This is a genomic window from Kosakonia sp. MUSA4 (assembly GCF_013085925.1).
GTDB lineage: Bacteria > Pseudomonadota > Gammaproteobacteria > Enterobacterales > Enterobacteriaceae > Kosakonia > Kosakonia sacchari_B.
Map to the genome: position 1 here is coordinate 4,999,086 of NZ_CP025697.1, position 115,343 is coordinate 5,114,428.

Annotated in this window: 100 protein-coding genes and 3 pseudogenes (2 of these 103 cut by a window edge); 34 read left to right on the forward strand and 69 right to left on the reverse strand. The window is 55.3% G+C overall.

Annotated elements, in window-relative coordinates; all coding sequences use genetic code 11:
• On the forward strand, positions 1-182 hold the 3' end of the coding sequence (locus tag C0557_RS23880; RefSeq protein WP_074775870.1) for a phosphoribulokinase. Its footprint begins 688 nt before the window's first position; only the last 182 of its 870 coding nucleotides appear in the window; its start codon lies beyond the left edge, outside the window; it ends in the stop codon at positions 180-182.
• Positions 183-211: 29 nt separating this feature from the next.
• On the opposite strand, the gene C0557_RS23885 is transcribed toward C0557_RS23880, so the two are convergent.
• Entirely contained in the window at positions 212-616 is a 405-nt protein-coding gene (locus tag C0557_RS23885) for an OsmC family protein (protein ID WP_007369771.1), read from the reverse strand.
• A gap of 312 nt (positions 617-928) precedes the next feature.
• Here C0557_RS23885 and crp point away from each other — a divergent pair, with 312 nt between their 5' ends.
• Together crp and C0557_RS23895 are read left to right on the forward strand one after the other, a co-directional pair.
• Positions 929-1,561: a cAMP-activated global transcriptional regulator CRP gene (gene crp, locus C0557_RS23890; protein WP_000242758.1), complete on the forward strand. Its 633-nt coding sequence runs from the start codon at positions 929-931 to the stop codon at positions 1,559-1,561.
• A 48-nt stretch (positions 1,562-1,609) separates the two neighbouring features.
• Positions 1,610-3,688: a YccS/YhfK family putative transporter gene (locus tag C0557_RS23895; protein WP_208661626.1), complete on the forward strand. Its 2,079-nt coding sequence runs from the start codon at positions 1,610-1,612 to the stop codon at positions 3,686-3,688.
• Here the strand turns inward: C0557_RS23895 and C0557_RS23900 are convergent.
• From C0557_RS23900 to C0557_RS23925, 6 genes are all read right to left on the reverse strand, one after another.
• A complete protein-coding gene (locus C0557_RS23900; RefSeq protein WP_208661634.1) occupies positions 3,678-4,898 on the reverse strand; it encodes an aspartate aminotransferase family protein in 1,221 nt (406 codons plus the stop codon). The two genes, C0557_RS23895 and C0557_RS23900, sit on opposite strands and share 11 nt — an antisense overlap.
• 87 nt (positions 4,899-4,985) lie before the next feature.
• On the reverse strand, positions 4,986-5,549 hold the full coding sequence (gene pabA, locus C0557_RS23905) for an aminodeoxychorismate synthase component 2 (protein ID WP_208661636.1): 564 nt from the start codon (positions 5,547-5,549) through the stop codon (positions 4,986-4,988).
• Between the two features lie 30 nt (positions 5,550-5,579).
• Positions 5,580-6,182 (reverse strand): putative adenosine monophosphate-protein transferase Fic, encoded by a 603-nt coding sequence (locus C0557_RS23910; RefSeq protein ID WP_208661638.1) that lies wholly within the window; start codon positions 6,180-6,182, stop codon positions 5,580-5,582.
• Positions 6,172-6,342, reverse strand: coding sequence for a YhfG family protein (locus tag C0557_RS23915; RefSeq protein ID WP_074775879.1), 171 nt, complete (start codon positions 6,340-6,342; stop codon positions 6,172-6,174). The genes C0557_RS23910 and C0557_RS23915 overlap by 11 nt, the downstream gene beginning before the upstream one ends.
• Positions 6,343-6,448: 106 nt before the next feature.
• Complete coding sequence (gene ppiA / locus C0557_RS23920) at positions 6,449-7,021, reverse strand: peptidylprolyl isomerase A (RefSeq protein ID WP_074775881.1); 573 nt, start codon at positions 7,019-7,021, stop codon at positions 6,449-6,451.
• 156 nt (positions 7,022-7,177) lie between these two features.
• The gene (locus tag C0557_RS23925) at positions 7,178-8,476 is read right to left on the reverse strand and encodes a cytosine deaminase (RefSeq protein WP_208661640.1); all 1,299 of its coding nucleotides are present in this window, start codon (positions 8,474-8,476) and stop codon (positions 7,178-7,180) included.
• Between the two features lie 238 nt (positions 8,477-8,714).
• On the opposite strand from C0557_RS23925, the gene nirB reads away from it, so the two are divergent.
• From nirB to cysG, 3 genes are all read left to right on the forward strand, one after another.
• A complete protein-coding gene (gene nirB, locus C0557_RS23930) occupies positions 8,715-11,258 on the forward strand; it encodes a nitrite reductase large subunit NirB (protein WP_208661642.1) in 2,544 nt (847 codons plus the stop codon).
• Positions 11,255-11,581, forward strand: a complete 327-nt coding sequence (nirD, locus tag C0557_RS23935) for a nitrite reductase small subunit NirD (protein ID WP_007369761.1) — start codon at positions 11,255-11,257, stop codon at positions 11,579-11,581. The genes nirB and nirD overlap by 4 nt, the downstream gene beginning before the upstream one ends.
• Before the next feature lie 106 nt (positions 11,582-11,687).
• Positions 11,688-13,052, forward strand: a complete 1,365-nt coding sequence (gene cysG / locus C0557_RS23940) for a siroheme synthase CysG (RefSeq protein WP_208661644.1) — start codon at positions 11,688-11,690, stop codon at positions 13,050-13,052.
• 44 nt (positions 13,053-13,096) lie between these two features.
• Here the strand turns inward: cysG and trpS are convergent, their stop codons facing one another.
• The 12 genes from trpS to C0557_RS24000 form a co-directional block, all read right to left on the reverse strand.
• A complete protein-coding gene (trpS, locus tag C0557_RS23945; RefSeq protein ID WP_074775889.1) occupies positions 13,097-14,101 on the reverse strand; it encodes a tryptophan--tRNA ligase in 1,005 nt (334 codons plus the stop codon).
• The gene (gph, locus tag C0557_RS23950; protein ID WP_208661646.1) at positions 14,094-14,852 is read right to left on the reverse strand and encodes a phosphoglycolate phosphatase; all 759 of its coding nucleotides are present in this window, start codon (positions 14,850-14,852) and stop codon (positions 14,094-14,096) included. The genes trpS and gph overlap by 8 nt, the downstream gene beginning before the upstream one ends.
• On the reverse strand, positions 14,845-15,522 hold the full coding sequence (gene rpe / locus C0557_RS23955) for a ribulose-phosphate 3-epimerase (RefSeq protein ID WP_007369757.1): 678 nt from the start codon (positions 15,520-15,522) through the stop codon (positions 14,845-14,847). Before rpe ends, gph begins: the two co-directional genes overlap by 8 nt.
• A 47-nt stretch (positions 15,523-15,569) precedes the next feature.
• Entirely contained in the window at positions 15,570-16,391 is an 822-nt protein-coding gene (gene dam, locus C0557_RS23960) for an adenine-specific DNA-methyltransferase (RefSeq protein WP_208661649.1), read from the reverse strand.
• 67 nt (positions 16,392-16,458) lie between these two features.
• Positions 16,459-17,745 carry a cell division protein DamX gene (gene damX, locus C0557_RS23965; protein WP_208661657.1) on the reverse strand — a complete coding sequence of 429 codons (1,287 nt, stop codon included), beginning with the start codon at positions 17,743-17,745 and terminating at the stop codon, positions 16,459-16,461.
• Positions 17,746-17,833: 88 nt separating this feature from the next.
• Positions 17,834-18,922 carry a 3-dehydroquinate synthase gene (gene aroB, locus C0557_RS23970; protein ID WP_208661659.1) on the reverse strand — a complete coding sequence of 363 codons (1,089 nt, stop codon included), beginning with the start codon at positions 18,920-18,922 and terminating at the stop codon, positions 17,834-17,836.
• A gap of 55 nt (positions 18,923-18,977) precedes the next feature.
• Entirely contained in the window at positions 18,978-19,499 is a 522-nt protein-coding gene (aroK, locus tag C0557_RS23975) for a shikimate kinase AroK (protein WP_002920267.1), read from the reverse strand.
• A 286-nt stretch (positions 19,500-19,785) separates the two neighbouring features.
• Positions 19,786-21,018: a DNA uptake porin HofQ gene (gene hofQ / locus C0557_RS23980; RefSeq protein ID WP_208661660.1), complete on the reverse strand. Its 1,233-nt coding sequence runs from the start codon at positions 21,016-21,018 to the stop codon at positions 19,786-19,788.
• Positions 20,933-21,331 carry a HofP DNA utilization family protein gene (locus C0557_RS23985; RefSeq protein ID WP_208661662.1) on the reverse strand — a complete coding sequence of 133 codons (399 nt, stop codon included), beginning with the start codon at positions 21,329-21,331 and terminating at the stop codon, positions 20,933-20,935. The genes hofQ and C0557_RS23985 overlap by 86 nt, the downstream gene beginning before the upstream one ends.
• Positions 21,321-21,782 carry a hypothetical protein gene (locus tag C0557_RS23990; RefSeq protein WP_208661664.1) on the reverse strand — a complete coding sequence of 154 codons (462 nt, stop codon included), beginning with the start codon at positions 21,780-21,782 and terminating at the stop codon, positions 21,321-21,323. Before C0557_RS23990 ends, C0557_RS23985 begins: the two co-directional genes overlap by 11 nt.
• Positions 21,766-22,302: a PilN domain-containing protein gene (locus C0557_RS23995; protein ID WP_208661667.1), complete on the reverse strand. Its 537-nt coding sequence runs from the start codon at positions 22,300-22,302 to the stop codon at positions 21,766-21,768. The genes C0557_RS23990 and C0557_RS23995 overlap by 17 nt, the downstream gene beginning before the upstream one ends.
• The gene (locus C0557_RS24000) at positions 22,302-23,087 is read right to left on the reverse strand and encodes a DNA utilization protein HofM (RefSeq protein WP_208661669.1); all 786 of its coding nucleotides are present in this window, start codon (positions 23,085-23,087) and stop codon (positions 22,302-22,304) included. Before C0557_RS24000 ends, C0557_RS23995 begins: the two co-directional genes overlap by 1 nt.
• Positions 23,088-23,206: 119 nt before the next feature.
• On the opposite strand from C0557_RS24000, the gene mrcA reads away from it, so the two are divergent.
• A complete protein-coding gene (gene mrcA, locus C0557_RS24005; RefSeq protein WP_208661678.1) occupies positions 23,207-25,759 on the forward strand; it encodes a peptidoglycan glycosyltransferase/peptidoglycan DD-transpeptidase MrcA in 2,553 nt (850 codons plus the stop codon).
• A gap of 66 nt (positions 25,760-25,825) precedes the next feature.
• Here the strand turns inward: mrcA and nudE are convergent, their stop codons facing one another.
• On the reverse strand, positions 25,826-26,386 hold the full coding sequence (gene nudE / locus C0557_RS24010) for an ADP compounds hydrolase NudE (RefSeq protein ID WP_074775909.1): 561 nt from the start codon (positions 26,384-26,386) through the stop codon (positions 25,826-25,828).
• 315 nt (positions 26,387-26,701) lie between these two features.
• Between nudE and C0557_RS24015 the strand changes: the two genes are divergently transcribed.
• The 5 genes from C0557_RS24015 (at position 26,702) to pckA (ending at position 32,834) form a co-directional block, all read left to right on the forward strand.
• Positions 26,702-28,834 carry an intracellular growth attenuator family protein gene (locus tag C0557_RS24015; RefSeq protein ID WP_208661680.1) on the forward strand — a complete coding sequence of 711 codons (2,133 nt, stop codon included), beginning with the start codon at positions 26,702-26,704 and terminating at the stop codon, positions 28,832-28,834.
• 63 nt (positions 28,835-28,897) lie between these two features.
• Complete coding sequence (gene yrfG, locus C0557_RS24020; protein ID WP_043956289.1) at positions 28,898-29,575, forward strand: GMP/IMP nucleotidase; 678 nt, start codon at positions 28,898-28,900, stop codon at positions 29,573-29,575.
• Entirely contained in the window at positions 29,575-29,976 is a 402-nt protein-coding gene (gene hslR / locus C0557_RS24025) for a ribosome-associated heat shock protein Hsp15 (protein WP_208661682.1), read from the forward strand. Before yrfG ends, hslR begins: the two co-directional genes overlap by 1 nt.
• A 24-nt stretch (positions 29,977-30,000) precedes the next feature.
• Complete coding sequence (hslO, locus tag C0557_RS24030; RefSeq protein ID WP_074775917.1) at positions 30,001-30,879, forward strand: Hsp33 family molecular chaperone HslO; 879 nt, start codon at positions 30,001-30,003, stop codon at positions 30,877-30,879.
• A 335-nt stretch (positions 30,880-31,214) separates the two neighbouring features.
• Positions 31,215-32,834, forward strand: a complete 1,620-nt coding sequence (gene pckA / locus C0557_RS24035) for a phosphoenolpyruvate carboxykinase (ATP) (RefSeq protein WP_208661684.1) — start codon at positions 31,215-31,217, stop codon at positions 32,832-32,834.
• Positions 32,835-32,879: 45 nt separating this feature from the next.
• Here the strand turns inward: pckA and envZ are convergent, their stop codons facing one another.
• On the reverse strand, positions 32,880-34,232 hold the full coding sequence (envZ, locus tag C0557_RS24040) for a two-component system sensor histidine kinase EnvZ (RefSeq protein ID WP_208661693.1): 1,353 nt from the start codon (positions 34,230-34,232) through the stop codon (positions 32,880-32,882).
• Positions 34,229-34,948 (reverse strand): two-component system response regulator OmpR, encoded by a 720-nt coding sequence (ompR, locus tag C0557_RS24045; RefSeq protein WP_001157751.1) that lies wholly within the window; start codon positions 34,946-34,948, stop codon positions 34,229-34,231. The genes envZ and ompR overlap by 4 nt, the downstream gene beginning before the upstream one ends.
• Before the next feature lie 227 nt (positions 34,949-35,175).
• On the opposite strand from ompR, the gene greB reads away from it, so the two are divergent.
• The 5 genes from greB (at position 35,176) to feoC (ending at position 41,410) form a co-directional block, all read left to right on the forward strand.
• The gene (gene greB, locus C0557_RS24050; protein ID WP_035888949.1) at positions 35,176-35,649 is read left to right on the forward strand and encodes a transcription elongation factor GreB; all 474 of its coding nucleotides are present in this window, start codon (positions 35,176-35,178) and stop codon (positions 35,647-35,649) included.
• Positions 35,650-35,748: 99 nt separating this feature from the next.
• The gene (locus C0557_RS24055) at positions 35,749-38,088 is read left to right on the forward strand and encodes a Tex family protein (protein ID WP_208663104.1); all 2,340 of its coding nucleotides are present in this window, start codon (positions 35,749-35,751) and stop codon (positions 38,086-38,088) included.
• Between the two features lie 492 nt (positions 38,089-38,580).
• On the forward strand, positions 38,581-38,808 hold the full coding sequence (gene feoA / locus C0557_RS24060) for a ferrous iron transporter A (protein ID WP_208661695.1): 228 nt from the start codon (positions 38,581-38,583) through the stop codon (positions 38,806-38,808).
• Positions 38,809-38,840: 32 nt separating this feature from the next.
• Positions 38,841-41,159, forward strand: coding sequence for a Fe(2+) transporter permease subunit FeoB (feoB, locus tag C0557_RS24065; protein WP_208661697.1), 2,319 nt, complete (start codon positions 38,841-38,843; stop codon positions 41,157-41,159).
• An 11-nt stretch (positions 41,160-41,170) separates the two neighbouring features.
• Positions 41,171-41,410 carry a [Fe-S]-dependent transcriptional repressor FeoC gene (gene feoC, locus C0557_RS24070; protein WP_208661699.1) on the forward strand — a complete coding sequence of 80 codons (240 nt, stop codon included), beginning with the start codon at positions 41,171-41,173 and terminating at the stop codon, positions 41,408-41,410.
• Positions 41,411-41,443: 33 nt separating this feature from the next.
• Here feoC and bioH read toward each other — a convergent pair whose 3' ends face one another.
• Positions 41,444-42,214 (reverse strand): pimeloyl-ACP methyl ester esterase BioH, encoded by a 771-nt coding sequence (gene bioH / locus C0557_RS24075; protein ID WP_208661701.1) that lies wholly within the window; start codon positions 42,212-42,214, stop codon positions 41,444-41,446.
• A gap of 38 nt (positions 42,215-42,252) precedes the next feature.
• Between bioH and gntX the strand changes: the two genes are divergently transcribed.
• The 3 genes from gntX (at position 42,253) to gntT (ending at position 45,324) form a co-directional block, all read left to right on the forward strand.
• Positions 42,253-42,927 (forward strand): DNA utilization protein GntX, encoded by a 675-nt coding sequence (gene gntX, locus C0557_RS24080; RefSeq protein WP_208661703.1) that lies wholly within the window; start codon positions 42,253-42,255, stop codon positions 42,925-42,927.
• Positions 42,928-42,985: 58 nt separating this feature from the next.
• The gene (nfuA, locus tag C0557_RS24085; RefSeq protein WP_208661705.1) at positions 42,986-43,561 is read left to right on the forward strand and encodes a Fe-S biogenesis protein NfuA; all 576 of its coding nucleotides are present in this window, start codon (positions 42,986-42,988) and stop codon (positions 43,559-43,561) included.
• 446 nt (positions 43,562-44,007) lie between these two features.
• The gene (gntT, locus tag C0557_RS24090) at positions 44,008-45,324 is read left to right on the forward strand and encodes a gluconate transporter (RefSeq protein ID WP_208661707.1); all 1,317 of its coding nucleotides are present in this window, start codon (positions 44,008-44,010) and stop codon (positions 45,322-45,324) included.
• A gap of 215 nt (positions 45,325-45,539) precedes the next feature.
• On the opposite strand, the gene malQ is transcribed toward gntT, so the two are convergent.
• Together malQ and malP are read right to left on the reverse strand one after the other, a co-directional pair.
• The gene (gene malQ / locus C0557_RS24095) at positions 45,540-47,627 is read right to left on the reverse strand and encodes a 4-alpha-glucanotransferase (protein WP_208661709.1); all 2,088 of its coding nucleotides are present in this window, start codon (positions 47,625-47,627) and stop codon (positions 45,540-45,542) included.
• A gap of 9 nt (positions 47,628-47,636) precedes the next feature.
• Positions 47,637-50,030 (reverse strand): maltodextrin phosphorylase, encoded by a 2,394-nt coding sequence (gene malP, locus C0557_RS24100; RefSeq protein ID WP_208661711.1) that lies wholly within the window; start codon positions 50,028-50,030, stop codon positions 47,637-47,639.
• Positions 50,031-50,611: 581 nt separating this feature from the next.
• On the opposite strand from malP, the pseudogene malT reads away from it, so the two are divergent.
• Positions 50,612-52,255, forward strand: a pseudogene (malT, locus tag C0557_RS24105) (HTH-type transcriptional regulator MalT); the annotation flags it as partial.
• Here the strand turns inward: malT and C0557_RS24110 are convergent.
• The 3 genes and pseudogenes from C0557_RS24110 to glpE form a co-directional block, all read right to left on the reverse strand.
• A pseudogene (locus tag C0557_RS24110) lies at positions 52,239-52,949 on the reverse strand (DeoR/GlpR family transcriptional regulator); the annotation flags it as partial. The pseudogenes malT and C0557_RS24110 sit on opposite strands and share 17 nt — an antisense overlap.
• Before the next feature lie 17 nt (positions 52,950-52,966).
• On the reverse strand, positions 52,967-53,797 hold the full coding sequence (gene glpG, locus C0557_RS24115) for a rhomboid family intramembrane serine protease GlpG (protein ID WP_208661713.1): 831 nt from the start codon (positions 53,795-53,797) through the stop codon (positions 52,967-52,969).
• A 57-nt stretch (positions 53,798-53,854) separates the two neighbouring features.
• Positions 53,855-54,184, reverse strand: a complete 330-nt coding sequence (gene glpE, locus C0557_RS24120; RefSeq protein ID WP_074775941.1) for a thiosulfate sulfurtransferase GlpE — start codon at positions 54,182-54,184, stop codon at positions 53,855-53,857.
• A 189-nt stretch (positions 54,185-54,373) separates the two neighbouring features.
• On the opposite strand from glpE, the gene glpD reads away from it, so the two are divergent.
• A complete protein-coding gene (gene glpD, locus C0557_RS24125; protein WP_208661715.1) occupies positions 54,374-55,879 on the forward strand; it encodes a glycerol-3-phosphate dehydrogenase in 1,506 nt (501 codons plus the stop codon).
• 154 nt (positions 55,880-56,033) lie between these two features.
• On the opposite strand, the gene glgP is transcribed toward glpD, so the two are convergent.
• The 6 genes from glgP to asd form a co-directional block, all read right to left on the reverse strand.
• Entirely contained in the window at positions 56,034-58,481 is a 2,448-nt protein-coding gene (gene glgP, locus C0557_RS24130; RefSeq protein ID WP_208661717.1) for a glycogen phosphorylase, read from the reverse strand.
• 19 nt (positions 58,482-58,500) lie between these two features.
• On the reverse strand, positions 58,501-59,934 hold the full coding sequence (gene glgA, locus C0557_RS24135) for a glycogen synthase GlgA (RefSeq protein ID WP_208661719.1): 1,434 nt from the start codon (positions 59,932-59,934) through the stop codon (positions 58,501-58,503).
• Between the two features lie 92 nt (positions 59,935-60,026).
• Positions 60,027-61,310, reverse strand: a complete 1,284-nt coding sequence (gene glgC / locus C0557_RS24140) for a glucose-1-phosphate adenylyltransferase (RefSeq protein WP_208661722.1) — start codon at positions 61,308-61,310, stop codon at positions 60,027-60,029.
• A gap of 14 nt (positions 61,311-61,324) precedes the next feature.
• Positions 61,325-63,301 carry a glycogen debranching protein GlgX gene (gene glgX / locus C0557_RS24145; protein WP_208661724.1) on the reverse strand — a complete coding sequence of 659 codons (1,977 nt, stop codon included), beginning with the start codon at positions 63,299-63,301 and terminating at the stop codon, positions 61,325-61,327.
• Positions 63,298-65,484, reverse strand: coding sequence for a 1,4-alpha-glucan branching enzyme (glgB, locus tag C0557_RS24150; RefSeq protein ID WP_208661726.1), 2,187 nt, complete (start codon positions 65,482-65,484; stop codon positions 63,298-63,300). Before glgB ends, glgX begins: the two co-directional genes overlap by 4 nt.
• Before the next feature lie 257 nt (positions 65,485-65,741).
• Positions 65,742-66,848, reverse strand: a complete 1,107-nt coding sequence (gene asd / locus C0557_RS24155; protein ID WP_208661728.1) for an aspartate-semialdehyde dehydrogenase — start codon at positions 66,846-66,848, stop codon at positions 65,742-65,744.
• Positions 66,849-67,023: 175 nt separating this feature from the next.
• Between asd and C0557_RS24160 the strand changes: the two genes are divergently transcribed.
• The 3 genes from C0557_RS24160 (at position 67,024) to C0557_RS24170 (ending at position 68,714) form a co-directional block, all read left to right on the forward strand.
• Entirely contained in the window at positions 67,024-67,617 is a 594-nt protein-coding gene (locus C0557_RS24160; protein ID WP_007369718.1) for a YhgN family NAAT transporter, read from the forward strand.
• An 81-nt stretch (positions 67,618-67,698) separates the two neighbouring features.
• Complete coding sequence (locus C0557_RS24165; protein ID WP_074775957.1) at positions 67,699-67,962, forward strand: hypothetical protein; 264 nt, start codon at positions 67,699-67,701, stop codon at positions 67,960-67,962.
• Positions 67,959-68,714, forward strand: a complete 756-nt coding sequence (locus C0557_RS24170) for a Fic family protein (RefSeq protein WP_208661737.1) — start codon at positions 67,959-67,961, stop codon at positions 68,712-68,714. Before C0557_RS24165 ends, C0557_RS24170 begins: the two co-directional genes overlap by 4 nt.
• 63 nt (positions 68,715-68,777) lie before the next feature.
• Here C0557_RS24170 and gntU read toward each other — a convergent pair whose 3' ends face one another.
• From gntU to C0557_RS24195, 5 genes are all read right to left on the reverse strand, one after another.
• Positions 68,778-70,118, reverse strand: a complete 1,341-nt coding sequence (gene gntU, locus C0557_RS24175; RefSeq protein ID WP_074775960.1) for a gluconate transporter — start codon at positions 70,116-70,118, stop codon at positions 68,778-68,780.
• Positions 70,115-70,648, reverse strand: coding sequence for a gluconokinase (gene gntK / locus C0557_RS24180; protein WP_074775962.1), 534 nt, complete (start codon positions 70,646-70,648; stop codon positions 70,115-70,117). The genes gntU and gntK overlap by 4 nt, the downstream gene beginning before the upstream one ends.
• Positions 70,649-70,785: 137 nt before the next feature.
• Positions 70,786-71,781 carry a gluconate operon transcriptional repressor GntR gene (gene gntR, locus C0557_RS24185; RefSeq protein ID WP_043956265.1) on the reverse strand — a complete coding sequence of 332 codons (996 nt, stop codon included), beginning with the start codon at positions 71,779-71,781 and terminating at the stop codon, positions 70,786-70,788.
• A gap of 106 nt (positions 71,782-71,887) precedes the next feature.
• Positions 71,888-72,583: a pirin family protein gene (locus C0557_RS24190; protein WP_208661739.1), complete on the reverse strand. Its 696-nt coding sequence runs from the start codon at positions 72,581-72,583 to the stop codon at positions 71,888-71,890.
• 123 nt (positions 72,584-72,706) lie between these two features.
• Positions 72,707-73,744 carry an oxidoreductase gene (locus C0557_RS24195; protein WP_208661741.1) on the reverse strand — a complete coding sequence of 346 codons (1,038 nt, stop codon included), beginning with the start codon at positions 73,742-73,744 and terminating at the stop codon, positions 72,707-72,709.
• A 327-nt stretch (positions 73,745-74,071) separates the two neighbouring features.
• On the opposite strand from C0557_RS24195, the gene yhhY reads away from it, so the two are divergent.
• A complete protein-coding gene (gene yhhY, locus C0557_RS24200; RefSeq protein ID WP_074775968.1) occupies positions 74,072-74,563 on the forward strand; it encodes an N-acetyltransferase in 492 nt (163 codons plus the stop codon).
• Between the two features lie 35 nt (positions 74,564-74,598).
• Here the strand turns inward: yhhY and ggt are convergent, their stop codons facing one another.
• Entirely contained in the window at positions 74,599-76,359 is a 1,761-nt protein-coding gene (gene ggt / locus C0557_RS24205; protein ID WP_208661743.1) for a gamma-glutamyltransferase, read from the reverse strand.
• Positions 76,360-76,482: 123 nt separating this feature from the next.
• Here ggt and C0557_RS24210 point away from each other — a divergent pair, with 123 nt between their 5' ends.
• Positions 76,483-76,905: a DUF2756 family protein gene (locus tag C0557_RS24210; protein ID WP_074775969.1), complete on the forward strand. Its 423-nt coding sequence runs from the start codon at positions 76,483-76,485 to the stop codon at positions 76,903-76,905.
• Here C0557_RS24210 and ugpQ read toward each other — a convergent pair.
• From ugpQ to livK, 21 genes and pseudogenes are all read right to left on the reverse strand, one after another.
• Complete coding sequence (gene ugpQ / locus C0557_RS24215; protein ID WP_208661745.1) at positions 76,899-77,639, reverse strand: glycerophosphodiester phosphodiesterase; 741 nt, start codon at positions 77,637-77,639, stop codon at positions 76,899-76,901. The two genes, C0557_RS24210 and ugpQ, sit on opposite strands and share 7 nt — an antisense overlap.
• Positions 77,636-78,709, reverse strand: a complete 1,074-nt coding sequence (locus C0557_RS24220) for a sn-glycerol-3-phosphate import ATP-binding protein UgpC (protein ID WP_208661747.1) — start codon at positions 78,707-78,709, stop codon at positions 77,636-77,638. Before C0557_RS24220 ends, ugpQ begins: the two co-directional genes overlap by 4 nt.
• Before the next feature lies 1 nt (position 78,710).
• On the reverse strand, positions 78,711-79,556 hold the full coding sequence (gene ugpE / locus C0557_RS24225) for a sn-glycerol-3-phosphate ABC transporter permease UgpE (protein WP_007369707.1): 846 nt from the start codon (positions 79,554-79,556) through the stop codon (positions 78,711-78,713).
• A complete protein-coding gene (gene ugpA, locus C0557_RS24230; protein ID WP_208661749.1) occupies positions 79,553-80,440 on the reverse strand; it encodes a sn-glycerol-3-phosphate ABC transporter permease UgpA in 888 nt (295 codons plus the stop codon). The genes ugpE and ugpA overlap by 4 nt, the downstream gene beginning before the upstream one ends.
• A gap of 102 nt (positions 80,441-80,542) precedes the next feature.
• Entirely contained in the window at positions 80,543-81,859 is a 1,317-nt protein-coding gene (gene ugpB, locus C0557_RS24235) for a sn-glycerol-3-phosphate ABC transporter substrate-binding protein UgpB (RefSeq protein WP_208661751.1), read from the reverse strand.
• Positions 81,860-82,094: 235 nt separating this feature from the next.
• Positions 82,095-82,613 carry a CDP-archaeol synthase gene (locus C0557_RS24240; RefSeq protein ID WP_208661753.1) on the reverse strand — a complete coding sequence of 173 codons (519 nt, stop codon included), beginning with the start codon at positions 82,611-82,613 and terminating at the stop codon, positions 82,095-82,097.
• The gene (locus C0557_RS24245; protein ID WP_208661761.1) at positions 82,606-83,223 is read right to left on the reverse strand and encodes a phosphatidylcholine/phosphatidylserine synthase; all 618 of its coding nucleotides are present in this window, start codon (positions 83,221-83,223) and stop codon (positions 82,606-82,608) included. Before C0557_RS24245 ends, C0557_RS24240 begins: the two co-directional genes overlap by 8 nt.
• Positions 83,223-84,809 carry an AMP-binding protein gene (locus tag C0557_RS24250; protein ID WP_208661764.1) on the reverse strand — a complete coding sequence of 529 codons (1,587 nt, stop codon included), beginning with the start codon at positions 84,807-84,809 and terminating at the stop codon, positions 83,223-83,225. Before C0557_RS24250 ends, C0557_RS24245 begins: the two co-directional genes overlap by 1 nt.
• Positions 84,796-85,851 (reverse strand): hypothetical protein, encoded by a 1,056-nt coding sequence (locus C0557_RS24255; protein WP_208661766.1) that lies wholly within the window; start codon positions 85,849-85,851, stop codon positions 84,796-84,798. Before C0557_RS24255 ends, C0557_RS24250 begins: the two co-directional genes overlap by 14 nt.
• On the reverse strand, positions 85,844-88,543 hold the full coding sequence (locus tag C0557_RS24260; RefSeq protein WP_208661780.1) for a phosphoenolpyruvate synthase: 2,700 nt from the start codon (positions 88,541-88,543) through the stop codon (positions 85,844-85,846). Before C0557_RS24260 ends, C0557_RS24255 begins: the two co-directional genes overlap by 8 nt.
• A gap of 33 nt (positions 88,544-88,576) precedes the next feature.
• Positions 88,577-91,201 (reverse strand): phosphotransferase, encoded by a 2,625-nt coding sequence (locus C0557_RS24265; protein ID WP_208661782.1) that lies wholly within the window; start codon positions 91,199-91,201, stop codon positions 88,577-88,579.
• Positions 91,202-91,227: 26 nt separating this feature from the next.
• Positions 91,228-92,148 (reverse strand): UbiA family prenyltransferase, encoded by a 921-nt coding sequence (locus C0557_RS24270; RefSeq protein ID WP_208661784.1) that lies wholly within the window; start codon positions 92,146-92,148, stop codon positions 91,228-91,230.
• A 20-nt stretch (positions 92,149-92,168) separates the two neighbouring features.
• A complete protein-coding gene (locus tag C0557_RS24275) occupies positions 92,169-93,293 on the reverse strand; it encodes an ABC transporter permease (RefSeq protein ID WP_208661786.1) in 1,125 nt (374 codons plus the stop codon).
• A complete protein-coding gene (locus C0557_RS24280) occupies positions 93,290-94,210 on the reverse strand; it encodes an ABC transporter ATP-binding protein (protein ID WP_217273299.1) in 921 nt (306 codons plus the stop codon). Before C0557_RS24280 ends, C0557_RS24275 begins: the two co-directional genes overlap by 4 nt.
• Positions 94,204-94,884 carry an HlyD family secretion protein gene (locus tag C0557_RS24285; protein ID WP_253073760.1) on the reverse strand — a complete coding sequence of 227 codons (681 nt, stop codon included), beginning with the start codon at positions 94,882-94,884 and terminating at the stop codon, positions 94,204-94,206. Before C0557_RS24285 ends, C0557_RS24280 begins: the two co-directional genes overlap by 7 nt.
• Positions 94,885-94,920: 36 nt before the next feature.
• A pseudogene (locus tag C0557_RS27710) lies at positions 94,921-95,151 on the reverse strand (biotin/lipoyl-binding protein); the annotation flags it as partial.
• 517 nt (positions 95,152-95,668) lie between these two features.
• Positions 95,669-96,382, reverse strand: a complete 714-nt coding sequence (livF, locus tag C0557_RS24290; RefSeq protein WP_208661792.1) for a high-affinity branched-chain amino acid ABC transporter ATP-binding protein LivF — start codon at positions 96,380-96,382, stop codon at positions 95,669-95,671.
• Position 96,383: 1 nt separating this feature from the next.
• Entirely contained in the window at positions 96,384-97,151 is a 768-nt protein-coding gene (gene livG / locus C0557_RS24295) for a high-affinity branched-chain amino acid ABC transporter ATP-binding protein LivG (protein ID WP_208661802.1), read from the reverse strand.
• Positions 97,148-98,425, reverse strand: coding sequence for a high-affinity branched-chain amino acid ABC transporter permease LivM (locus C0557_RS24300; protein ID WP_074775997.1), 1,278 nt, complete (start codon positions 98,423-98,425; stop codon positions 97,148-97,150). The genes livG and C0557_RS24300 overlap by 4 nt, the downstream gene beginning before the upstream one ends.
• Positions 98,422-99,348, reverse strand: a complete 927-nt coding sequence (livH, locus tag C0557_RS24305) for a high-affinity branched-chain amino acid ABC transporter permease LivH (RefSeq protein ID WP_043956253.1) — start codon at positions 99,346-99,348, stop codon at positions 98,422-98,424. Before livH ends, C0557_RS24300 begins: the two co-directional genes overlap by 4 nt.
• Before the next feature lie 54 nt (positions 99,349-99,402).
• A complete protein-coding gene (gene livK, locus C0557_RS24310) occupies positions 99,403-100,512 on the reverse strand; it encodes a high-affinity branched-chain amino acid ABC transporter substrate-binding protein LivK (protein WP_074775999.1) in 1,110 nt (369 codons plus the stop codon).
• Between the two features lie 427 nt (positions 100,513-100,939).
• Here livK and panM point away from each other — a divergent pair, with 427 nt between their 5' ends.
• Positions 100,940-101,323: an aspartate 1-decarboxylase autocleavage activator PanM gene (panM, locus tag C0557_RS24315; RefSeq protein WP_208661804.1), complete on the forward strand. Its 384-nt coding sequence runs from the start codon at positions 100,940-100,942 to the stop codon at positions 101,321-101,323.
• A 142-nt stretch (positions 101,324-101,465) separates the two neighbouring features.
• On the opposite strand, the gene C0557_RS24320 is transcribed toward panM, so the two are convergent.
• Positions 101,466-102,569, reverse strand: coding sequence for a branched-chain amino acid ABC transporter substrate-binding protein (locus C0557_RS24320; protein WP_007369697.1), 1,104 nt, complete (start codon positions 102,567-102,569; stop codon positions 101,466-101,468).
• A gap of 241 nt (positions 102,570-102,810) precedes the next feature.
• Entirely contained in the window at positions 102,811-104,076 is a 1,266-nt protein-coding gene (locus C0557_RS24325) for a 4-aminobutyrate--2-oxoglutarate transaminase (RefSeq protein ID WP_208661806.1), read from the reverse strand.
• 103 nt (positions 104,077-104,179) lie between these two features.
• On the opposite strand from C0557_RS24325, the gene C0557_RS24330 reads away from it, so the two are divergent.
• Entirely contained in the window at positions 104,180-105,673 is a 1,494-nt protein-coding gene (locus tag C0557_RS24330; RefSeq protein ID WP_208661810.1) for a PLP-dependent aminotransferase family protein, read from the forward strand.
• Between the two features lie 54 nt (positions 105,674-105,727).
• Here C0557_RS24330 and rpoH read toward each other — a convergent pair whose 3' ends face one another.
• From rpoH to ftsY, 4 genes are all read right to left on the reverse strand, one after another.
• On the reverse strand, positions 105,728-106,585 hold the full coding sequence (gene rpoH / locus C0557_RS24335; protein ID WP_007369694.1) for an RNA polymerase sigma factor RpoH: 858 nt from the start codon (positions 106,583-106,585) through the stop codon (positions 105,728-105,730).
• A gap of 270 nt (positions 106,586-106,855) precedes the next feature.
• A complete protein-coding gene (gene ftsX / locus C0557_RS24340) occupies positions 106,856-107,914 on the reverse strand; it encodes a permease-like cell division protein FtsX (protein WP_208661813.1) in 1,059 nt (352 codons plus the stop codon).
• Positions 107,907-108,575 (reverse strand): cell division ATP-binding protein FtsE, encoded by a 669-nt coding sequence (gene ftsE / locus C0557_RS24345; protein ID WP_043956247.1) that lies wholly within the window; start codon positions 108,573-108,575, stop codon positions 107,907-107,909. Before ftsE ends, ftsX begins: the two co-directional genes overlap by 8 nt.
• A 2-nt stretch (positions 108,576-108,577) precedes the next feature.
• Positions 108,578-109,960 carry a signal recognition particle-docking protein FtsY gene (gene ftsY / locus C0557_RS24350; protein ID WP_208661815.1) on the reverse strand — a complete coding sequence of 461 codons (1,383 nt, stop codon included), beginning with the start codon at positions 109,958-109,960 and terminating at the stop codon, positions 108,578-108,580.
• A 189-nt stretch (positions 109,961-110,149) separates the two neighbouring features.
• Here ftsY and rsmD point away from each other — a divergent pair, with 189 nt between their 5' ends.
• Together rsmD and C0557_RS24360 are read left to right on the forward strand one after the other, a co-directional pair.
• The gene (gene rsmD / locus C0557_RS24355) at positions 110,150-110,755 is read left to right on the forward strand and encodes a 16S rRNA (guanine(966)-N(2))-methyltransferase (protein ID WP_208661827.1); all 606 of its coding nucleotides are present in this window, start codon (positions 110,150-110,152) and stop codon (positions 110,753-110,755) included.
• Complete coding sequence (locus tag C0557_RS24360; RefSeq protein ID WP_172825198.1) at positions 110,745-111,014, forward strand: DUF1145 family protein; 270 nt, start codon at positions 110,745-110,747, stop codon at positions 111,012-111,014. The genes rsmD and C0557_RS24360 overlap by 11 nt, the downstream gene beginning before the upstream one ends.
• Before the next feature lie 24 nt (positions 111,015-111,038).
• Here C0557_RS24360 and C0557_RS24365 read toward each other — a convergent pair whose 3' ends face one another.
• A complete protein-coding gene (locus C0557_RS24365) occupies positions 111,039-111,398 on the reverse strand; it encodes a DUF2500 domain-containing protein (protein ID WP_208661829.1) in 360 nt (119 codons plus the stop codon).
• A 129-nt stretch (positions 111,399-111,527) separates the two neighbouring features.
• Between C0557_RS24365 and C0557_RS24370 the strand changes: the two genes are divergently transcribed.
• Positions 111,528-112,154: a lysoplasmalogenase gene (locus tag C0557_RS24370; RefSeq protein ID WP_035888905.1), complete on the forward strand. Its 627-nt coding sequence runs from the start codon at positions 111,528-111,530 to the stop codon at positions 112,152-112,154.
• A gap of 75 nt (positions 112,155-112,229) precedes the next feature.
• Positions 112,230-114,446: a Zn(II)/Cd(II)/Pb(II) translocating P-type ATPase ZntA gene (zntA, locus tag C0557_RS24375; protein WP_208661834.1), complete on the forward strand. Its 2,217-nt coding sequence runs from the start codon at positions 112,230-112,232 to the stop codon at positions 114,444-114,446.
• Here zntA and tusA read toward each other — a convergent pair.
• Complete coding sequence (gene tusA / locus C0557_RS24380) at positions 114,443-114,688, reverse strand: sulfurtransferase TusA (RefSeq protein WP_007369684.1); 246 nt, start codon at positions 114,686-114,688, stop codon at positions 114,443-114,445. The genes zntA and tusA overlap by 4 nt on opposite strands.
• 188 nt (positions 114,689-114,876) lie before the next feature.
• Here tusA and C0557_RS24385 point away from each other — a divergent pair, with 188 nt between their 5' ends.
• Positions 114,877-115,343 carry the 5' portion of a 7-cyano-7-deazaguanine/7-aminomethyl-7-deazaguanine transporter gene (locus C0557_RS24385; RefSeq protein WP_208661837.1) on the forward strand. It continues 199 nt past the right edge of the window, so 467 of the gene's 666 nt are visible here — the first part of the coding sequence; its start codon is at positions 114,877-114,879; its stop codon lies beyond the right edge, outside the window.

The following is a 115,343-nucleotide window of genomic DNA, read 5'->3' on the forward strand; positions in this document are numbered from 1 at the left end:
TGGTCATTCACTTCCAGAATTTGCAAGGCATTGATTACCCGTGGCTGTTGGCGATGCTGCAAGGTTCGTTTATTTCCCATATGGATACACTGGTGGTACCGGGCGGCAAGATGGGGCTGGCGATGGAATTGATTATGACGCCGCTGGTGCAACGGCTGATGGAAGGGAAAAAGATTAAGTAGCCCGGCAAGCCGATTGCCGGGCCAGGGCATCAGGCTTCGATAACTTCGTAGGAGTGGGTGATCTTCACGGCCTTCTCCAGCATCAACGCTACAGAGCAATATTTTTCCGCCGACAGATCCACCGCGCGGGAAACTGCCGCGTCTTTCAGCGCTTTGCCGGTGACGATAAAGTGCAGATTGATGTGCGTAAACAGACGCGGCGCTTCTTCACGGCGCTCGGAAGTCAGCTTCACTTCGCAGTCGGTCACGTCGTGGCGCCCTTTCTGCAGGATGGAAACGACGTCAATTGCGCTGCAACCGCCCGCCGCCATCAGCACCATCTCCATCGGGCTTGGCGCTTTATCCCCGGAATTACCGTCCATCAGAATTTGGTGGCCAGATGCGGACTCACCCAGGAAGGTCAACCCTTCAACCCATTTCACACGTGCCTGCATTTTATTCACTCCGGAGTAGTAATTTTCTCCACAGATTACGCGTACATAACAAAACTCGCAACGGAAGGCGACCTGCGTCATGCTGAAGCGAGACACCAGGAGACAGGCGTGAAAACCTATGCTAAAACAATCTGGATGCTACAAAGATAAATGGATGTTACGCATGTATGCATGACATCGTAGATTAGAGGCCGCAGATAACCCTGACGGCCCACTTCTCAGGACATGAGAAGCTTTGATTGCAACCCCGGAAGCAGGCTGAAACCTACATCCCCGCTTTCGGAGCCAGCTTATAACAGAGGATAACCGCGCATGGTGCTTGGCAAACCGCAAACAGACCCGACTCTCGAATGGTTCTTGTCTCATTGCCACATTCATAAGTACCCGTCGAAGAGCACGCTGATTCACCAGGGTGAAAAAGCGGAAACGCTGTATTACATCGTTAAAGGCTCAGTGGCAGTGCTAATCAAGGATGAGGAAGGTAAAGAGATGATTCTCTCTTACCTTAATCAGGGTGATTTTATCGGTGAACTGGGCTTGTTCGAAGAAGGTCAGGAGCGCAGTGCCTGGGTACGCGCCAAGACCGCTTGTGAAGTCGCCGAAATTTCCTACAAAAAATTCCGTCAGCTTATCCAGGTGAACCCGGATATTCTGATGCGCCTCTCCTCGCAGATGGCGCGTCGCCTTCAGGTGACCTCGGAGAAAGTCGGCAACCTGGCGTTCCTGGACGTAACGGGCCGTATCGCGCAGACGCTGCTGAATCTGGCAAAACAGCCGGACGCAATGACTCACCCGGACGGCATGCAGATTAAAATTACTCGCCAGGAGATTGGCCAAATCGTTGGTTGCTCCCGTGAGACTGTCGGCCGCATCCTGAAAATGCTGGAAGATCAGAACCTGATCTCCGCCCACGGTAAAACCATCGTGGTATACGGAACACGTTAATCCGTAAAACGGCGCATCGTTTATCCGGCGCGCCGTTTTTCTCTCCTCATGTGGCGCAGGCTGATTTATCACCCCGAAATCAACTACGCACTGCGACAAACGCTGGTGTTATGTCTGCCTGTGGCGATTGGCCTGATAGTCGGCCATCTGCAACAGGGCCTGCTTTTCTCACTCGTTCCCGCTTGCTGCAATATTGCCGGTCTCGACACGCCGCATAAGCGTTTCTTTAAGCGCCTGATTATTGGCGGCTGTCTGTTTGCGGGTAGCAGCCTGGCGGTGCAATTGTTGCTGGCGGAAGATCTTCCGCTGCCGCTGATCTTTACCATGCTGACCCTGCTACTGGGCGTCACGGCTGAGATCAGCGCATTGCACGGGCGCTTACTGCCCGCCTCGCTGATTGCCGCCATCTTCACGCTCAGCCTCGCCGGGAATATGCCGGTGTGGGAGCCGCTGCTGATTTACGCGCTGGGCACACTATGGTACGGGCTGTTTAACTGGTTCTGGTTCTGGATGTGGCGGGAACAACCACTGCGCGAATCGTTAAGCCTGCTCTACCGGCAACTGGCTGATTATTGCGAAGCCAAATACAGCCTGCTGACGCAGCATGCCGATCCGGAAAAAGCCCTGCCGCCGCTGCTTGCACGCCAGCAAAAAGCGGTGGATATGATAAGCCAGTGCTACCAACAATTGCATATGCTGGCGGCCAATCAGCATAACGACTACAAACGCCTGCTGCGCGTTTTCCAGGTCGCGCTGGATTTGCAGGAGCATATTTCCGTCAGCCTGCACCAGCCGGAAGAAGTACAAAAACTGGTTGAACAAACCCACGCCGAGCAGGTTATCCGCTGGAATGCGCAGACCGTCGCCGCCCGTTTACGCGTGCTGGCGGACGACATTCTCTACCATCGTTATCCGACGCGTTTCACTATGGAAAAGCAAATCGGCGCGCTGGAAAAAATCGCCCGCCAGCACCCGGATAATCCGGTAGGCCAGTTCTGCGCCTGGCACTTTAGCCGCATCGCCCGCGTACTGCGTACGCAGCGGCCTCTGTACATCCGCGATCTGATGGCGGAGAAGCAGCGTCGATTGCCATTGCTCCCGGCGCTGAAAAGCTATTTATCCCTGAAATCCGCCGCGCTGCGTAATGCGGCGCGCATCAGCGTAATGCTCAGTATTGCCAGCCTGATGGGCAGCGCCCTGCATCTGCCGAAGCCCTACTGGATCATGATGACGATTATGTTTGTCACGCAAAATGGTTATGGCGCGACACGCGTGCGCATTGTCCACCGGGCGGCAGGAACCCTTGCCGGGCTGGTGATCGCCGGGATCACGTTGCACTTTCATGTTCCGCTCGGTTTTACGCTGACAGCCATGTTATTGATTACGCTGGTCAGTTATCTGATTATCCGCAAAAGTTACGGCTGGGCGATGGTCGGCTTTACCATTACCGCGGTGTACTCATTGCAACTGCTGACCTTAAACGGCGAAGAATTTATTGTCGCGCGGCTAATCGATACCTTAATTGGCTGCCTGATCGCCTTTGGTGGTATGGTCTGGTTGTGGCCGCAATGGCAAAGCGGTCTGCTGCGCCAGAATGCCCACGACGCGCTGGAAACAGACCAGCAGGCAATTCGCCTGATCCTCAGCGATGACCCGCAGCCCACGCCGCTCGCCTGGCAGCGTATGCGCGTCAACCAGGCACATAATGCACTGTTTAACTCGCTCAATCAGGCAATGCAGGAACCCGGCTTTAACACCCGTTATCTGGAAGATATGAAGCTGTGGGTCACGCACAGCCAATTTATTGTCGAACATATCAATGCGATGACCACGCTGGCGCGTGAGCATACGATGCTGACGCCGGAGCTGGCGCAGCGCTATTTGCAGTCCTGCGAGATTGCGCTGCAACGTTGTCAGCAGCGGCTGGAGTATGACGGGCCGGGAGAGTCCGGTGATGTGAATATTCTGGAAGCGCCGGAAACGTTGACCCACGGGCCAATGAGCACGCTCGAACAGCATCTACAACGGGTTATCGGGCATCTGAACACCATGCACACCATTTCGTCAGTGGCATGGCGTCAGCGCCCGCATCACGGCATCTGGCTAAACCGACACCTTAACCATTAACCACTTTCTCTACCGCGCTGGCAAAGCGGCGCATCCCTTCATCGATATCCTGCTCGTCAATAACCAGCGACGGCGCAAAGCGCATTACGTCCGGACCGGCATTCAGCACCATTACGCCCGCATCTGCGGCAGCATAGAGAAAATCACGTGCGCGGCCTTTGAATGGCGCAGTTAATTCAGCGCCAACCAATAGCCCCATGCCGCGAATTTCGCTGAAGAGTTGATATTTTTCGCCGATCTGCTGCAAATGCTTAACGAAAAGCTGGCGTTTAGCATTCACACCGTTGAGCACTTCCGGCGTGTTGATAATGTCAAAAGCCGTTCCCGCTACCGCGCAGGCCAGCGGGTTGCCGCCATAGGTGGAACCGTGCGAACCGGCGTGGAACACGCTGGCGATCTCATTGGTCGTCAGCATCGCGCTGATCGGGAAACCGCCCCCCAGCGCTTTTGCACTGGTCAGGATGTCCGGCGTCACACCATAGTGCATATAAGCAAACAGATCGCCGCTACGGCCCATGCCGCACTGCACTTCATCAAACACCAGCAATGCTTTGTGCTGATCGCACAGTTCTCGCAGACCTTGCAAAAACTCCGGCGTTGCCGCCGTAACACCGCCTTCCCCCTGGATCGGCTCGACCACCACCGCGCAGGTATGATCGTCCATCACCGCTTTCACCGCGTGCAGATCGTTGAACGGCACATGAATGATGTCGGCCGGTTTCGGGCCAAAGCCGTCGGAATATTTCGGCTGACCACCAACCGTGACGGTAAACAGCGAACGACCGTGGAAGGCATTGTGGAAGGCAATAATTTTGGTTTTATACGGACTGTGGCGAGTAGATGCATAAAAACGCGCCAGCTTAAAGGCGGTTTCGTTCGCTTCCGTGCCGGAGTTCATAAACACCACGCGCTCGGCAAAAGTCGCGTCAATCAGTTTACGCGCCAGACGCAGAGCCGGTTCGTTGGTGAACACATTGCTGATATGCCACAGCGTTTCACCCTGCGTTTTCAACGTTTCTACCAGCGCGGGATGGCAGTGTCCTAACGCAGTTACCGCAATTCCACCTGCAAAATCAACATACTCTTTACCCTGCTGATCCCACACACGACTGCCTTTTCCCTTCACCGGGATAAACTCGGCCGGTGCGTAAATTGGCAGAATCACTTCATCGAAGTTTGCACGCGTTACCGCGTCTTGCTGAGTTGCCATGTCTTGCCCATCCAGTTTTTTGTTGCATTGATTATGAAAATATAATCACAAAATATGCATAAAAAATCACTGCATGGCAACCAGAAATCATCGTTTGAGGAAGTTTTCCAGTAATTGATGGCCCTGCTCGCTAAGAATGCTTTCCGGGTGAAACTGTACGCCTTCCAGATCCCACTGCCGATGGCGAATCCCCATTATTTCCCCGCTTTCCGTACGCGCAGTGACTTCAAAGCAGGCGGGCAGCGTAGGCGGGTCAATCACCAAAGAATGGTAACGGGTGACGGTTAACGGATTATTAAGCCCGGTAAACACACCGCGGTTGTTATGGGTAATGGGCGATGTTTTGCCGTGCATCACTTTTGCCGCACGGACAATCGTCGCGCCAAAGACCTGGGCAATCGCCTGATGACCAAGACAGACGCCCAGCACAGGGAGTTTGCCTGCATAATGACGAATGACTTCCAGCGAAATACCGGACTCATCCGGCGTACAGGGGCCAGGCGAGATAACGATTTTTTGCGGTGCCAGCGCGGCAATATCCTCAAGCGACAGCTCATCGTTACGCCTCACCTCCACCCTTGCGCCCAGTTCGCAAAAGTATTGATACAGGTTCCAGGTGAAGGAGTCGTAATTGTCGATAAGCAGGATCATAGCGGCCTCGGTAAAATAAACCGCGCTAGTTTACTCGCTTTCGACAGCTTCGCTTACCACTTTACGGAAGATGGCGCATAGCGGATCTAAATCTCCCATCGCTCCGGCCTGGTTCGCCGCGCTCCAGCGTTCAGGGACGATACCGCGCCAGTCCAGAACATAACCGGCGTGCAGCGCAAGCTGTTCAAAAAAAATGCGCTGTGCAATGCCATTGCCGAGGCGGAAGGGATGCAGCACATTGATCTCACAGTAGTAGTGCGCAAGCCGTTCAATAAACGTATCCGCAGACAGGCCGCACAGCCACTCCTCCTCTTCCAGTTGCTGCATCAGCGCGTTGCCCTCTTTTTCGATGTATTCGAAATGGCAAAAACGCGTATCGCCCTCGTAAATATCCACTTCCCGGAACTTTCCGGCCCAGTCGAACACATCCTGATAAAGGTGATGATGAATAGCGCACAGATGCGGAAGCCCGCGCGCCAGCGGCCCCAGTTCGAGCGTCGCTGCGCGTAATGCCGTCAGCTCGTAAACGGCTTGCTCCAGACGCTGCGCCTGGTGAATACCCAGCAAGTTGCGCATCACATTCAGGCCTGGATAGAGGTAAGGATCGCGACCATCGCCAAATTTATCGCTCATAGTGCCTCCGGAGTTCTGCAAGTCGGATGTTGGCTTCTTCGGCGGTGAGCGTCACCAGCGCGCTGTCAACGCCTTCCAGTCGTCGGCTGGCCTGGAAGTTAACATTACGCTGCCGCTCCCAGAGACGGGATTTTTGCCTGTCGGTGAGTTTTTTCGGCATAGCGCCTCCCTGTTTGCACATGTAGTTGCCCAAATTATAAGCAGCAATTTAACGTTACGCAGGGAAGCGAGCTAAGCACGGGCGAAAAACCCGTGCGAAAGGCGTGTTACGGCAGCACTTTTGCGGAAAGGATAACAACCGGTTTTGACGGGACATTCTGGTACGGGCCAACATCGTGCGTGGGCACCTGAGAAATTTTATCCGCCACATCCATCCCTTTTACAACTTTACCGAATACCGCATAGCCGAAATCACGCTGGCCGTGGTCGAGGAAAGCGTTATCCGCAACGTTGATGAAGAACTGGCTGGTGGCGCTGTCTTTATCCGCAGTACGCGCCATCGCAATGGTGCCGCGCGTGTTACGCAGGCCGTTGTCAGCTTCGTTTTTGATCGGCGGGTTAGGCTGTTTTTGCTGCATCTGCTCGTTGAAACCACCGCCCTGCACCATGAACCCCGGGATCACACGATGAAACGTCGTGTTGTTGTAGAAACCGTTGTTAACGTAATCAAGGAAGTTTTTCACCGACACAGGGGCTTTCTGGTTGTTCAGCTCCAGTTCGATATTACCTGCGGAGGTGGTGAGCAGAACATGCGGGTCGCCTTTTGCCGCCATCGCAACAGGGGAAAGAGCAGAAAGGGCAAACACAGCCACAACAGCCGCCAGAGTCGATTTAACCATAGGGTTTCCTTAACGAAGTGCAGTAAAGAAAGCGAGTGGCTTGATTCTAAAGAGCCGTCAGCCAGCAGGCCAGCCTTTTACTTAATTTTACGTATTTGGAAACATATGTAACATCAGACCGCTCACAACCGCAAGAATACGGCCTGACGCCGCAGGTTATCGTGCGTGATAACGGCTGAACTGCACCTCTTCACCGCCGCTGTCCATCTTCACCCAACTTTGCGCAGGCTGCGTACTGGCAATCACTCGCCCCTGGCGAATAGACCATCTCACCGGTGCCTGGCAACGCACAGCATCAAACCCGTTTTCCACCGGCAAAATAATCATATTGGCCGGGTTGCCGGGGACGATACCGTACTGCGTCAGACCGAAAGTTCTGGCGCTGTTATGGGTGATTAAACGCAGCCCCTGATCAATTTGCTGATAGCCCATCAACTGGCAGACATGCAGCCCCATATGCAGCACCTGCAACATATTGCCCGTACCGAGCGGATACCAGGGATCAAACACATCATCATGACCAAAGCAGACGTTGATATCAGCGGCCAGCAGCTCTTTCACCCGCGTGATGCCCCGGCGTTTCGGATAATCATCAAAACGCCCTTGCAGATGAATATTGACCAGCGGATTGGCGACAAAGTTGATGCCGGAAAGCTTCAGCAGGCGGAACAGCCGCGAGGTGTAAGCACCGTTATAAGAGTGCATGGCGGTGGTATGACTGGCCGTCACACGCGGGCCGATGCCCATTTTCAGCGCCAGTGCCGCCACCGTCTCGACAAAACGCGACTGCTCATCATCGATTTCATCACAGTGAATATCCAGCGGACGGTCATATTTTTGCGCCAGTGCAAAGGCAATGTGCAGCGATTCCACGCCGTACTCGCGGGTAAACTCAAAATGCGGGATCGCGCCAACCACATCGGCGCCCAGACGTAACGCCTCTTCCAGCAACTCCGCACCATTGGGGTAAGAGAGAATGCCTTCCTGGGGAAACGCAACAATCTGCAAATCGATCCACGGCGCGACTTCCGCTTTCACTTCCAGCATCGCTTTCAGCGCAGTCAGGGAGGGATCGGAGACATCAACATGGGTGCGCACATGCTGCACGCCATTGGCCATTTGCCACTTCAGCGTCTGCCAGGCGCGTGCTTTCACATCCTCATGGCTAAGCAGCGCCTTGCGTTCCGCCCAGCGTTCAATCCCCTCAAACAGCGTACCGGACTGGTTCCAGTTCGGCTCACCGGCGGTTTGCGTGGTATCAAGGTGGATATGCGGTTCGATAAACGGCGGCAGCGCCAGGCCGCCACGGGCATTCAATACTTCGAGGCTATCGCTGTGCATTGCGCCCATCGGCGTAATTTCGCCAAAGCGCCCCTGCTCGATGGCGATTTGCCACAGCCCTTCACGATCGGGTAAATGCACATTCTGAATCAACCAAAGCGGTGTTGCCGACATAGCATGCCTCCGTGTTTTCGTCAGATATCTTGTATCAGAGACGCGAGCAAAAACCCGCTTTTTTTGCACACATTTAACGCAAACCATAAAAGCCATTGATATCCATAACTTATAAAAACTAAGAAAAATCAATAAGCTACTCATTAAGTGGTAGGCGAAGATGTATTTGATGCACATCAATAAGTGGGGGGGCTGAATCGTTAAGGTAGGAGGTAATAGAAAAGAAATCGAGGCAAAAATGAGCAAAGTCAAACTCGCTATTATCGGTAACGGCATGGTCGGCCACCGCTTTATTGAGGATCTCCTCGATAAAACCGACGCCGCTCAGTTCGATATTACTGTCTTTTGTGAAGAGCCGCGTAAAGCCTACGACCGCGTCCATCTCTCTTCCTATTTTTCTCATCATACTGCCGAAGAGTTGTCGCTGGTTCGCGAAGGCTTTTACGAAAAACACGGTGTAAAAGTGCTGGTAGGCGAACGCGCCATCACGATCAATCGGCAGGAAAAAGTGATCCACTCCAGCGCCGGGCGCACGGTCTATTACGACAGGCTGATCATGGCGACTGGCTCCTATCCGTGGATCCCGCCGATCAAAGGTTCCGAAACGCAGGACTGCTTCGTCTACCGCACCATTGAAGATTTGAATGCCATTGAAGCTTGCGCGCGCCGTAGCCGTCGTGGCGCGGTGGTCGGCGGCGGCCTGCTGGGCCTGGAAGCCGCTGGCGCGCTGAAAAACCTCGGCGTCGAAACGCATGTGATCGAATTCGCCCCGATGCTGATGGCCGAGCAGCTCGACCAGATGGGCGGCGAACAGCTGAAGCGTAAAATCGAAAGCATGGGCGTGCGCGTTCACACCAGCAAAAACACCAAAGAGATCGTGCAGGAAGGCAGCGAAGCGCGCAAAACCATGCGCTTTGCCGACGGCAGCGAGCTGGAAGTGGACTTTATCGTCTTCTCAACCGGTATCCGCCCGCGCGACAAGCTGGCGACTCAGTGCGGCCTGGAAGTGGCGCAACGTGGCGGTATCATGATCAACGATCACTGCCAGACCTCCGATCCGAACATCTACGCCATCGGCGAATGCGCCAGCTGGAATAACCGCGTGTATGGCCTGGTCGCGCCGGGTTATAAAATGGCGCAGGTCGCAGTAGATCATATTCTGGGTACGCAAAACGCCTTTGAAGGCGCAGATCTCAGCGCCAAACTGAAGTTGCTCGGTGTCGATGTCGGCGGTATTGGCGATGCACATGGTCGTACGCCGGGCGCACGCAGCTATGTTTATCTCGACGAAAGCAAAGAGGTTTACAAGCGTCTGATCGTCAGCCCGGATAACAAAACCCTGCTCGGCGCGGTGCTGGTGGGCGACACCAGCGATTTCGGCAACCTGCTGCAACTGGTGCTCAACGCCATCGAACTGCCAGAGAATCCGGATGCGCTGATCCTGCCTGCGCATGCCTCAAGCGGCAAACCGTCCATCGGCGTCGATAAGCTGCCGGACAGCGCGCAAATCTGCTCCTGCTTCGACGTGACCAAAGGCACGCTGATCGCCGCCATCAATAAAGGTTGTCACACCGTTGCTGCGCTGAAGGCCGAAACCAAAGCCGGTACCGGCTGCGGCGGTTGTATCCCGCTGGTGACGCAAGTGCTGAACGCAGAGCTGGCAAAACAGGGTATCGAGGTCACCAACAATCTGTGCGAGCATTTTGCCTACTCGCGCCAGGAGCTGTATCACCTGATCCGCGTGGAAGGGATTAAATCCTTCGACGAGTTGTTGGCGAAATACGGTAAAGGCTACGGCTGCGAAGTGTGTAAACCGACCATTGGTTCGCTGCTCGCTTCCTGCTGGAATGAGTACATCCTGAAACCGCAACATACGCCGTTGCAGGACACCAACGACAACTTCCTCGCCAATATCCAGAAAGACGGTACGTATTCGGTGATCCCGCGTTCCGCAGGCGGCGAAATCACGCCGGAAGGGTTGATGGAAGTGGGCCGTATTGCCCGTGAATTCAACCTGTACACCAAAATCACCGGTTCGCAGCGTATTGGTCTGTTCGGTGCGCAAAAAGACGATCTGCCGGAAATCTGGCGTCAGCTTATCGACGCCGGTTTCGAAACGGGCCACGCGTACGCTAAAGCATTACGTATGGCGAAAACCTGCGTCGGCTCTACCTGGTGCCGCTACGGCGTTGGCGACAGCGTTGGCTTTGGCGTCGAACTGGAGAATCGCTACAAAGGCATCCGTACGCCGCACAAAATGAAATTCGGCGTTTCCGGTTGCACCCGCGAATGTGCGGAAGCGCAGGGGAAAGATGTCGGCATTATCGCCACCGAAAAGGGCTGGAACCTGTATGTTTGCGGTAACGGCGGTATGAAACCTCGCCATGCGGATCTGCTGGCAGCCGATCTCGACCGCGAAACCCTGCTGCACTACCTCGATCGCTTTATGATGTTTTACATCCGCACCGCCGACAAACTCACCCGTACCGCCTCCTGGCTGGAGAGCATGGAAGGCGGCATTGAGTACCTGAAAAGCGTGATCATCGATGACAAGCTGGGCTTTGACGCGCAACTGGAAGAAGAGATGACCCGCCTGCGTGAAGCGGTCATTTGCGAATGGACAGAAACCGTGAACACGCCTGCTGCCCAAACGCGCTTCAAACACTTTATCAACAGCGATCGCCGCGACCCGAATGTGCAAGTGGTGCCGGAACGCGAACAACATCGCCCGGCAACGCCCTATGAACGTATTCCGGTCGTATTAGTGGAGGAAAACGCATGAGCCAGTGGAACACTATCTGCAAAATCGATGACATTGTGCCTGCCACCGGCGTCTGTGCGCTGGTAAACGGCAAACAAGTCGCCGTTTTCCGCCCGCGCCATGACGATCAGGTTTTTGCCATCAGTAATATCGATCCCTTCTTTGAAGCCAGTGTGCTCTCTCGTGGGATTATCGCCGAACATCAGGGCGATCTGTGGGTGGCAAGCCCGCTGAAAAAACAGCGTTTCCGCCTGCGCGATGGCTTATGCATGGAGGATGAAAGCCGTTCTGTCGCGCATTTCGACGCGCGAGTAAAAGAGGGCGAAGTCCAGATCAAAGCCTGACTCTCCAGCGGGAGCGCAACGCTCCCGCGCCTTCAAGATTCCCTTAACTTCCGCAGTTCTCTTGCTGGTATGCTACGTCGAACAACAACAATACCGAGGTAATGTCGTGGATCATTTGCCCATTTTCTGTCAATTACGCGATCGCGCATGCCTGCTGGTTGGCGGCGGCGATGTCGCCGAACGCAAAGCCCGGCTGCTGATGGACGCAGGCGCCCGGCTGACCGTTAACGCACTCGCGTTTACGCCGCAGTTTACCGTCTGGGCGGCGGAAGGCATGCTGACGCTGGCGGAAGGCGCATTCGAAGAGACGTTGCTTGACGATTGCTGGCTGGCGATCGCCGCCACGGACAACGAAGCCGTTAACCAGCAGGTCAGCACTGCGGCTGAAGCGCGCCGCATCTTCTGCAATGTGGTCGATGCTCCCACGCAGGCGAGTTTTATCATGCCGTCAATTATTGACCGCTCACCGCTGATGGTGGCCGTCTCCTCCGGCGGCACTTCGCCGGTGCTGGCGCGCTTGCTGCGTGAGAAGCTGGAATCGCTGCTGCCGCAGCATCTCGGCCATGTTGCCCACTTTGCCGGTAAGCTACGCAGTCGTGTAAAGCGCCAGTTCGCCAGCGTCGGCGAACGCCGCCGCTTCTGGGAAAAACTGTTTGTTAACGACCGGCTGGCGCAATCTCTGGCAAACCAGAACACGTCGGCGGTAGAGAAAATCACCGAACAGCTACTGGCCGAACCGCTGGATAACCGCGGCGAAGTGGTGCTGGTGGGCGCGGGCCCTGGCGATGCCGGATTACTGACGTTGAAAGGTTTGCAGCAGATCCAGCAGGCCGATGTGGTGGTCTACGATCGTCTGGTTTCCGATGAGATCATGAATCTGGTGCGCCGCGACGCCGATCGTGTCTTTGTCGGCAAACGCGCAGGTTATCACTGCGTGCCGCAGGACGAGATCAACCAGATCCTGCTGCGCGAAGCGAAGCAGGGCAAACGCGTTGTGCGTTTGAAAGGCGGCGATCCGTTTATTTTCGGCCGCGGCGGCGAAGAGCTGGAAACTCTGTGCCATGCAGGAATTCCTTTCTCCGTTGTACCGGGGATTACCGCGGCATCTGGCTGTTCGGCCTATTCAGGCATTCCCCTGACGCACCGCGATTATGCACAAAGTGTACGGCTGGTTACAGGTCACCTGAAAACCGGCAGCGAGCTGGACTGGGCCAACCTGGCGGCAGAAAAACAGACGCTGGTGTTTTATATGGGCTTAAATCAGGCCGCCACCATTCAGGCGCAACTCATTGAGCACGGCATGCAGACCGATATGCCGGTGGCGCTGGTGGAGAACGGCACCTCGGTGCAGCAGCGTGTGGTGAGAGGTGATTTATCGCAACTCGGCGAACTGGCGCAGCAGGTGGAAAGCCCGGCGCTGATTATTGTGGGTCGCGTCGTGGCGCTACGCGATAAGCTGAAGTGGTTTTGAAATAAATTGCCGGATGGCGGTTTCGCTCATCCGGCAATTATCAATTACGGTTTGGCGACAAAGCCAATCGCTTCGTAGACTTTTTTCAGCGTTTCAGAGGCGCGCGCGCTGGCTTTCTCAGCCCCCTCTTTCATCACTTGCTGCAGGAAGGCTTCGTCATTGCGATAGCGATGATAACGCTCCTGCAACTCGGTCAGCATGCCGGAAACCGCTTCCGCCACTTCGCCTTTCAGATGGCCATACATTTTGCCTTCGAAGTGCTGTTCCAGCTCAGGAATGCTCTGGCCGGTGACGGCAGAGAGAATATCCAGCAGGTTGGAAACGCCCGCTTTGTTGGCGATATCATAACGCACAACCGGCGGCTCGTCGGAATCGGTCACCGCGCGTTTGATTTTCTTCACCACGGATTTCGGATCTTCCAGCAGGCCAATCACGTTATTACGGTTATCGTCCGACTTGGACATTTTCTTCGTCGGCTCCAGCAGCGACATCACGCGCGCACCGGATTTCGGAATGAACGGCTCCGGCACTTTAAAGATATCGCCGTAGATGGTGTTAAAACGCTGAGCGATATCGCGGCTCAGTTCCAGATGCTGCTTCTGATCTTCCCCAACCGGCACCTGATTGGTCTGATACAGCAAAATATCCGCCGCCATCAGTACCGGATAATCAAACAGACCGGCGTTGATGTTTTCCGCATAGCGAGCGGATTTGTCTTTAAACTGCGTCATACGGCTCAGCTCACCAAAATAGGTGTAGCAGTTCAGCGCCCAGCCCAACTGGGCATGTTCAGTCACATGCGACTGAACGAAAATGGTACTTTTCTGCGGATCAATACCACAGGCCAGATACAGCGCCAGTGTATCCAGCGTCGCTTTACGCAGCGCCTGCGGGTCCTGACGCACGGTAATCGCGTGCTGGTCAACGATACAATAAATACAGTGGTAGTCGTCCTGCATGTTTACCCACTGACGCAGCGCACCCATATAGTTGCCAATGGTTAGTTCACCTGAGGGCTGTGCGCCACTAAAGACGATGGGCTTAGTCATTTTTCATTTCCTGATGTTCAATATGCGAAAGCCCAAATGCGGGCAGTAAGTCCTTAAAGTGATCAAAGACGAGGTCTGGTTCGCTCAGGGTGATCGCTTCGCCGTAGTTATAACCGTAAGTCAGGCCTACAGAAACGCTGCCTGCCGCTTTCGCCGCCAGGATATCGTTACGCGAATCACCCACGAAAAGTAGCTCGTGAGGCTGAATATTGAGCTTTTTACACACCAGAAGCAACGGTTCCGGGTGCGGCTTTTTGTTCACCACATCGTCGCCGCCGACGACAAACGAGAAGAATTGTGCGATATCAAGCGCTTCCAGCAGCGGAGCGACAAACGGCGTCGGTTTGTTGGTTACCAGCGCCAGCGGCAGGCCTTTAGCGTGCAGTGCAGCCAGGGTGTCTGCCACGTCCGGGAACAGAAAACTACCCTCTTCCACCGTCTCTTCGTAATAACGGTTAAACAGCTTTCGCAGCATGCGAATCTGCTCTTCCTGCGGAACGTGATCTTCAATGTCTGGCTTGCCCTGCGCCGCACGCTGAATAGCACGTTCCTGGCGCGACCAGTTGAATGCGCGCTCCATCAGCACATCCGCGCCGTTACCAATCCAGGTCACCACGCGCGCTTCACCGGCCTGAGGGAGTTCCAGCGCATACAACGCGCTGTCTACGGCGGCTGTTAACCCCGGCGCGCTATCCACCAGCGTGCCATCCAGATCGAAAGCCACACCTTGAATCGACTGCAATTTATCCATGACTTACCTTCGCCAGTTCGCTACGCATTTCATCAATAACCTGTTTGTAATCCGGCTTATCAAAAATCGCTGAACCCGCCACGAACATATCCGCACCAGCGGCGGCAATCTCGCCGATATTGCTGGCTTTAACCCCGCCATCAACTTCCAGACGAATATCAAAACCGGAAGCATCAATGCGGCGGCGAACTTCGCGCAGTTTATCCAGCGTATGCGGAATAAAGGACTGACCACCAAAACCGGGGTTCACCGACATCAGCAGGATCACATCCAGCTTGTCCATCACATAATCCAGGTAGCTCAGCGGCGTCGCCGGGTTAAACACCAGCCCCGCTTTACAACCCTGCTCTTTGATCAGTTGCAGTGTGCGGTCAACATGCTCGGAAGCTTCGGGATGAAAGGTAATGATGCTCGCGCCTGCGGCGGCGAAATCCGGCACCAGGCGGTCAACCGGTTTCACCATCAAATGCACGTCGATAGGCGCGGTGATGCCGTAGTTGCGCAGCGCTTTAAGCACCATCGGCCCGATAGTCAGGTTCGGTACATAATGGTTGTCCATCACATCGAAGTGGACAACGTCACCGCCAGCGGCCAGCGCGTTGGCAGTGTCTTCGCCCAGACGAGCAAAGTCAGCCGATAAAATCGAAGGGGCAATCAAATACTGTTTCATCCGCATCTCCTTGAGAAAATAGGGTCTGGCAACGCGGCGAAAGCGAGTTAAGGTGTCGCCGGTCGGTAGAGCGCCAGCAATTCATCCACCTTTTTACGTGTGCCGCCGTTACTGCTGATGCTGCGGCGCACTTTCACCACATGTAATTTTGCCTGATGATACCACTCACGTGTCAACGCGGTGTCGTGGTTGGAAATCAATACCGGGATCCGGTTCTGCACCAGATTCTCGGCAATGGCGGCAAGGTGCGCCTGCTGCTCCAGACTGAAGCTGTTTGTGTGGTACGCCGTAAAGTTTGCCGTTGCAGAAAGCGGGGCATAAGGCGGATCGCAGTAGACGACTGAATTCGCGTCAGCGCGCGCCATGCTCTCGGCGTAGGATTCGCAGTAAAAAAAGGCATTCTGCGCTTTTTCCGCGAAGTGATACAACTCCGCTTCCGGAAAATAGGGTTTCTTATAGCGACCGAACGGCACATTAAATTCGCCGCGCAGATTATAACGGCACAGGCCGTTATAACCATGTCGGTTGAGGTACAAAAACAGTATCGCGCGCCGGAACGGATCCTGGCATTGGTTAAATTCCTCGCGCAACTGATAGTAAATCACCGACTGGTTCGTCGCAGGCATGAACAATTCCCGCGCATGCTGAACGTATTCATCAGGGCGGTCTTTGACGATGTTATAGAGGCTAATCAAATCGCTGTTGATATCAGCGAGGATGTAGCGGGAGAACGAAGTGTTAAGAAACACCGAACCCGCGCCGACGAACGGCTCGATCAGGCATTCACCCTTTGGCAGATGCCTTCCGATATCGTCCAGCAGGGGGTATTTCCCCCCTGCCCATTTCAAAAAAGCGCGATTCTTTTTCATGCTGACTGATTACTTACACTCTCTCCGGCTGTGGAGAAAGCTCCGACAGCATCCTGCGCTTTAAACATTACTTCAGATCGGCCTGAACCTGATGCAGCGGCTTAGCCCACGGGTTTTTCGCCTGTACATCAGCGGGAAGCGTAGCAACTGCGCGTTTTGCATCATCTTTTGATGCATACACGCCGCTTACCAGCACATACCACGGCTGGCCGTTACGCGTCGTCTGATAAACCACGAAGTTTTTCAGATTTTCTTTCTTCGCCCACGAATTCAGATTGCTGTAATTCGAGGAACTGCTCAGTTGCAGCGTGTAGTGGCTGCCCGGAGCCGATTTCAGCGCGCCAACATTCCCGGTAGAGACTGCGCTGCTTGCAGCAGGTACGGCAGTGGCTGCCGGCGCGGCGGCCTTCGGCTGTTGTACCGGCGCAGCAGTCGCGGCCGTTGTCGTTGTCGCGGGTGCTTTCACCGGCGCGGTTACCGCAGTTTCAGTGCGTTTTGGCGGCTGGGCAACCGGTTTTGACTCGGCTTTCGCGACCGGCGCTTTAACGACCGGTTTCGGCTCAATCACCATCTGTTTACGCTCTGGACGCGTTGCCGCCGAATGACTTTCTGTCGTCTGCCGCGCGTTGCCGTTATGCACCGGCGCTACCGTTGCAGGTTCTGTTGGCAACGTGGAGCTTACCGCATTGTCAATCTGCGACTGGCTTTGCGGCTGCGACAGCGCGGTGTTCAGATCGCCCTGAACTTCCACACGCTGCTGACCCGCAGGCGTTGCAGGCGATTCACCCTGAGATGGCGTCGAGGAGATCGGCGGTAAGGTGACATCCTGCGGCGCTGGCGCATTGCCAGCAGGTTGCTGGGCAGGTGATGTACCGGCAGCGGGCTGTGCGTTATTCGCCTGGTTCGCGGCGGCGGAGCTGTCCGCACTGCCATTGTTACCGGAGAGATCGATATTCTTCTCTGCCGGAGCATTCTGTTCATTGGCCGTGGAGGGCGCAGGGGATTTCAACGCAGAACCGATACCGATAATGAGCAACAGTAGCACCAGAACGCCAATGCCCATCATTATGTACTGGCGCGAAGCAGGTTTCGCGGCAGCCGCTTTCTTACGCTTGCGCGGACGACGTTCTTCACGCTCTTCGTCCAGAGCATCTTCTTCTTCGTCGTAGCCCTCTTCTTCGCGCTCATCACGCGCCCGGCGGGTACGCGAAGGACGGCGGTCGTCGGCATCGAGATCAATATCATCGAAATTGATCTGCGGTTCATCGACACGATCGGAAGATTGACGAGAACGACCAGTACGACGATCGCTGGGATCGGTTTTCAGCTCGTCTTCTGGTTTGTATTCATCCATTTAACACCCCACACAAAGGCGTATGCCACGACATGCATAGCGCCCGAAGTTAAACGTCACGCAACAGGTGACCTGACCTTTCTAATAGTTACGCCTGCTGGCAATCAGCAATAGCGCCAAGTACTACGTCGTGCGACACTCCGCCGCGAACTTCGCTCTTCCCTATGGCTAACGGGAGCACTAAGCGCATTTCCCCCGCCAGCACTTTTTTATCGCGCATCATATGTGGCAGATAGGCTTCCGCCGCCATTTCATGCGGCCCCTGAACTGGCAGGCCTGCACGTTTGAGCAGCGTTTTTATACGCTGCGTGTCTGCTTTGCTGAACTGGCCAAGACGCTCAGAAGCATGTGCCGCCATCACCATGCCAGCCGCGACAGCTTCGCCGTGCAGCCAGTTACCGTAGCCCATTTCTGCTTCGATAGCATGGCCGAAGGTATGCCCCAGATTCAGTAAAGCACGTAAGCCGGTTTCCCGCTCATCGGCAGCGACAACTTCGGCTTTCAGCTCACAACAACGCCGAATGCAGTATGCCATCGCAGGGCCGTCGAGACGCAAAAGCGCATCCATATTCTGTTCCAGCCAGTCAAAGAACTCACCGTCAAGAATAATGCCGTATTTGATCACTTCCGCGAGACCGGAGGAGAGCTCACGGGCGGGAAGGGTTGCGAGGCAATCAAGGTCAACAACGACAGACGCCGGCTGGTAGAACGCGCCGATCATGTTTTTGCCAAGGGGATGGTTTACCGCCGTTTTACCGCCAACGGAGGAGTCAACCTGAGACAGAAGCGTGGTTGGAACCTGAATAAAGCGTACGCCGCGCTGATAGCTGGCCGCTGCAAAACCGGTTAAATCACCGATTACGCCGCCGCCCAGGGCAACCAGCGTCGTGTCACGCCCGTGTGGTTTTTGCAACAAAGCAGTAAATACGGTATCCATCACCGCCAGGCTTTTGTATTGCTCGCCGTCGGGAAGAATCACGCTATCGACCTTCACGCCAGCCTGTTCAAGAACGTGGCGAACCTTATCAAGATAGAGCGGAGCCAGTGTTTCATTAGTGACCAGCATCACCTGATCACCAGACTTCAGGGGCGAGAAGAAAGCTGGATCGTTAAACAAACCAGCCGCGATGGTGATGGGGTAACTACGTTCCCCGAGAGTGACTGTGATCCTCTCCATGACGCGACATCCACCTTAGTTGCTTAAACCCGCAGGCCTGTGTATTAAGCCAGAATTAGTTGCTTTCCAGCATATGGATAATCTGGTTTGCGACCACTTTAGCGCTCTGGTCGTCGGTGCGAATGGTCACGTCTGCAATCTCTTCGTACAGAGGATTGCGTTCGTCAGCCAGTGCTTCCAGTACTTCACGCGGTGGCGCGTCCACTTGCAAAAGCGGGCGTTTTTTATCACGTTGAGTGCGAGCCAATTGCTTTTCGATAGTGGTTTCCAGATACACCACTACGCCACGGGCGGAGAGACGATTACGGGTTTCGCGAGATTTCACAGAACCACCGCCAGTCGCCAGAACGATGCCCTGTTTTTCCGTCAGCTCATTGATGATTTTTTCTTCGCGATCGCGGAAGCCTTCTTCACCTTCAACATCGAAGACCCAGCCCACATCAGCTCCGGTTCGTTTCTCAATCTCTTGATCAGAATCGTAAAATTCCATATTGAGTTGTTGAGCTAACTGACGCCCAATAGTGCTTTTGCCGGCACCCATAGGCCCAACCAGAAAGATATTGCGTTTCTCTGCCATTTTTTCGGTACTACTAAGACTATTCGTTGATGATAAACCCGCTTCGCAGATACCTAGCGTAGCAGGACATGAACTGAAACCTCATATGCGATAGTGCGAGAGTCAGATCGAAAATTATCTCAGTACTCCGGCTTGTTTGGCAACTGAATAAACACGTTATCCTTCACGCTGCTTGCTATACGACGGAGACCACTGACGCTCAAATCGGTACTCCTTGTAAGCTAAATCATCTCTCACGTCAAACACCTGGACCAAGTTCCGAAGAAAAAGGGGGATTACGGCAGGTTTAATGTACCGCAGCCAACCTGGGGGTAATAAATACGACCAGCTCTCGCCGTTCACTATCCTTCCCATCCTGACGGAATAGCTGACCAATACCAGGCAGAGACCCAAGCCCCGGAATTTGGTTTTTATCCGTGGTGCGCTTTTGCGAAAAAATTCCGCCAAGCGCCAGCGTGTCGCCACTTTTTACCTCCACCAGCGTTTCAATTTCCTGTTTATCAATCGCCAGGGCTTCGCCTCCTGACTGTTGCAACACCTGGCCAGGCATATTCTGACTGATACGCAACTTCAGGCGAACGCGTTTATCAGGCAGCACAGTTGGCGTCACTTCCATCCCCAACACAGCCTCGCGAAATTCGACCGAGGTATTATTTTCGCCGTTGGCAACCTGATAAGGAATTTCGCTCCCCTGTTTGATGCTGGCAGGCTGTCGGTGTGAAGCCAGCAGACGTGGACTGGCGATAATCTCCAACTGCTGCTTTTGCTCCAGCGCAGAAAGTTCCAGATCGAGCAAGCGGGCATTAATACTGCCGATATTGAACCCCACGCGCGTACTGGCATCGGGAACGGAGAGATCCGCAGATAATGCGTTTATCTGCCCCCGCGCTGTTTCGGCACTCTGCGCCAGCCCCCATTTCACACCCAGCTCGCGCAGGCTTTTTTCATTGATGGTGACAATATGCGCCGCCAGCTCAACCTGTTCGACCGGTAAATCCATTTGCGCCACCCATTTTTCGAGTGTTGCCAGCCCCTCTTTATTATCCCGGATCAGCAAGCGATTAAGCCGCGAGTCTACGGTTATCGCGCCTTGCGGGCTAAGCAGTTTCCCTCCCGCTTTTGCCAGTTCTTCGGCGTCCGCATAACGCAACACGATACTGCGCGTTTGCAGCGGGGCATTCTGTTTTTGTCGGGCCTGCCGGGCATCCTGTTCCGCCTGTTTTTGTTGCTGCCACGACGCGGAGTGAACCTGCCAGATTGTCCCTTTCTGACTGAGCGTTAACCCGGCGCTTTCCGCCACGATTTGCAGTGCCTGCCGCCAGGGGACATCGGTTAAGTGCAGCGACAGCGTGCCGCTGACGTCTTTCTGGATCACCAGATTTTGCTTTTCAATCGCGGCCAGCGTCTGTAGCACCTGTACAACCGGCACATCATCAACGGTCAGCGTGACGAGCTGCGTTGTCGCTGTGCTGGCGTAAGGCAGGGCGAAGAGCACGAGGCCCGTTATCCATTTTTTCATTCTGAGTTCCTTCTCGTTTCCAGCGCCACTGCGCCGGGATGCAATCTTTACCCGTGGAAATGTGCAGCTCATCCACGGTGACAGAAACAACGCGCCAGCCTGTTGGCAGCAACTCGCCAGCAGCGACCCGATGCCAGTGTTCACCGGCATCACGCAATATGCCCACCGCATGCTTGCCCTGAATCATGCCGCGAAACTGCCATTGGTTCAGTTGGGCGAGCTGGCAGGTATCCGGCGGCGGCTGGAAGGGGTCGCGCATTCCGCTCAGCAACAGGCATAACGCACAGGCAAAAACCACGCGTTCAGCGATCATCGTCATGCTCCAGTTGCAGGGTAAAACGCAATAAATCAGCGCCCGCAGCCAGCGAAAATGCCGGAACCTGCATGCCGCAACCGGCAAGGTGCGCAAAAGTTTCCGTCACCGCTTCCCAGCGAGATTCCAGCACCAGCTCCCCGCCGTTTTTCCCTGGCTGCCAGCGGATGAGCTGCCTGTTGGTTTCCTGAAAATCCAGAGGGCTAAAAGGCTGCGCGGCGGGTAAAGGCACGCTTTCTGTCGGCGGGAATAACGCACGTAGCGCGCGCCACTGATCCTGTAATGCGGCCTGTTGACCGCTTTGCTGAATGATCAACTGCGCCTGCGCCGCACTAAGCGGAGAAATGGCTAACCACCATATCAAAAGCAGGCCGCAAAAAACGCTGAGCAGCCAGCATGCTGTACGTTGCCACGGCGATAATGCAAACCAGAAATCAGCGTTCAGGGACATCCTTGTTCTCCTTGTTAAGCTGGTAGTGAAATTGCCAGCGCCCCTGCGCATCCCGCTCCATTGCGCCAGTTTGTTGTAACTGAAACCCCGCGATGCTGCGCAGTTGCTGCTCAAGCACACCTAATGCCCGAACCGAGCTGGCAAAGCCTGATAGCGTCAATTGGTTTTGCTGCCAGCGCAGTTGCGTCAGCCAGACGTTCTGCGGGAGATTTTCGGCCAGGCTAAGCAAGCGGGGCTGCCATACCTGCGTATCCTGCCGCCGCTGCCTGCGAACCTGCTCCCTGCGCCACGCCTCTTGTCGCGCCAGCAAAGTTTTTTCACCCGCCGTCAGCGAGGCCAGCAGCGCCGCATCGGCTTGCTGCCAGAGAACCCGCCCGTGAAGATTGACAGCTACCGATGCTCGCCAAAGCAAGCCAACACCACCTGTCAGCAGGAGGCTGGCGATAAAAACGCCCGCCCAGAGACGCACGCTGCGTTGCCGCCGGTATCGCCGCCAGGGCAGAAAATTCACGCCAGCCATCAATATCCCCTGGCGACGGCCAGCCCGAGAGCGACAGCATAGCGATCGCCTGCTGTCGGCAACGGCGGCTGACGCGAAGGGACTGCGCTCCAGCAATCAAAGCCGCCGGGTAAATCGCTGCACTGCACAATTTCATCCGCAGGCAGCCCCAGTACACTGGCTAACTGAACAGCGCTATCGGCATCCTCCTGCGCACGCCGGCCCCAGCTCTCTTTTGTTGCCCATAACCATTGCCGTTCGTCGCACCACACCAGGCAACGGGCAGGCGGCGCGAGCCAGGGCAGTAAAGCCTGCAACGCACTGGCATCGGGCGTTATAGAAGAGAGATGCAGCGAGAGGGCCTGCGCCATATCGAGCAGCACCGCCACGTCTTTATTCTGCGCCGCGGTCACGCCATAGGTTTTTCCCGGCTCATCTTCCGTAAAGTCAAAACAGAGCTCGTTTTCCGCCATTTCCAGTTCGCGCGCCATAGCCTGCGATACCCAGCGATTAAGCGCCTCTTCGCGCAGTGCAATAGCCGGGCGTGGCAGCTTTTTTTGCAGGGTTTGTCCGGCGGGAAAGGCCAGTCGAACACAGTGCCGTTGTGGTAAGGATTGTCGCCACGGACGCAGCGCGGCAAGAAGCGGCTCGGGTGTTTTAATACGCCCCTGAACAATCGTTCCGGCAGGTAAAGGAAAATGCCACCAGCGGCGTAAAGCCTGACCGCTACGTGCAGCGGCAAGCGCCACAATAAAGATTCCATCTTGTTGAATATGCAGCCCAATTTGCCAGTGCCTGAATGCCATAAGTTACGATCTCCTTATCGTCTGCGGGGATGACGCTATATCAATGAATCAGGCTTGCCTTTATACTACCGCGCGGTTGTTTATAAACTGCCCAAATGACTCTTAATGGGAAATCTCCAGTGAAGTTCGTAAAGTATTTATTCATCCTTGCAGTCTTTTGCATTCTGCTGGGAGCAGGCTCGATTTACGGTCTGTACAAATATATTGAGCCACAGTTACCCGACGTCGCGACGCTCAAAGACGTCCGGTTACAGATTCCAATGCAGGTGTACAGCGCAGATGGCGAATTGATCGCGCAGTATGGTGAAAAGCGCCGCATCCCGCTGACCCTGAGCCAGATCCCGCCAGAACTGGTAAAAGCGTTTATCGCGACTGAAGATAGCCGTTTTTACGAGCACCACGGTGTTGACCCAGTGGGGATTTTCCGTGCCGCCAGCGTAGCGCTCTTCTCCGGCCATGCATCACAGGGAGCCAGTACCATTACGCAGCAGTTAGCGCGTAACTTCTTCCTGAGCCCGGAACGCACCATGATGCGTAAAATCAAAGAGGTGTTCCTGGCGATCCGTATTGAGCAGTTGTTGAGCAAAGACGAGATCCTTGAACTTTACCTCAACAAAATCTACCTCGGTTATCGCGCTTATGGCGTGGGCGCTGCGGCGCAGGTCTATTTTGGTAAGTCGGTCGATCAACTGACGCTAAGTGAAATGGCGGTGATTGCCGGTTTACCGAAAGCGCCATCGACTTTTAACCCGCTCTATTCGCTTGACCGGGCAACCGCACGTCGTAACGTTGTGCTGGCGCGTATGGAAAGTGAAGGCTATATCACCGAACAGCAAGCCGACCAGGCGCGCAGCGAGGCGATAGACGCAAACTACCATGCGCCGGAAATCGCCTTCTCCGCTCCTTATCTTTCCGAGATGGTGCGTCAGGATATGGTCGCCCGTTATGGCGACAAAGCCTATGAGGATGGCTACCGCGTTTACACCACCATTACGCGTAAAGTGCAACAGGCTGCGCAGGATGCCGTACGCAATAATGTGATGGATTACGACATGCGCCACGGCTATCGCGGTCCGTCGAATGTGTTGTGGAAGATCGGTGAAGCCGCATGGGACAGTAAAAAAATCACTGACTCGCTGAAAACGCTGCCGACGTACGGGCCGCTCTCTCCGGCGGTCGTCACCAGCGCAAATCCGCAAGAAGCCGTAGCGATGATGGCTGATGGCACCTCGGTTTCATTGCGCATGGACGGTATCCGTTGGGCTCGCCCTTACCGCTCAGATACGCAGCAAGGCGCCACGCCACGTAAAGTGACGGATGCCGTACAGGCCGGGCAACAGATTTGGGTGCGCCAGGTCGATAACGCCTGGTGGCTGGCGCAAGTGCCGGATGTGAACTCTGCGCTGGTCTCTATCAATCCGCATAATGGCGCGGTACTGGCGCTGGTTGGCGGCTTTGACTTTAACCAGAGCAAGTTTAACCGTGCAACTCAGGCGCTGCGCCAGGTGGGTTCGAACATCAAGCCGTTCCTGTACACAGCTGCGATGGATAAAGGCCTGACGCTGGCAAGTATTCTCAACGATGCCCCGATTTCCCGCTGGGATGTGGGTGCAGGTTCCGACTGGCGGCCAAAGAACTCGCCGGATGAATATGCCGGTCCAATCCGTCTGCGCCAGGGACTGGGGCAATCGAAGAACGTAGTGATGGTACGAGCGATGCGTGCAATGGGCGTCGATTATGCCGCAGAGTATTTGCAGCGCTTCGGTTTCCCGGCACAAAACATTGTGCATACCGAATCACTGGCGCTGGGCTCAGCCTCATTTACACCAATGCAGGTGGCAAGAGGCTATTCGGTGATGGCGAACGGTGGGTTCCTGGTCGATCCGTACTACATCACCAAAATCGAAAACGATCAGGGCAATGTGCTATTTGAAGCGCGCCCGAAAGTGGCCTGCGCCGATTGCGACATTCCGGTGATTTACGGCGAAACGCCGAAATCTAATGTGCTGGAAAACAAAGATATGGAAAACGTCGCCACGTCACTGGAGCAGCAAAACAGTTCGGTGCCGCAGCCACAACTGGAGCAGGCAAACCAGGCGCTGGTTCAGCGCAGCGGCGGCGAAGAGTATGCGCCGCATGTAATTAGTACGCCGCTGTCGTTCCTGATTAAAAGCGCGCTGAACAGCAATATCTTTGGCGAACCTGGCTGGCAGGGTACGGGCTGGCGCGCGGGACGCGATCTCAAGCGTAACGATATCGGCGGTAAAACCGGTACCACCAACAGCTCGAAAGATGCCTGGTTCTCCGGTTATGGTCCGGGCGTTGTCACTTCCGTGTGGATCGGTTTTGACGATCATCGTCGCGATCTGGGGCGAACCACTGCTTCCGGCGCGATCAAAGATCAGATTTCCGGTTACGAAGGTGGTGCGAAAAGCGCCCAGCCAGCCTGGGATGCTTACATGAAAGCAGTGCTGGACGGTGTGCCGGAAGATCCGTTAACGCCGCCGCCAGGCGTGGTCACCGTCAACATCGACCGTAGCACCGGGCAGTTGGCCAGTGGTGGCAGCAGCCGTCAGGAGTACTTCATAGAAGGAACTCAGCCGACGCAGCAAGCAGTACATGAAGTGGGCACGACGATCATTGATAACGGGGAAACGCACGAGCTGTTCTGATAGCGCGTGAACCCAGGAAAGCAAAAAGGGCGCTGCGGCGCCCTTTTTATTTATGATTTTGTGCGGTCAGAGCCGGCCCTGCCCTTTTAGCCATTCGCGCACTAAAAACAGCGCGCTGACATTGCGGGCTTCATTGAAATCCGGGTCTTCCAGCAAATCCATTAAGTGCTTCAGCGGCCAGCGCACCTGCGGTAGCGGCTCCGGTTCATCGCCCGGCAGCGACTCCGGATAAAGGTCTTCCGCCACAATAATGTTCATCTTGCTGGAGAAATAGGAGGGGGCCATACTGAGTTTTTTCAGGAAAGTAAGCTCTTTTGCGCCAAATCCTACTTCTTCTTTTAACTCACGGTTCGCCGCTTCGTATATACTCTCACCGGGATCGATAAGCCCTTTGGAAAACCCCAGCTCGTAAGATTCGGTTCCAACGGCGTATTCGCGGATCAGAATCAGGTGCTCGTCCACAATCGGCACAATCATTACTGCTTCGTGCATAGAAGGACGCATGCGCTCGTAAACACGGCGCACACCGTTGCTGAACTCCAGATCCACGCTTTCAACGTTAAAAAGTCGTGAAGAGGCGACCGTTTCTACGTTAAGAATGGTGGGTTTTTGCAATGATTTGCTCATTATTATCGGTCTTTGCAGAGAAACTTACGTTATTGTGCGACACTACGCACTGTTTCGGCAATGTCAATCGCCGCTAATTTACATTCTTGTAACCTCCCCGAAAGCAACCCCAATTTATCCAAAAAGTCAATAGGTTGATTTAAAACTAAGAATTTGCTGATATTCCCGCTTGGGTGGTTTTGCTATTCTTTCTCGCAATGGTATGCGCTTAAAAATTCTCAAGTAATTTCTTGCTTACAGCGGCCAGCCACATTAAATGTTTACAGGAAGGGTGCAACTGACTACACCTGTTAGAAAAAGTAAGATGGGGAAAGCATGAGCACCATTTTGATTTTTTTCGCTGCTATGCTGGCCTGCGCATTCCTCGCTGGATGGATTTTCAGGTTCAGGTCTCAACGCCGGTACAGGTTGCCTCATTTACAGGCATTTACCGGCGCGACAAGCCGTAAACTCTTGCCAGAGGAGCGCGATGCTGTTGAGCGCTATCTGGACACGCTTTCCCGTATACAAAATACGCCAGGCCCAACGGGCGCTACGGCTGCGCCGGTCTCCATCAAACTCAATGCTCACAGCAATACCGTCCTGTTTGTCGCGCACTCGATCACGCGTTATGGCATCACCACCGATGCTCCCAACAAATGGCGCTATTATCTCGATTCTGTCGAAGTGCATCTGCCGCCCTCCTGGGAGCAATACATTACCGATGAGAACAATGTTGAGCTGATCCGCACCGATTCCATGCCGCTGATCATTTCGTTAAACGGCCATACGCTTAGCGAATATATGCAGGAAGAGCGCAGCGGCGAATTGGAGCGTGTCTCTTCCGCACGCTCCGCTATTCGTGGCGAAGAGACAGAACAGATCGAACTGCTGAATATTCGCCGCGAAACACCGGAAGAGTACGCGTTAAGCCGCCCGGACGGTATGCGTGAAGCGTTGTTGATCTGCGCCTCTTTTTTACTCTTTTTCTTCTGTCTGGCGGCGCCGGGGGTTTTCGTTCCGTGGCTGGCGGGCGGCGCCGTGATGCTGTTCGCTGCGGGAATGTGGGGGCTGTATGCGCCGCCGGCGAAAAACACATTGCGCGAAATTCATTGTCTGCGCGGTACGCCAAAGCGCTGGGGGCTGTTCGGTGAAAACAATCAGGAGCAGATGAATAACATCTCTCTGGGGATTATCGATTTGATTTATCCCCGCCACTGGCAGCCCTTTATCACCCGCGATCTCGGTCAGCAAACGGATATCGATATTTATCTGGATCGCCACGTTGTTCGCCAGGGACGCTTTTTGTCCCTGCATGACGAAGTGAAAAATTTCCCGTTGCAGCACTGGGTGCGCAGCGCGGTGATCGCCACCGGTTCGCTGGTGGTAGTAGCGATGCTGCTGATTTGGATGCCGCTGGACATGCCGATCAAATTCACCGTTTCGTGGATTAAAGGCGCGCAAACTATCGAAGCCAGTAGCGTTAATCAGCTTGAATCCGCCGGGTTGCGCATCGGCGATACGCTGCGGATCAGCGGTACAGGAATGTGCAACATCCACACGCAAAACTGGTCATCGCGCCAGATATCGCCATTTACACCGTTCGACTGCTCGCAGATTATCTGGAATAACGCCCCCCCGCTGCCTTTGCCGGAATCGGATACCGTGACCAGGGCCACTGCGCTTGCGCAAGCGGTGAGCCGTCAGCTGCATCCGACAGCCGAAGATGATTCACGCGTTAGCCCGGTGCTACGCTCAGCTATTCAGAAGTCTGGCATGGTCTTGCTGGATGATTTTGCCGATATCGTACTGAAAACAAAAGATTTATGCTCAGCAGAAGACGATTGTTTGAGGTTAAAAAATGCACTGGTAAACCTCGGAAACAGTAAAGACTGGGATACGCTGACCAAACGCGCCAGCGATGGCAAGCTAACCGGTGTTAACGTGTTGCTGCGCCCGGTGAGCGCCGAATCGCTGGATAATCTGGTGACCACCTCAACCGCGCCCTTTATCCTGCGCGAGACAACCCGTGCCGCACAGGCACTGAATAGCCCGGCGCCGGGCGGGTTTCTGATTATTAGCGAAGAGGGTAACGAACTGGTGGATCAGCCGTGGCCGCCAATCGCGCTGTATGACTACCCGGCGCAGGAGCAGTGGACCGAGTTTCAACGGCTGGCGCAAATGCTGATGCAGACGCCGTTCCACGCTGAAGGGATCATTACCAGCATCTATACCGATGCCAACGGTACGCGACACATTAGCCTGCACCGCATGCCGGATGCTACGGGCTTGTGGCGCTACGCCGGAACAACGCTGCTGCTGTTTGCCATGGTTGTTTGCAGCCTCTATAACAGCGTGCTGGCGCTGCGTCGTTACCAACGTAACCGTACGCGCCTCGAAGAGATTACGCAGTATTACGAAAGCTGCCTGAATCCGCACCTGCTTCCTACACAGGACAGCCTTACCTGATAACCACCCGCACCGTGAGCTGTGTTAATCTGTCGCGCACGTTTTCCCCTGGCTGGAGTTTTAATGCACCTTGATATTGCATGGCAGGACGTTGATACCGTTCTGCTGGATATGGACGGCACTTTGCTTGATCTGGCGTTTGATAACTTTTTCTGGCAAAAACTGGTGCCAGAAACCTTCGCCGCTCAACAGGGGCTAACGCCAGAGGAAGCGCAGAACGTTCTTCGCCAGGAGTATCACGCGGTGCAGCATACGCTAAACTGGTACTGTCTGGATTACTGGAGCGAACGTCTCGGGCTGGATATTTGTGCGATGACGACACAGCAAGGGCCGCGCGCAGTGCTGCGCGAAGATACGGTGCCTTTTCTGGATGCGCTGAAAAAAAGCGGTAAGCGCCGTATTCTGCTGACCAATGCGCACCCGCACAATCTTGCTGTCAAGCTTGAGCATACGGGTCTGGCTTCGCACCTTGATTTATTACTTTCCACCCATACATTTGGTTATCCGAAAGAGGATCAGCGCCTGTGGCAGGCCGTCGCGGAAGAGACCGGGCTATGCGCCGAACGGACGCTGTTTATCGACGACAGCGAACCGATTCTCGATGCGGCAGCAACCTTTGGCATTCGTTACTGCCTTGGCGTGACGAACCCGGATTCAGGGCTGGCAGATAAACGCTATCTGCGCCACCCTGGCACCAATGACTACCGTTATCTGATCCCCTCACTTCTCAAGGAGATGTGATGAAACAGCAGCCCGCGCAAGAAGTCCGTCTGGATAAGTGGCTGTGGGTGGCGCGTTTTTATAAAACTCGCGCCCTCGCCCGCGAGATGATTGAAGGCGGCAAAGTGCATTACAACGGTCAGCGCAGCAAGCCGAGTAAAATCGTCGAGCTGAATGCCACGCTCACGCTGCGCCAGGGAAACGACGCACGTACTGTGGTCGTCAAAGGCATTACGGATCAGCGCCGTCCGGCAACCGAAGCCGTTGAGCTGTATGAAGAGACGGCTGAAAGTATTGAGAAACGTGAAAAAATGGCGCTGGCGCGTAAGCTGAACGCGCTTACAATGCCGCACCCCGATCGCCGACCGGACAAAAAAGAGCGCCGCGATCTGCTGAAATTTAAATCTGGTGGCAGCGAGTAACGCGCACCTGCAAGAGAGATAATCATGGCCAATCAAGACCAATTACACCGCTATCTGTTTGAAAATTATGCCGTGCGCGGCGAACTGGTGACTGTTTCCAACACCTGGAAGCAGGTGCTGGAAAACCATAACTATCCGCTGCCGGTAAAAACGCTGCTCGGTGAATTGTTGGTTGCGACCAGCCTGCTGACCGCCACCCTGAAATTTGCCGGCGATATTACCGTGCAGTTGCAGGGCGACGGCCCGATGAATCTTGCGGTGATCAACGGCAATAACCGCCAGCAAATGCGCGGCGTTGCCCGCGTGCAGGGCGATGTCCCGGCCGATGCCGATCTGAAAACGCTGGTGGGTAACGGCTATCTGGTGATCACCATTACGCCGGAAGAGGGCGAGCGTTATCAGGGCGTGGTAGGTCTCGAAGGCGATACGCTGGCGGCGTGCCTGGAAGATTACTTTATGCGTTCAGAACAGTTGCCGACCCGCCTGTTCATCCGCACGGGTGAAGTGGATGGCCAACCGGCGGCTGGCGGTATGCTACTGCAGGTGCTGCCCGCACAGGAAACCCAGGCCAATGACTTCGAACACCTGGCGGTGCTGACCGAAACGGTAAAAGCGGAAGAGCTGTTCTCCCTGGCGGCAGAAGATGTGTTATGGCGTCTGTACCATGAAGAAGAGGTCACGCTGTACGATCCGCAGGACGTTGAATTTAAATGCACCTGCTCGCGCGAGCGCTGCGCTGGGGCGTTGAAAACGCTGCCGGATGAAGAAGTGGACAGCATTATTGCCGAAGAAGGTGAAATCGACATGCACTGCGATTACTGCGGCAATCACTATCTGTTTAACGCGATGGATATTGCGGAGATCCGCAATAACGCCTCCCCGGCCGACCCGCAGGTTCATTAATTCCCTTCCCTCATGCCGCTTTCGAGCGGCATTTTTTGCATTACACATCACGTTTCCGCTAAAATCTCAAATGTAATCCTTACGTAATTTTCTTTCATGAAAGCGATTACAGTCACAAAGTGACGGTTAAAAATATCGGCTTATAGCCTTTTGGGAACATTTTCCCGATTATTGTCACTGTTTTTGCCACAATACATCTCGCTAAGTGACGCAAATAACAGCGTTTTGCAGAAGTCAGCTTTATCGGGATTCGAAAATCTATGAACATCGTCCGGGTAAGCGGCGATAAACAACCCTACAATTTCAGGCAGTACAATTGGCTAAGGAGTAGTGACATGCGCGTTAAGAGCTTAACCCCGCAAGATCTCAAGGCTTATGGTATCAACGATGTTCAGGATGTCGTCTACAACCCCGATTACGATACGCTGTATCAGGAAGAGCTCCGTCCAGACCTGGAAGGATATGAGCGTGGTGTGCTGACGAATTCTGGTGCTGTCGCCGTCGACACCGGTATTTTTACCGGCCGTTCGCCAAAAGATAAGTACATTGTCCGTGATGACACCACCCGCGACACCGTGTGGTGGGCCGATAAAGGCAAAGGCAAGAACGATAACAAACCGCTCTCGCCGGAAGTCTGGAAGCATTTAAAAGACCTTGTGACGGAGCAACTCTCCGGCAAGCGTCTGTTTATTATCGATGCGTTTTGCGGCGCGAACCCGGACAGCCGTCTTTCAGTCAGGTTTATCACTGAAGTCGCCTGGCAGGCGCACTTCGTCAAAAACATGTTTATTCGCCCGACGGATGAGGAGCTGGCAGGCTTCAAACCCGACTTTATCGTGATGAATGGGGCGAAATGCACCAATCCACAGTGGCAGGAACAGGGCCTCAACTCGGAGAATTTCGTTGCCTTTAACCTGACCGAACGCATCCAGTTGATCGGCGGAACCTGGTACGGCGGCGAAATGAAAAAAGGGATGTTCTCGATCATGAACTACCTGCTGCCGTTAAAGGGGATCGCCTCGATGCACTGTTCTGCTAACGTCGGCGAGAAAGGCGACGTTGCGGTCTTTTTCGGCCTTTCCGGCACCGGCAAAACGACGTTATCCACCGATCCGAAACGCCGCCTGATCGGCGATGACGAGCACGGCTGGGATGACGATGGCGTCTTTAACTTTGAAGGCGGCTGCTACGCCAAAACCATCCGGCTTTCGGAAGAGGCTGAACCGGATATCTTCCACGCCATCCGCCGCGATGCGCTGCTGGAAAACGTCAGCGTCCGCGACGACGGCAGCATCGATTTTGATGATGCGTCGAAAACGGAAAATACCCGCGTGTCGTATCCGATTTACCATATTCACAACATCGTCAAACCCGTGTCGAAAGCCGGTCACGCCACGCGAGTGATCTTCCTGACCGCTGACGCGTTCGGCGTATTACCGCCGGTTTCCCGCCTGACGGCCAGCCAGACGCAGTACCATTTTCTCTCTGGCTTTACCGCTAAACTGGCCGGAACAGAGCGCGGCGTGAACGAACCGACGCCAACCTTCTCCGCCTGCTTCGGCGCAGCATTCCTGTCGCTGCACCCAACGCAGTATGCCGAAGTGCTGGTGAAACGGATGCAGGCTGCCGGTGCGCAGGCGTATCTGGTGAACACGGGCTGGAACGGAACCGGCAAACGCATCTCCATCAAAGATACGCGGGCGATTATCGACGCGATTCTGGATGGTTCGCTGGACGATGCGGAAACCCTCACTCTGCCGATGTTCAACCTGGCGGTGCCGACGTCGTTGCATGGCGTTGATTCACGCATTCTCGACCCGCGCAATACGTATGCATCGCCGGAACAGTGGCAGGAGAAAGCGACGCAGCTGGCGAAACTGTTTATTGAGAACTTTGATAAATATACCGATACCGCAGCCGGAGCGGCGCTGGTTAGCGCCGGACCGAAGCTGTAATTCGGCTACGCAAGAGAAACAAAACCCGCCATCCGGCGGGTTTTTTTATGCTTCTTTGGTGGGTCCGCTCAGGCGAACAACCGGAATTGGCAGCCAGGCGCGAATCGACAATCCGCCGCGCTCGCTGGTGCCTAACTCCAGCAGGCCGTTATGGTTATCGATAATTCGCTGCACGATAGCCAGGCCTAAACCGGTGCCGCTGGTGCTACGCGCGCTGTCGCCGCGAACAAACGGCTGGAACAGATGTTCACGCTGTTCAGGTTTAATCCCCGGCCCGTCATCCTCAACCTGGAACCAGGCGCGATTCAGTTCAGTACCGCTGCTGACTTTGATCCAACCGTTACCGTAGCGCGCCGCATTTACCACCATATTGGCGACTGCGCGCTTAATGGAGAGCGGATGCATGCGTACAAAGATCTCGCCGTCGTTCAGACCGGTTTCGATCTCACGTTCGTAACCGCTTTCAGCAGCGATGACCTCGCCCAGCACAGCATTCAGATCCGCCACTTCCATCGGCATCTCCTGGCCGGTACGCAGGTAATCGATAAACTGCTCGATGATCGCGTTACACTCTTCGATATCTTTATTAATCGATTCAGAGAGATAACCATCTTCTTCCGCCATCATCTCCGTCGCCAGGCGGATACGCGTCAGCGGCGTGCGTAAATCATGGCTCACCCCGGCCATCAGCAGCGTGCGATCGTCCGCCAATTGTTTCACCCCGGCAGCCATCTGGTTAAAAGCGCGGGTGACGGAACGAACTTCTGATGCGCCGTACTCACGCAGCGGCGGCGGAATATGCCCTCGCCCAACCTTCAGCGCCGCGTGTTCAAGGTCAACCAGCGGTCGGTTCTGAATACGAATAAAGAGCCAGGCGCCGCCTATCGCCAGCAGCATAATCGCCAGCGTGTAGCGGAACAGCGGCGAAAAATCGCCCTGGTGGATTTCCGTCAGCGGCACGCGCACCCAGATATTGGGCGACAGCCAGGTTTTCAGCCACACCACCGGAGAGCTTTTGTTCACCTCAACACGCACTTCGGTCGGGCCGCCGAGCTGCTGCGCCATCTGCTGACTTAAGAATTCATAGTGCTGCGCCCAGCGCAGACCCGCGTCTTCCGCCGCTTCATTGGAATAGAGAGAAATGCCCAGTTCGCGGTAAATTTCACGACGAAACGCGGGTGGCACCACCAGTTGCGTCCCATCCTCCAGTTGCAGTTTGTCGGTCATCAGCATACGAACTTCGTAAGCGAGCACCTTATTAAACTGCTGGAGGCTGGGCAAAATGGCGAAATTCAGCACCACAAGGTATGTCGTCACCAGGCTGACGAACAGCAAGGTGACGATAAGCAACAGCGTTCGGGCAAATGAACTTCGCGGCGAGAAGCGCACGCGCATCATGCTTTAGAACCGTCCGGCACAAATACGTAGCCCAGGCCCCAAACGGTCTGGATATAGCGCGGATGCGCCGGATCTTCTTCCACCATGCGGCGCAGGCGGGAGATCTGCACGTCGATGGAACGTTCCATTGCTGAATACTCGCGACCGCGCGCCAGATTCATCAGCTTGTCGCGGGAGAGCGGCTCGCGCGGGTGGCTAACCAGTGCTTTCAGCACGGCAAACTCACCGCTGGTTAACGGCATCGGCTCATCTTCACGGAACATCTCGCGCGTGCCGAGGTTCAGTTTGAACTTACCAAACGCAATGACCGCTTCTTCCTGCGACGGTGCGCCCGGCAGTTCATTCGCCTGACGACGCAGTACCGCGCGGATACGCGCCAGCAGTTCACGTGGGTTAAACGGTTTCGGAATATAGTCGTCGGCGCCGATTTCCAGGCCAACAATACGGTCCACTTCTTCCCCTTTTGCCGTCACCATAATGATCGGCATCGGGTTGCTCTGGCTACGCAGGCGGCGGCAGATGGAGAGACCATCTTCGCCCGGCAGCATCAGATCCAGCACCATCAGGTGGAAAGATTCACGGGTTAACAACCGATCCATTTGTTCGGCGTTAGCCACGCTACGAACCTGGAAGCCCTGCTCGGTAAGGTAACGCTCAAGTAATGCGCGCAGACGCATGTCGTCATCCACTACCAGAATCTTATAATTCTCTTGCATTGTTTATACTCCCAAAGGTTCCGAAATTTCTGTTTCCGTATTCTAAAAAAGTGCGCGTTAACGACCAGCAAAATCTGGTATAAATTCTAGTCGAAATTGTTACAAAGCATATTTAACAGCAAGTTATATGCATTCAACATCACATAAAACATGATTAATCCGCACTTTACGCAATACCGTTTGTAAAGTCTGTACATCAAAGCGTGTCACAAAGAGAAGGCCGAAGTATGAAAACGCCCCTGATCACCCGCGAAGGTTATGACAAACTGAAGCAGGAACTCGATTTTCTCTGGCGTCAGGAGCGCCCGGAAGTCACGAAAAAAGTGACCTGGGCAGCAAGCCTGGGCGATCGCAGCGAAAACGCTGATTATCAGTACAACAAAAAACGCCTGCGCGAAATAGACCGCCGGGTGCGTTATCTGACGAAATGTCTGGAAAACCTGAAAATCGTTGATTATTCACCGCAACAGGAGGGCAAAGTCTTCTTTGGCGCATGGGTGGAGATCGAAAACGATGACGGCGATACTCTGCGCTTTCGCATCGTCGGCTACGATGAGATCTTTGGCCGCAAGGATTACATCTCTATCGATTCGCCGATGGCCCGCGCCCTGCTGAAAAAAGAAGCCGGCGATGTGGCGGTCGTACAAACACCGGGCGGCGAAGCCACCTGGTACGTCAATGAAATCGAATATGTGAAATAACCGCCACAGAACAATCCAGGAACCACCCCGGCGGCTGGCATTTTACAGTGCCAGTCCGTATAACTATCCGCTGATTTTGTTCAGAAGATGATGAAAGAAATGATGAATGATTCGCTCTGCCGCATTATTGCGGGTGAACTTCAGGCACGAACCGAACAGGTGGAATCCGCCGTTCGCCTGCTTGATGAAGGGAATACCGTGCCGTTTATCGCGCGCTACCGTAAAGAGGTCACCGGCGGTCTGGACGACACGCAATTGCGTCAGCTCGAAACCCGCCTTGGTTACCTGCGCGAGCTGGAAGAGCGCCGCCAGGCAATCCTGAAATCGATTGGCGAGCAGGGAAAACTCAGCGATGAACTGGCAAAAGCCATCAACGGTACGCTGAGCAAAACCGAACTCGAAGACCTCTATCTGCCTTACAAACCGAAGCGTCGCACGCGCGGGCAAATCGCGATTGAAGCCGGTCTCGAACCGCTGGCCGACCAACTGTGGAATGACCCGTCACAGAATCCGGAAACGCTGGCCGCCACGTTTGTGGATGCGGATAAAGGTGTTGCCGACAGCAAAGCGGCGCTGGATGGCGCGCGTTATATCCTGATGGAGCGCTTCGCTGAGGATGCGGCCCTGCTGGCGAAAGTCCGTGACTATCTGTGGAAAAACGCCCATCTCGTGGCGACGGTGGTTAGCGGCAAAGAGGAAGAAGGCGCGAAATTCCGCGACTATTTCGATCATCACGAACCGGTTTCTACTGTGCCTTCGCACCGCGCGCTGGCGATGTTCCGCGGGCGTAATGAGGGCGTGCTGCAACTGGCGCTGAATGCCGATCCGCAGTTTGACGAGCCACCGAAAGAGAGCCATTGCGAGCAGATTATTATCGACCATCTCGGCCTGCGCCTGAATAACGCCCCGGCAGACAGCTGGCGCCGTAGCGTCGTGAGCTGGACGTGGCGCATTAAAGTCCTGATGCACCTTGAAACGGAATTAATGGGCACTGTGCGCGAACGCGCAGAAGATGAAGCGATTAACGTCTTCGCCCGTAACCTGCACGATCTGCTGATGGCCGCACCGGCCGGGCTGCGCGCAACAATGGGGCTCGATCCGGGCCTGCGTACAGGCGTAAAAGTGGCGGTGGTCGATGCTACCGGCAAACTGGTCGCCACCGACACGATTTACCCGCACACCGGGCAGGCCGCGAAAGCGGCGGTTGCCGTGGCGGCGCTGTGCGAGAAACACAACGTCGAACTGGTGGCGATCGGTAACGGTACGGCATCGCGCGAGACCGAGCGTTTCTACCTCGATGTGCAGAAACAGTTCCCGAAAGTGACCGCGCAAAAAGTGATTGTCAGCGAAGCGGGCGCGTCAGTCTACTCCGCTTCCGAGCTGGCGGCGCTGGAATTCCCGGATCTCGACGTTTCTCTGCGCGGCGCGGTGTCTATCGCCCGCCGTTTACAGGATCCACTGGCGGAGCTGGTGAAAATCGACCCGAAATCAATCGGCGTTGGCCAGTATCAGCATGACGTCAGCCAGACACAGCTGGCGCGTAAACTCGATGCGGTGGTTGAAGACTGCGTAAACGCCGTCGGCGTTGATCTGAATACCGCCTCGGTACCGCTGCTGACGCGCGTGGCCGGTTTAACCCGCATGATGGCGCAAAATATTGTCTCCTGGCGCGATGAAAACGGTCAGTTCCAGAACCGCCAGCAACTGCTAAAAGTGAGCCGCCTTGGGCCGAAAGCCTTTGAACAGTGCGCGGGCTTCCTGCGTATTAACCACGGTGACAACCCGCTGGATGCTTCCACCGTTCACCCGGAAACCTATCCGGTGGTTGAGCGAATTCTGGCGGCAACCGCACAGTCCCTGCGCGATCTGATGGGCAACAGCGCCGAGTTACGTAAGCTGAAACCGTCCGAGTTTACCGACGAGCAGTTCGGCGTGCCGACCGTCACCGACATCATCAAAGAGCTGGAGAAACCGGGCCGCGATCCGCGTCCGGAGTTCAAAACCGCGACCTTCGCCGAAGGCATCGAAACGATGAACGATCTGTTGCCGGGCATGGTGCTGGAAGGCGCAGTGACCAACGTCACCAACTTTGGTGCGTTCGTTGATATCGGCGTGCATCAGGACGGGCTGGTGCATATCTCCTCGCTGGCGGATAAGTTCGTTGAAGATCCGCATACGGTGGTGAAAGCGGGCGATATCGTGAAGGTGAAAGTGCTGGAAGTCGATCTGCCGCGTAAACGTATCGCATTAACCATGCGTCTGGACGAACAACCGGGCGACAGCAACAGCCGTCGCGGCAGTGGTAATGGTGGTAGTCGCGATGCCGGTAACCGGAACAGTGCACGCCCGGCGAAATCACCACGGGATCGCAACCCTCAACCCGGCGGCAACAGCGCAATGATGGATGCGCTGGCGGCGGCGATGGGTAAAAAACGCTAATCCTGTCCCCTCTCTTGCGGGAGAGGGGTTATTTTTTGTGCACCACCGTCGAAAAAACGCAATTTTCTCAGCGCTATTACTCACAGAGATTTATTAACTTATTATTTTTGTTGGCGATTGATATTCAAAATTATTAATCAATTTACTGCTATTGTATTTATTGATCGGAATTTATATCAGCGGACTTTCGGCCCGCTTTACATTTCAAACATTAATAAAACATTAAGATCCCGATATAAATAACAATTATTTATTTCCTGTTAATCTTTTACTGCACTGCGCAAAATTCAGAACCCAGCACATTTTTGAGCTACGTCAAAACAAAATCGAATTTTTATTTCCTCTCCCGTTCTGACGCATTTTTATTATTGATGATAAAAACTATTCTCATTATCATTGTTCTCGTTGGTTATTCTTTACTCTTCACTGGCTCACGGTGCGTCGTGATGGCGTATGGCAAACATCGGCTCGCAGCAAAAATAAGTAGGCACTATGCATTTCTCTCCTGACAGCGTGTGGAAAATTACCGGCTTCTCACAGCAAATAAGCCCGGCCTGGCGGCAAAAACTCCTGTCATTAGGTATGTTGCCCGGCTCATCTTTTAATGTGGTACGGGTGGCGCCATTAGGCGATCCCATTCATATCGAAACCCGCCGCGTTAATTTAGTGTTACGGAAAAAAGATCTCGCTTTTCTCGAACTGGAAGCAATTTCCCGTTAACCGGTCAGCTATGACATAGAGTGCTAAGTAAAATGAAAAAATTGACCATTGGTTTAATTGGTAATCCTAATTCTGGCAAGACAACATTATTCAATCAGTTAACGGGGGCGCGCCAGCGGGTTGGAAACTGGTCTGGCGTGACGGTAGAGCGCAAAGAGGGCTTTTTCACCACAACCGATCACCAGGTTACGCTGGTTGACCTGCCAGGCACCTATTCGCTGACCACCATTTCGGCGCAAACATCGCTGGATGAGCAGATTGCCTGTCACTACATTTTGAGCGGTGATGCCGATCTGCTGATCAACGTGGTGGATGCCTCGAATCTTGAACGCAATCTTTATCTGACACTGCAACTGCTGGAGCTGGGCGTACCGTGCATCATCGCCCTTAACATGCTGGATATCGCTGAAAAGCAAAAAGTGCGCATCGATATTGATGCCCTTTCAGCCCGCCTTGGCTGCCCGGTGATCCCGCTGGTATCAACACGTGGTCGCGGTATTGAAGCGCTGAAGCTGGCGGTGGATCGTCATCGCGCAAATGACAATATCGAACTGGTGCATTACGCCCAACCGCTTTCCCGTGAAGCCGACGCGCTGGCCGCGCAAATGCCAGATGAGCTTCCGCCGCAGCAGCGCCGCTGGATGGGCCTGCAAATCCTCGAGGGTGATATCTACAGCCGCGCGAACTCGGGCATCAACAACCAGCAATTCGACGCTGCACTCGCCCGTCTGAAAGATGGGATGGACGATCCGGCGCTGCATATTGCCGATGCGCGTTATCAATCGATTGCCGCCATCTGCGATACCGTCAGCAACACCTTAACGGCCGAGCCGAGCCAGTTTACCGCAGCCGTTGACCGCATTGTGATCAACCGCTTTTTGGGTCTGCCGATCTTTCTGTTCGTCATGTATCTGATGTTCCTGTTCGCCATCAACATTGGCGGCGCGTTCCAGCCGATCTTCGACGCCGGTTCAGTGGCGATTTTTATCCATGGCATTCAGTGGCTGGGCGCCACGCTGCACTTCCCGGAATGGCTGACAGTCTTCCTGGCGCAGGGGCTCGGCGGCGGGGTGAATACCGTACTGCCGCTGGTGCCGCAGCTTGGCATGATGTACCTGTTTATGTCATTCCTCGAAGATTCCGGTTATATGGCGCGCGCGGCCTTTGTGATGGACCGGCTGATGCAATCGTTGGGGTTGCCGGGAAAATCCTTTGTGCCGCTGATTGTGGGTTTTGGCTGCAACGTACCGTCAGTGATGGGCGCCCGCACGCTGGATGCCCCGCGTGAACGGTTAATTACTATCATGATGGCGCCGTTTATGTCCTGCGGCGCGCGCCTGGCCATTTTCGCCGTCTTCTCGGCGGCATTTTTCGGCCAGCATGGCGCGATCACCGTCTTCTCACTCTACGTGCTGGGGATTGTGATGGCGATCCTCACCGGCTTGATGTTGAAATTTACCCTGCTGCGCGGTGAAGCATCACCGTTCGTGATGGAGCTTCCGGTCTATCACGTACCGCATCTGAAAAGCCTGCTGCTGCAAACCTGGCAGCGCCTGAAAGGCTTTGTACTCCGCGCGGGTAAAGTCATCATCATCGTCAGCATTTTCCTCAGTGCGATGAATAGCTTCTCGCTGGATGGCCGTACGGTACATAAAATCGATGAATCTGCGCTGGCGTCGATCAGCCGGGTATTTACGCCGCTGCTGGAGCCGATTGGCGTGCATGGCGATCACTGGCAAGCCACTGTCGGCCTGGTCACCGGTGCGATGGCGAAAGAAGTGGTGGTGGGTACGCTGAATACACTCTATACCGCCGAAAATATTGAGCAAGCCGATTTTAATCCGGCGGAATTCAGCCTGAGCGGCGAACTGATTGCCGCGCTGGAAGATACCGCGAAGAGCGTGCGCGATACCTTCAGCCTGAGCGTGCTGGCCAACCCAATCGAAGCCAGTAAAGGCGACGGTGAAATGGCAACGGGCACGATGGGCGTAATGAGCCAGAAATTCGGCAGTGCAGCCGCCGCCTACAGCTACCTGATTTTCGTCCTGCTCTACGTGCCGTGCATTACCGCGATGGGCGCAATCGCCCGCGAAGCGAGCCGCGGCTGGATGGGCTTCTCGGTGCTGTGGGGGCTGAATATCGCCTACTCACTGGCAACGTTGTTTTATCAAAGTGTCACCTTTAACCAGCATCAACTCTACAGCCTGACCTGCATTCTGGCGGTTCTCCTGTTTAACGTGGTGGTGATTGGCGCGCTGCGCCGTGCCAGAAGCCGGGTGGATATCAGTACGCTGGCTACGCGTAAAACTGTCGCCAGTTGCTGTGACAGCCCGGCGGGCGACTGCCATTAAGGAGTGAAGCGATGGCATCATTACTTGAGATTCGCGATCTGCTGGCACTTCGGGGAAGAATGGATGCGCAGCAGTTGAGCAGCACGCTGCGCACGCCCAGAGCGATGATTGATGCCATGCTGGACCGCATGGAAGCGATGGGTAAAGTGATGCGTGTTCAGGAAGAGGCTACCGGTTGTTTGACCGGTAGCTGTAAACAGTGTCCTGAAGGAAAAAGCGCCTGCCAGCAGGAGTGGTGGACGCTGTGCTGAAGGCCCGATAAGCAGCACGCTACCGGGCAGCTTTCACAGCTTCGCTTTTAACGCCAGCAGGGTTTCGCAGAATTCGGCCGGATGCGAGATAAAAGGCGCATGCGCCGCTTTCGCAAACACTATCGATTCACTTGCAGGCCACATCGCATCCAGCACCGGCACGATTTTGCGCGGCACCAGCCCGTCGAGACGCCCGTAGAGGCGTAAAAACGGCAGCGTCAGCGATGATAATGCTTCGCGCAAATCCGCTGTTTTCAGGATTTCCAGCCCGCCGTTCAGCACCTCAGCAGAGGGCATTTCCAGCGACAGCACTGCGTTTTTTAGCTGACGTGCATCCTGCCTTGCGGTTTCCGTTCCCAGCGTTTGCAGCGCGAGAAAACGCTCGACGGTTCGCTGAAAATCCTCGCTCAACTGATGCTGAAAACCGGCCAGCACTTCGGGTTTAATGCCCGCCCATTCGCCCTGTGCGCTGAAACACGGCGAGGAAGCCACCGTCACCAGCGCGCTTACACGCTCCGGCGCCTGCAACGCCACGCGGCTGGCCACCAGCCCGCCAAGGCTCCAGCCCAGCCAGATCGCCCGTTCCGGCGCCTGAGCCAGAACAATTTCAACCATCTGCCCAAGCGATAACGGGCTAAATCCCGTACTTCTGCCATAGCCCGGCAAATCGACCAGATGCAGCGTAAAATGCGCACTCAGTTCCGGAGTTATGCAATCCCATACCTGGGCATTCAGTCCCCAGCCGTGCAGCAGCACAAGATGACAATCGCCTTCACCTTTGGTTTGCCACCAGATGTCTTTCATCCGCTATCGTTCTCTTTCTTCACACAAGGAGGTGGAACATGCTAACAGTGCCGGGCTTGTGCTGGCTATGCCGAATGCCGTTAATGCTCAGTCACTGGGGAATCTGTTCGGGCTGCGCCCGTGCGATGCAAATGCCGGGAAAAGTTTGCCCTTTGTGCGGTTTACCTGCGGCCCATGAAAATGTGCCCTGCGGCCGTTGCCTGCAAAAACCACCGCCCTGGCAGCGGCTCATCGCGGTGGGTGACTACGCGCCGCCGCTCAGTACGCTGGTACAGCAGTTTAAATTTCATCCGCGCCCGGAGCTTGCCAGCCCACTGGCGCGGCTATTGCTGCTCAGGGTGATACAGCGCGGTAAATGTCCGTTACCGGACCTGCTCCTCAGCGTTCCGCTACATGCCCGACGCCAGTGGCGGCGCGGGTTTAATCAAAGCGATTTGCTGTGCCGACCGCTGGCGCGCTGGCTGCCGTGCCGCTATTCGCGCACGGCGCTTAATCGTCTGCGGGCAACGCCGGTGCAGCATCATTTAAGCGCCAGGCTGCGCAGGCAGAACCTGAAAAATGCTTTTCGCCTTGAATTGCCAATAGCCGGGCTCCATATCGTTCTGGTGGATGATGTCGTCACGACTGGCAGCACTGTTGCGGAGATCTCCCGGCTGCTTTTGCGCAGCGGCGCAGCGACTGTTCAGGTCTGGTGCCTGTGTCGAACCTTGTAGACCCTCGATGATGGGCGTATTATAACCAAGTAAAATAGTCAACTATTAGGCCATTGCTATGATCCGTATTTCCGACGCTGCCCAGGCGCACTTTTCCAAACTGCTGGCAAATCAGGAAGAAGGGACACAAATTCGCGTATTTGTGATTAACCCAGGTACGCCAAATGCTGAATGCGGCGTCTCTTATTGCCCGCCAGATGCGGTTGAAGCGACCGATACCGCGCTGAAATTTGAACAACTGACTGCCTATGTCGATGAACTGAGCGCGCCGTATCTGGAAGATGCGGAAATTGATTTTGTGACCGATCAATTAGGTTCCCAGCTCACGCTGAAAGCGCCAAACGCTAAAATGCGTAAAGTTTCCGACGACGCGCCGCTGATGGAGCGCGTTGAGTACCTGCTGCAATCGCAAATCAACCCGCAGTTGGCTGGCCACGGCGGCCGCGTCACACTGATGGAGATCACCGATGAAGGCTTCGCCATTCTGCAATTTGGCGGCGGCTGCAACGGTTGCTCCATGGTCGACGTGACGCTGAAAGAGGGGATCGAGAAGCAGCTGCTGACCGAGTTCCCGGAACTGAAAGGCGTGCGCGATCTCACCGAGCACCAGCGCGGCGAGCACTCCTACTACTAAGCCTGTTCTGCAGAGCATTGCCCGGTAGCGTGAAAACGTGCCGGGCCTGCCTGTTATCAGGCTCGATCAACCGGTCCGTTTCCCTCGCACAAGGGTTATCTTCAGCATATCTCACCTGCACCCAATCCGTTTTCTCCCTGTTATCTCAGGCTGTTACCCGTATCTTTGCGCGCGTTTCCTGCCCTTTAAAACAAACTAGTTCCCCGGCGTTAATATGACGAATGTCTCAGATCTCACATTTAGATCGGTGGGGTGATTCTCTTTTCACAGATGTTACCCGTATCATTCCAGCCAGCACCAACAAGATAAAAACATCCGACTACAATTTTTAGCAATGGATGTTCAGCCGTAATGGTGCCGCAGTTCGCCCTTCCCGGTTCGGGAGCTTTTAGCGGCTGCCAAGAAACACTGACGTTACCCATAACAAATTAAAGGCCAGGTAAATCATGCCATTAGTCATTGTCGCTATCGGTGTTGCCCTCTTACTCCTGTTAATGATCCGTTTCAAACTCAACGGATTTATCGCTCTGATTCTGGTGGCGCTCGCCGTCGGGATGATGCAGGGCATGCCACTGGATGCCGTGATCAAATCGATTAAAGCGGGCGTCGGCGGTACGTTAGGCAGTCTTGCGCTGATCATGGGCTTCGGCGCCATGCTCGGCAAATTGCTGGCAGACTGCGGTGGCGCACAGCGCATCGCCACTACGCTTATCGAAAAGTTCGGCCGTAAATATATTCAATGGGCCGTTGTACTGACCGGTTTCACCGTCGGTTTCGCGCTGTTCTATGAAGTCGGTTTCGTGCTGTTGCTGCCGCTGGTATTTACTATCGCCGCCTCTGCACGTATTCCACTGCTGTATGTTGGCGTACCGATGGCGGCAGCCCTCTCCGTGACGCACGGCTTCCTGCCACCGCACCCGGGCCCGACTGCTATCGCAACCATCTTCCACGCAGATATGGGTAAAACGCTGCTGTACGGCACGCTGCTCGGTATCCCGACCGTGATCCTCGCAGGCCCGGTCTATGCGCGGTTCCTGAAAAGCATTGATAAGCCGATCCCGGAAGGCCTGTACAACTCCAAAACCTTTACCGAAGAAGAGATGCCAGGTTTCGGCGTCAGCGTCTGGACTTCCCTGGTGCCGGTGGTTCTGATGGCGCTGCGCGCGGTCGCGGAAATGCTGCTGCCGAAAGGCCATGCGATTCTGCCTTATGCAGAGTTCTTCGGCGACCCGGTGATGGCAACCATGATCGCGGTACTGATTGCGGTCTTCACTTTCGGTCTGAACCGTGGCCGTTCTATGGATGACATCAATGAAACGTTGACCTCATCCATCAAAATCATCGCCATGATGCTGTTGATCATCGGCGGCGGCGGCGCGTTCAAACAGGTGCTGGTTGATAGCGGCGTGGATAAATACATCGCTGCCATGATGCATTCCACGAACCTCTCTCCGCTGTTTATGGCCTGGTCGATTGCTGCGGTACTGCGTATTGCGCTGGGTTCCGCAACCGTTGCGGCTATTACCGCAGGCGGTATTGCCGCGCCGCTGATTGCCACCACCGGCGTCAGCCCGGAACTGATGGTGATCGCCGTTGGCTCCGGTAGCGTGATTTTCTCTCACGTTAACGATCCGGGCTTCTGGCTGTTCAAAGAGTATTTCAACCTGACCATCGGTGAGACCATGCGTTCATGGTCGGCGCTGGAAACCATTATCTCGGTGTGCGGCCTGGTGGGTTGTCTGTTGCTGGGAATGGTGGTCTGATTTTAATTGCCCGGTGGCGCTAACGCTTACCGGGCCTACAAAACTCCGTAAGCCGGATAAGGCGGAGCCGCCATCCAATAAATTGCCCGGTGGCGCTAACGCTTACCGGGCCTACATAACCCGTAGGTCGGATAAGGCGAAGCCGCCATCCGGCAAAGTAGCCAGAGAGCTACGCTTACAGGACAACAAATAGCCCGGATATCCGGGCTTTTTTATTAACGCTTTCCTGCGGCTTTGCGCCGTCGGTCAAGATCTTTAATCAGCTTGTTAACCTTCTCATCGCTGAACATCGCTTCCAGCGGCACCGATAGCTTACGTCGCCAGTTTTTGTACTGATAACTGGTGCCCGGAATGTTCACCGGCCCCGGCATATCCAGCCAGTCTTCCGGCTGCAACCCCAGTAATGCGCTGTTGCTGTCGGCAATATAGCGTTGCATCCCGCGATTGAGGATCGCCGTCATTGGCATGCGCGACGCTTTATGCCCGGCGCGCTTCGGCAGGCAACCGTGCTGATGTAGCGCATCCAGCAGCCCCTGCTTCGCCCGCTCGCGATCCTGATACAAACCGCGCAGTATCACTTCATCGGGGTATAACCCCAGCGTTTTGCCGAGAGTTAAATCGCCGCTCTCCCAGTAACCGCGCAGAGTTGGAAGATCGTGCGTCGTCGCTACCGCCATCGACTGCTGCGGCCAGGCCTGCGGCGCGCGGAAGTTTTTCTGATGATCGTTTTCGAAGTAGAGCACTTTGTAGGAGTAGACGCCGCTGCTGCGCAGCTTGCCGACAATCTCTACCGGCACGGTTCCCAGATCTTCGCCAATCACCATGCACTGATGCCGCTGGCTTTCCAGCGCCAGAATGGCCAGCAGGTCATCCACCGGATATTGCACGTAAGCGCCGTGATCCGCCGTTTCGCCGTACGGGATCCACCACAGACGCAGCATCGACATAACATGGTCGATACGTAACGCGCCGCAGCTGGTCATATTGGCACGCAGCAGATCGATGAATGGCGCATAGGCGCGCGCCCGCATCACGTGCGGATCCATCGGCGGCAGCCCCCAGTTTTGCCCGAGCGGCCCCAGAATATCCGGCGGCGCGCCGACGGAAGCTTTCAGACAGTACAGCTCGCGATCGCACCAGGTTTCCGCGCCGCCTTCCGCCACGCCGACTGCCAGATCGCGGTAGAGGCCGATGGGCATTGCATTGTGCTGGCTGGTTTCCCAGCACTCAGCAAACTGGGTATAAGCCAGCCACTGCAACCAGAGATAAAAATCGACCTCATCAGCATGCGCCTTGCAGAAGGCTTTTACCTGCGGGCTGCGGGTAGATTGATACCCTTCCGGCCATACCGGCCAGCCCCAGCGCAGCACATCTTCTTTCACCTGATTCGCATGCAGCGCGTCAAACGCAGCCTGCCAGTAGAGGCTTTCGCCCTGCTGTTCAACAAAGTGGCGGAACGCGGCTTGCTGCGCGTCATCGTCCGCACGCTGGCGGAAACGTCGCCATGCGAGGCTCAGCGCCGCCAGTTTCAGCGCCGTCACCGACGCGTAATCCACCCACTCCGCATCGCGCGCAGCGCGCAACGTTTGTTGAGTGGTGGGAAGTTGCCACCATGCCTGCGCCTCTTCGCTGTCGCGGAAATCCGTCACTGCGTTAACGTCGATGTAGATAATATTCAGCCAGCGCCGTGATGAAGGGCTATATGGACTGGCGCTCTCCGGATTCGCCGGGTAGAGCGCGTGGATCGGGTTGAGGCCAATAAATGCCCCGCCGCGCTGTGCCACATCGCCGAGCATCTTTTTCAGGTCGCCGAAATCCCCTATCCCCCAGTTATCATTTGAGCGCAGGGTGTAGAGCTGAACGCAGGCGCCCCACAACTTTTTCCCTTCCAGCAGAGCCTGAGGTTCATAGCAGCGGGCAGGCGCGATGATCAATCGGCACTGCCAGCGCTGCTTCTGCTGTTCCAGCGTCAGCGTGTGATAGCCCAGCGCCAGACCGCCTGGCAACGGCAGATTTTCTCCGCCGTTTACCTGGCCCTGATACTGCTTGCCGGCTTCCGTGACCAGTTGCCACTGGAAACTCCCCTTGCCTGCCACCGGCAAGGTTTTCTTTTTGCCGTGAATAAACACCTGCACAGCAGGAACCGGCGGTACGCTGAGCGCCGTTGCGTTTGCGGCGTGCATTGCCGCCAGCAAACGCTGTTTTGTCTGCGCCGTAATGGACTGCGGCTTACCGTGCGCATTGATGTAGTTTGGGCTGATCCCCGCCGCCAGTGCGGCCTGTTCCAGACGTTTACTCTCCATCGCCCTTCCTTAGCGTTTTGCCTGCCAGATGCGGGTTTGATAATCGCGGATTGAGCGGTCAGAGCTAAACATACCGCAGCGCGCCGTGTTCAGGATCGCCGCACGAGTCCACGCTTCCTGGTCGCGGTAGAGCACATCCACCTGCTTTTGCGCTTCCACATAGGCGGCAAAATCCGCCAGCACCAGATAGGGATCGCCCCCCTGTTTGCCAATGCTGTGTAGCATCTGGTCAAAAGCATGTTTATCCCCGTCGCTGAACTTCCCGCTTTCAAGCTCCTTCAGCACCGCATCCAGCAGCTTATCTTTTTTACGCCATTTCAGCGGATCGTAGCCTTTGGCTTTCAGCGCTTTCACCTGTTCCACCGTGTGGCCGAAGATAAAGATATTCTCTTCGCCAACCTGTTCGGCAATTTCAACGTTTGCGCCGTCCAGCGTACCGACCGTCAGCGCACCATTCAGCGCCAGCTTCATGTTGCCGGTACCGGAAGCCTCTTTGCCCGCCGTGGAGATCTGTTCTGATACATCCGCCGCCGGGATCAGCTTCTCCGCAGCCGAAACACAGTAATCCGGCAGGAATACCACCTTCAGCTTGTCACCGACCTTCGCATCGTTGTTAATCACTTCCGCCACTTTATTGATGGCAAAGATAATGTTTTTCGCCAGGTAGTAGCCCGGCGCAGCTTTGGCACCAAACAGGAAGACGCGCGGCACGCGGTCAGCTTTCGGGTTTTCGCGAATCTCTTTATACAGGGCGAGAATGTGCAGCAGCCCCAGGTGCTGGCGTTTGTATTCATGCAGACGCTTGATCTGGATGTCGAACAGCGCCTGCGGGTTGATCTCAATACCGGTACGGGCTTTGACGAACGCCGCCAGCCGCACTTTGTTCTGCTGTTTAATCTCGCGATACTGCTTGCGGAATGCCGCGTCGTCGGCGTACTTCTCCAGATTGATCAACTGATCGAGATCGTTGGCCCACTCTTTTTTCAACGTCTTGTCGAGCAGCGCAGCCAGTAACGGGTTGCACTGTTTGATCCAGCGACGCGGCGTGATGCCATTAGTAACATTATGGAATTTGCCCGGCCAGAGCTGGTGATATTCCGGGAACAGATCCTTAACTACCAGATCCGAATGCAGCGCCGCCACGCCGTTAACCGCAAATCCGCCCACCACGCAAAGGTTCGCCATGCGAACCTGTTTGTGATGCACCACCGCCAGTTTTGCCCATACCGCGTCGTCGCCCGGCCAGGTTTTCTCGACCAGCAGCTTAAATTTGTCGTTGATCTGTTTGATGATTTGCATGTGCCGCGGCAGTAGCGCTTTGACTAACGTTTCGTCCCAGCACTCCAGCGCTTCCGGCATCAGCGTATGGTTGGTATAGGCAAACGTCCGGCTGGTGATCGCCCAGGCATCGTCCCAGCTTAGCTGGTGCTCGTCGATCAGCACGCGCAGCAGTTCCGGAATGGCGATAGTCGGGTGCGTGTCGTTAAGCTGGATCACTTCGAAATCCGGCAACTGCGCCAGTTTGCGCCCTGCCAGATGGTGACGGCGCAGAATATCGGCAATCGAACAGGCGCACTGGAAGTATTGCTGCATCAAACGCAGCTGTTTACCGGCCTTGTGATTGTCGTTCGGGTAGAGCACTTTCGTCAGCTTTTCCGCGTCGATCCCGGTTTGCTCGGCGCGCAGGAAATCACCGTCGTTGAATTTGGTCAGATTAAAGGGATGAGCATGTGTCGCCTGCCATAAACGCAGCGGCTGCGTCACGCCGTTACGGTAGCCAATGACCGGTAAATCCCAGGCTTCGCCAATCAGCGTAAAAGCGGGCTGCCACTGTCCGGATTTGCTCACCTTGCCGCCAATCCCCACCTGCACATCCAACTGCTCGTTATGGCTGAACCACGGGTAGCTGCGGCGATGCCAGTCGTCCGGGGCTTCATGCTGTTGTCCATCAACAAAAGACTGGCGGAACAGGCCGTACTGATAATTCAGGCCGTAGCCGGTCGCCGACTGGCCAACCGTTGCCATCGAGTCGAGGAAACAGGCCGCCAGACGCCCCAGACCGCCATTACCCAGCGCCGGATCGATCTCCTCTTCCAGCAGGTCGGTCAGGTTGATGTTGTGTTCCTGCAATACCGCGCCAACATCCTGATACCAGCCCAGGCTCAACAGGTTATTGCCCGTCAGGCGGCCAATCAGAAATTCCATTGAGATATAGTTAACGTGGCGCTGCCCTTTCGCCGCTTTCGGCGCGGGCTGTGCCGCCAGCAGTTCTGCCAGCGCGCCGCTCACCGCTTGCCACCACTGTCGGGTTGTCATGTCACCGGCAACCTGAATCCCTAAACGCTGCTGCTGGCGCGTGAGCGCCGCTGCAAATTCCGCTTTATTAAACGTTGGCTTTGACATAAAGAATCCGGGTCCTGTAATGAAGTAAATCGACGTTTGCGTTAGTGTGCCTGGCTCGGTTTATGACTTCCTCATCCTGCCAGGGATTAGCCGGGGAGGAGCAGCGGGGAGGAGCAAAAAGTGTGATCGCCGCCACCTAAAGGTAGCGTTTTTTTCGCACGTTATTCAATCAAATTGAGTGGAAATTGTTCAATAAAAATGAAATGTCGTTTCGGAGGAAATTAGTTTTAGTTACGCGTTAAAAGCAGAAAAAATAATATTCACCACACGAACACTAATCAATTTTTGCTATTTGTGCGTTTTGTCTGATACGTCGGTTAATAATGCGAACAAACCCTTACTACATGTATAGCTATTAAGCTTTCTGCCATGCGCAGCGCGCCAGCCGTGCCCCGGCCATTTTTCCCTTTTTTGTCCTTAACTATTCATGAAATAAATAGAAATGTGACATAGTGCAAATTCACAATCGTTAGATCCGGACATAACTTGCAATATTTCCTCATCTGACCGACCTTATTAGGATTAATTACGAAGCGCAAAAAAAATCACACCCTCCGTTTTCGCACAGTGAAGTGATAACTATGTTGATTCCGTCAAAATTAAGTCGCCCGGTTCGTCTCGACCACACCGTGGTTCGGGAACGCCTGCTGGCTAAACTTTCCGGCGCGAACAATTATCGCCTTGCGCTGGTGACCAGCCCTGCGGGTTACGGAAAAACCACGCTCATTTCGCAATGGGCAGCCGGGAAAAATGATGTTGGCTGGTTCTCTCTGGATGAAGGGGATAACCAGCCGGAACGTTTTGCCAGCTACTTTATCGCTGCGGTTCAGCAGGCGACGGGCGGCCATTGCGTCAGGAGCGAGGCGATGGCGCAAAAACGCCAGTACGCCAGCCTGCCGTCGCTCTTTTCCCAGATGTTCGTTGAATTGATGGAGTGGCAGCGCCCACTTTTTCTGGTCATCGACGATTATCATCTGATCACCAACCCGGTGATCCATGATGCAATGCGATTCTTTTTACGCCATCAGCCGGAAAACCTGACGCTGATTGTGCTGTCGCGTAATCTGCCACAGTTAGGCATCGCCAACCTGCGCGTACGTGAACAACTGCTGGAAGTAGGCAGCCAGCAACTCGCTTTTACCCATCAGGAAGCAAAACAGTTTTTTGACTGCCGCCTGACGTCGCCGATTGAAGCAGCAGAAAGCAGCCGCCTGTGCGACGACGTTGCCGGCTGGGCGACAGCGTTGCAGCTTATCGCCCTCTCCGCGCGACAAAACCACAGTGCGCCGCACCAGTCCGCACGCCGCCTCGCCGGCATTAATGCCAGCCATCTCTCCGATTATCTGGTGGATGAAGTGCTGGATAATGTCGATACCGACACACGTAAGTTCCTGCTGAAAAGCGCCCTGCTGCGCTCGATGAACGACGCGCTGATCGTCCGCGTGACCGGTGAAGAGAACGGGCAAATGCGGCTCGAAGAGATTGAGCGTCAGGGGCTGTTTTTACAACGTATGGACGATTCCGGCGAATGGTTCAGTTACCACCCGCTGTTCGGCAGTTTCCTGCGCCAGCGCTGTCAGTGGGAACTGGCGACTGAATTGCCGGATATTCACCGCGCCGCGGCGGAAAGCTGGATGGCGCAAGGCTTCCCCAGTGAAGCCATTCACCACGCGCTGGCAGCCGGAGACGGCATTATGCTGCGCGATATTCTGCTGCATCACGCGTGGGGTTTGTTTAATCACAGTGAACTGAGCGTGCTGGAAGAGTCGCTGAAAGCGCTGCCGTGGGAAAGCCTGCTGGAAAATCCGCGTCTGGTCCTGTTGCAGGCCTGGCTGATGCAAAGCCAGCACCGCTACAGCGAAGTGAACACGCTGCTGGCGCGCGCCGAGCAGGAGATGACCACACAAATGGACGCCTCGTTGCACGGCGATTTCAACGCCCTGCGCGCCCAGGTGGCGATCAACGATGGCGATCCGGTGGAAGCGGAACGGCTGGCGATGGTGGCGCTCGACGAGTTGCCGCTGGCTAACTATTACAGCCGTATTGTGGCGACCTCCGTTCATGGTGAAGTGCTGCACTGCAAAGGCGAGCTGACCAGTTCACTGTCGGTGATGCAGCAAACCGAACAGATGGCGCGTCGTCACGATGTCTGGCACTACGCGCTGTGGAGCCTGATCCAGCAAAGCGAAATTCTGTTCGCGCAGGGGTTCCTGCAGGCGGCATGGCATCGGTGTACACCGCATCCACAAGGCCAATGCTGCCCATATTCACCATCGCGTTACGGCCAAATTTCGAGTGATCTACCACCAGCATGACGTGACGCGAGTTTTCAATGATCGCGCGCTTGGTGCGCACTTCGTGGTAGTCGAACTCCAGCAGCGAGCCATCCGCATCAATCCCGCTAATGCCGAGGATGCCGAAATCGAGGCGAAACTGAGAGATAAAATCGAGTGTCGCCTCGCCAACGATGCCGCCGTCGCGGCTGCGCAGTTCGCCGCCCGCGAGGATCACGCGGAAATCCTCTTTCTTCATCAGTGTGTTCGCGACGTTCAGGTTGTTGGTCACAACGCGCAGATCGCTATGTTCCAGCAGCGCATGGGCGACGGCTTCCGGCGTGGTGCCAATGTCGATAAACAGTGTTGCGCCGTTCGGGATCTGTTCTGCTACCTTGCGGGCAATGCGCTCTTTTTCCGCCGTCAACGTTGATTTGCGATCGTGCCAGGAGGTGTTCACCGAGCTGGAAGGCAGCGCCGCGCCGCCGTGGTGACGCAAGATTTTGTTTTGATCCGCGAGGTCATTCAGATCGCGGCGAATGGTCTGCGGGCTGACGGAAAATTGTTCAACAAGCTCTTCGGTACTGACATATCCCTGTTGTTTAACCAGTTCAATAATCGCGTCATGACGCTGTGTTTGTTTCATGAAATGTCCCTGGATAATTATGTTCGTTTCCGCACATTCTGTGAGTCCACCAGCGCCATCGCCAGCCCAATCACCATGCCAGCCGTGTGCGCACCGGTGGCAATCTCAAAGCCCATTACGCCGAACCACTCGGCAACCATCAGCGCAACCGTAAAAATAAACAGCCCATTCGGTAACGCCACCTGAGGAACCGGATCGCGTACGCCGTGCAGCCAGACATAACCAATCAGCGCATACACGACGCCGGATAAACCGCCAAACCACGGGCCGGTAAGTTGATGCTGCACAAAACCGCTTAATAAGGCGCTAATCAGGGTAATAACCACCAGTTTGCCGGTGCCGAGACGCTTTTCAACGGCTCCGCCAAGATACCACCACCAGAACAGGTTGAAGAGGATATGTACCAGCGAAAAATGCATTATTGCGTGAGTGAAGTAACGCCAGACCTCAAACTGCACGCTGGCATCCCACGGCCAGGCGAGCCACATCATCACGGTCTGATCGCCAATCACGCTCATCACCACGAAGACAAATATGCAGAGCGCAGTCATCAGTAGCGTCAATGGCCCGCCGCGTTCGCGAATGGCCGCCGTCAGGGGAAAACGACGATAGCGCAGACCGCTATTGACCTGCCCGGATTGCCAGCTCGCCGCCAGATAGCGCGGGTCGGCAGGATTTTCGATAAAGCGCGCCAGTTCAGTTTTGACGCGCTCAGCCTGGCTCTCATCTGCCAGCCAGATATCGCTTTGCTCGTGATGTTGAATGGTGAGGATCACGCCCTGGGTCTGCATATAATCGACAAACGCCTGGGCGACGCGAGGGTTAGTAAAAGAGGTAATCATCAACATGGCGGGCGTCGCTTAATCCATACAAAGAGAGACAGTATAGCGGCACGGGACGGATGCCTAAAGCGTACCGTGCGCCACTTCAGCCGGGAAATGACGGTGCCAGGCATCGAAACCGCCGTCCACACTGTAGACCTGATCGTATCCCTGCTGGAGCAGGTATTGCGCCGCACCTTTGCTGCTGTTGCCGTGGTAGCACATCACCATCACCGGAGTATCGAAATCGTTGTCGCGCATAAACGCGCCCAGCGTATCGTTGGTCAGATGGAATGCGCCCGGCGTATGCCCCATCGCGAAGCTTTGCGGATCGCGGATATCCACCAGCACGGCCTGCTGCTGATGCAATTTCTGATGGGTTTCTTCTACGTTAATGCATTCAAAGTGATCCATGACGTTCTCTTAATTGACACAGGAAATGGCTATTCTGCCGTCAAGTGTACGTCGTGACGGCGGGTAAACGCCATTATGTTATGCGTATCACTCTAAATTGTTTTTTTGATGTTACCAAAAGCGCATTCCTTTGCTATCATGAGCGATAACGAACATTTATGAGCTTTAACGAAAGTGCGTGAGGGCAGCATGGAAACCAAAGATCTGATTGTGATAGGCGGGGGCATCAACGGTGCCGGCATCGCGGTAGACGCCGCAGGGCGTGGTTTATCCGTGCTGATGCTGGAGGCGCAGGATCTGGCCTGCGCGACATCCAGCAACAGCTCCAAACTGATTCACGGTGGCTTGCGCTACCTTGAACACTACGAATTCCGCCTGGTAAGCGAAGCGCTTGCCGAGCGCGAAGTGCTGCTAAAAATGGCGCCGCATATCGCTTTCCCGATGCGTTTTCGTCTGCCGCATCGCCCGCATCTGCGCCCGGCGTGGATGATCCGCATTGGCCTGTTTATGTACGACCACCTTGGAAAACGCACCAGCCTGCCGGCTTCAGCCGGTTTGCGTTTTGGCTCAGAATCGGTGCTGAAACCGGAAATCGTGCGCGGTTTCGAATATTCCGACTGCTGGGTAGATGATGCGCGTCTGGTACTGGCGAATGCGCAGATGGTTGAGCGTAAAGGCGGCAAAGTATTGACCCGCACCCGCGCCACCAGCGCGCGCCGCGAAAATGGCCTGTGGATTGTCGAAGCGGAAGATATCGATACCGGAGAAAAATATAGCTGGCAGGCGCGCGGTCTGGTGAACGCCACCGGTCCGTGGGTTAAACAGTTCTTCGATGACGGTATGCATTTGCCTTCACCGTACGGCATTCGCCTGATCAAAGGCAGCCATATTGTGGTGCCGCGCGTACATTCGCAGAAGCAGGCCTATATTCTGCAAAACGAAGACAAACGTATTGTCTTTGTTATTCCGTGGATGGATGAGTTCTCCATTATCGGCACTACCGATGTGGAGTATAAAGGCGATCCGAAGCACGTTGAGATCGATGAAAACGAGATCAACTACCTGCTGAAAGTCTATAACGCGCACTTTAAAAAACAGCTCACGCGCAACGATATCGCCTGGACTTACTCCGGCGTGCGCCCGCTGTGCGACGACGAATCCGATTCGCCGCAGGCCATCACCCGCGACTATACGCTGGATATTCACGATGAGAACGGCCAGGCGCCGCTGCTGTCGGTGTTTGGCGGCAAGCTGACCACCTACCGTAAACTTGCCGAGCATGCGCTGGAAAAACTGACGCCGTACTACAAAGGCATCGGCCCGGCGTGGACAAAAAATTGCGTGCTGCCAGGCGGCGATATCAGCGGCGATCGCGACGACTACGCGGCGAAACTGCGCCGTCGCTACCCGTTTATCAGCGAATCGCTGGCGCGCCATTTTGCCCGCACCTACGGCAGTAACAGTGAACTGCTGTTGGCAAACGCCACCCGCATTGAAGATTTGGGGGAACACTTCGGTCATGAGCTGTATGAAGCCGAACTGCGTTACCTGGTCGAACATGAATGGGCACGCCGCCTTGATGATGTGATCTGGCGTCGTACGAAGCTGGGAATGTGGCTGAACGCCGAAGAGCAATCCCGCGTGGCGCAGTGGTTAACGCGTCATAACAAAGCGGAATTATCGCTGGCGTCGTAATAGTTGTGCCGGATGGCGGCTACGCCTTATCCGGCCTACAGAATTCTGCATATTTGTAGGCCCGGTAAGCAAAGCGCCACCGGGCAATAAACACCCCGCCGAAGCAAAATGCCGGATGGCGGCTACGCCTTATCCGGCCTACAGATTGGTGTGATTACAGGCGTACCGGATCGATATGCCAGATATATTCGGCGTACTCCTGAATCGTACGATCCGACGAGAAATACCCCATATTGGCGATATTGTGCATCGCTTTGGTGGCCCACTCTTCCGGGTGGAGGTACAGCTCATCCACCTTATCCTGGCAATCAACATAACTGCGGAAATCCGCCAACACCTGGTAATGGTCGCCAAAGTTGATGAGCGAATCCACCAGATCGCGGTAGCGACCAGGCTCGTTCGGGCTGAACTGACCGGTGGCGATTTGCGTCAACACCTGATGCAGTTCTTGATCTTTTTCGTAGTATTCGCGCGGCGAATAACCTTTGCGTCGCAGCGCCTCAACTTCATCCGCCGTATTGCCGAAGATAAAGATATTCTCCGCGCCGACATGCTCCTGCATCTCAACGTTGGCGCCATCCAGCGTACCAATTGTCAGCGCGCCGTTCAGGGCGAACTTCATATTACTGGTGCCGGAGGCTTCCGTACCCGCAAGGGAAATCTGTTCTGACAGATCCGCCGCCGGAATGATCACCTGCGCCAGGCTGACGCTGTAGTTCGGGATAAACACCACTTTCAGCTTGTCACCGATTTGCGGATCGTTATTGATCACCTGCGCCACATCGTTGATCAGATGAATAATATGCTTCGCCATGTAATACGCCGAAGCGGCTTTCCCCGCGAAAATATTAACGCGCGGCACCCACTGCGCGGTGGGGTCTTCCTTGATACGGTTATAACGCGTGATGACGTGCAGGACGTTCATCAACTGACGTTTATATTCATGGATACGCTTGATCTGCACATCGAATAGCGCTTTTGGATTCACCACCACATTAAGCTGATGGGCAATGATCTCCGCCAGCCGCTTTTTGTTCTCCAGCTTGGCCTGCCGCACCGCCTGGTTAACCAACGGATAATCGATATGCTGCTCCAGCTCGCTCAACTGGCTGAGATCGGTACGCCATGTACGGCCAATATGTTCATCCAGCACGCCGGAAAGCGAAGGGTTGGCCAGCGCCAGCCAGCGTCGCGGCGTTACGCCGTTGGTGACGTTGAGAAAACGCATCGGGAAAATAGTGGCAAAATCGGCAAACAGCGACTGAACCATCAAGTTGGAGTGCAGCTCAGACACGCCGTTGACTTTATGGCTGATCACTACTGCCAGCCACGCCATACGCACGCGGCGGCCGCTGGATTCGTCAATGATCGACGTCCGGCTCAGCAGCCCGGTATCGTTCGGGTACTGCTCCTGCAACGTTTTCAGGAAATAATCATTAATCTCGAAGATGATTTGCAGATGACGCGGCAAAATTTTGCCCAGCATATCCACCGGCCAGGTTTCCAGCGCTTCGCTCATCAACGTATGGTTGGTGTAAGAGAAAACCTGACAGGTTACTTCAAACGCTTCATCCCATTCGAATTTATGTTCGTCGATCAACAGACGCATCAGCTCCGGAATCGACAGCACCGGATGGGTGTCATTGAGGTGAATGGCGATTTTATCCGCCAGATTGCTGAAGGTTTGATGCAATTGATAGTGGCGGCTGAGGATATCCTGCACGGTCGCTGAAACGAGGAAATACTCCTGCCGCAAACGCAGTTCACGCCCGGAATAGGTGGAATCGTCCGGGTAGAGCACGCGGGAGACGTTTTCCGAGTGGTTTTTATCTTCCACCGCCGCAAAGTAGTCGCCCTGGTTAAATTTACCGAGGTTGATTTCGCTACTGGCCTGCGCATTCCACAGGCGCAGAGTGTTGGTCGCGTCGGTGTCGTAGCCGGGAATGATCTGGTCGTAGGCTACCGCAAGGATCTCTTCGGTTTCCACCCAACGACTCCGCTTACCCTCTTGCTGAACACGCCCGCCAAAACGCACCTTATAGCGCGTATTGTGGCGTTTGAATTCCCACGGGTTGCCGTATTCCAGCCAGTAGTCCGGCGACTCTTTTTGCCGCCCGTCGACGATATTTTGCTTAAACATGCCGTAGTCATAACGGATGCCATAGCCGCGACCGGGCAAGCCCAGCGTCGCCAGCGAATCCAGGAAACAGGCCGCCAGTCGCCCGAGACCGCCATTGCCGAGGCCGGGGTCGTTCTCTTCATCAATCAGCTCTTCAAGATCGAGCCCCATCTCTTCCAGCGCGTTTTTCACGTCGTCATAAATACCGAGCGAAAGCATGGCGTTGGAGAGCGTGCGGCCAATCAGAAACTCCATCGATAAGTAGTAGACCTGGCGTACTTCCTGGGAAAGTTGTGCACGGGTGGAACGCAGCCAGCGCTCCACCAGACGATCGCGAACGGCGAACAGCGTGGCGTTCAGCCATTCATGGCGGTTAGCAACCGCCGGATCTTTACCGATGGTGAACATCAGTTTATAGGCAATCGAATGTTTTAATGCCTCAACGCTCAACGTCGGTGAGGCATAAGTAAATGGCGCATTCATATAAGTGATTCCTGGAAAACTATTTCAACCGAAGGTAAAGATCGCGATAAGACTGCGCTGCGACCTGCCAGCTAAAATCCATGGCCATCGCCTGGCGCTGTACAAAACGCCAAAGCGAAGGCCGGGACCACAACACGAAAGCACGCCTGATCGCCCTTAACAGCGACCAGGCATTACTGTCTTCAAAAGCAAAACCGGTGGCGATGCCATCCGCCAGATTTTCCAAAGAACTGTCGGAAACGGTATCCGCCAGCCCGCCGGTTCGCCGCACCAGCGGCAACGTCCCATACTTCAGACCGTACAACTGTGTTAAGCCGCACGGCTCAAAACGGCTCGGCACCAGAATGACATCCGCGCCGCCCATAATGCGGTGGGAGAACGCTTCGTGATAGCCAATCTGTACGCCGACCTGACCCGGATGCTCCGCCGCCGCTGCGAGGAAACCTTCCTGCAATACCGGATCGCCCGCGCCCAGCAGCGCCAGTTGGCCGCCCTGTTCCAGCAGGCCTGGCAAGGCTTCCAGCACCAGATCCAGCCCTTTCTGGCTGGTCAGACGGCTGACCACGGAGAACAACGGAGCTTTGTCGTTGACCTTCAACCCCATGGCGATTTGCAACTGACGTTTGTTCTCCGCTTTCTCTTCCAGCGTATCCCGCGTGTAGCGCGCGCCGAGAAGCAGATCTGTTGCCGGGTCCCAAATCTTCTCGTCCACACCGTTCAGAATGCCGCTGAGGCGGCCCTCCTGCTGGCGCTGGCGCAGTAATCCTTCCATACCATAGGCATATTGCGGCTCGGTGATCTCCCGGGCGTAGGTGGGGCTAACGGCGGTAATATGATCCGCGTAATACAGCCCCGCCTTCAGAAATGAAATCTGTCCGTTAAACTCCAGCCCGTGCATGTTAAAGAATGACAATGGCAACTGGATGTCATTCATATGCTGGGCAAAAAACATTCCCTGATAGGCCAGGTTATGGACGGTAAAAACCGACTTCGCCGGGCGCCCTTTCGCCGCCAGATAGGCCGGAGCCAGCCCCGCATGCCAGTCGTGCGCATGCACCACATCCGGGCGCCAGAAAGGATCCAGCCCGGTTGCCATCTCGCTGCCCACCCAACCGAGCAGCGCAAAACGCAATACGTTGTCAGTATAGGCAAATAAATTGGTATCGTGATAAGGACTGCCGGGGCGCTCATATAAATGCGGCGCGTCGATCAGGTAGATCCCTACTCCATTGAAATGCCCAAACAGCAACGTGATGGGCCCGGCAAAGGTCTCCCGGCGGGTAACTACCTGAGCATCGCTCACGCCACGGCGAATATCCGGGAATGCAGGCAACAGTACGCGTGTATCAATACCACCGGCGATTTGCGCCGCAGGCAATGCACCAATAACGTCCGCCAGACCTCCGGTCTTCAGCAACGGAAACATTTCAGAACAGACATGTAAAACCTGCATTATCGCTCCTGTTCAAATCCATACGGCAAGGATGGCCGTCAGGGGGGGAAACAGCGCGCGGGCCTCTTCCGCGCAAGGTTTTAATTCACTTTTCAGCCTTGCAGTTTGCGTAGCATCTCTCGCGTGACCAGCACGATGCCCTCTTCGGAGCGGTAAAATCGGCGCGCGTCTTCTTCTGCGTTTTCACCGATCACTGTGCCTTCCGGGATCACACAACCTCTGTCGATAATGCAGCGGCGCAAGCGGCAGGAGCGTCCTATCCATACCTCCGGCAACAATATCGACGAATCGATATTGCAGAAGGAGTTGACGCGTACGCGATAAAACAACACCGACTGCACAACGACCGAGCCTGAAATAACGCACCCGCCAGAAACCAGCGAATTCAGCGTCATGCCGTGGCTGCCCGAGCGATCCTGAACAAATTTCGCCGGCGGCAGAGATTGATTATAGGTACGGATAGGCCAGTTTTGATCGTACATATCCAGCTCTGGCATCACCGACGCTAAATCGAGGTTCGCTTTCCAGTAAGCTTCAAGCGTTCCCACATCGCGCCAATAAGGTTCTGAATTCGGATCCGATTGCACACAGGATTGTGGGAAAGGATGTGCATAGGCCATGCCAGATTTGACGATTTGCGGAATGATGTCTTTACCGAAGTCGTGGCTGGAGTTCTCGTTTTTATCATCCTCCTCCAGCAGGTCGTACAGATATTCGGCATCAAAAATATAGATCCCCATACTGGCCAGCGCTTTGCTGTCATCGCCGGGCATTGCGGGCGGATTCGCCGGTTTTTCGACGAAGTCGACCACCTTGTCCTGCTCATCGACCGCCATCACGCCAAAAGCGGTTGCTTCGTGAATGGGCACCGGCAGGCAGGCCACGGTGCAACGCGCCCCTTTTTCGACATGGTCGAGCAGCATGCGCGAGTAATCCTGCTTGTAAATGTGGTCACCCGCCAGAATGACGATATATTCCGCGCGATAGCGGCGAATAATATCGAGGTTCTGCGTCACCGCATCTGCCGTGCCGCGATACCAGTTTTCGCCATGCACCCGCTGCTGGGCAGGCAATAAATCGACAAACTCGTTCATCTCATTATTGAAGAATGACCAGCCGCGCTGAATATGCTGAACCAGCGTGTGAGATTGGTATTGGGTAATCACCCCAATACGGCGGATACCGGAGTTGATACAGTTGGAGAGTGCAAAATCGATGATGCGGAATTTACCGCCGAAGTGAACCGCCGGCTTGGCACGTTTTTTTGTTAAATCTTTCAGGCGTGTCCCGCGCCCGCCCGCCAGAATCAGGGCGACGGATTTTAAGGGCAACTGGCGCGCTAACATTGTAGGGTCGTTCTTCTCTAATCTCACCATGACAGACTCCGTTTTTATGACCGCTGAAATACGCAAACTCCATGCGCAGGCCCATGCCAGGCAGTTATCACTACCGGATTGTCCTCTCCGGCAAAGGGAGGAATGGCATGCCAACCCCCTTGAGGCAAAACCATTTCTGCAACATCGCTGGTTGCGTTAATGGCGATTAAAACCGTATCGGAGAGCAGAATTTGTAAGCGCAGAGCGCCGTGCTGCCACGCCTGCGCCGTCAACGGTTGTCCGGCGTGATCCAGCCAGGCTACGCTGCCATCCCCTTCTTCCCACCAGACGTCGCGCGTCAAAGCGGGGATCCGTTGACGTAGCTGGATAAGCGCAGCAGTGAAGTGCATGAGCCCGCTATCCGCGTGCTGCCAGCTCAGCCATGTCAGCGCGTTATCCTGACAGTACGCATTATTATTACCGTGCTGGCTGTGTCCCAGTTCATCTCCGGCCAGCAGCATCGGCGTTCCCTGAGAAAGCAGTAGCGTGGTCAGCAGGGCATGCACGCTGGCGCGCCGCCGTTCGACCACATCAAAACTGCCGCCCAATCCCTCGTGTCCATGATTATTGCTGTGGTTGTTGTCGGTGCCGTCGCGATTGTCCTCGCCGTTCGCCTCGTTATGCTTGTGGCTGAAGCAGACACAATCACGCAAAGTAAAACCATCGTGCGCGGTGATCAGATTGACTGAAGCCGACGGCGAACGGCCCGCATGTTTAAACAGATCGCTGGAGGCAGCAAACCGCCCGGCCAGCTCTCCGAGCGACAACGACTGTTCCAGCCAAAAACGGCGCGTCGCGTCGCGGAAATGATCGTTCCATTCGGCAAACGGTGCGGGGAAATTCCCCACCTGGTAGCCGCCTGGGCCGATATCCCACGGCTCGGCGATCAGTTTCAGATCGCAAAGCAGCGGATCGTTTTTGATCGCAGTAAACAGTGGCGCCTGCGGATCGAAATTCGGTGTGCGTCCCATTACTGTCGCCAGATCGAAGCGGAAACCGTCAACGTGGAATGTTTCCGCCCAGTAGCGCAGGCAAGCATGCGCATAGTCCACGCCTGCGGGGTGGCTCAGATTCAGCGTGTTGCCGCATCCGGTCCAGTTGTGGTAATCGCCATCGTCTCTGATCCAATAATAGGTACTGTTATCAATGCCACGCAGGGAGAAAGTCGGCCCGTCGAGATCGGTTTCGGCGCTGTGATTAAGCACAATATCGAGGATCACTTCGATCCCCGCCAGATGCAGCGACCTCACCGCTTCACGAAACTCATTGATGGCCTGTTGCGGATCGCTGGCATAGTGCGGATGGAGCGCAAACAGCGCCAGCGGGTTGTAGCCCCAGTAATTAGAAAGCCCCAGCCGTTGCAGGCGCGGCTCACTGGCAAAATGGGCGACGGGCATCAGTTCCAGCGCGGTGATGCCAAGCTGCTTAAACCAGGCAATCATCAACGGATGCCCCAGCGCCTTATAGGTGCCACGGATATTTTCCGGTAACTGAGGATGAAGCCAGGTGAGCCCTTTGACGTGCGCTTCGTAAATGACGGTGTTGCCCCACGGCGTGCGCGGCAGCGCATCGCCTTGCCAGTCGAACGCGTCTTGCACCACCACGCTGCGCAAGCCAAGCGAGGCATTATCGTGAGGATCCGGCGAATCATGGCCGCCGTGGAACAGCGGGCTGTCAACGGCTTCGCCGTCGACGCGCTTCGCGCAGGGGTCGAGCAAAAGTTTTGCCGGATTGAAACGGTGGCCTCGCGCCGGTTCCCAGGGGCCATGCACACGGTAGCCATAATGCAGGCCGGGTTTTGCGCCGCTGAGAAAACCGTGCCAGATATCCCCGGTGCGGCCAGGCAGGTCGACGCGCTGTTCGTTACCTTCGTCATCGAACAGGCACAACTCGACGCGCTCCGCATGGGCGGAAAACAGCGTAAAATTAACGCCGTCCGCCTGCACTTCTGCGCCGGGCGGCAACGATTGCCCCACCGTCAGCTTCGTCATTCCCCCTCCCGCACCAGCCAGATGGTCGCCAGCGGCGGTAACGTCAGCAGCAGCGAGTGTTCACGCCCCCGGTTAGCAATCGCATCGCTGTGTACCACACCGCCATTACCGGTATTGCTGCCGTGGTAGTGCATCGAATCGGTGTTTAACTCCTCGCGCCAGCGGCCGGGCTGATTGATACCAAAGCGATAATCGTAGCGCGGCACCGGGGTAAAGTTACTGGCGACAATGATTTCGTTGCCCTGCTTGTCGCGGCGGACAAAGACAAACACCGACGCTTCATGATCATCCACCACCAGCCACTCAAAACCGTACGGGTCAAAATCCAGCTCATGCAGGGCTTTGTGGTGGCGGTAGAAATGGTTCATGTCGCGCACCAGCCGCTGTACGCCGTGGTGCCAGTTGTCGCCGCCCTCAAGAAGATGCCAGTCCAGGCTGCCGTCGTGGTTCCACTCGCGTCCCTGGGCAAATTCGTTGCCCATAAACAGTAATTTTTTGCCGGGGAAGCCCCACATCCACGCGTAGTAAGCGCGCAGATTGGCAAATTTTTGCCAGGCATCGCCGGGCATTCTGTCGAGGATCGATTTCTTGCCGTGAACCACTTCGTCATGGGACAGCGGCAGGATAAAGTTTTCGCTGTAGTTGTAGAGGATGCCGAAGGTGAGCTTATCGTGGTGGTACTTGCGATACACCGGATCGAGCTTCATGTAGTCCAGCGTGTCGTGCATCCAGCCCAGATTCCACTTGTACCAGAAACCCAGCCCGCCCTGCGAAGGCGGCCGCGAAACGCCGGCAAAATCGGTGGACTCTTCCGCCATACTGACGACGCCCGGTGCCTGCTCGCCGAGAATGCGGTTGGTGTTGCGCAGAAATTCAATCGCTTCCAGGTTCTCGCGCCCGCCAAATTCATTGGGGATCCACTCGCCCTCTTTGCGGCTGTAGTCGCGGTAGATCATCGAGGCCACCGCATCGACGCGCAGCGCATCAATACCGAAGCGTTCGATCCAGTAGAGCGCGTTGCCTACCAGATAATTACTCACTTCGCGACGCCCGTAGTTATAGATCAGCGTGTTCCAGTCCTGGTGATAGCCTTCGCGCGGATCGCTGTGCTCATACAACTTCGTCCCGTCAAACTCCGCCAGGCCAAAATCGTCCGACGGAAAATGGCCCGGTACCCAGTCGAGGATCACCCCCAGCCCGGCAGCATGTGCGGTATGAATAAAGTGCAGAAAATCATCACGGGTGCCAAAGCGGCGGGTCGGCGCGTACAGCCCGGTCGGCTGATAGCCCCAACTGCCATCAAAGGGGTGCTCATTCACCGGCAGCAGTTCAAGGTGGGTAAATCCCATCCATTTGGCGTACGGCACCAGCTGATCGGCCAGTTCACGATAGCTGAGCCAGAAGTTGTTGTCGGTATGGCGACGCCAGGAACCCAGATGCACCTCATAAATACTGATTGGCGCATCAAACTGGTTTGCCTGTTTGCGCTCATCGCTCTGGGTTTTCTTGCCCGGCAGACCGCAGATCAGCGAGGCGGTATCCGGGCGCATCTGGGCTTCAAAGGCGTAAGGATCGGCCTTAATCTTCAACCTGCCGTTTGCATCACGGATCTCGAATTTGTAGAGCTGACCGTTGAGCGCGCCAGGAATGAACAGCTCCCAGATCCCGCTTTCACGACGCAGGCGCATTGGATGACGGCGACCGTCCCAATAGTTGAACTGCCCAACCACCGAAACCCGCTGTGCATTCGGTGCCCAGACGGCGAATCGCGTTCCGACCACGCCATCCATCGTATCAGCATGCGCACCCAGCGTTTCATAGGGGCGCATATGTGTTCCTTCACTGAGCAACCAGCTATCCAGCTCCTGCAATAGCGGGCCGAAACGATAGGGATCATCAATCAGATTCTGCTGGCCATGCCAGATCACAGCAAATTGATAACGGAAAGGATTTTTGCGGCGCTCCATCACGCCGCTGAAGAAGCCCCGTGAATCCAGGCACTCCAGTTGTCCCACTTTGCGCCCGGTTTTCGGCTCAATGACCCACACTTCAGTGGCGTCAGGCAACAGAGCGCGAACTTCAATACCGGCGTCGGTACAATGCATGCCAAGAACGGAAAAAGGGTCGGCAAAATGGCCGGAAATTAGGGCGTTAATCACGTCTCTGTCGATATGAACAGACATGGCTTTCATCCTGTTATCGTGGTATCGCGCTTTCCACCGTCGTTTCAGGCGGTTGCGATACTTTTTGAACCTGAACGGAGCAGCACAAATGTGCGCATCCTCTATGCTCCGTCCCGCTTTCAGGTAAGGTGTTCAGACACCTTACTTAAAGCATAGCCAACACTTTTCAACTCCTGAGAAAATAAACACATCAACCACATTTTCCGGTAAAAACTCATAAAAAAAGGTGCCGAAGCACCCTTTTTTTTATTTTTCGCTTACGCCAGTTGGCGCAACATTCGACGCAATGGTTCCGCCGCGCCCCACAATAGCTGGTCGCCAACGGTAAAGGCGGAGAGGAACTCCGGCCCCATGTTCAGTTTGCGCAGACGACCAACCGGCGTGGTCAGCGTGCCGGTGACCGCCGCAGGCGTCAGTTCGCGCATGCTGATTTCGCGATCGTTCGGCACCACTTTTGCCCACGGGTTGTGCGCAGCCAGCAGCTCTTCCACGGTCGGAATCGACACGTCTTTTTTCAGTTTGATGGTAAACGCCTGGCTATGGCAACGCAGCGCGCCGACACGTACGCACAGACCGTCAACCGGAATGGTGGACGCCGTGTTGAGAATTTTGTTGGTTTCGGCCTGGCCTTTCCACTCTTCGCGGCTCTGGCCATTATCGAGCTGTTTGTCGATCCATGGGATCAGGCTGCCCGCCAGCGGTACACCGAAGTTATCAACCGCCAGTTCGCCGCTACGGGTCAATGCTGTGACTTTGCGCTCGATGTCGAGGATAGCCGAAGCCGGATCCGCCAGTTCTGCCACCACATGGCTGTGCAACTGGCCCATTTGCGTCAGCAGTTCGCGCATATGACGCGCGCCGCCGCCGGAAGCCGCCTGGTAGGTCGCCACAGAGACCCATTCCACCAGATCGTTGGCGAACAGACCGCCCAGCGACATCAACATCAGGCTGACGGTACAGTTGCCGCCAACAAAGGTTTTGATGCCGTTGTTCAGGCCGTCATTGATGACCGCCTGGTTAACCGGGTCGAGGATAATAATGGCGTCATCTTTCATGCGTAAAGAAGATGCTGCGTCGATCCAGTAACCCTGCCAGCCGCTTTCACGGAGCTTTGGATAGATTTCGTTGGTATAATCGCCGCCCTGGCAGGTGACAATGATGTCGAGTGCCTTCAGCGCTTCCAGGTTGAACGCGTCCTGAAGCGTACCTGCTGCATGGCCACCAAACGCTGGTGCAGCCTGCCCAAACTGGGAAGTGGAAAAGAAGACAGGGCGAATGGCGTCGAAATCGCGCTCCTCAACCATGCGTTGCATGAGTACAGAGCCGACCATTCCACGCCAGCCGATAAAACCAACATTTTTCATAGCGAAAGTTCCTGCAGAGGTATGTGCTGAAGATGTGTACCAGTATCCCACTGGGCCAGTGCTCACATTACAAAATGCAGCCAAAGTCGCAAGTGAAATTAATCAATGATAGCGAATGCATCAGAAATGCGGCTAATTACTGCAAGTTGGCCGCCAGCGTCAGGGATAATAATAAATGAGTGAAATCATCTCCGCAGCGGTGTTGTTGATCCTGATAATGGATCCGTTAGGCAACCTGCCCATTTTTATGTCGGTGTTAAAACATACCGAGCCGAAACGCCGCCGGGCGATCATGATCCGCGAACTGCTGATCGCCCTGCTGGTAATGTTTATCTTCCTGTTTGCCGGGGAGAAAATCCTCGCGCTGCTCAATTTGCGCGCGGAAACGGTGTCGATTTCCGGCGGCATCATTCTGTTCCTGATCGCCATTAAGATGATTTTCCCCAGCGAAACCGGCAGCAGCTCCGGCCTGCCAGCTGGCGAAGAACCGTTTATCGTGCCGCTGGCGATTCCGCTGGTCGCTGGCCCTACGCTGCTGGCGACGCTGATGCTGCTTTCCCATCAGTATCCAAACCAGATGAGCCATCTGGTGATTGCGCTGTTAATCGCCTGGGGCGGAACGGTCGCCATTTTGCTGCAATCGACGCTGTTTTTACGCCTGCTCGGCGAGAAAGGGGTGAACGCGCTGGAACGCCTGATGGGGCTGGTTTTGGTGATGCTCGCCACCCAGATGTTCCTCGACGGCATTCGGGTGTGGATGAAGGGCTGACACAGTATTTATGCCAGGTGCCTCTGGAGACATAGGTACACCTATATGCTAAAATTTGACCACTAATGGAGGTTAAATGTGATGATTAAAAATACGTCCCCAAGCGTGGCCAGTAAGATTCGCCACCTTGCCGCATCTCATAACATCTCTGATATTCGTGACGATACTAGCCGTATGGCTATGGTTATTACGCAGTTGGCGGGTGATACCATCGTTCTGGATAACATCGAGCAATTGCTGGTAAACCTTAAGAGAAAAGGTGTTCTGACTAAAGCTGAAACCCTTTCATTACAGGCCGATTATCTGCAAGAGAAACGAAAAGCGAACGGGAAGTTTCGTGCATGATTTTCGATCCGTTTGGCGACTTCGAAACAGCAGGATACCTGAAAAATTCATTAGGTTTAAAAGATCCTGAAGAAGTTAAACGATCTGAGCACCTTATGTTTGAACTGAGTATCAATGAAGCCCTCGACTTCCTTGCGAAGGTTGATCCCATTGATTACAAAGCGATACTTCATGTTCATAAAATCCTTTTCTGTGAGTTCTATCCTTGGGCCGGTCAGGATCGCTGCGAGCTCGTTCCAGGCCTCGCGGTTTTTAAAGGTTCGCCCGACAATCCTCGCCACACGGCATTTGAACATCCGAAAGGGATCAAACACGCCATTGATTATGCTTTGCAATTGGCTGCCAGACATGAGCGGTTTAAAAATAAACCGGGCGAAGTGATGGGACTTTTAGCGTTCGCACATCCTTTTCTTGATGGCAATGGTCGCACTATCTTATTGCTTTTTATGGAACTGTCATACCGTGCAGGCTTTACAATCGATTGGGCCAGAACAAATAAAGACGATTATTTGCAAGCGCTGAGCGCAGAGATTGAAAATCCGTCTCAAGGTCATCTTAACCGCTATCTGGCTCCCTTCATCGTGGACATTACGAGTCGAGACCAATGGGCGGAAATGATTGGCGGAATTAAAGGACTGGACGGTTTAGATAAAGAAAAGATCTCTTATGGCAGCCTGGATGACCCTGAAATTAAAAAAATATATACCACAAACCGCTATTACATCCCGGATGGTGATCTATCCAGTAACTAAGCGAGTCTCTAAATAACAAAAAGGCAGCGACCAAACGGCGCTGCCTTTTTCTTTACGAAGAACTTAACTCAACAACGTGAAAGCAATCATCCCGATAATTGCACCGGTGGTGCCGAGGATGGTTTCCATCATTGTCCAGGTCTTCAGCGTTTGCGCTTCGGTTGCGCCGGTAAAACGGCCATACAGCCAGAAACCGGCGTCATTCACGTGGCTCACCACGATGGAACCGCCCGCGATACAGATGGAGAGTGCCGCCATCTGCGCGCCGTTGAAGTGCAGTTGTTCGATAACCGGCATCACCAGGCCAACCGCCGTCAGACAGGCAACGGTGGCAGAACCCTGAATGATGCGCACCGCCGCCGCCAGCACGAAGCAGGTAATGGCGACAGGCAGGCCCATACCGGTCAGCGCTTCACCCAAAGCCGGGCCTACGCCTGAGTCCACCAGCACTTGTTTGAACACACCGCCCGCACCGATCACCAGCAGAATAATGCCCGCCGGTTGCAGCGCGTGGCCGCAGATTTCCATCACGCGATCTTTCGGCATACCCTGGCGCATCGCCAGGCCGTAAATCGCCACCAGGCACGCCACGAGGATCGCAGTGAACGGATGACCGATAAACTCCAGCCAGTCGTACAGGCTGCTGCCTTCAGTAACGAAACGCGCAGCAATTGTCTTCATCCCTACCAGCACCAGCGGCAGCAGGATCAGCGACAAGCTGAACGTGAAGGACGGCATTTTGCCTTCGCCAAGATGCGGCTCGCTCACGTCATCAGGAATGTGCAGTTCGACATAACGGCTGATGAAGTTGCCCCACAGCGGACCAGCAATCAGCATGCCCGGAATGGCGGCGCACAGGCCGATCAGGATCATCCAGCCGAAATCAGCATGCATCTGCGAAGCCAGCAGCATCGGCGCTGGCCCCGGCAGCAGAAACGCCGCCGCTGCCGCAACACCGGCAAACAGCGGAATCACCAGTTTCACCAGGTTGGTGCCCGTATGGCGCGCCATTGAGAAAGCAACGCTAATCAGCAGCACAATCGCCACTTCAAAGAACAGCGGTAATGCGCAAATCAGCCCGGCCAGACCAATCGCATAATGCGCGCGGCTGTGGCCGAAAGATCTCAGCATTTTGACGGCGATTTGGTCCACCGCCCCGGTTTCATGCAGGATTTTGCCGAACATTGCGCCAAGCGCGACCACAATCGCCAGAAAGCCGAGCGTTCCACCCATCCCTTTTTCCATGGTCTGCGCGATTTTAATCAGCGGCATACCGGAAAAGAGCCCTGCACCAATAGAAACCACCATCAAAGCGACGAAAGCGTGCATACGCGCTTTCATCACTAAAAACAGCAGCAACAGCACGGAGCCGACTGCTGTTAAAACCAGTGTTAATGTACTCACTGCACATTGCCTTTGTTAATAATCTCAATGGTGCTGGCAACAACACCTTCCAGCGGCTGGTCGATATCAACAACCAGAACATCGCGCTCGTCTGCTCCCGGCTCTTCAAGAGTGTCAAACTGCGTGACCAGCATCTGCGTTTTAAAGAAGTGGCCTTTACGCGCCTTCAGACGGCTTTCGATAACATCGAAATCCCCTTTCATATAGATGAAGGAGAGATTCGGGTTACCGTCGCGCAGCAGGTCGCGATAGTGCTTTTTCAGCGCCGAGCACACAATCAGCGACACTTTATTGGTGCGCTGCATGGCGAAAGCGGCATCGTTCAGCGCCTGCAACCACGGTTTGCGGTCGTCGTCGTTGAGCGGTTCGCCGGAGGCCATTTTCATGATATTGCTGCGCGGATGGAGGAAATCGCCATCGAGAAACGCGGCATGTAACTGATGCGCCACTTCGCTGGCGACAGCGGATTTACCGCTGCCTGAAACGCCCATCAGGACATAAATGTGGTGATCAAAGTTCGTCGTGCTCAAGGGTAGCCCCCACAAAGTGCAAGAGTGAATTGTTACGGGTAACTGTTATCGGTAACATTGTCCTGCCGGGGTCTGGGAGAAGCAATATCCATTCGTGCCAGAGATAAATAAGTGTGAGCTACTTCAAATTTGTCAGACTAAATAGATCCACCTGGTGACAATGTGAAACCTAAATCTAACATTTTCGGCGTAACTGCTTCACCGCGAATGCGCGCCAGTAAGCGCTCTGCGCCAATGCGCCCCATGCGCTCACGTGGCGTCAGGACGCTCGCCAGACGCGGCTCCATCACCTGGCCGATATCGTGACCGTGGAACCCGGCAATCGCCATATCTTCCGGGATCCGCAGCCCCAGACGCTGGCACTCAAATGCGGCGCCGACGGCAAGGTCATCGTTGGTACAGAAAATCCCGTCCAGTTGCGGGTACTCGCGGCGCGCCTGACGCATCAGTTCTATCCCTGATGTGTAAGAGGATGACTGCTCCATCATGACGCTATACGGCGTCAGCCCGGCATCCAGCATCGCCTGCTCGTAACCCTTCTGTTTGATAATAGTACGTTCGTCCAGACGTGCGCCGAGATACGCCACGCGCCGGTGGCCGCGTGCGAGAATGGCGGCGGTCATTTGCCGCGCGGCTTCGAAGTTGTCAAAACCCACCGCGATATCAATGCACGGCGAGCGGCTGTCCATCAGCTCCACTACCGGAATACCGGCAACCTGAATCATCTTCAGCGTGCGTGCGGTGTGTTTGCGTTCAGTGAGGATCAGCCCGTCGATATTCCATGAAAGCATCGATTCCAGACGTTCCTCTTCCATCTCCGGTTTATAACCGTAGTGGGCAAGCATCGTCTGATAGCCGTGCGCATCGGTCACGCTTTCTATACCGCGTAACACTTCAGCGAAAACCTGGTTGGTCAAAGAGGGAAGCAGAACGCCAACAGCCCGGCTGGTAGCATTGGAGAGAATATCGGGAGCGCGATTGGGGATATAACCCAGTTCATCAAGCGCAGCGGCGATTTTGCCACGTAATGCCTCGGAAACCTGCTCCGGGTTACGTAAGAAACGGCTGACCGTCATTTTGGTCACACCAACGCGATCGGCCACATCCTGAAGTACGGGTCTTTTCTTTTTCATCGTCCTGACATTTTTATCTGAGTGAGAGTTTCTCAGTTTATCACGGACAATGCGCAACCTTCCGGTAATAACCGAAAGGTTGCGTTATTTATTCAACTAAATCAGATCAAACCGGCGGCAGATCGAACAGCAGAATTTCACTGTCGCTATCGGCATGAACCGAAATAGCCTGCTCGTCCCAGATGGCCAGACCATCGCTGGTGGTCGCTTTAGTACCATTAATGGTCACGCTGCCTTTCACCACCTGGATCCAGACGCGGCGTTCAGCGGCAATCTGATGGACAGACTGCTCATCTTTCAACAGCGCCCAGCGGTACAGCTCCATATCCTGATTCACTTTCAGCGAACCGTCGCGGGCATCCGGCGAAAGCACAAGCTGTTTGCCCTGCAGGGCGTCGAAGCGGCGCTGTTCGTAACGCGGCGTGATACCTGTTTTTTCCGGAATGATCCAGATCTGGTACAAATGCAGACGCTCGGTGTCGCTCGGGTTGTACTCAGAGTGACGCACCCCGGTACCGGCGCTCATAATCTGGAATTCACCGGCGGGCACCTGCTCTTTATTGCCCATGCTGTCCTGGTGTTCAACCGCGCCTTCCAGCACATAGGTCAGGATTTCCATGTCTTTGTGCGGATGCGTGCCAAACCCCTGGCCCGGATCGATCACGTCGTCGTTAATCACGCGAAGTGCCGAGAAACCCATGAAATTCGGATCGTAATAGTCGGCAAAAGAGAAGCTATGCCAGGAATCCAGCCAACCATGATTTGCGTGGCCGCGGTCGTTTGCTTTACGTAAATAGATCATCTTTTTTACCCCCGTATGTTTTCGATGGGGTAAGTGTGGACGCAAACGTCAGGCAATCATAGAGGGTGAAAATTGACTCCTCTGTTCAAAAAAAATGAACAATCATCGAGGAGCCATTTGTACTTATTTCGCGAGGGTTATCGTGGCCGGAGAGGCTTGTTCAAAGGCACGTTCGAGCAGTTCAAGATTGGTGAGAACTTCAGATTCCTTGACGTAATTTGGTGTCCCGTTTGTCAGCGTCTGATAAAGCGCGTCATAGACGCGGCCATAGTCGCCGGTTTCCGGCGCAACCTCTTCGCGCACCGTTTCGCCCGCCGCATTCACATACTCCAGAATGCCGATACTGTCGTCAGCGGCAAAGCCCGGTTCACCCGGCATGATATTGGCTTTCAGGCTGGTTTCCTGCTGATCGATACCGTATTTGATAAACGACCCTTTCGTGCCATGCACAATAAATTTCGGGTAATCGATTTTTACCAGATGGCTGGTTTTCACGATGGCTTTTAAATCGCCGTAGAAGAGCTGAGCTTCAAAGGTATCGTCCGGATTGGCCTTGTTGCGCAGGCTGCGAATATCGTAGGCCGCATGATCGGGGCGGCCGAACAGCGAGATAATCTGGTCCATGGTATGCACGCCGAGGCCATAAAATGAGCCATCCTGCGGCAATCCAGGTTTGGTTTCCGCCACCGGGCGGTAATAGTCAAAGTGGCTTTCAATTTCAACAATATTGCCGAGCTTACCGCTTTCGATCGCTTTTTTAGCAGTCAGGAAGCAGGAGTCAAAGCGGCGGTTCTGGTACGGCGAAACCGTCAGACCTTTGCTTTTCGCCAGTTCAAACAGCGTGATCGCTTCCGCCATCGTCGGGGTAAACGGCTTCTCCACCAGCACGTTTTTCCCCGCTTCCAGTGCGCGCTTCGCATAGTCGAAATGGCTGTCGGCGTGAGTACAGACAATCACCAGTTTTACCTGCGGATCGAGCAGGATGTCGTCCAGATCGCTGGTGAAATGAATATGTTGATACGCGGGATGTTGCTCTTCCGGTTTGGCATGGCGGCGAAAGATGTGCGCCACTTTCCAGCTCGCTTTACGGTTGAGAACATAGGGAAGATGATAACGGGTCGTGCTTTTGCCAAACCCGATAAATGCGCAATGTAGAGTCATGATCCAGTCCTTGTTGAGGTGACTGTCACTACCATAGCGCAACTTCGAAAGCCGTGTCCCTCGCCCTTTTCTCAAAAGGCAGCCGTGAAGCGGGCCCACCGGCAAATGACAGGCAAAAAAAAGCCAGCACGCGGCTGGCTAAGAAATACTGGAAGCAATGTGAGCAATGTCGTGCTTTCAGGATTACCGCAACGGTTTCCCTGAACGCATAGCAATAATAATCATTATCATTCGCACTTGTCTACCACTTTTTGCAAAAAATGGCAGTTGACGCTTTTTAGGAAAGCCCGGAAGGTAGGGGTAAACCCAACCAAACGGAGAAGCAGGATGAGTGAGATAGTGATACGCCATGCCGAAGCGCGCGATGCCGAAGATTTACGTCAGTTCTATGCGCTACCTGAGGTGTATCACAACCTGCTACAGCTACCGCATCCGCCTGCCGAACTCTGGCAAGATCGCCTGAAACCACAGCCTGGACGCCGTCAACTGGTCGCCTGCATTGATAATCAACTGGCCGGAAACCTGACGCTGATGGTGGAACAAAACCCGCGCCGCAGCCATGTTGCCACCTTTGGCATGGCGGTTTCGTCGGCGTTTCATAACCGTGGCGTCGCCAGCGCGCTGATGCGCGAAATGATCAACCTGTGCGACAACTGGCTGCGCATCGACAGAATTGAGCTAACCGTGTTTGTCGATAATGCCCCGGCGCTGGCGGTGTACCGTAAATTCGGTTTTGAAATTGAAGGCACTGGAAAACGTTATGCGCTGCGTAACGGTGAGTTTGTCGATTCATACTTTATGGCGCGCATGAAAGCCTAAGCCTTTCCCTCTCCCCTGCGGGAGAGGGAAATCATTCAATATCCGGCCGTTAAATCATCCATCGAGCGCGGGTCCGACGCGCCATACAGCGTACCGTCCGGCGCCACCATAATGCTCTGCGTGCTGCCCATCGCCTCTTTCACCGCCACTTTTTGCCCTTTCTGTTCCAGCAGTTTCAGCGTATCCGGGCTAAAGCCTTTTTCGACGCGCAGCTCATCCGGCAACCATTGATGATGGAAACGCGGTGCGTTGGTGGCTTCCGCGACGTTCATCCCGAAATCGATGGAATTCACCACCATTTGCAGCACCGTGGTAATAATCCGGCTGCCGCCTGGGCTGCCGGTCACCAGCCACGTTTTACCGTCTTTCAGCACAATGGTTGGCGACATCGACGACAGCGGCCGTTTGCCCGGCCCAACCGCGTTCGCATCGCCGCCGACCAGGCCATACACGTTTGGCACGCCGGGTTTGGCGGAGAAGTCATCCATTTCGTTGTTCATCAGGATGCCGGTATTGCCGGCCACAATGCCGGTGCCAAAAACCGTATTCAGCGTATAGGTGACGGCCACCGCCGTGCCCTCTTTATCCACCACCGAATAGTGCGTGGTTTGGTTGCTCTCGTAGGGTTCGAGCTTGCCGGGGCGGATCTGGCTGGAAGGACGGGCTTTATTGAGATCAATCTGCGCGGCAATCGATTTGGCATACGCTTTGTTGGTCAGCGCCTGCCACGGCACTTTGACGAAGTCCGGATCGCCGAGGTATTCGGAGCGGTCGGCGTAGGCGTATTTCTCCGCTTCGGTCATCACCTGCATGGCATTGGCGCTGCCAAAGCCATATTTCGCCAGATCGAAGTTCTCCAGAATATTGAGGATCTCGACGACATGGATCCCGCCGGAAGAGGGTGGCGGCATAGAGTAAACCTGATAACCGCGATAGTCGCCGCTGATCGGCGTGCGCTCCACGGCTTTGTAATTGGCTAAATCTTCTTTGGTGATAAGCCCGCCGTTTTTGCTCATCTGCTGGGCGATTTGCTCAGCGATAGCGCCTTTGTAGAAGGCGTCCGGCCCTTTTTCCGCAATCATCTCCAGGCTTCTGGCCAGATTGCTCTGCACCAGTTTGTCGCCCTTTTTCAGCGGCTCGCCATCTTTCCAGAAGATCGCTTTACTGTTTTCATGATTTGGCAGCACTTCACTGCCGTAGGTTTTCAGATCGTTCGCCAGCGCATCGTTGACCACAAAGCCCTGCTTCGCCAGTTTAATGGCAGGCTGCACCACTTTCTTCAGCGGCAGCGTACCGTACTTTTCCAGCGCCATTGAGAAACCCGCCACCGTGCCGGGCGTCCCGGATGCCAGATGCGAGGTCAGAGATTTTTTGCTGTCCGGGTTACCTTGATCGTCAAGGAACATATCGCGCGTGGCGGCGGCGGGCGCCATTTCCCGGAAATCGATCGCCGTGACGTTCCCCTCTTTGGTACGAATCAACATAAAACCGCCGCCGCCGAGGTTACCGGCCTGCGGGTGCGTGACCGCCAGCGCATAACCCACCGCAACGGCCGCATCAACGGCATTTCCCCCTTGCTTCAGAATATCGACGCCGACGCGCGTCGCAGCTTCATCCACCGAAGCCACCATGCCTTGCTTCGCCACAACCGGGTGGAAGACATCGGCTTCAACGCCGTACGAGACCGGCGGCGGCGCGGTCGCCTGCCCTTCTGGCGGCGCAGCCGCAACGCTAAAACATCCTCCCGCTGTCAGCGCGGCAATCAGCACCCAACGCGCAAACTTCTGTTTCATCATCGTCGTTACTCCCAAGTAAGGGGCTACAGTTCCCGCTTAAGCCTGGTTCACAACTCTTAAAAGATCATTTTCATGAATGAAAGCAAGTAAACTAAAAGGAAGCCTCAACAGGAGGGAACAACAATGAAACATTTACTGATTCTGGCGGCTCTGCTGCCTTTTAGCGCCTTTGCACAGCCACAGCCGCTAAACCCGACGAATAACCCAAACCAGCCGGGGTATGTGATCCCGAGCCAGCAGCGGATGCAGACGCAGATGCTCAACCAACAGCAGCAACAGCAGGGAATGTTGAGGCAGCAGCAGCAGACGCAAAGCCGCCTGCAACAGCAAAATCTGCAAACGCAAATGGATAACAACTCACAGCGGATTAAACAGGCGCAGCCCGGCGCGCTTAACCAGGGCCAGCAGGTGCTGCCAAATACCGGTAGCGGAATGTTAAGCGGCGGAACGAATTCTGGCGGGATGACGACGCAGCAGCACATGCTGCCGCAGAATCAAAACGGCAGCCTGCTGCAAAGCACGCCGCCGTCGACAACCTCTCAATAACGGAAGTTCGGCCCGATATCGTCGATTTTATCGGTGCAGATGCTGTCCACGCCCCAGCGCAACAGCTCGGCAGCGCGCGCGGGCTGGTTTACGGTGTAAACCAGAATGCGTAAGCCCGCGTCGCGCAGCATGCGCACCCGCGCTTCATCCAGCAGTTTGTGATTGAGATGGATGGAGACACACCCGAGGCGCGTGGTCAGTTCCTGCCAGTCATCGCGCCACTCATCAAGCAACAGGCCGCGCGGTAGTTCCGGCGCGGCTTGTTGGGCCGCTTCCAGTGCGTCAATTTCAAACGAAGAGAGCAGCGGCGCGGTCATACCTGCCCACAATTCGCGGGCGGCCAGCGCCACCACTTTGCCGGTCAGCGGACCGGTGCCGGTGGTGGGTTTGATTTCGATATTCGCCATCATGCCGTGCTGGCGGCAACGTTCCGCCACCTGCGAAAGCAGCGGTAGCGGCTCGCCTTTGAATTCGCCGCTAAACCAGCCGCCGGCATCCACTTTCAGCAAATCATTCCACGCCAGTTCGCCCGCCACGCCCCAGCCATTGCTGGTGCGCTCAAGGTTGTCGTCATGCAGCAGGAAAATTTCGCCGTCTTTCGACAATTTGGCGTCGAACTCAATCATGGTATGCCCGTAACCCGCGCCAACGTCGATTGCCGCCAGCGTGTTTTCCGGTGCCAGTTTCCCGCCGCCGCGATGGGCGACAATGTGGGGATAAGGCCAGTTACTCATACGCGTTGTCCTGTTTCACCATCAAATAAGTGCAGGTGATTTTCCGGCAGATGCAGCCACAACGTGCTGCCCGCCGCCGGGCGTTCGTGATGCGATAAGCGAACCACCAGCTTCTGCTCGCCCCAGCTGCCGTGCGCCAGATTATCTGCGCCGAGCATCTCCAGCGTCTCCATCACCAGCGGAACGCCACCTTCGGCCTGTGAGCTTAACGCAATATGTTCCGGGCGGATACCCAGCGTCATTTTGCGCCCGGCGTAGCCGCGGTAGTACCAGTTGATCGGCAGCGCCATACCGCTTCCCAGATCAAAATGGGTGCCCTCGCTATTGATGCGGCCCTCCAGCAGGTTCATCGCCGGGCTGCCGATAAAGCTCGCCACAAAACGGCTGGCGGGTTTTTCATACACTTCCACCGGCGTACCGATTTGTTCAGCCACGCCTTTATTCATCACCAGCACGCGTTGCGCCAGCGTCATCGCTTCAACCTGATCGTGCGTGACATACAGCGAAGTGGTGTTCAGGCGGCGATGCAGTTGTTGTAACTCCAGACGCATCTGCACGCGCAATTTAGCATCGAGGTTCGACAGCGGTTCATCAAAGAGAAACACCGCCGGATCGCGCACAATGGCGCGGCCCATCGCCACACGCTGTCGCTGGCCGCCGGACAACTCGCGCGGACGGCGCTTCAACAAACCATCCAGCTCAAGAATGCGCGCTGCTTCCGCCACCCGACTGGCAATGTGCGCTTTGCCCATGCCGCGGATTTTCAGCCCCCACGCCATGTTCTCTTCCACGCTCATATGCGGGTAGAGCGCATAGTTCTGGAACACCATCGCAATACCGCGATCTTTCGGCTCCTTTTCGGTCACGCGCTGGGTGTCGATCCAGATATCGCCGCTGGAGACGCGCTCCAGCCCGGCAACCATCCGCAGCAACGTTGATTTCCCGCAGCCCGACGGGCCAACCATCACGATGAATTCACCGTCCGCGACGTCCACCGTCAGCGGCTGGATAACCTGCGTTTTGCCGCTGTCCCAGCTTTTGGTTACTGCCTGTAATTTTAAACCTGCCATCTTATTTCTCACTGTCCACTAAACCACGCACAAACGCGCGCTGCATGGCTAAAACGATAACGACCGGGGGGATCAACGTCAGCAGCATTGCCGCCATCACCTGGTTCCATTGTGTGGTGCCTTCACCGCTGGCAATCATGCCTTTCACGCCCGCGACGGCAGTGCCGAGGTTGACGTCGTTGATAATCAGCAGCGGCCACAAATACTGGTTCCAGCCGTAGATAAAGGTGATCACGAACAGCGCAGCCAGGTTGGTTTTAGAAAGCGGCAGCACAATGTCGCGGAAAAAGCGCATTGGCGAGGCGCCATCAATGCGCGCGGCTTCCAGCAGCTCATCCGGCAGGGTCATAAAGAACTGGCGGAACAGGAATGTTGCGGTGGCCGACGCCATTAGCGGCAACGTCAGACCGGTGTAGCTGTCGAGCATCTTCAGGTTGGCGATCACTTCCACCGTCGGGAAAATACGCACCTCGACCGGCAGCATTAAAGTGATGAAAATCATCCAGAAGAAGAGGTTACGCAGCGGAAAGCGGAACCAGACGATAGCGAAAGCCGACAGCATCGACACCGTGATTTTGCCCACCGTGATCGCCAGCGCCATGATGAAGCTGTTGGTCAGCATCAGCCAGAATGGCGCGCTGTTTACGCCGACGCCGTTCATCCAGATGTTGCGCAGGTTTTCCCACAGGTGAGTCCCGGGAATTAAGGTCATCGGCGTGTCATAGACGGCGTTGATATCCAGCGTCGCGGTCACGAAGGCGACATACAGCGGAAACAGCACCACGACGACACCGAGAATAAGCATGATATGGCTGAACAGCGCCAGTCCGGGGCGATTCTCAATCATTGGTAGCGCACCTTACGTTCAACATAGCGAAACTGGATAACCGTCAGCACAATTACCAGCACCATCAGCACCACCGACTGCGCCGCCGAAGCAGAAAGATCCAGGCCGACAAACCCTTCGCGGTAGATCTTATAAATCAACGTCGTGGTTGCCTGTACCGGGCCGCCAGCGGTCGCGGCATCAATCACCGGGAAGGTATCGAAGAAGGCGTAAACGAGGTTCACCACCAGCAGAAAGAAACTGACCGGCGCGATAAGCGGCAGCGACAGTTTGAAGAAACGGCGAACCGGCCCGGCGCCATCAATGGCCGCCGCCTCGACCAGCGAGCGGGGAATCGATTGCAGCGCAGCGAAAAAGAACAGGAAGTTGTAGCTGATCTGCTGCCACACCGAGGTGAAAACCACCAGAAACATCGCCTGGCCGCTGTTTTGCGCATAGTTCCAGTTGTAGCCGAACTGTTCCAGAAAATGGGTAATCAACCCGCGCCCGGGGTTAAACAGGAAGATCCACAGTACGGCGGCAACGGCTGGCGCAACCGCATAAGGCAGCAGCATCAGCGTCTGGTAGATACGGCTGCCGCGTACCACGTTGTCCACCAGCGCAGCAAAAAACAGCGAAACAAACAGGCCGCTAAAGGTAACCAGCGCGCTAAAACGCATCGTGGTCCAGAAAGAATCCAGATAGTAGCCGTCATGAAACAGCGCGATAAAGTTGTCCAGCCCGACAAACTGGCTGGAAAGTCCGAACGGATCCACGCTTTGTACCGAGTACCACAACGCTTCGCCCGCAGGCCAGATAAAGAAAATAATGGTGATGACCAGTTGCGGGGCAACCAGCAGATAGGGCAGCCAGCGCGAGCGGAACACCGGACGGGATGATGACATTGCGATTTGCTTCCTGAACAATGCCGGGTGGCGGCTACGCCTTACCCGGCCTGGGGCACATCGTAGGCCCGGTAAGCGCAGCGCCACCGGGCATTTCAGTGATTACGATTTCGTCGACTGCTCAAAGCGGCGCAGCAGTTGGTTACCACGCTCAACGGCAGAATCCAGCGCCTGTTGCGGGGTTTTCTTACCGGTCCACACGCTTTCCAGTTCTTCATCGACAACACTGCGGATCTGCGGCATGTTCCCCAGACGCAGACCTTTGGTGAAGGCCAACGGCGGCTTGTTCAGCATCTGACGCGTGGCGATATCGGCACCCGGGTTTTTGTCATAGAAGCCCTGCTTGCGGGTCAAATCGTAAGCGGCAGTGGTGATCGGCAGGTAACCGGTTTTCTGGTGCCATTCGGCAGCAATTTCCGGTTTCGCCAGGAAGTCGAGGAACTGCGCCACGCCTTTGTAGGTCGCGTTATCTTTGCCCTGCATCACCCACAGGCTGGCACCGCCAATAATGGCGTTCTGCGGCGCGCCTTTCACGTCAGCGTCGTAAGGCATCATGCCCACGCCGTAGTTGAATTTGGCGTAGTGACGAATATCCGCCAGCGAACCGGAAGAGGCGGTGGTAATGGCGCAATCGCCGTTGTAGAACTTCTCGGTAGATTCGTCTTTACGCCCGAAGTAGCTGAAATCGCCCTTCTTGTTCATCTCTTCCAGCATGGCGATATGTTTCACCTGCTCCGGCTTGTTGAACTCCAGCACCGCATCAGTACCGTCGAAGCCGTTATTTTTGGTCGCCACCGGCAGACCGTGCCAGGCGCTGAAGTTTTCAATCTGAATCCAGCCCTGCCAGCCGCTGGCGTAGCCGCATTTCATTCCGGCCGCTTTCAGCTTCGCGGTGTAAGCGGCCAGATCCTGCCAGGTTTTCGGCGGCTGCTCCGGATCTAAACCGGCTTTTTTGAAGGCGTCTTTGTTGTAGTACAGCACCGGCGTGGAGCTGTTAAACGGCTGAGAAAGCAGATGGCCGGATTTAGAATCGGTGTAATAACCGGAAACGGTCGGTACGAACTGGCTTTCATCAAAGTTGATACCGGCGTCTTTAAACACCTGATACACCGGTTTGATCGCTTTGGACGCCATCATGGTGGCGGTGCCCACTTCATAAACCTGCAAAATGGCAGGCGCGTTACCGGTACGGAACGCAGCGATACCAGCGCTCAGGCTCTGCTCATAGTTGCCTTTGTAAACCGGAACAATTTTGTAATCCGGGTGTGTGTCATTGAAACGTTGCGCCAGGGAGTCAACTTCTTTACCCAACTCCCCTTCCATCGAATGCCAGAACGGAATGGTGGTTGCAGCCATAGCGTTGCCTGCAAAAACTAACCCCATAGCCAGACCCAAAGCTGTATGCCGTAACGTTGTCATTGTGATCTCTCTTGTTATGCGGGATGCGCGATATCACGCGTTTTTATGCTCGCGAGGTAACATGACACGCTCGAATTACAGAAAAATAACCTTTTAATTACAATCAGATGACAGCCAGGCGTCAGAGAAATGTCGTTAAGATGATGCTCAGGTGACGGAAAAATGGCACTGGCGGAACGAGAAAAGAGCTCCCAGCCAGGCCGGGAACCCCTTCAGCGGCGGCCCGCATTCATTATCAGAAACGGCTTTTTTTCAACGCCAGCAGATACAACATATTTTTTATGATCACGGCGCTGATCATGAAAAACCCCATCAACGTGAACATCTGAAGCAGGTTCAGGGGCAACACCAGCTTGCAACCAATGGCGACGCCGATAGCAGAATCAGCCTGATCGAGAAAGATAAATGCTCCTTTATGCCGTGATGGCAGCGTTCCCGGCGCGATGCGCAAATACCTTTTGAGCGCGGAGTTAGGCAGTTCCGCCAGCATATACCCTAACCCTGTCGCCATTCCCACCTGTAGGCTGATGGCTGTATCGCCCAACACGCTGTTAAGGCACAGCGGCGCAACCAGCGAACTGACAGCGGGCACGAAGAGAAAACCGCGCCAGGTTTTATTGCGCCCAAACCCACGTTCATACACCGGAACGGCCAGCCCCGGCAGAATATTGCGCGTGACAATCACCATATGCAGGCATCCGGCAATCACAATCGGCAGCAGCAACAACCAGAGCCGGGGTAGCGAATCAACCATCCACGCCCCCCAGATGCAGCAGACCGAAAAGCGCGACACCGCCGAAGCACAAACCAACGATCGCGTTGAGTGAAGAGAATTTGAAAAACGGGCGATCGAGGATCATGGCAAAACTGAAGAGCGCCAGTGCCAGGCTCAGCAGCAGTGCGCTGATGACGTCGGAAACAAGCAGATTGAGGACTTTCCAGCCGCCCAGAATAAACAGGCTCCAGAACACGGGCATTCCCCGATAGGCCAGCGCGCGGTTATGGGTAATATTGCCGGATTCATTAAAGCGCGACAGACGGATGCTCCCGCAAACGATCATCAGCATGCTGAACAATGACCAGCCACCGCGATAGCCGCTCAGGTAAAACAGCAGCGCCGGGGCGATTAAATAGAGCAGCATGTCGCAGAAACCATCAAGATAGCGGCCAAACGCGCGTTCGCGGCCAAAATAGCGGGCCACTTTGCCATCCAGCGCATCCGCCAGCATCGCCAGAAAAAGCAGGCTCATACTCAGCCAGGCGTGCCCGGAAAGCGCAGCATACAGGGCGCATAGCGTAATACCTGCACCGGTCAGCGTGACATAATCCGGCAGTGAGAGACGAACAAGGAACAACGGCTTCATCACTGTGCTCCCTGCAATAACGGCGTCAGTTTTCCCTGGACGCGCATTTTGCGCAGGCAACCGCGATCCACCCGGCTGTGGTGTCGCGGGTCCATGGGGAAGTGCGGCGCATGGTAAAACCGAATATTTTCGCCAGGCAGCAACGCCTTCGCCAGCGTGGCGGCGGCCTGATAACTTTGCGGGTTTTGCAGCACCACCGCGATTTCACCTTCTGCGCCCTGTATCAGCGCGCTTAAGCCGACGCCGGGTAAATCGTTAAGCATTTTTTCAACGGTGAAAGGAGAAATGCGCAAACCGGTTCGGCTTCGCACCTCATCTTTTATCCTGCCCGTTAGCCAGATGCGTCCGCTGGCGTCAAGAAAGCCGCTGTCGCCGGTGCTGTGCCAGAGCCGCCCTTCGCGATCGCGGATTTTATGCTGGTAGTTCGCCTCCGGGTTATTGAGGTAGCGCTCCAGCACCTGCGGGCCGCTGACGATGATTTCCCCGATCTCCCCGTCAGGCACTGGCACGATCTCCTGCGGCGAGGAAGGCGACGGGCAACGGATGATAACGCGCGTCTCTTTTCCCGGCGCGCCGACAAGGTATCCCGGCTGCTGCTCCCACTGTTCCAGCAACGTCACCATGTCGATATAGCTTACCGGCTCCGCTTCCGTTGAGCCGTAGTTCACACCGCAGTGGGCAAAAGGAAAGTGACGCAGACAGGCAAGCAGCAGCGCTTTATTAACCGGCGCACCGCCAATCACCAGCCGTTTAACGGAGGGGAAAACGCAGCCCAGCTCGCGGGCGCACGCCAGGATCTGCGCGATCCACGCCGGTGAAGCGCTCAGCCGGGTCAGGCCGTAGCGATTAATGCGCAGCACAATTTGCGGAGCGTCGATAAGGCCGCTTTTTCCCGGCGGCGTCACGAGATGGCTGCAACCCGCGCCGTAGTGGCTGAACAACGTCAGTACCGGAAAAGAGCTCATGTCATTCTGCTGCATCTCCGGGAAGTAGTCGGCCAGCGCGCGGCTTTGCGCCAGCAGCGAACGGTGCGAACGGATAACGCCTTTCGGCATACCGGTGGAGCCAGAGGTGAAGGTGATCAGGGCGGTATCGTCAGAATTCACCGGCGTGACGCGAAACTCAGCGCTGTCGTTTGATGTCTGGCTCTTGCCTGCCTCCGGCAGATACGCCATGCCGCGCCGTTTGCTGTCGACGCTAAAACGGCGGATCCGCCACAGTTCCGGCAGCAGGAACCATCTCTTCGCCATTCCATCCGCCACCACCATTGCCGTCAGCCGCGCCTGCCTCAGGCAGTGGCGAAGCTGTTTAATGGTGAAGCCTTTTTCCAGCAGTACCGGAACAATACCGGCACCGAGCATGGCGTAGAACAAGCGATAAAAATCGGGGCCGGGAGAAAGCAGTAACAGTACGCGCGCGCCTTGCGTTAACCCGGCGTTTGCCATCCAGCGCTGAAATTCACCCGCCTGCGAAAATAACTGCCGGTAACTCACGGTGGCCGGGCTGTCGTCAGCCAGCGCGTAACGGATTGCGGGCAGTTCCGGCGAGTTGACCGCGTGAACGGCCAGGTATTCACAATAATTCATCCACAATATCCCTGTGAAAAAGTCCGTAATGGTGAAGCGTTCTGTTCGGGCTACAACATGCCCGTAGCGCCGTCTGCGTCGTTGGCCCAACCCTGTTCAGCAGCGCGCTGCCCAGACGGGTGTAGCCCGAACCGAAGCCGGTGAGAAAATGGCGGATCAACATGGCGTACAGCGGCGAGCGCCGATATGGCGAAGCGATCATGATGGTCTTAAAGATCCCGGTCTGGCGCTCCGGCAGCGCGAGATTGAACAGCAGACCGGCAATGTCGCCCTGCGGGCCGAAGGCAATGCAGGAGGCTGGCGCGTTACAGAACGGTTGAATCGTCTGCGCGTTAAAATGCCAGTCGAACAGCGCCTTGCTGCAAGGCGTCCAGCCGACGTTGTTACTGAATGCGTGCGTTACGACGTGCCACAGCGCGTGCTTATGAGCTTCCCATAGTGCCGGTGTCAGCGCTTGCAGGGTGAAGTCCTCGCTGCGCCAGCGGCCTGCCGTCTGCATGGGAAGTTCCAGCCTCAGCGCGGTCGCGGCATCATCAAAAATGGACAAATACCCAGCCAGCTGGCTAAAGCCCAACTGCGCCAGAATCTGTTGATACCACGGAGGATTAAACGGCTCGCCGGGAAAAGGCGCGCATGATGGGGTATCGAGCCGCAGCCTGAATTTGCCCAGCGTGGAGAAATGGATCGGCCCGACAAGCCGCGTCGCGCCCTGCGCGCGCGCCCAACGCGCCAGCGCAGCGAACAGCCGTTGACTGGGTGCCAGAGCGTTGATGGTTTCCCAATAACCGAACTGCACAACGGTTTCCCCGGTCGTTAATCGCGTGGCGAACCCGGCCAGCCGCGCTTCGCCGGGAATATAACCGCACCACGCCGTTCCCTGGCGGAACCAGGGATTAAGCGCGCTGAATTGCCGCGCCAGCGCGTTGCTGTCTTCGCCCGGCCACCAGCGGGAATCTGCGCAAACGTGATGAGGTATCGCCAAAAAGTCGCTGTCCAGCGTATCGCCCGGCGTCCATTGCTGCTCAAGCATCGGTTTAATCATGCGCGGGCTCCATCGGTTTAAACAGCCGTGCGATGCTACCGCTGGTGCCGTCCATGACGATGGTTTCGCCATCCTGCAACCGTTGGGTGACTTTTGGTACGCCAACAATGGCAGGGATCCCCATCTCTCTGGCCACAATGGCGGAGTGAGAGAGCATCGAGCCGCGCTCAACAATCAGCCCGCTCAGCCCAGGAAACAGCGGCGCCCAGCCGGGATCGGTACGCACGGTGCAGAGGATTTTTCCGCTCAGGTCGTCGGCATTCTCCGGGGAAAACACCACTCTGACTTTTGCCTGCACCTTGCCGGGATAACACCCCGAACCCTTCAGCTCGGCCTCATCGGTGGTCACACGTTTTTCCGCATACGGGTAACGGCAGGACTGTTGCTGGAACAACGTTTGGGTGATGAAAAAGTGGTGCGCGGGCTCTTCTTGCTCGCGGTAACTTTCATATTCCGCGCGGCGTTGTTCAATCAGCGGGCCTAAGCAGGTCTGTATCGCCGTGCCTTCTTGCGCCTGATAAATTTCCTCGCGGGTGAGCCAAAAAATATCGCGCTGACTGGCAATCACCCCCTCCAGCGCCAGTTGCTGCCCAAGCTGCAAGTAAATATCGCGGTACAACGCAAACAACCGGGTGCGGGTGAAACGCATGGTTTCGCGATTGCGGATCGCTTTGCGCAGCGTTTTAAGGTGGCGCTTAAACCGTGCCAGCGTCGATTTGCCGCCCTGTTCCAGCAAATAGTTAAAGATTTGCCCGGCGGCCTGCGCGTTGCCTTTCGCCTTTGTCGTGGTGCTTCCGCTATTCAGGTAATTACGCAGGACGGTAAACAGCCAGGCGGGATCTTGTCGCAGGGTCATGCTCTCCAGCTTCAGCTCACCGGCAGTGCGATCACCGTAAAGATTAATGTAATCAATGCACTGCTGATAAAAATCAGGATCGAAAGTCTTTAATCGCGGCAGCAGATGCGCACCGCTGTCGTGGAGAATCTTTTCCATTAACGCCGGGCGCGCACGCGCGTACTGGCTCATCGCCAGCAGCTTTCTCGTCGGTTCAGTGCTAATCAGCACGGTATCATCCGTAAGCAGTTCCGCACTAATACGTGCGCTTTCCTCAGGCCAGAATTTCTTCAGCACCCGCGCCACCTTGCCGTTATAGCGGGCAACGTAGAAATCATTAATGATCGGCGCAGTCCAGCGCTCCAGCACCTCCCGATCGAGGTATTTCAGCAGCCGGATAAGTTCGTAAGGCGATTTGGTGTGCAGGTTATCGCGATCGACCTGCGCCTGCGCCTGCTCATAGCGTTTGAGAAATTGGCGGATTCGGGGAGCCAGCGTGAGTTGCGCATACTGCACGCGCACCGCCATGCGCAGCATCGCCGGCGCACCGACGATTTTTTCGCGCAGAGAGAGTTTCTTGTCCTGCACAATATCGACAGGATCTTCCAGCCCCATCATCGCTTCCATGTCGCTTTTATTCATATTGAATAGCGGCAACAGCAGCAACGCGCGATACCAGTTCTGAATGTTGTAATAAATCCGCCCTCTGACGAGGCTGAGCATGTTATCGGTGATGGGTTTCCGGGCGTTGCTCTCTTTGGCTGAGCAACCGACCAGCCGCAATGTCTGCTCGTAAACCGTCGCATAGCCAGCGCGCGCAAATGAGAACGTTAACGGCGTGGTAATGCCGCAGTAAGATTCCTGGATATTGGCGTTATCGCAGATCAGCGCGTCAGCAGGATCGATACTCTCTTTGGGTAGATGGGTGATCGGACGCGTTTGCAGCAGGTAGAGTTGGTTATCCCTGAACGTCCATTCAATATCCTGCGGGCAGCGCTTCTGCTGCGCAATGCGCGCACCGGTATCTCTCAAAGCCAGAAGCTGCTGCGTGGTTAACGACGCGGCATCCGCTTGCTCGTCATCGAGCGCGATTTCGGTCGTTCCGCTGCCGCTCTGCTGGTCGAAAACGATAGCCGTGGTTTTATGGCCGATATGGTGGGTAATCTCGTCGCCATGCAGCGGCACGCTGAATTCATCGGTCTCGCACTGACCAGAAACCACGCCTTCACCGGTTCCCCACGCGGCAGAAATCAACATCGTCCGGCGTGAGCCGCTGACGGGATGCGCCGTGAACAGCACGCCGGAAACCTCACCGGCCACCATTTGCTGAACAATGACCGCGCAGCGGATCCCACTCAGCGGCATGCGCTTTTGCAGACGATAGGCGATGGCGCGCGAACTCCATGCAGAGGCGATCACGCGCCGCAGGGCATGGCCCAGTTGCTGCTGACCGCGCTGAAAGAGGAAGCTGTCCATCTGCCCGGCGAACGAGGCGCTGCCTGAGTCTTCGTCGCTGCATGACGAGCGAACCGCCCAGAAGGGTTCTGCATCCAGCGACGCCAGCACCTCTGCCAATTCATCCGGCAAAACGAGTTGCTCAATGCGTGTGCGAAGTGGCGCCGCCAGCATTTCTATCTGCGCCAGCGGCGTATCTACCGGCAAAGCCGACAGGTGAGCGAGCCGTTGCTTCAGGGTTTCATCGCTACACAGCAGCGCTGCCACCACGTTCGCCGGAACAATCCACCAGGCCGGAACCGGGTAATCGTTCGCGGTCAGCCACAGCAAATTGCTGGCTTTTCCGCCCAGCAGATTTTCATTGAGCCGCGCTGCTGCAGCGGAAGAATAGATAAACTCCATAATAATTCCTTTTATTATTCAGTCTGTTGATATTCAGGCGTCGTGCCGGGTTAAACGGACCAGATGTCCCCAGCATTCCCATAACGGAAGAAACCACGGCTGCGGGCTGACGTGATGGAGCATGAGATAAAATGAGAGTCGACGGACGCCGTAATCACGCAACGCCAGGCAGTAACCGCGATACCATTGAGCGGCATCAACCGGCTCGCCCGTCAGGGTTTCCAGTTGCTGGCGGTGGAATTCCACATGGCTTAGCATCTCCTGCTTGCTGACTGTCGCGGGCAGCGTGCAGGTCAATAATTCGGCCAGATCGCGTTGCGGAATATGCAGCGTCGCCAACTCCCAGTCCCAGCAGCACAAGCGCAAATCGTCCTCGCGCAGCGCGATATTGCGCGGATTAAAGTCGTTATGAACCAGCGTGCGCGGCATTGATTCCATCTCCCGCCAGCTTTCCGCGCTGGTATCGAGAAAAGCCAGCCACTCATGCAGCAGCTCAGCAGAAAACAGTGCCCCATGCTCGCGATGGATAAATTCCGCCGTTTCCTGCCACAGCGGGATCATGCTGCTGATGGCTTGCGCATCAGGGATGACAAGGTGGTGAAACGCGCGGGTTAGCGCCGTTTGCTGGCGATACCAGTGGGCGTGAAGTTGGGCAATCCCCGCCAGTGCGGCATTGATATGTTCAGCCTGCCAGCGAATACCCTGGGATAAGCTGTTCAGCAGCAACGCGTTCTGCAATCGCTCCTCAATGATGATGCTGTGCGTGGCATCCAGATAAAGGCCGTATAGCTGTGGGCTATGGCGGGTAAAAGCAGGAACGGTTTGCTGAATAATCTGCGTTTCCCTTTCGCGCGCCTGGCTAAATTCCAGTAGCGGCAGCAAGCGTTGCAGATGTTGTTCGATACGCGGGTTGCAGCCAGCGGCGACAGCGCGTAGCAGACGGCTAATCGCTTCGTTTTGCGGCTTATTTTTCAGCACCACGTCGATCTTTGCCCCATCGTCGCGCTGGAGTTGATAGGCAAAAATCCCCATCGGCAGCACATCTTCGTCGCTGCAGTTTGCCGTCAGAATGCTGTCCTGGTTGCCCTGCCAGGGGACGGCACGGATTTCGACGGGTGGGCGGAAGCCCCAGGCGGGCGTGTAGCGGGCCTGCTGGAAACAGCGCTGTAACGGGTCGCGATGACTGCCGCCGGTCGCTCTCTTCCCGCGCTGGCGGCCCAGCGTTTCGTGCGATCGTGCAAATTCATCGCTGGCCAGCGCGCTGAGGGTGGAGATATCCAGCGCCAGGCAAAAGCCCGCAATGATTTCTGCCAGCCGCGCGCGCCCCTGCTCGCCACGACAGCCCAGCATTTCCAGACACTCCGCCTGATCCGGCAGCCCGGTGCCGCCGCCAACCGTGCCGATTACCAGCGCGGGCAGCGTGATGCTGCAATAGACACTATTGTCTGGCATCAGGCGCATCTGCAACTGCGCCAGCGACGATTCGTGGCTACAGGCAATATCCTGTCCCAGCGCAGTGAACATGGCCGCAATAACGTTGGCCGCATTGATGTTCAGGCCGGTCATTCCCGCCGCGACTGCGCCTTCACTGACAATATGGAACGCGTCAACCAACTGCGCGGGCGCGATGCGCAGCAACGTCCGGCAGGCGGTTTCGGTCAGGCGGGCTTCGGCAATCACCTGCGTGCCGCGGCCCTGCGCAAAGGTCGCCCACGAAGCTTTTTTGTCGCTGGAGAGATTGCCGTCAATGATAAAGTGCCGGATCGCCAGCAGCGATGGGACGTGGCGCTGTATCCACTGGCAGGCCTGCCAGGTGCAGGTTGTCGTCATATTCTGACCGGCGGCGTCTGCCGTTTGATAAATAAACGCCAGATGTACTGCATTGCCGATAATCTTCGGCGTCATTTCGATGAGCCGCGCATAGCGGGAGTGTCGGGAAATAACTTCGCCGATTTCCCGGCTATGATCTTCAATCCACGCGCAGAACGCGAGGCAGTCGCGCACGGTGTCGAATGCAAAACGCGGCACCCGCATCATCCGCTGCCCCAGCACGTAGGTTGCAACCCCTCCGCTTTGGGTGATAGCGCTGGCGCCACGGGAAACTGAGGCCACCAGTGCCCCTTCTGTTGTGGCCATCGGCGCATAGAATAAGCCGCTGGCATATTGTCCGTTAATGTTAAGCGGCCCGGCGATACCTACCGGCACTTCAACCGAACCGATAAATCCTTCGAGATTCTTTTTTAATTGCCCGGCCTGCAAGCCGGTAGTCGAAACCCGCTCCAGCGCGTGCCCGGTATGCTGGCGCAGCCAGCACAACCGCTTTTGCCGCTCTTTTTCACTCCATGCATAGAGATGCCTTTTCGGCAAGGCGGGTTGCGGGGTACGCATTTCCTCAGCGGGCTGGCAGAGTTTCAGTTGCCAGTAGCAGCGCTTATTTTCCTGTGCCGAAAAACAGGTGAATGTTGCCTGCCAGTGACCATTCGGCAACGGTTCTTTATGTAATAGCGTCAGCGCCGGCAAATGAATAATTTGCCCATTCAGCGATAACGATACCCCTTCCGGTGAATGGCAGGCATGACATTGCTGTTCAGTGGCAAACTGAAAAGAGAATTCCGCTGGCCGCAGGGAGACAAGCCTGGCGGTGATATTATTATTCATAGGTAGTGAACAACCTTAATGGCCTGTTAAGAAAAACAAACGGAAAAAATACACAGCAAATAACCGATAAACGCCGATAAACCTACCGCGAGTTCATTTCTCTTTCTGTTTGATTGATCGGGCACGGAGAGAAAATGCAGTAATTGGCCGAGGGTCACCACAACGGAAGCGATATTAATCGCGTAGAACCACACCGGTGCGGATCCGCGAATATGAATAATAATTGCATATTGCGTTAACGCCATGGCAACCAGCAGACAGATAATAAATAAAACCGCCAGCGGTCGGCCCAGCAATTGTGAATAGGTCGTGACTTCCGGGCGATCTTCATCCGGGCCTTTACATTTACGCATAATTTCAAAATTCAGACCGGAGAAAAATGACAGCAGCATCAATAACTGAATCGGGCGATTCAGGGTGATTTCCGGGAAGGAGAGCGTGGCCAGCCACCAGATGATAAAAGGCATGATCAGCGTATGGGAAACGGCATACACGAAAAAGTGCTTCCTGAGCCATTCAGGAACGAAGAACTCCCGCGTCATCAGCAGCGTCCACAGCAGTAACAATCCCCAACTGGCCAGCATATTGCTCAATCCGGGTGCAAGTAATGCCATGCCTGCCAGTTGCAGAAAAAGACAGCCCGCACCGATAAACTTCAAATGTCGCAGGGTAATCAACCCGCGTTGTAATACTCTTCCCGGGTGATGAACGCAGTCATCCTGATAATCCTTATGCTCATCCAGCACCCGCAGCAATAAAAAGAATGAGACAGAGAGTATGCTGCCAATAATAATATGTAACCCATTCATGCTGACATCAGGCGCTAAAGCAACGGTCATCGAAAGAAAATAAATAATCACAAACAGCGGTGCATTTGATAACGGAAAACGTTCTGCGACCCACAGCATAACGCGTGAGAAGAGTGATGAATTTACACCATAAGCCATAAAATATACCTCGCCAGAAATTAGCTGCTTTTCTTATTAAAAAAGAAGGTCAACGCTATAAAGAGTAGAGTGAGCAGTAAAAGGAATAATGCTTCCAACCATAAATCAGACAACGAACTGCCCTTCAACATAATGCCCCGCATCAATCTCAGGAAGAATGTGGTGGGCAACATATTGCCGAATGCTTTGGCCCATTCCGGCATCCCCTGAAACGGAAACATAAATCCGCTGATCAGTACCGAAGGCAGAAAATAAAAGAAGGTCAGTTGCATTGACTGAAGCTGTGTGCGGGCAAAAACGGACAGGAAAATACCGATTGCCGTGCTGGCAGAGATAAACAGCAGGATGGTGCTCATCAATGCCCCGTAACTGCCCCGCATCGGAACATGAAAAATATAGAGACTAATCAACATGATGATAAAAGACTGGGCAATACTGATCAGAATATAGGGCGTCACCTTGCCAAGAATAAGCTCCAGCGAAGTCATCGGCGTTGCCCGTAGCGTTTCCATCGTGCCGTTCTCTTTTTCCCGCACGATGGCGAGGCCGCTCATTAGCACCAGCGTCATGGTGATGACGATGCCAAACAGGCCGGGAACGGTGTTGTATTGCGTGATGCTTTCCGGGTTATAAACGCGCTGAATAACAATGTTGATGGGGTTGCTTTGCTGCGCGGAACGCGCCGGTAAGGTTTGCCGCAGGATCTGTTCCGGCAGGTGCTGCGTGGCAGCAAGCGCACTCATCACCGCTGAAGGATCGGTCGCATCGGCCTGGAGCAGAAATTCGCTGTCTTCGCCTCTGACAAGGCGACGGCCAAAATCAGCAGGAATGGAAATAACGAATTTCACTTTACCCTGCTTCAGGGCATCGGTGGCCTGCTGTTCGCTGCTGTACGCCTGCGAGAAAGCAAAATAGCCGGTGTTGGTCAGCGCGCCGATCGCGTTGCGGCTGTAGGGGCTTTGATCATAATCGACGACGGCGGCAGGCAGATTGTGCGCATCGGTATTGATGGCATAACCAAACATGAAAACCTGCATTAAGGGAATAATCACGATAAGACCAATGCTGAGTTGGTCGTAGCGAAGTTCAGAGAACTCTTTGGCGACAATGCCCCACCAACGGCTGAAGAAGGATGAAAAAATCACGATCTTTCCTCTGGCGCGGCCTGCCTGAGCAGATGAGATAAAATGTCTTCCAGACCGGTCGCCGCAGGCTGTCGCGGATACTCTGCCGCCAGCGTGCGCAGAGTCTGTTCCAGCGCCGCGTTATCCGATCCAGTGATATGTAAAACATTGCCCAATAGCGTGGTGTAATCAACGCCCGCTGCGTGCTGCAGCGTGGATTCGAGCTTACTGAGATTGTTGCCGCGGACCTGCCAGGTAAACAGCTTTTGTTCGGCGATAATCGCACTGACCTCACCTGCGGCCAGCAGCGTGCCCCACGCGATATACGCCAGTTGGTGACAGCGCTCGGCTTCATCCATGTAATGGGTGCTGACAAGGATCGTTACCCCCTGCTGTGCAAGCTGATGCAGGATCTGCCAGAACTCCCGCCGGGCGTTCGGATCAACGCCCGCAGTCGGTTCATCCAGCAACAGCAGCCTGGGCTGGTGCAGTAACGCGGCGGCAAGCGCGAGACGCTGCTTCCAGCCACCGGAAAGCCCACCCGCACGCTGCTGCTGTCGCGCCGTCAGATTGAGTTGCTCCATCATGGCCGCCACCCTTCTTTGCGGCGTCGGCAAACCATACAGCCGGGCAATCAGCAGCAGATTTTCCCGAATAGTCAGGTTTTCCCACAGCGAGAAGCGTTGCGCCATATAACCCGTCAGGCGTTTTATCTCCGCCTGTTGCGTAAAAAGATCGAAACCGAAGCAGCGGCCGCTGCCGGAATCTGGCGTAATCAGGCCGCAGAGCATGCGCAGCGTGGTGGTTTTTCCGCTGCCATTGGGTCCCAGGAAGCCATATATCTGGCCCTCGTTTATCGCGAGCGAAAGGTTTTTTACGACATGCTGCCCGGAGAAGGATTTATTAAGCTGATGAACCTCGATGGCCGCGCTCATAATTTCACCTCAACAGGCAACCCTGGCGGTAATTTCTCGGCGGCAAATTGTGAATCTTCAGGTTGAGCATCAACCAGAAAGGTCATTTTTTCCCGACGTTCATTGCTGTAAATAATGGGTGGTGTATATTCTGCCGCCGATGATATATAGATTACTCTGGCTGCAAAGGCCGGAACATTGGCATTAATAATTTCTATACGCTGCCCATACTTAATATGTGCAAGTTGGGCAATGGAAATAAAAAACCGCACCTTTATATTTCCCGGCGGTAAAAGCGCAATGACCGGGCTGCCTGCCGGAACCCATTCGCCGGGACGATAATAAATGTCGGCAACACGACCGCGAGTCAACGCACTGCGCTGCGTATTACTCAATATCCATCTATTTTTTTCCAGGCTGGCCTGCGCCATGGCCACCCTTGCCGCCTGGGCATCGTAGCGATCCTGCCTTGCCGGAAGCGCATTCGCCGCAATCCGTTTTTTTATTTCATCCACGGCGGATTTTTTTTGCTGTAAATCGCTGACGGCTTTTTCATACTCAAATTCAGCAATGGCATTACGCTGATACTGTAATTGTTCGCGTCTCGCTTTCGACTGCGCAAGCGAGAGCGCCGCCGCGGCCTGATTCAGCTGTGAATGTAAGACATCAATTTCTGCATCACGCAGGCCGCTTTGCATGTCTTTAAGCAGCGCATTCTCGCTCGCGAGCTGCGATTGCGCCTGCTGGTAGTCCTGCCGCTCTTTGGCATTATCCAGTGAAAACAGCAGCGCGCCCGCTTCTACCTGCTGGCCTTTTGTGACGGTTACCGTCTGTAATATACCCGACGTGGATGAGGCGTAATGCACGTAGTCAGCCTCAATATAGCCATTAATCGTTGGGTTACCGGAATCACATCCGCCAAGAAAAAATAACAGTAAAAAAGATACTATTGCTGCTGGCCTCATGCCTCAAAATCCCCTTTTGATTGAACGACTATCAGAGGCATTCGCTAATTTTTTATAAAAACAGATTAGCGATGCAAATACTGATCATGCCGTCATAACGGCCAGCCGATAAAATTTAACTCACGACGAATATAATCCAGAACAAGAATAGATATCGGTAATCTGATATCGGAAAATTCACACTGAAGATGTTCTGCTGCCTCGCAATAAATCCTTTTTTTACTATAATGACGGCGCATAAATTAAAGTGTATTTTTTTAAACTATATCCAGATACCCGCCAGAATAAAAGCGTTCAACACCTCCTCATCAGATGGTTGAATCTATAATTTATGACTTTCCGATTTTTCTTTGTGCTGAGGGCAGAGATTTGTCGTTTATTCATATTACGTTAATATTAACGCAGCGTAATCATGCATTAATTATTAAGAAGCGCCTTGCAAAGGAAAATACCGGACACAGGGATAAAAAAAATGCCGATACTCACGTATCGGCATCGGTATGACTACCTGAACATGTTAACCGCCCAGATAAGCGCTGCGCACCGCTTCGTTCGCCAGCAGCGCGTCGCCGGTATCTTCCAGCACCACATGGCCATTCTCCAACACGTAACCGCGATCGGCGAGCTTCAGCGCCTGGTTGGCGTTCTGCTCCACCAGGAAGATGGTCATCCCTTCTTTACGCAGTTGCTCGATGGTGTCGAAGATTTGCTGAATGATGATGGGCGCCAGGCCCAGCGACGGTTCATCCAGCAGCAGCAAACGCGGCTGGCTCATCAGCGCGCGGCCAATCGCCAGCATCTGCTGTTCGCCGCCGGACATGGTGCCCGCACGCTGAATACGCCGTTCATGCAGACGCGGGAACAGCGCATAAACCCGCTCAATGCGGCTCTGGAACTGTTCACGTTCGGCGAAGAAACCGCCCATCGCCAGGTTCTCTTCCACGGTCATTCGTGAAAAGACGCGGCGCCCTTCCGGTACAATCGCCACCGCTTCACGCATGATTTTTGCGGTCTGCCAGTCGGTGATCTCTTTGCCGTCAAACACAATGTGCCCGCTGCTCGCGCGCGGATCGCCGCACAGTGTGCCCAGCAGGGTGGTTTTGCCCGCGCCGTTAGCGCCGATCAGGGTCACGATTTCACCCTGATTAATATGCAGACTGACATCGTGCAGCGCCTGAATCTTGCCGTAGTGGGCGCTAACTTTGTCAAAAGATAACATCACTTTTTCCATCTTATGCCTCACCCAGGTATGCGCGGATCACGTCCGGATTGTTACGGATCTCTTCCGGCGTCCCGTTCGCCAGCGGCGTACCCTGGTTCACCACATAAATCCTGTCGGAAATCCCCATCACCAGTTTCATATCGTGCTCAATCAGCAGAATGGTGGTGTTGTGGTTGTTGCGCAGCTCGACGATCAGTTCGTCCAGCTCTTTGGTCTCTTTCGGGTTCAGACCGGCCGCCGGTTCGTCGAGCATCAGGATCTCCGGCTGCGTTACCATGCAGCGGACGATCTCCAGACGACGCTGGTCGCCGTAAGCCAGGTTACTGGCCTGGCGGTTAGCGTGGGCTAACAAACCGATACGCTCCAGCCACACTGCGGCGCGATCCAGCGCTTCACTTTGTGCGCGGCGGAACGCCGGGGTTTTCAGCAGGCCGGAGAAGACGCCGGTTTTCAGTTGCTGATGCTGGCTGACCAGCAGGTTCTCAATCACCGTCATTTCACGGAACAGGCGCACGTGCTGGAAAGTACGCACCACGCCCATCCGCGCAATTTGCTGACCCGGCAATCCTTCGAGGTGCTTATCACGCAGCATAATGGTGCCGCCGGTCGGTTTATAGAAACCGGTGAGGCAGTTAAATACGGTGGTTTTCCCCGCACCGTTCGGGCCAATCAGCGAAACGATCTCTTGTGGATGCAGATCCAGCGCGACGTTGTTCACCGCCAGCAGACCGCCGAAGCGCATCATCAGACCGTTTACGGATAACAATGGCTGACTCATGCCTGCTCTCCTTTCGCTTGCCCGTTTTTCAATTTCAACTGCGGACGGGTCATCGGCAGCAAGCCTTGCGGACGCCAAATCATCATCAGTACCATCAAACCACCCAGCATCAACATGCTGTATTCATTGAAATCACGCATCAGCTCGCGGGAAACCACCAGCAGGATGGCCGCGAGAATAACCGCAAACTGCGAACCCATACCGCCCAGTACCACGATCGCCAGCACAAAGGCAGATTCGGCAAAGGTGAAGGATTCCGGGCTGACAAAACCCTGGCGGGCAGCGAACAGCGTTCCGGCAAAACCGGCAAACGCGGCGCTGATGGTAAAGGCGGTCAGCTTGATGCGCGTTGGATTCAGGCCCAGCGAACGGCAGGCGATTTCATCTTCACGCAGCGCTTCCCACGCGCGGCCAAGCGGCATACGCAGCAGGCGATTAATGACAAACAGCGTGACCACAACCAGCAACAGCGCGACCAGATAGAGGAAAACCACGCGGTCATTCGGATCATAAGGCACATGGAAGAAGTTGCTGAAGGTATCCCAGCCGCCTTCACGCGCGGTACGGCTGAACTCCAGGCCGAACAGCGTCGGTTTCGGGATCTGGCTGATGCCGTTCGGGCCGCCGGTAATTTCGGTGTTATTCAGCAGCAGGATACGCACGATTTCACCGAAGCCGAGCGTCACAATCGCCAGATAGTCGCCGCGCAGACGCAACACCGGGAAGCCCAGCAGGAACCCGGCAGCCGCGGAAACCAGCCCCGCCAGCGGCAGGCAAGTCCAAAAACCCAGCCCGTAATAGTGGTTCAACAGCGCGAAGGTATAGGCGCCGATGGCGTAAAAACCGCCGTAGCCCAGCACCAGCAGGCCGGAAAGCCCCACCACGACGTTCAGGCCAAGGCCGAGGATGATATAAATCATCGTCATGGTGGCGATATCCACCGTGCCGCGCGACACCACAAACGGCCACGCCACGGCGATAACCAGCAGCGCCAGCAGGAACAGCTTCTGTTTTACCGTCGAGCCATCAATCGCCGGCAGCACGAATTTCGGACCGGAAACGCCGCGCAGGCCTTTCTGTATCAGCGGACGCAGCAACTGGAAGAAAAAGACCACCGCAGTGCCGATAATGATCCACTGCCAGCGGATATCCGCCGCCGTGTTCACCACCAGTTTGGTGCCATCCAGCTCAAGCTGGACACCCATAAAGACGCCAGCCAGCACGAAGAACATCGCGGCGGAAAGCAGCGCCATCGCAAAATGCATCGGTTTCATACTTTTTCCACCTCCGGGCGACCGAGGATACCGGTAGGCATCACCAGCAGCACCACGATCAACAGCGCGAACGAGACCACATCTTTATATTCCGTACTGAGATACGCAGAGCAGAGCGATTCGGTAACGCCGAGGATCAGCCCGCCGATCATCGCGCCAGGAATGCTGCCGATACCGCCCAGCACCGCTGCGGTGAACGCCTTCATCCCGGCCATAAAGCCGATGTAGGGGTTAATCACGCCGTAGAACTGGCCCAGCAACACGCCAGCCACCGCCGCCATTGCCGCACCGATCACGAAGGTCAGCGCGATAACGCGGTCAGTGTTAATCCCCAACAAACTGGCCATTTTCAGGTCTTCTGCACAGGCGCGGCAGGCGCGGCCCATACGGGAGTAGCGGATAAACAGCGTCAGCGCCAGCATCGCCACGAAAGTCACAATCCAGATGACCAACTGCATGGTGGTGATGGAAGCAGAGAAGTTTTCACTGCTGCCGACAATCCACTGGCCGTTGAACAGGCTCGGCAGCGCCACATCGCGCGAACCTTCGGTCAGGCTGACGTAGTTTTGCAGGAAAATGGACATGCCGATGGCGGAGATCAGCGCAATCAGGCGCTTGGAGTTACGCACCGGGCGATAAGCCACCCGTTCGATGCTCCAGCCGTAGGCGCTGGCGATCACGATGGCGCCAACAAAACCGGCGGCGACCAGCAGCCAGCTGCTGTCGATGCCCATCATCATCAGCGCGGCGATGATCATAAAGGAGACATAGCTACCGATCATGTAAACCTCGCCGTGCGCGAAGTTGATCATGCCGATGATGCCGTAAACCATGGTGTAACCAATGGCGATCAATGCATAGGTGCTTCCCAGCGTGACGCCGTTAAACATCTGCTGCACAAAATAGAGAAACTGCTCGGACATAACTTAACCTTCTTAAAACTTCCCGGGCATTGCGCCCGGGAAGCGGGATGACAGTTATTTCGCCACAGAGGACGAACCATCGGCGTGCCATTGGAAGACGCCAAACTCAAATCCTTTCAGATCGCCTTTTTCATCCCAGTTCAGCGGCCCAATCACGGTTTTAGCCCCGTTGGCTTTTAAATCTTTGATAAGCGTCAGCGGATCGTCGCTGCCGGTACGCTCCAGCGCGGTCGCCAGCGATTGCACGGCGGCGTAGGTGATCCACACATACGGCCCGCTCGCATCTTTCTTCTGCGCTTTCAGGGCATCAACGATGCTCTGGTTCGCCGGATCCTGGTCATAGCGCTTCGGCATGGTCACCAGCATGCCTTCCGCCGCATTGCCAGCGATGTTAGACAAAGACGCGTTACCGACGCCTTCCGGCCCCATAAACTGGGTTTTCAGCCCGCTGGCGCGCGCCTGGCGCAGCATTTGTCCCATCTCCGGGTAATAACCACCGTAGTAGACAAAATCGATATTTTCTTTTTGCAGACGGGCGATAAGCGCGGAGAAATCTTTTTCTCCGGCGGTGATGCCATCGAAGAAGACAATGTTTGCGCCACCGGCTTTCAGCCCTTCCTGCACGGAACGCGCAAGGCCTTCACCGTACTGCTGCTTATCGTGAAGGATGGCGATACGCTGCGGTTTAACGGAATTCAGAATGTATTTCGCGGCGGTCGGCCCCTGCGAAGAGTCCAGCCCGGCGGTACGCATGATGTGCTGGTAGCCGCGCTGAGTCAGTTCCGGATTCGTCGCGCCTGGCGTGATCATCAGAATACCTTCGTCTTCGTAGATATCGGATGCAGGCTGCGTGGAGGAGGAGCAGAGATGGCCAATCACATATTTCACACCGTCGTTCACGATTTTGTTCGCGACGGCAACGGCTTGTTTCGGGTCACAGGCGTCGTCATACTCAACAGCAACCAGTTTGTCGCCCTTGATTCCGCCTTTGGCGTTGATATCGTGGATAGCCTGACGCGCGCCGTTAAATTCCATGTCGCCCCACTGAGCAACAGGACCGGACATCGCCCCGACAACCGCCACTTTAATATCCTTCGCCACGGCCGCGTGAGACATCGCAAGTGCAACCATTCCCGCGATTAATGTCTTCGCGTTCCTTTTCATTGTTGTAAATCCCCATTCGTGATGTCGTGTAATAATTTTGTTTTTTTATGGTTAAAAAGCATTCTGTACTTTTAATGCACAACGCTATTTTTACCAGCGCCTTTAATGGTTTAGCGCAGTTTTTTGGCAAAAACCAGACTAAATCCTCTATTTTTCAGGCGATTAAGCACAGATAATATTCTGTATTTAATCGGAGATAAACAAAAAAAGTCCCATTACCAGCATAAAATAATGGTACATAAAGCGGAATAAATCACTACCAATCAGGTTAAAATGCTGCCTGTTTTTCAATCCCTAATGTTTCACACTGGCTGAGCGTCTGCGGCAAAATTATTCACCTGCCGAATGAAAAATAAAAAACTCCCCCTCCCCGGCCGATGAAATTGATTACACTCACACTATCTTTTGCGTTTTGGACAAGCTGTACATGAAATTGACTATCATCCGACTGGTAACGTTTACCGAGCAGGATCATATTGATTTAGAGAAAGTCTGGCCGGAATACTCCTCCGCTTCCCTTGAAGTGGATGACGATCACCGCATTTATGCGGCCCGCTTTAACGATCGCCTGCTGGCTGCCGTGCGCGTAACCCTGCGCGGCACCGAAGGCGCGCTGGATTCACTGCGCGTGCGCGATGTCACCCGCCGTCGCGGCGTCGGGCAGTACCTCGTAGAAGAAGTGATTCGTGATAACCCCAGCATCACCAGTTGGTGGATTGCCGATATTGGTGTCGAAGATCGCAGTGTGATGGCAGCGTTCGCTCAGACGCTGGGCTTTACCGCGCAGGAAAATGGCTGGGAAAAACGATAACCTACCGCTGTAGACTTGCCTGATGGCGCTACGCTTATCAGGCCTACATTCAAAAAAAGCCGGGGGATTACCCCGGCCTGCAAAACCATTGACCAAGTAAGTAGGCCGGGTAAGGCGAAGCCGCCACCCGGCATAACATCACTTACTTAGCGTCAGTCGCCGTACCGTTCGCGTGCCAGGTAAACACACCAAACTCAAAGCCCTTCAGATCGCCCTTCTGATCCCATGACAGCGGCCCCATCACGGTATCAACAGTGTGCCCTTTCAGGTAAGTGGCAATCGCATCTGGTTCCGCAGTCTGGTTCAGACCTGCTGCCAGAGACTGCACGGCTGCGTAGGTGGTCCACACGAATGCGCCGCTCGGATCCTGTTTCTTCGCTTTGATAGCATCAACAATCGGTTTGTTCGCCGGAATCTGATCGTAGTTCTTCGGCTTCGTCACCAGCATGCCTTCCGCTGAATCGCCCGCGATGTTAGACAGGGAGACGTTCGCTACGCCTTCCGGCCCCATAAACTGGGTTTTCAGGCCAGCCGCGCGTGACTGACGCAGGATCTGACCCATTTCCGGGTGATAGCCGCCGTAGTAAACGAAATCGATGTTCTCTTTCTTCAGACGCGCCACCAGCGTGGAGAAATCTTTCTCACCGGCGGTGATACCGTCAAAGAACACCACGTTGGCGCCGCCTTTTTTCAGGCCGTCCTGCACCGCACGCGCCAGACCTTCACCGTACTGCTGTTTGTCGTGGATGACCGCGATGCGCTGCGGTTTCACTTTATCCAGAATGTATTTCGCGGCGGTCGGGCCCTGATCGGAATCCAGGCCAGTCGTGCGCAGCGTCAGTTTGTAACCGCGCGCGGTCAGCTCAGGCGCTGTCGCCGCAGGCGTGATCATCAGAATACCTTCGTCTTCATAGATATCAGACGCAGGCTGAGTAGAAGAGGAGCACAGGTGACCGATAACATATTTGATGCCGTCGTTGACCACTTTGTTGGCAACTGCAACCGCTTGTTTCGGGTCACACGCATCGTCATATTTTACCGCTACCAGTTTGTCGCCTTTGATGCCGCCCTTCGCGTTGATGTCTGCGATAGCCTGCTCAGCGCCGGTAAATTCCTGGTCGCCATACTGCGCAACCGGACCGGACATCGCACCGACAACGGCAACTTTAATATCTTTGGCGAATGCCACATTGCTCATTGCTAACGCAATACATCCTGCCAGTAACGCTTTGCCCTTCATTTTCATCCTGAGTTTCCCCATTGTTATGGTTATTGCATTTGTTGTGATGTTGTTGTGTGGCACATTATTTTGTTTACCATCATAAGCAAAGAATATGATAGTAGTTATTAGCCATTCTGCCGGTGCCTCAGCAGCATACTCTGCTAAAACATACCCCATTTTTCGGAATATGGAATAACAATTTTGAAGGTTATGCGACAGAGTGATGACACGCTGTAAAAAAGCCGCCCATAAGGCGGCTGAATAATTAGCGGGTCAGCGACTGGTGGATAATATCCAGCGCTTTGCGGAACTGAACTTCCGGAATGGTGAGCGGATAGAGGAAACGGATAACGTTGCCGTAGACGCCGCAGCTCAGCAGCAGCACGCCTGCCGCCAGCGCGTTGTCCTGTACCTGTTTGGTAAATTCAGGCGATGGCGCGCCAGTACTGGGATCGTTAAATTCCACTGCCACCATCGAGCCCTGCGCGCGGATATCCGCAATGTACGGGCACTGCGCTTTTGCCTGCGTCAGCACTTCTACCAGATGTTTGCCCAGATGGTTAGCGCGTTCACAGAGGTTTTCTTCGTCGATCACATCCAGCACCGCGTGTGCCGCAGCCACCGCCAGCGGGTTACCAGCGTAAGTGCCGCCCAGCCCGCCAGGCGCAGGCGCATCCATCACCTCTGCGCGACCGGCCACCGCCGACAGCGGCAACCCGCCCGCCAGGCTTTTCGCCATGGTGATCAGATCCGGTTTAACAGCGTAATACTCGGTCGCGAACAATTTGCCGGTGCGGGCAAAGCCGCTCTGCACTTCATCAACAATCAGCAGAATGCCGTGGTTGTCGCACAGTTTGCGCAGTGCGTTCATAAAATCCGCTGGCGCGACGTTAAAGCCGCCTTCGCCCTGGACCGGCTCCAGCAGGATGGCCGCAACCTGATCCGGCGCGATATCCGCTTTAAAGATGCGTTCGAGACTTTTCAGCGCATTTTCGGTGCTGACGCCGTGCAGTGCATTCGGATACTGCGCGTGGTAAATCGAGCCGGGGAACGGGCCAAACCCGATTTTGTACGGTGCGACTTTCCCGGTCAGCGCCATGGTCATAAACGTACGACCATGAAAACCGCCGCCGAAGGTGATCACGCCAGGACGTTTGGTGTAAGCGCGGGCAATTTTCACCGCGTTCTCTACCGCTTCCGCGCCGGTTGAGAAAAACGCCGTTTTCGCCGGGCCATCAACGGGCACGCGTTCATTAATACGTTCCGCCAGCGAAACATAGCTTTCGTAAGGAACGATTTGGTAAGCGGTGTGCGTAAATGCCTGCAACTGCTTTTCCACCGCCGCCATGACTTTCGGGTGACGATGCCCGGTGTTGAGCACCGCGATCCCGGCGGCAAAGTCGATGACCTCGTTGCCTTCGACATCCCACAATGTGGCATTTTCTGCTTTTTCCGCATAAAACCCGCACATCACTCCAATACCGCGCGGCGTCGCCTGTAAACGGCGCTGATGTAGTTCGTTATTCTTCACCTGATTACCCTCGTCTGTGTTCGTTGTTGCTGCGTCTATTGTGAAAACATGACATAAGTGGTTCTATAATCGAGTACCAGTTTTGAATAATTGAGGGATCCAATTGCGCTCACTCGTCTCTGACTTGCTGCAGCTGCGTCTGGACGAGCAGCACGAAGGCAAGCTGCATAAGAAATTATATAACGCGATTCGCCTGTCGATACTCGACGGTAGCCTGCCGACACAAAGCCGCCTGCCGCCAAGCCGCGATTTAGCCGCGCAACTGAATCTGTCGCGCAATACGGTGCTGACGGTGTATGAGCAGCTACTGGCCGAAGGCTATGTCGTTTCCCGTACCGGCAGCGGCACCTTTGTGGCTGGCACCGTCCCGGACAGCCTGCTTTCCGCGCCCCTGACAGCGAGTGAAAAACTCAGCGCCAGCCTGCCTTCACAGCTTTCTGCCCGCGGTCAGCATCTGTTGAGCCACAGCAATGCCAGCGCACGCCAGTGGGGCGCGTTTCTGCCTGGCGTCCCGGATATCAACGCATTCCCGCATGCGCTGTTGCGAAAAATACAGTCTCGCGTAAGTCGAAAACCGCAGGCAATACAGCTTTCTTATAGCAACGCTGGCGGCAGCAGCGCGCTGCAGCAGGCGCTGGTGGAGTATTTGCGGGTCACGCGCTCGGTTCGCTGTAGCGCGGAGCAGATCCTGATTACGGAAGGTATTCATCAGGCCATCGATCTGGTATCGCGCATGCTGTGTAATCCTGGCGATCTGGCGTGGATTGAGGAGCCCGCCTACTGGGGAATTCGTAATGTACTGGCGGTAAATGGCGTTAACTTGCAGGCCATAGAAGTTGACAGATCCGGGATGAACCCGCCGGAACCGGGCGATGCGCCGCCGAAACTGATTTTCGTCACGCCCTCACACCAGTATCCGCTGGGCTGTGTAATGAGTCTGGAGCGCCGCCAGCGGCTATTAGCGCTGGCGCGACAAACCGGGAGCTGGATTATTGAAGATGATTACGACAGTGAATTCCGCTTCTCGGGCCAGCCCATTCCCGCCTTGCAGGGGTTGGTGGACGATGCGCCGGTGATTTACACCGGTACGTTCAGTAAAACGCTCTACCCAGGATTGCGACTCGGTTATCTGGTGTTGCCGCGCCCGTTGATGCAGGCGCTTAAAACCGCGCACGCCGAACTCTATCGCGGCGGGCGTTTGCTGGATCAGGAAGCGCTGGCGCAGTTTATTCGCGAGGGGCATTACACGGCGCATATTCGCCGGATGCGATTGCTGTACGCCCGGCGCCGCGCGCGGCTGGCGCAACTTATCACCGATTATCTTGGCAAAGAGGCGCTTAGCGAGTTTAACGATAATGCCGGGCTGCATCTGGTGCTGTCGTTACCCGCGTCCTGCGATGATGTGGCGCTGGCGCAAACGGCTAACGCGCGTGGCATTCTGGTGCGGCCACTTTCGCGTTATTACAGCAACGACACGCCAGCGCGCGGCCTGTTGATGGGATTCGCGGCGATGGAGGAAGAAGAGATGGAGCCGGTGTTTGCCGGGCTTGCAGCACTGATACGCGAAGCGCCGGGAAGCAAAAACACAGCGCGTTAAGAAACAAAAAGCCGGGCGAGGCTTGCGCCGACCCGGCTTGTTCACTGCATACGCTTACGCTTCGATAGCGGCGCGCAGTTTTTTCATCGCGTTCTTTTCCAGCTGTCGTACGCGTTCGGCGGAAACGCCGTAACGGTCAGCCAGCTCCTGCAGCGTAGACTTGTTCTCTTCGTCCAGCCAGCGAGCGCGGATGATCTGCTGGCTGCGTTCGTCCAGCCCTTTCATTGCATCGGTCAGCTTGTTAGCGGCCTGCTCTTCCCAGTTGTCGTCTTCAATGCCATCAGCAAAGTTTGACGATTTATCCTGCAAATAGAGCACCGGAGCCATCGGCTGGCTGTCCTGAGCATCATCGTCCGGGGACATATCAAACGTCATGTCCTGCGCAGCCATACGCGATTCCATTTCACGCACGTCTTTGCTGGTCACGCCCAGTTCACGGGCCACCATTTCGACTTCGTCCTGGTTAAACCAGCCCAGACGCTGTTTCGCTTTACGCAGATTAAAGAACAGCTTGCGCTGTGCTTTGGTGGTTGCCACTTTCACGATACGCCAGTTGCGCAGCACATACTCGTGGATCTCAGCTTTGATCCAGTGCACGGCGAAGGAAACCAGTCGCACACCCACTTCCGGGTTGAAGCGACGCACAGCTTTCATCAGGCCGATATTACCTTCCTGGATAAGATCCGCCTGCGGCAGACCATAGCCCGAGTAATTACGAGCAATATGAACAACAAAGCGCAGGTGAGACAGAATCAGCTTTTTCGCTGCTTCCAGATCGCCCTGGTAATGCAGCTTTTCAGCCAGCGCCCGTTCTTCATCAGCCGTCAACATCGGCCATGCGTTAGCGGCCCGGACGTAAGATTCCAGGTTACCAACAGGGGCTAAAGCTAAAGTTTGCATTTCTTTGGTCATTCAAATCCTCTCAATTTACTTTCCACTGGCGGCGGTCTGTCCCCATCAGGCAACAAACATGCCAGTACTTATGAGCAACGAGATTAGCATTCACATTTTTATCAGACAGTGATTTTATCCACAAGTTCCATGTCGCCTTGTGAATAAATTACGCACAAATTGTGACATCTGGATGAAAAAGCCGGTGCAAGGAAAACATCAGAAAGGGGCGATACGCTTTCCCTGCTACGGGAATACTTCATTGCAGGGAAAGAGTATACCAGAGTTTTTTTAATCGGGAGTAAAGTGACGTAAATGTTGCACCGTCGCCAGCCAGGCGGCTATCCAACCGATCATCGAACAGACCAGCAGCAGCAATAAGCACTCGTCAAAAGACAAGCCGCTTAGCTCGAACTGCGTGCCGAACACTTTCGCCACTTCGGTAACCGCCGAGGAGAGCCGCATCACCAGAATCTCCGACAGGATTAGCGACAAAAACGCGCCGGAGAAGCCGAGCAGCGCGCCGCCATACAGGAACGGGCGCAGGATAAAACCGTCCGTTGCGCCGATCAATTTCTGCACGTTGATGGAGTCGCGGCGGGCAAAAATACTCAGCCGCACACTGTTGCCGATAACCAGGAAGACGGCCGCTACCATCAGTACGCCGATCATCGCCGACACGCGCCCGACCAGCCCGGTCAGCGACGCCAGGCGCGCAAACCAGCTATCGTCCATACGCACTTCATCAATGCCTTGGATATGAGAGATGCGATCGCGCAGCGTATTCAGCGAATCCGTGCTCTGAAAATCCAGTTTAGGAACCACTACCGCCACGGCGGGCAGCGGGTTCTCTTCCAGCATATCCAGCGCACCGCCAAACCCGGACCAGTTGCGGAACTCGCCAAGCGCATCTTCGCGAGAAAGGTAGTTCACCTTCTCCACGCCCTGTTCGGACTGGAGCTGGGCCACCACCTGCTGTGCGGCGTTATCATCCAGCGTTTTGTCGAAATAGACGGTGATCTGCGGCGACGGATAGTACTGCGACGCCGCCTGGTTGACGTTTTTGTAGACCATATAGCAAACGCTCGGCAGCGTCAGCGAGATGGCAATCACCATCACCGTCAGGAACGTCGCCAGCGGTTTGCTTTTCAGATCCTGCAACGCGCCGTGCCAGGCGTAGCGAACCTGCTCGTTAAACACATTGGTTTTACGTGATGGCGGTTTGTTTGCCGCTTTACTACGACGTGGAGCATTGCGATTACCGTCACCGGAGCCGGCGACGGATTTACGGAAACGGTCAAGCCGGCTGCCAAACTGCCGGATATGATTTAATGCGTCGCGCTTATTCACCCGCCAGGCCTCCATGCAAATGGCCATCGCTCAGGGTCAGCATGCGGTACGAACGCCGGGAAATCAGCCCCAGATCGTGAGTCGCCATCAGTACCGTAACCCCAACGCGGTTAAACTCTTCGAACAGACGTAAAATCCCTTCCGACAATGCGTCATCCAGGTTACCGGTCGGTTCATCTGCCAGCAGCACTGCCGGTTTATTCACTACCGCGCGGGCAATGCCGACGCGCTGCTGTTCACCGCCGGAAAGCTGAATCGGGAAGCTTTTCGCTTTATCAAGCAGCCCGACTTTATCCAGCGCCGCCGACACACGACGACGAATGTCATCACCGCTCGCGCCTGCGATGATCAACGGAATCGCCACATTGTCATACACCGTGCGATCCATCAGCAGATGGTGATCCTGAAAGATCATGCCGATCTGGCGACGTAAAAACGGCACTTCACGGTTCTTCAGACGGCTAATGTCGTGGCCGCTGAACAGGATTTTCCCGGTGCTTGGCCGCTCAATCCCGCAGATAAGCTTCAGCAGGGTACTTTTCCCCGCGCCGGAGTGCCCGGTCAGAAAGGCCATCTCGCCTGGTTGCAGGTGGAATGTCACCCCCTGCAACGCTTGTCTCCCACCGAGATAGGCTTTGCTGACATGTTCAAAGCGAATCATTGTTAATCCTCTCGGGCAAAAAGCGCCTCAATAAAATCGCCCGCGTTAAACGGACGCAGATCTTCGATACGTTCGCCGACACCAATGTAGCGGATCGGAATGCCGAACTGATCCGCCACCGAGAAAATCACGCCGCCTTTAGCGGTGCCGTCGAGTTTGGTCAGCGTGATGCCGGTAAGACCCACAGCTTCGTGGAACAGTTTGGCCTGGCTTATCGCATTTTGCCCGGTGCTGGCATCAATCGTCAGCATCACTTCATGGGGAGCCTCTTCGTCCAGCTTTTTCATGACGCGGACAATTTTCTTCAACTCTTCCATCAAATGCGCTTTGTTCTGCAAACGCCCGGCGGTATCGGCAATCAGCACATCAATATTGCGCGCTTTCGCCGCCTGAATGGCGTCAAAAATGACCGAAGCGGAATCCGCGCCGGTATGCTGGGCAATCACCGGAATATTGTTGCGCTGGCCCCAAACCTGCAACTGCTCTACCGCAGCCGCACGGAAGGTGTCGCCCGCAGCCAGCATCACCGATTTGCCCTGCTGCTCAAACTGACGCGCCAGCTTACCGATGGTGGTGGTTTTACCCACGCCGTTAACGCCAACCATCAAAATAACAAACGGCGTTTTACCTTCAATATTCAGCGGCTCATCAACCTTCGCGAGGATGTCGCTCATTTCCTCTTTCAGCAAACCATAAAGTGCTTCTGCATCGCGAAGTTGCTTACGGCTTGCGCCTTCCGTCAGGTTGGTGATGATTCTGCGCGTGGTCTCAACGCCAACATCCGCAATCAGCAGTTGCTCTTCCAGCTCTTCAAACAGATCATCATCGATTTTTTTACCGCGAAACAGACTGATAAATCCGGAACCCAGATTTTCTTTTGTTTTCAGCAAACTGCGTTTCAGACGGGCGAAGAAACCCTCTTTTGTCGGTTTCTCCTGCTCCTGCGCTGCGTCCTCTGGCGGCACAACCATCACCGCTTCTTCTGCGGCTTCAGCGGCCAGCGCCTGCGCGTCCAGCTCTTCATCGCTTAGCGGCGCATCTTCCTCTGCGGCTTTTTCAACCAGCGGTTCGGCTTCCGCCTGCCACTCTTCCGCGCCGATCTCCTGCTCTGCGACCTCTTCCGGCAGCGGCAGTTCTTCATGCTCAACCTGAAGCGCCGGCTCTTCGACGACGGGCTCCGGCTGCGCCTCTTCGTGCGCCAGCTGTTCGCTGACCTCAACGATCTCTTCGGCAAATTTTTCGCTGTCGGCGGCAGGTTCGGTCGCCGGTGTCTCTTCAACCGGCTGCTCAGTTACCTGCTGTGGTTCGGTTTGCGCCTCTTCGGCCTGTTCTTTCTGCCCAAAGCCGAGCCAGGAAAAAAAGCCACGTTTCTTCTCATTTGCCATTGGCGACTACACTCCCGCTATTGATTCATGGCGCAGCCCGTCTTACATGACAGGGACTGAAAACATTTGTTAATTAGTCGGATAGTCTAACACTTTCCTCAACTCGCATCACGGCCTGAGGATTAGGGTTTAACGTCCTTCGTCAGACCGCTAGAATAGCAGGCCGAAATGATGAGCAAAGCGAAAACCATGAAGAAACCTAACCGTGCCGCCAGCGGCCAGATACGCATTATTGGCGGGCAGTGGCGGGGCCGCAAATTACCGGTTCCGGATAGCCCCGGCCTGCGTCCGACCACCGATCGCGTGCGGGAAACCTTATTCAACTGGCTGGCGCCATCCATGGTTGATGCACACTGCCTTGATTGCTTTGCCGGAAGTGGCGCATTAGGGCTGGAAGCGCTCTCGCGCTACGCCGCCAGTGCGACCCTGCTGGAAATGGAGCGTAGCGTCGCGCAGCAATTGCAGCAAAATCTGGCGACGCTGAAAGCTGTTAATGCCAAAGTGGTGAATACCAATACGCTCACCTATTTAGCAGGCCAGGGCACGCCGCACACCATTGCCTTTATCGACCCGCCATTTCGTAAGGGGATGCTGGAAGAGACAGTCCGCCTGCTGGAAAACAACGGTTGGCTCGCCGATGACGCATTAATTTATATCGAAAGTGAAGTCGAAAATGGCTTACCGCCAGTGCCAGCGCACTGGCTTCTGCACCGGGAGAAAGTCGCGGGCCAGGTCGCGTATCGTTTATATCACCGCGAAGTACCACAAGGAGAGAAGCATGCCGCTGCTGATTAATCTGGGACGCCTGCTGATGCTTTGCGTCTGGGCCTTTCTGCTCTGGAATCTGATCCAGCCGTTTCCGCGCCCGTTGAACATTTTCGTCAACGTCGCGCTGGTCTTTACCGTTTTCATGCATGCCTTACAGGCGACAATGCTGAAAACTGCGCTGCCGAAAGAGGGCCCGCAAATGAGCAAAGCTGAACAGATCCGCATTTTCCTGTTCGGCGTGTTTGAGCTGTTGATTTGGCAGAAAAAACTAAAAGCGAAGAAGTAATGTTATAGCCCGGAAGCGTCACGCTTACCGGGTTTGTTCAAAGCTGACAAAACGCGAGCCTTTATAGCTCAGCACGCCTTTATCACCGACCGTCAGCGCATGATATTGCTGCGCATCAACGCGAAAAACCATCTCCAGCCCGCCGCTTTGCGGCTTGAAACGCGCTTCATAACGCATGGCGCTGCCCGCCGGGATCTCCTGCTGCTGACGCGTGCGGCGATCGTTGAGTGGTTTTTCCCGCTTACTGCTCACCACCACGTTTTTTTGCTGTAGCGGAGCCGCATCGTTATCCGCCTTTTCCCGTCGCTGTTGAACATAGCGAAAAGAAGCGAGTACGACGATCAAGCCAATGACAAGAATGAAAAAAAGGGGTGGTTTACTCATGGCGGCGCCCTGTCAGAAAAAGCGGAATTGAGCTTATCGCGGGTGAAATAGCATTGTCATCCTCCTTTTTCCGCCACTACACTGAACAGGAGAGATTTACGCAACAATAACAGATACAGGGACTTAATTATGCTGTGGTCATTTATCGCTGTCTGTTTGTCCGGCTGGTTGTATGTCGATGCGTCTTATCGTGGCCCGACCTGGCAGCGCTGGGTTTTTAAACCCGTCACCCTACTGCTCCTGCTGTTGCTGGCCTGGCAAGCGCCGATGTTCGACGCCATCAGTTATCTGGTGCTGGCTGGCCTCTGCGCCTCGCTGGTTGGCGATGCGCTAACCTTGCTGCCGCGGCAAAAAATGCTCTACGCCATCGGCGCTTTTTTCCTCGCCCATCTGCTTTACACCATCTACTTCGCCAGCCAGATGACACTCTCCTTTTTCTGGCCGCTGCCGGTGGTGTTGCTGGTTATTGGCGCGTTGCTGTTAGCAGTGATCTGGACGCGCCTCGAAGAGCTGCGCATGGCCGTATGTGCCTTTATCGCCATGACGCTGGTGATGGTCTGGCTGGCGGGCGAACTGTGGTTCTTCCGCCCGACCAGCCCTGCGCTGTCGGCGTTTGTCGGTGCGGCGTTGCTGCTACTCGGCAATATTGTCTGGCTGGGGAGCCACTACCGTAAACGCTTCCGTGCCGATAACGCCATCGCTTCGGCCTGCTACTTCGCCGGACATTTTCTGATCGTCCGTTCGCTGTATATTTAAAAAGCTTGACTCTGGAGTCGACTCCAGAGTGTATCCTCCGGTTAATGAGAAAATTATCATTCACCGGAGGATGCCATGCCGACCCCCACTTCGCCCGCCGACACGAAAAAAGCCCCACAGTTTGCGGCCATAAAACTGCGCCCGTTGCCGGAAAAACCGCAATCCTGCTGCGCAGATAGCGCCTGCGAAAGTAAAGCGCAACCAGCGCTGAGCGCGGAAGGCGAACGCTACAGCTGGCTGGTTTCGGGTATGGACTGCGCCGCCTGCGCCCGCAAAGTGGAAAATGCCGTCCGCCAGGTTGAGGGCATTGGCCAGGTCCAGGTGACCTTTGCGACAGAAAAACTGATCGTTGTGGCCAGCGACGATGTGCGCGAACGCGTCGAGCAGGCCGTTCAGCAGGCTGGCTACCAGCTACGCAGCGAGAACAGCGCGCCCGAGCCCGCACCTTCGCGGCTGCGGGAAAACCTGCCGCTGATTGTCCTGGTGGTAATGATGGCGCTCAGTTGGGCGCTGGAGCAGTTCAACCATCCCCTTGGCCAGGCCGCCTTTATCGCCACCACGCTGGTCGGCCTGTGGCCGATTGCCCGCCAGGCGCTGCGCTTAATCAAAAGCGGTAGCTGGTTTGCTATCGAAACGTTGATGAGCGTGGCGGCGATTGGCGCCCTGTTTATTGGCGCAACGGCGGAAGCGGCGATGGTATTGCTGCTGTTTCTGATTGGCGAACGCCTTGAAGGCTGGGCTGCCAGCCGCGCACGCCGCGGCGTCAGCGCGCTGATGGCGCTAAAACCGGATACCGCCATCCGCTTGCGTCACGGTGAGCGCCAGACGGTCGCTGCCAGCGAGTTACAGCCGGGCGACACCATTGAAGTCCCGGCGGGTGGACGTTTACCTGCCGACGGCAAGCTGGTGTCGGCATTTGCCAGTTTTGATGAAAGTGCCCTGACCGGCGAATCGGTGCCGGTGGAGCGTACCTGCGGCGAATCGGTACCGGCTGGTGCCACCAGCGTCGATCGTCTGGTGACGCTGGAAGTGGTCTCGAAGCCCGGCGAAAACGCCATCGACCGTATCCTCAAGCTGATTGAAGAGGCCGAAGAGCGCCGCGCGCCAATTGAGCGCTTTATCGATCGCTTTAGCCGCATCTATACACCAGCGATTATGGCAGTAGCGCTGCTGGTCGCGGTTGTGCCGCCGCTGCTGTTCGCTGCGCCGTGGTTACCGTGGATCTACAAAGGGCTGGCGTTGCTGTTGATTGGTTGCCCGTGCGCGCTGGTGATCTCTACGCCAGCCGCGATTACCTCCGGGCTGGCAGTCGCCGCACGGCGTGGCGCGTTAATCAAAGGTGGCGCGGCGCTGGAACAACTTGGTCGCATCCGCCAGGTGGCATTTGATAAAACTGGCACGCTGACCATAGGCAAACCGCAGGTTGTCGCGGTCACGCCGCTGGCGGGGATCGACGAAGCGGAACTGCTGGCGCTCAGCGCCGCCGTTGAACAGGGCTCCACTCACCCGCTGGCGCAGGCTGTTGTACAGGAAGCGCAGCGCCGCCAGTTGCCGATTCCGACAGCGCAAGCGCAGAGAACGCTGGCCGGGAAAGGGATCGAAGCACAGATTGACGGGCAATATGTTCGCATCAGCGCACCGGATAAACTGCCGCAAGGAGTGCCAGGCTCGCTGTTAACACACATTCATCAGCAGGAGAGCCTCGGCCAGACCGTTATTGTGGTTGAGCGCGATGGCGAAGCGATTGGCACGCTGGCGCTGCAGGATACGCTGCGCGATGACGCTAAAGAAGCGGTTGCCGCGCTGCATGCGCTGGGCGTTCAGGGCGTGATCCTGACCGGAGATAACCCGCGCGCGGCGGCGGCGATCGCCGGGGAGCTGGGGCTGGATTTCCGCGCCGGGCTGTTGCCGGAAGATAAAGTGCAGGCGGTACAGGCGCTGAATCAGCGTTCACCGCTGGCGATGGTGGGCGATGGCATCAACGATGCGCCCGCCATGAAAGCCTCAACCATCGGGATTGCGATGGGCAGCGGCACCGATGTGGCGCTGGAAACGGCGGACGCGGCATTAACGCATAACCGCCTGATCGGCATTGGGCAGATGATCCGCCTGGCGCGCGCGACGCACAACAATATTCGCCAGAACATCGCCATGGCGCTGGGTTTGAAAGCTATCTTTCTGCTGACGACGCTGCTGGGAATGACCGGGCTGTGGCTGGCAGTGCTGGCGGATACCGGCGCAACGGTGCTGGTGACCGCCAATGCGTTGCGCCTGTTACGCAGCAAAGATTAGTGGCTTTTACGCACCACGTAGCGATACGGCAGTGATTCGGTTTGCCCGGCGACCAGCTCGTGTTCCATAAAACGGCAAAAGCCGGGAATATCGCGGGTGGTTGCCGGATCGTCGGCGATAATCAGCAATGTTTCGCCAACCTGCATATTACGCACGGTTTTGCGCACCATCATTACCGGTTCCGGGCAGCGTAAACCCTGCGCATCCAGCGTATGGTCAGCAGTGGAAAAGAAATCGGTCATCTTCATCTCGCAAGGGAAAAAACCGCATTAGTTTACGCCGCCTTTTTTGTGACGCAAGCAAGGTTAACGATTGCGTTAAAATTAACCATTGCATCCGGCAATAGTTGCAGTATCATGCGGCGGCTCTGCGTGGCAGAGCACAAAAAAGTACTGGGTTCCCTCACCCCATTTACCAAAAAGGTCACAATATGACGCAATTTTCATCCTCGCAGCGCATGAAAGCGCTGGTCTGGCTTTCGCTTTTTCATCTGCTGGTGATTATCTCCAGTAACTATCTGGTGCAGCTGCCGGTCGCCATTTTTGGTTTCCAGACCACCTGGGGCGCATTCAGTTTCCCGTTTATTTTTCTCGCGACAGATTTAACCGTGCGCATTTTCGGCGCGCCGCTGGCAAGACGCATTATTTTCGCCGTAATGGTGCCTGCGCTGCTGGCCTCTTATGTGATCTCTTCGCTGTTTTATATGGGAAGCTGGCAAGGTTTTGGCGCGCTGGCGCATTTCAACCTGTTTGTCGCCCGTATCGCCAGCGCCAGCTTTATGGCCTATGCGCTGGGGCAAATTCTCGACGTGCATGTGTTTAACCGCCTGCGTCAGAATCGCCGCTGGTGGCTTGCGCCTGCGGCTTCCACCGTGTTCGGTAACGCCAGCGACACCGT

Coding starts and splice junctions, on each gene's coding strand:
- C0557_RS23885 (WP_007369771.1), bottom strand. CDS start 616: ATGCAGGCACGTGTGAAATGGGTTGAAGGGTTGACCTTCCTGGGTGAG.
- crp (WP_000242758.1), top strand. CDS start 929: ATGGTGCTTGGCAAACCGCAAACAGACCCGACTCTCGAATGGTTCTTG.
- C0557_RS23895 (WP_208661626.1), top strand. CDS start 1,610: ATGTGGCGCAGGCTGATTTATCACCCCGAAATCAACTACGCACTGCGA.
- C0557_RS23900 (WP_208661634.1), bottom strand. CDS start 4,898: ATGGCAACTCAGCAAGACGCGGTAACGCGTGCAAACTTCGATGAAGTG.
- pabA (WP_208661636.1), bottom strand. CDS start 5,549: ATGATCCTGCTTATCGACAATTACGACTCCTTCACCTGGAACCTGTAT.
- C0557_RS23910 (WP_208661638.1), bottom strand. CDS start 6,182: ATGAGCGATAAATTTGGCGATGGTCGCGATCCTTACCTCTATCCAGGC.
- C0557_RS23915 (WP_074775879.1), bottom strand. CDS start 6,342: ATGCCGAAAAAACTCACCGACAGGCAAAAATCCCGTCTCTGGGAGCGG.
- ppiA (WP_074775881.1), bottom strand. CDS start 7,021: ATGGTTAAATCGACTCTGGCGGCTGTTGTGGCTGTGTTTGCCCTTTCT.
- C0557_RS23925 (WP_208661640.1), bottom strand. CDS start 8,476: ATGTCGGCAACACCGCTTTGGTTGATTCAGAATGTGCATTTACCCGAT.
- nirB (WP_208661642.1), top strand. CDS start 8,715: ATGAGCAAAGTCAAACTCGCTATTATCGGTAACGGCATGGTCGGCCAC.
- nirD (WP_007369761.1), top strand. CDS start 11,255: ATGAGCCAGTGGAACACTATCTGCAAAATCGATGACATTGTGCCTGCC.
- trpS (WP_074775889.1), bottom strand. CDS start 14,101: ATGACTAAGCCCATCGTCTTTAGTGGCGCACAGCCCTCAGGTGAACTA.
- gph (WP_208661646.1), bottom strand. CDS start 14,852: ATGGATAAATTGCAGTCGATTCAAGGTGTGGCTTTCGATCTGGATGGC.
- rpe (WP_007369757.1), bottom strand. CDS start 15,522: ATGAAACAGTATTTGATTGCCCCTTCGATTTTATCGGCTGACTTTGCT.
- dam (WP_208661649.1), bottom strand. CDS start 16,391: ATGAAAAAGAATCGCGCTTTTTTGAAATGGGCAGGGGGGAAATACCCC.
- damX (WP_208661657.1), bottom strand. CDS start 17,745: ATGGATGAATACAAACCAGAAGACGAGCTGAAAACCGATCCCAGCGAT.
- aroB (WP_208661659.1), bottom strand. CDS start 18,922: ATGGAGAGGATCACAGTCACTCTCGGGGAACGTAGTTACCCCATCACC.
- aroK (WP_002920267.1), bottom strand. CDS start 19,499: ATGGCAGAGAAACGCAATATCTTTCTGGTTGGGCCTATGGGTGCCGGC.
- hofQ (WP_208661660.1), bottom strand. CDS start 21,018: ATGAAAAAATGGATAACGGGCCTCGTGCTCTTCGCCCTGCCTTACGCC.
- C0557_RS23985 (WP_208661662.1), bottom strand. CDS start 21,331: ATGATCGCTGAACGCGTGGTTTTTGCCTGTGCGTTATGCCTGTTGCTG.
- C0557_RS23990 (WP_208661664.1), bottom strand. CDS start 21,782: ATGTCCCTGAACGCTGATTTCTGGTTTGCATTATCGCCGTGGCAACGT.
- C0557_RS23995 (WP_208661667.1), bottom strand. CDS start 22,302: ATGGCTGGCGTGAATTTTCTGCCCTGGCGGCGATACCGGCGGCAACGC.
- C0557_RS24000 (WP_208661669.1), bottom strand. CDS start 23,087: ATGGCATTCAGGCACTGGCAAATTGGGCTGCATATTCAACAAGATGGA.
- nudE (WP_074775909.1), bottom strand. CDS start 26,386: ATGAGCAAATCATTGCAAAAACCCACCATTCTTAACGTAGAAACGGTC.
- C0557_RS24015 (WP_208661680.1), top strand. CDS start 26,702: ATGAGCACCATTTTGATTTTTTTCGCTGCTATGCTGGCCTGCGCATTC.
- yrfG (WP_043956289.1), top strand. CDS start 28,898: ATGCACCTTGATATTGCATGGCAGGACGTTGATACCGTTCTGCTGGAT.
- hslR (WP_208661682.1), top strand. CDS start 29,575: ATGAAACAGCAGCCCGCGCAAGAAGTCCGTCTGGATAAGTGGCTGTGG.
- hslO (WP_074775917.1), top strand. CDS start 30,001: ATGGCCAATCAAGACCAATTACACCGCTATCTGTTTGAAAATTATGCC.
- pckA (WP_208661684.1), top strand. CDS start 31,215: ATGCGCGTTAAGAGCTTAACCCCGCAAGATCTCAAGGCTTATGGTATC.
- envZ (WP_208661693.1), bottom strand. CDS start 34,232: ATGATGCGCGTGCGCTTCTCGCCGCGAAGTTCATTTGCCCGAACGCTG.
- ompR (WP_001157751.1), bottom strand. CDS start 34,948: ATGCAAGAGAATTATAAGATTCTGGTAGTGGATGACGACATGCGTCTG.
- greB (WP_035888949.1), top strand. CDS start 35,176: ATGAAAACGCCCCTGATCACCCGCGAAGGTTATGACAAACTGAAGCAG.
- C0557_RS24055 (WP_208663104.1), top strand. CDS start 35,749: ATGATGAATGATTCGCTCTGCCGCATTATTGCGGGTGAACTTCAGGCA.
- feoA (WP_208661695.1), top strand. CDS start 38,581: ATGCATTTCTCTCCTGACAGCGTGTGGAAAATTACCGGCTTCTCACAG.
- feoB (WP_208661697.1), top strand. CDS start 38,841: ATGAAAAAATTGACCATTGGTTTAATTGGTAATCCTAATTCTGGCAAG.
- feoC (WP_208661699.1), top strand. CDS start 41,171: ATGGCATCATTACTTGAGATTCGCGATCTGCTGGCACTTCGGGGAAGA.
- bioH (WP_208661701.1), bottom strand. CDS start 42,214: ATGAAAGACATCTGGTGGCAAACCAAAGGTGAAGGCGATTGTCATCTT.
- gntX (WP_208661703.1), top strand. CDS start 42,253: ATGCTAACAGTGCCGGGCTTGTGCTGGCTATGCCGAATGCCGTTAATG.
- nfuA (WP_208661705.1), top strand. CDS start 42,986: ATGATCCGTATTTCCGACGCTGCCCAGGCGCACTTTTCCAAACTGCTG.
- gntT (WP_208661707.1), top strand. CDS start 44,008: ATGCCATTAGTCATTGTCGCTATCGGTGTTGCCCTCTTACTCCTGTTA.
- malQ (WP_208661709.1), bottom strand. CDS start 47,627: ATGGAGAGTAAACGTCTGGAACAGGCCGCACTGGCGGCGGGGATCAGC.
- malP (WP_208661711.1), bottom strand. CDS start 50,030: ATGTCAAAGCCAACGTTTAATAAAGCGGAATTTGCAGCGGCGCTCACG.
- glpG (WP_208661713.1), bottom strand. CDS start 53,797: ATGTTGATGATTACCTCTTTTACTAACCCTCGCGTCGCCCAGGCGTTT.
- glpE (WP_074775941.1), bottom strand. CDS start 54,184: ATGGATCACTTTGAATGCATTAACGTAGAAGAAACCCATCAGAAATTG.
- glpD (WP_208661715.1), top strand. CDS start 54,374: ATGGAAACCAAAGATCTGATTGTGATAGGCGGGGGCATCAACGGTGCC.
- glgP (WP_208661717.1), bottom strand. CDS start 58,481: ATGAATGCGCCATTTACTTATGCCTCACCGACGTTGAGCGTTGAGGCA.
- glgA (WP_208661719.1), bottom strand. CDS start 59,934: ATGCAGGTTTTACATGTCTGTTCTGAAATGTTTCCGTTGCTGAAGACC.
- glgC (WP_208661722.1), bottom strand. CDS start 61,310: ATGGTGAGATTAGAGAAGAACGACCCTACAATGTTAGCGCGCCAGTTG.
- glgX (WP_208661724.1), bottom strand. CDS start 63,301: ATGACGAAGCTGACGGTGGGGCAATCGTTGCCGCCCGGCGCAGAAGTG.
- glgB (WP_208661726.1), bottom strand. CDS start 65,484: ATGTCTGTTCATATCGACAGAGACGTGATTAACGCCCTAATTTCCGGC.
- asd (WP_208661728.1), bottom strand. CDS start 66,848: ATGAAAAATGTTGGTTTTATCGGCTGGCGTGGAATGGTCGGCTCTGTA.
- C0557_RS24160 (WP_007369718.1), top strand. CDS start 67,024: ATGAGTGAAATCATCTCCGCAGCGGTGTTGTTGATCCTGATAATGGAT.
- C0557_RS24165 (WP_074775957.1), top strand. CDS start 67,699: ATGATTAAAAATACGTCCCCAAGCGTGGCCAGTAAGATTCGCCACCTT.
- C0557_RS24170 (WP_208661737.1), top strand. CDS start 67,959: ATGATTTTCGATCCGTTTGGCGACTTCGAAACAGCAGGATACCTGAAA.
- gntR (WP_043956265.1), bottom strand. CDS start 71,781: ATGAAAAAGAAAAGACCCGTACTTCAGGATGTGGCCGATCGCGTTGGT.
- C0557_RS24190 (WP_208661739.1), bottom strand. CDS start 72,583: ATGATCTATTTACGTAAAGCAAACGACCGCGGCCACGCAAATCATGGT.
- C0557_RS24195 (WP_208661741.1), bottom strand. CDS start 73,744: ATGACTCTACATTGCGCATTTATCGGGTTTGGCAAAAGCACGACCCGT.
- yhhY (WP_074775968.1), top strand. CDS start 74,072: ATGAGTGAGATAGTGATACGCCATGCCGAAGCGCGCGATGCCGAAGAT.
- ggt (WP_208661743.1), bottom strand. CDS start 76,359: ATGATGAAACAGAAGTTTGCGCGTTGGGTGCTGATTGCCGCGCTGACA.
- C0557_RS24210 (WP_074775969.1), top strand. CDS start 76,483: ATGAAACATTTACTGATTCTGGCGGCTCTGCTGCCTTTTAGCGCCTTT.
- ugpQ (WP_208661745.1), bottom strand. CDS start 77,639: ATGAGTAACTGGCCTTATCCCCACATTGTCGCCCATCGCGGCGGCGGG.
- C0557_RS24220 (WP_208661747.1), bottom strand. CDS start 78,709: ATGGCAGGTTTAAAATTACAGGCAGTAACCAAAAGCTGGGACAGCGGC.
- ugpE (WP_007369707.1), bottom strand. CDS start 79,556: ATGATTGAGAATCGCCCCGGACTGGCGCTGTTCAGCCATATCATGCTT.
- ugpA (WP_208661749.1), bottom strand. CDS start 80,440: ATGTCATCATCCCGTCCGGTGTTCCGCTCGCGCTGGCTGCCCTATCTG.
- ugpB (WP_208661751.1), bottom strand. CDS start 81,859: ATGACAACGTTACGGCATACAGCTTTGGGTCTGGCTATGGGGTTAGTT.
- C0557_RS24240 (WP_208661753.1), bottom strand. CDS start 82,613: ATGGTTGATTCGCTACCCCGGCTCTGGTTGTTGCTGCTGCCGATTGTG.
- C0557_RS24245 (WP_208661761.1), bottom strand. CDS start 83,223: ATGAAGCCGTTGTTCCTTGTTCGTCTCTCACTGCCGGATTATGTCACG.
- C0557_RS24250 (WP_208661764.1), bottom strand. CDS start 84,809: ATGAATTATTGTGAATACCTGGCCGTTCACGCGGTCAACTCGCCGGAA.
- C0557_RS24255 (WP_208661766.1), bottom strand. CDS start 85,851: ATGATTAAACCGATGCTTGAGCAGCAATGGACGCCGGGCGATACGCTG.
- C0557_RS24260 (WP_208661780.1), bottom strand. CDS start 88,543: ATGGAGTTTATCTATTCTTCCGCTGCAGCAGCGCGGCTCAATGAAAAT.
- C0557_RS24265 (WP_208661782.1), bottom strand. CDS start 91,201: ATGAATAATAATATCACCGCCAGGCTTGTCTCCCTGCGGCCAGCGGAA.
- C0557_RS24270 (WP_208661784.1), bottom strand. CDS start 92,148: ATGGCTTATGGTGTAAATTCATCACTCTTCTCACGCGTTATGCTGTGG.
- C0557_RS24285 (WP_253073760.1), bottom strand. CDS start 94,884: ATGCAAAGCGGCCTGCGTGATGCAGAAATTGATGTCTTACATTCACAG.
- livF (WP_208661792.1), bottom strand. CDS start 96,382: ATGGAAAAAGTGATGTTATCTTTTGACAAAGTTAGCGCCCACTACGGC.
- livG (WP_208661802.1), bottom strand. CDS start 97,151: ATGAGTCAGCCATTGTTATCCGTAAACGGTCTGATGATGCGCTTCGGC.
- C0557_RS24300 (WP_074775997.1), bottom strand. CDS start 98,425: ATGAAACCGATGCATTTTGCGATGGCGCTGCTTTCCGCCGCGATGTTC.
- livH (WP_043956253.1), bottom strand. CDS start 99,348: ATGTCCGAGCAGTTTCTCTATTTTGTGCAGCAGATGTTTAACGGCGTC.
- livK (WP_074775999.1), bottom strand. CDS start 100,512: ATGAAAAGGAACGCGAAGACATTAATCGCGGGAATGGTTGCACTTGCG.
- panM (WP_208661804.1), top strand. CDS start 100,940: ATGAAATTGACTATCATCCGACTGGTAACGTTTACCGAGCAGGATCAT.
- C0557_RS24320 (WP_007369697.1), bottom strand. CDS start 102,569: ATGAAAATGAAGGGCAAAGCGTTACTGGCAGGATGTATTGCGTTAGCA.
- rpoH (WP_007369694.1), bottom strand. CDS start 106,585: ATGACCAAAGAAATGCAAACTTTAGCTTTAGCCCCTGTTGGTAACCTG.
- ftsE (WP_043956247.1), bottom strand. CDS start 108,575: ATGATTCGCTTTGAACATGTCAGCAAAGCCTATCTCGGTGGGAGACAA.
- ftsY (WP_208661815.1), bottom strand. CDS start 109,960: ATGGCAAATGAGAAGAAACGTGGCTTTTTTTCCTGGCTCGGCTTTGGG.
- rsmD (WP_208661827.1), top strand. CDS start 110,150: ATGAAGAAACCTAACCGTGCCGCCAGCGGCCAGATACGCATTATTGGC.
- C0557_RS24365 (WP_208661829.1), bottom strand. CDS start 111,398: ATGAGTAAACCACCCCTTTTTTTCATTCTTGTCATTGGCTTGATCGTC.
- C0557_RS24370 (WP_035888905.1), top strand. CDS start 111,528: ATGCTGTGGTCATTTATCGCTGTCTGTTTGTCCGGCTGGTTGTATGTC.
- zntA (WP_208661834.1), top strand. CDS start 112,230: ATGCCGACCCCCACTTCGCCCGCCGACACGAAAAAAGCCCCACAGTTT.
- tusA (WP_007369684.1), bottom strand. CDS start 114,688: ATGACCGATTTCTTTTCCACTGCTGACCATACGCTGGATGCGCAGGGT.